Genomic DNA, 112,347 nt, shown 5'->3' with positions numbered 1-112,347 from the left:
GTTCGATCGCATCCAGCGGACGCAGACACGGGCGGTCGAACTGTTCCGCGAAGAGCATGCCGCGCTGACCGATGCCGATGCGCGCCGCGCGTTCGAGGCGCTCTATCCGCTGCGTCCTGACGGCACGCGGCGCAGCATCGACGGGATGTTCACCGGCGGCCCGACCGCGATCGGCATGGTGCATGGCATGGCGGCTTTCGTCCCCGCCGGGATCGATCAGGACGATGGCGCGGTGCGCGACATCGTGGCCGCGACCCTGGCCATCCGCCGCCTCAGCGAAGGCAGCCGTCACGATCTGGAAAGCCTTTACTATTTCACGCCGCGCAACGGCATCGTCATCTTCGCGCCCGACCGGCCCGATCGGCTGGAATTCTATCGCCAGACCGCGCCTGCGGACTTCGCGTTCCAGGATCGCGAATTCGCGACCATTTCGACCATCGCCGCCAATCCTGCCCGCGCGATGCGCTGCACCGGACTGCAATCGCTGATCTCGCTGAAATATCAGGAGGTCTGGACGACGGGCTGCATGACCCCGGTCGATCGCGATGCGCAGCATATCGGCACGTTCGGCACGTCGATGCCGCTAGACGAAATCGCGCCTGCAGGGCGCTTTGCCGATTCCGCAGAGGAAAAGGTGATCCTGATCTCGCGCGAAGGGCGTCTGATCTATCATCCCGGATATACGCGGCAGAACAGCCGCAAGACCGAAGAATATCTCGACATCACGAACAGCGCCCGGCCCGATCTGGCGGCGATCTGGGCGCTGGTGCGTCGCCATGGCCAGAGCGGCTATGTCGGCAAGGCCGACGCGCTGGACGCCTATGTCTCGCTCCACCAGGTGCCTGGCGCGGGCTGGTATGCCCTCACCGTCAAGCCCGAGCAGCTGATCCTGGCCAGGGCACTGCGTCCGATCCCGCGCATCGCGGCCATGGCAGTGATCGCGCTGGCCGGCTGCCTGCTGATCGTGGTGCTGGTACTGCGCCATCTGGTCGCCAAGCCGCTGCGGCGGCTCACGCGCGAGGCGGAACGGATCACGCGCGGCCTGGCCAGCGATGCCATGCTGGAAATGCCGACCGACGATCGCACCGGCAACGAGGTTGCGCGGCTCGTCTCGCGCTTCGAGACGCTGGCCGGTGCGATCCGCACCTCGCATGGCGAACTGGAACAACGCGTCGCCGAACGCACCAGGGCGCTCAACGATGCGAATGAAAAGCTGCGCATCCTTTCCGAGCTAGACCCTCTGACCGGTGTTGCCAACCGCCGCAAGGTGCTGAGCGATCTCGACGCGCGGCTCGAGCGCATGGGCACGGGTGGCGCACTCGCGGTCATCGTGCTCGATATCGACCGGTTCAAGACGATCAACGATCGCCACGGCCATGTCGCAGGCGACGATGCGCTGCGGGCGCTGGCCAGCCGGGTGCAGTCGCTGTTGCGGCCGGGCGACATGATCGGCCGGATGGGCGGCGAGGAGTTCATGGTCATCCTCGACCGCGCGCGGCCGGTCATCGCCGATGCCATTGCCGAACGCATCCGCGCCGCGATCGCGCGCCAGCCGTTCCAGGTGCATGGCAATCTGACGCTCAACATCACCGCCAGCCTGGGCGTGGCATGCTGGAGCGCTGGCGACAGCGCCAAGGCCCTCTATGCGCGCGCCGATGCGGCGCTCTATGAAGCCAAGGCATCGGGACGCAATTGCGCGATCAGCAGCCGCGATCCGCTGCAGGGGCGCAACGCTGCCTGATCCGGCGCGGAGCGCCTGCCCTGTCGGCAGGCCTGGTGCGGGCGGGGGGACTCGAACCCCCATGGGCAAAGCCCGACGGATTTTCTTACCCGCCACGGCTTTCGCCGCCGCGCCGCTTTAAGCGCGTTCGGGGTCTGGACTATCCCTTCACCCTGCCCTGCCAGTCGCAGGGTTTAGGTGCTGCCCGTCTAGTCTCTACACCTTCCCGGCCGCGATGGCCGGGCTTGGCTCGGGATTGCCATTTGACAGGGTTCCCCGAATTTGAGCAGTTCTACGTCGCAGGTTTCCCCGCGCGCACTCACATGATGTTCAAGTCCGTTGCGTCTACCATTTCGCCACGCCCGCACGGCGCAGGGGTCTATAAGCCGGGATGAAGCGGCGCGGCAAGCCTGTAGCTGGCCTGCCGCGTCGGGCCGCTCAATCGGCGTTCAGGCGAGCGCGCATTTCCTTGCCAGGCTTGAAATAGGGAACGCGCTTGGCGGGCACGTCGACGGCTTCGCCCGTACGCGGGTTGCGCCCCTTGCGCGGCTCGCGCGCGCGGGTGGAAAAGGCTCCGAAGCCCCGCAATTCGACCCGTCCCCCTTCGGCCAGTCGCTCGATGATGTTGTCGAAGAAGATATCGAGGATCTTTTCGATCTCGTCTGACCGGAGCCCTGGATTTTCTTCCTCCAGCAGCTGCAGCAGTTCCGATCGTATCATGGTCAATCTCCTGCAATCGATTACACGACGGGATGCCAGAATGCGGCGTCCCTCACACCACATCCCACAATCAATTGACCAGCCCCCCGACAAGCCAATGCGTCTGACCCGTATAACGGAAACGCAGATGCAAGTGCCCAGCGCTGTTGCCAGTCGACAGGCAGATAAATGCTGTCAGAAATCGTGATTGGTTTCAACGCTGTTCTTGGGGGGACTGCTGCTATTCGCGCCAGATTGCACAAAAAAGGGCACCGGCCGACAGCCGATGCCCCTTTTTGAAACGTCACCCGTGCAGCCGCACGGGGATGACCGCAGGATCAGTCTTCGCGCTGCTTGAGAGCGGCGCCGAGAATGTCACCCAGCGACGCGCCCGAGTCGGACGAACCGTACTGAGCCACCGCCTGCTTTTCTTCAGCCAGCTGGTGCGCCTTGACCGAGAAGGTCGGCTTGCGCGAGCGGTCGAAACCGGTGACCATCGCGTCGAGCTTCTGGCCGACCTGGAAGCGGTCGGGACGCTGTTCGTCGCGGTCGCGGCCCAGATCGTTGCGCTTGATGAAGCCGGTCGCGCCGTCTTCGCCGACCTGGACTTCCAGGCCGCCGTCGCGCACTTCGAGCACGGTGACAGTGACGACTTCGTTCTTGCGCAGGTTCGAGCTGTCGGCGCCGCCCACGGCCGGAGCACCCTTTTCGAGCTGCTTCATGCCCAGCGAGATGCGCTCCTTCTCGACATCGACGTCGAGAACGATCGCCTTCACCTGCTCGCCCTTGAGGTGCAGGTTGAGCGCGTCTTCACCCGAGATGCCCCAGGCGATATCCGACATGTGGACCATGCCGTCGACATCGCCATCCAGGCCGATGAACAGACCGAATTCGGTCGCGTTCTTGACTTCGCCCTCGACGACGCTGCCCACCGGGTGCTTTTCTGCAAAGGCGTCCCAGGGGTTCGACTGTGCCTGCTTGAGGCCCAGCGAGATGCGGCGCTTTTCGGCATCGACTTCCAGAACGATGACATCGACTTCCTGGCTGGTCGAAACGATCTTGCCGGGATGGACGTTCTTCTTGGTCCACGACATTTCCGAAACGTGCACCAGACCTTCGATGCCCGGCTCGAGCTCGACGAACGCCCCATATTCGGTGATGTTGGTGACGGCACCCGAAAGCTTCGCACCGACCGGATACTTGACGCTGGCGCCTTCCCACGGATCGCTTTCGAGCTGCTTCATGCCCAGCGAGATGCGCTGCGTATCCTGGTTGATACGGATGATCTGCACCTTGACGGTTTCGCCGATGCTGATCGCTTCGCTCGGGTGGTTGATGCGCTTGTAGCTGATGTCGGTGACGTGCAGCAGGCCGTCGATGCCGCCCAGGTCAACGAACGCACCATAATCGGTGATGTTCTTGACGACGCCGTCGATGATCTGGCCTTCGGCCAGCGACTGGATGAGACCGGTGCGCTGTTCGGCACGGGTTTCTTCCAGAACGGCGCGACGCGACACGACGATGTTGCCGCGACGACGGTCCATCTTGAGAATCTGGAAGGGCTGCGGAATGTCCATCAGCGGGGTGACATCGCGCACGGGGCGGATATCGACCTGGCTGCCGGGCAGGAACGCGACGGCGCCGTCGAGATCGACGGTGAAGCCGCCCTTGACGCGGCCGAAGATCACGCCTTCGACGCGCTTGCCTTCGCCGAATTCATTTTCCAGCTTGTCCCATGCGGCTTCGCGGCGTGCGCGGTCGCGCGACAGCATCGCTTCGCCATCGGCATTCTCGATCCGGTCGACATAGACTTCGACTTCGTCGCCGACCTTCAGGCCATGGTCCTGACCGGGGGCGGCGAACTCGCGCAGCGCCACGCGGCCTTCCGACTTCAGACCGACGTCGATGACGGCCTTGTCGTTTTCGATTGCAGTGACCGTGCCCTTGACGACGCGGCCTTCGAATCCGCCGTCAACGGCAGCGGTGCCGCCCAGCGATTCGTCGAGAAGTGCCGCAAAATCATCGCGGCTGGGAAATGCCGTAGAGGCCATAAATCCAACGTTCCTTAACACAGTTTTGTCCGGCCAGCCGGTTGTCTCCGGCGGTCTTGGCTGAACCTGCCCCCCGGGCCGAATGCACCGGAAAGCGCCCGAAAAGCGCATGTTTGCTTGTGCCAGCAGCAGATATGCAAACAGCGCGAACGCTCGCCCGGACCGCTTGCGGCGCGTGCGATGTTCACGATGATCGAAACATCTAAGGTCGGGCGGCTGGGCCGCCTTCTGTCCTGCCGTTCACCAGCTCTATGGCCCTTTGAACGGCCTGCCCTATAGTCAAATCGCTGGTATCAAGCAAGAGCGCGTCATCGGCTGGCTTGAGCGGCGCGACCGCCCTTCCGGAATCGCGCGCGTCACGTGCGGCGAGGTCTGCCGCGATCTCCTCCAGCGTCACCTGTTCGCCCCGGCTCAGCATCTCGTGATAGCGCCGCGCGGCGCGTGCGGCGACGCTGGCGGTGACGAACAGCTTGGCCGCAGCATCGGGCGCGATCACCGTGCCGATATCGCGCCCGTCGAGCACTGCCCCGCCCGGTTGCGACGCAAACGCCCGCTGCCGCTCGAGCAGCGCCTGGCGAACCGCAGGGTGACGCGAGGCGCGGCTGGCGAGCCCCCCCGCCATCTCGCTGCGCAGATGGTCGTCGCCCAGCAGCGCATCGTCGAACGCGCAACCGGCGAGCGCCTCGTCGGGATTGTCGGGATCGCCGCCCAGCCGCACCGCCATCACGCCGACGGCGCGATAGAGCAGCCCGGTGTCGAGATGCGGCAGACCGAAATGCTTCGCGAGCGCCCTGGCGATCGTGCCCTTGCCGCTCGCCGTGGGACCATCGACCGCGATGATCATGGCCGCTTGCCCGCGTCTGCCGCCGCCTGCTGCTCGGCCAGGGCCTTCAGGAAACCCTGCTCCATAGCGCTGTTGAACCGCTGCAACTCGGACGGGTCGACGAACGCGTCCTTTTCTCCCGCCAGCTGCCGCGCGCGCTTTTCGTGCAGGCCGAAGAACATGTCGTGATTGGCGAGGAACACGTCTGCCTGCATCGCGCGCACCTTGGCAAAGCTGGCGCGGTAATTGTCCGCCATGCCGGGATAGGCGGGCGGCACCAGCGACTGGCCGCCCAGCGAAGCGCTGCAATGCAGAAAGACCTTGCGTGGGGTGCCGGTGGAATCCTTCGCGGTCAGGCCCCATGAGGTGCATCCCGGCGAATGGCCCGGCGTCAGATGCGCGGTCAGCGTGGTCCCGCCCAACCTGACCGCATCGCCGTCTCCGACCGTGCGATCGACCCGCACCGGCGGAAACAGCGCGTCCTTTGTCGGGCCATGGACAACATGCCCGGCCTCCAGATAGGGCTTGTCCGCCGCGCTGCCGATGACCTTGGCGCCGCTCGCGCGCTGCAGGCCTGCCAGCCCTGCGGCATGGTCGAAATGGCCATGCGTGTTGAGGATATACTTTACGTCCTTGGGCTCGAAGCCCAGCGTGCGGATATTGTCCAGGATCTGCGGCACCGATTGCGCGAGCGCGCCATCGATCAGCACATGGCCCTCGGGCGTGGTGATCAGGAACACGCCGATCCCGGCGGTGCCGACATAATGGACATTGCCCAGGATGGTGAACGGCGCCATCCGGTCGTTCCAGCGCATCTCGGTCGCGAACTCGCCGACGGGCTCTGCTTCGGCCGCGGCGATCTGCGCATCGCTCGCAAGGCGCGGGGCGGCCATCGGCGCAGAGGCGCAGCCCGTGAGCAGGAGGGTGAAAAGGACGGTTCGTTTCATGATGGTTTCCCCTCGCGCCGCGCACGCAGCGCGCTGATGATCCCCGATAGCGCGATCAGACCCCAGGCAGTCTCGAGAATCACGGCCGCGAGGTTGAAATGCACCGAAAGCGAGATGAGCAGCAGGATCGCCCCTGCCAGGTTGATCGCATTGAACAGCAGCTTGTCGATCTGCCGGGCCCGGTTGGCATAGATGAAGCCGCCCATGAACAGCACGCTGCCGATAATGCCGATGATATTGGCGACAAGCGGGCTCATGCCCGTCCCTGTGCGCTTTCGAGCAGCGTCAGGAAATCTGGGAAGCTGGTCGCGATGGGCCGCGTGTCGTCGACCTCGACGCCCGAATCGCTCACCAGCCCCGCCACCGCAAAGCTCATCGCGATACGGTGGTCGAGCGATGTCGTGATCGGCCCGCCGCCGCGAAGCGCCCTGCCCCCGCTGCCGGTGATGACAAGGCCGTCCTCGCGCTCTTCCACCGCCGCGCCGATCGCCTCGAGCCCACGCGCCATGGTCGCGAGCCGGTCCGATTCCTTGACGCGCAACTCGTCGAGCCCGGAGGTCACGGTCACGCCCTCGGCCATCGCGGCGGCGATGAAGAACACCGGAAACTCGTCGACCATGCTTGGCACGATCGCGGGATCGACGGTGATGCCCTTGAGCGCGCTCGCCCGCACGCGCAGGTCCGCCACCGGCTCGCCGCCGACGGTGCGTTCATTGAGCCGCTCGATCTGCCCGCCCATCGCCTCGAGCACGGTGATGATGCCGGTGCGCGTCACGTTCATGCCGACATTCTCGATCACCAGATCCGATCCCGGCACGATCAGCGCGGCGACGATGAAGAACGCGGCGGACGAGGGGTCGCCCGGCACGAAAATGTCCTGCGCCTTGAGATCGCATGGGCCGGTGACCGAGATATGCCGAACCCCGTCCGCATCGACCTCGACCGTCAGCGGCGCGCCGAACCCGGCCAGCATCTTCTCGCTATGGTCGCGCGTCGCCACCGGCTCGATCACGGTGGTGGTGCCCGGCGTGTTGAGCGCGGCGAGCAGGATCGCCGATTTGACCTGCGCCGAGGCGACGGGAAGCCGGTAGGTGATCGGCACCGCCGGCTGCAGCCCGCGCACCATCAGCGGCAGCGTACCGCCAGGGCTGGCGTTGAATTCCGCGCCCATTTCGCCGAGCGGATCGGTAACGCGCGCCATCGGGCGGCGGCTGAGCGATGCGTCACCGGTGAACATCGCGGTGATCGGGTGGCTGGCGACCAGCCCCATCAGCAGCCGGGTCGAGGTACCGCTGTTGCCCATGTCGAGCGCCTGTTCCGGCTGCATCAGCCCGCCCACACCGACGCCGTGCACCGTCCACACGCCATCGTCGCCGCGTGCGATCGTCGCGCCCATCGCCCGCATCGCAGCCGCGGTGGCGAGTACGTCCTCGCCTTCGAGCAAACCTGAAATCCTGCTCTCGCCCACGCACAGCGCCGACAGCATCAGCGCGCGGTGCGAGATCGACTTGTCGCCGGGAACGCGGATCGCGCCGGTCAGCGCAGAGCCTGCGGAAAAGCGGCGCGGGCGCGCCGCCTCGTCAGCGTGATGGGCCATGATGTTCAGTGCATTTCCGTTTGGGCATGGTCTGCCGGGGAGTAAAAGCGACGCAGCTTTTGACAGCGGCACAAAGCTATGGCAAGGCGCACGCCAATTTTCCGGCCGGTGGCGTGCGCGCCGCCTTGCGGAAGCGTGCAACCTTCTCCACATCGATCCATCGATTGAGCTGAAACCGAGGCATTTTTCATGATCAAGCCTGAATGGGGCGCCAAGCACAGCTGCCCGAAATGCGGCACCCGTTTTTACGACCTTGGCAAGGACGACCCCGTATCCTGCATCAACTGCGGCAACAGCTGGACGCCCGAGCCGGTGCTGAAGTCCAAGCAGCCGCTGCCCTTCGAGGAAGAGAAGAAGAAGGTCATCGAGAAGGAGGATGTCGATCTGGCCGATGAGGATCTGGACATCGACGAGGACGGCGATTCGCCCGACAACGATGTCGATCTGGGCGGAGACGACGACCTGGGCGTCGCTGCCGCCGATGACGACGATGAGGAAGGCTGAGCCTTTCCGATCCTAATGCGAAATATTGGCAGGGGGCAAAATTGCCCCTTGCCACCTTCGGATCGCTCGACTAAAGGGCGGTCCTCCCCGACGCCGGGGGGTCAAAAACCGGCGAAGATGGGGCCTTAGCTCAGCTGGGAGAGCGCTACACTGGCAGTGTAGAGGTCAGCGGTTCGATCCCGCTAGGCTCCACCATTTTTCCTCGACATCGCAGGATATCTGGCGTCAGACTTCGCGCTGACGGTGCCCTTTCCCGGGTACCTGCGCGATGTCGGAGGACCATCCTTGAGCACCATCCTGATTGCCGGTGGCACCGGTCTTGTCGGGCGCATCACGCTGGCGAAAGCGCTGGACGATGCGCGTGTTACACAGGTGGTGGCCCCCACCCGGAAAGCGCTGCCCTCGCACCCGAAGCTGGTCAACCCGCTCGTCGACTACGAGGCGCTGCCGCCGGAGGCCGATTGGTGGACGTGCGATGCCGTGATCTGCGCGCTGGGCACGACGCGGGCCAAGGCGGGGTCGGCTGAAGCCTTCCACCGGATCGATCACGATTATCCGCTGATGGTGGCGAGGCACTCACGTGCGCAGGGCGCGCAGGCCCTTGCCCTGGTGTCCGCGATCGGCGCGGATGCCGGCTCGCGGCTGATCTACAACCGCACCAAGGGCGAGGTCGAGGCGAGCATCGGCGCACTCGCTTATCGCAGCTATACCATCGTCCGCCCCGGGCTGATCGGCGGGCAGCGCGACGAGTTCCGGCCGATGGAGCGCGTGTCCGATGCGGTTCTCGGCGTGCTCGGGACCGTGCTGCCGCGCCAATGGCGGATCAGCCCGGCCGAGAATATCGCCGCCGCGCTGACCGAAGCGGCGCTGGCCGCCAAGCCCGGAAGGCACGTCGTGAGTGCCGCCGCACTCGCCTGAGCTATTGCTTCGGCGCGCCTGACCTGTCTCGGATCGCCTTGAACTCCGATCCCGGCTTCCATTGCGGCCAGCGGGTGGAGTTGGCGAGTTCTGCGCCGATCACCCCGGTGAGCGCAATGTCCTGCACCGCGCCGTCGAGGTTCCAGTCCGGCCCCCAGGCATCGCAGGCCTGGTGATAGCATTGGCCGGTATAGGCATCGATCCACGCCTGGCCCGCCGCGACGCCGCCTGCCTTCAGGTTGGAAGCCCCCGCAATGCCCATCAGCAGCATCACCGGCACGCCGCGCTTGGCGAAGGAGAAATGGTCGGCGCGGTAGAACAGGCCGCGCTCGGGCAGGCTTTCGGGCGTCACGGTCCGGCCCTGGGTTGCCGCCACGCGCGCCATGTCGTCCTCGAGCGTGTTCTGCCCCTTGCCGACCAGCACCACGTCGTTCGCCGCGCCTGCGGTCTGCAGGATGTCGAGCGCGAGATTGGCGACGGTCTTTTCCATCGGATAGACGGGGTTGGCCGCATAATATTCGGAGCCGAGCAGCCCGCGCTCTTCCGCCGTCCACAGGCCGAACACCACCGAGCGCTCGGGCGCCGGTCCCGCCTTCATCGATCGCGCGATCTCGAACAATCCCGCAATGCCCAGTGCATCGTCATTGGCCCCGGCGCGGTAGATGCGGCCCTGGGCGTCGGGCTTGCCCTGGCCATAGGCATCCCAATGCGCGCCGAACATCACGACCTCGTCCGGACGCTTGCGGCCGGTGATCTTGCCGAGCACATTGTGGCTGGTCACGACCTCGGGCTGCACCGGGATATCGGCATTGAGCGTCACGCCCTTCAGTTCCACCGGGCGGAATTGGGGCGACCGCGCCCCGACTTCCAGCCTGGCAAGGTCCAGCCCCGCCGCCGCGAACAGCCGCGCCGCAATGTCCGCCGACAGCCAGCCCTGCAGCCGCACGCTGGTCAGCTTGTCGGGCGCGCGGACGATGTCGTAATTCTCGCCGCCGGGGCTGATCACGACATTCCAGCCATAGCCGACGCCCGCCGCATTGTGGACGATCAGCGCGGCGACTGCGCCCTGGCGCGCCGCTTCCTCGAACTTGTAGGTCCAGCGGCCGTAATAGGTCATCGTCCGGTCGCCGAACTTGCCCACCGCCGGTTCGCCCGGCTTGGCGACGAAATCAGGATCGTTGATGAGGAACACCGCGACCTTGCCCTTGAGGTTCGCGCCCTTGAAATCGTCCCAGCCGCGCTCGGGCGCCTTCACGCCATAGCCGACGAACACCAGCGGCGCATTGGCGACGCGCGCGGCGTCTTCGGGGCGGATGGTCGAAAGGTAGATGTCCTCGGCAAGCTTCGGCGCGACCTTCCCCTTGGGCGTCGCGAAATCGAGCGTGCGCGGCGTCTGCAGCCTGGTGTGGAGGAGCGGCACCTTCTGCAGCCACTGGCCGTCAGGCCCCGCCGGCTCCAGCCCCAGTGCCTCGAGACGCGCGATCAGATAGCCGAGCGTCCGCTCCTCGCCGCGCGTGCCGGGCGCACGCCCCTCGAACGTGTCCGACGCGAGCGTGCGGACTGTTTCGACCAGCCGATCGGGATCGACGGTCATCTCGGTCTGGGCATGGACGGGAGCGGCAAGCGCGCCGATGGCGGCGGCGGCGAACAGGATAGGTTTCAGCATAACCCCGTCTTAACGCCGCGCCCTTTTAGCGCAAGCGATCAGGTTCAGGCCGCCTTCGCCGTGTCCACCGGTTCGAGCGAATCTTCTTCCCACAGCTGCTTGGCGCGCTGCACGTCGCTCTCGCTCACCTTGCCGATGCGGTGCGCGATGAAGTCGATGCCATCGATCAGCCACAAGGCAAGCTGCGGCTGAGTCAGGCGATAGACCCGGCTCTGCGCGAAGCTCTCGATCTCGACCAGCCCCAACGCGCGCAGCACGGCGAGGTGCTGCGACAGACGCGTCGGGGTGATGTCGAGCGCTGCGGCCATCTCGTTCACCGTCTGGTCGCCGATCCGCAGCTTCTGGATCAGCCGGATGCGATCGGGATGCGAAATCTGGCGCAGCACGGTGGCGAGTTCATGGGCAACGATCTTGCGGCTGGGCATCTTATTGTTCTCCAGTGGTGGCAACGAGCCGAAGGGAAGGACGCGGCTGGCGCGGCGACGGGGCCAGTGCTGCCGCAGGAATGGCACGCCATGACAAGCGGGCGCGCGAACGCTGCTCGCCGCCGCGACAGAGCTGGTGAATGAATTCGCCGTCGGTCACCTCGGTGACATAGGGCGCGACGGAGCCCCGGCCGGGGGTGATGATGCCGCAATCCCACAGCCGCGCGGTGCCCTGCATCAGCCGCTGAGCGGCATGGCCGAGGCCAGCATGGTGCGCTGCGAGCGCGAGCGCCTGCACCAGCAAGGGCGCGTTGAGCGGCAGCGTGCCATCCGCCTCGTCGAGCACCTCACCGGTGATCATGCTGACCCCGCGCCGATGCCAGAGCATCGGCCAGGGGGTCCAGATTCCGGTCAGCTCGGCGAGCATCGCAAACACCAGGCTGCGCAGCTCGGGCAGAACGATGATCGCATCCCAGCGCCCGGCATGGCGGACAAGATGGCACAGCGCATCCTCGATCGGCAGAATCTCGATTTCCTGCTGGTCGCGCGTCGCGACGCGTCCCGAGACAAGCAGCTGGCGCACCAGCGCGTTGCGGCGCTGGGCATCGACGACGATGCCGATCCGCTGGCGCCCTTCGGCAAGCGCAGCCTGCAGCATTGCCTGCAGGGTTTCCGCGCGCGGCATGGGGGCATCGCAATCGGCGTCGACGGCACAGGCCGCAGGATGGGGCGACATCAGCATCACATCGAGCGTGCTCGCCTTGAGCGGCTTGCCGGTGCCCTGATCCTGCAGATAGCTTGCGACCCAATCGACCCGCGGCAGCGCTGCATGGCCCCCGGCCTGAAAGGCGACGGGCGAAACATTCTGCCAGGGCTGGAACTGGGGCGCGGCCTTTGCCGCCCGGTGCGGTGCAGCCCATGCGGCAACCTGGCGAAGCGCACCACTCGGTCGCGCGGAGACATGTTGCACATCGAGTTCGAGCCATGCCGCGAGCCGCGTCAGCGCATCGCGCCAGTCCTGCGGCACCGGCTCGGCCGGCTCCGCCAGCAGCAGTTGCGATCCGCCGACCAGGCTGAGCGCCGGACGCGGGCCGGTGGAAAGCCCCTGACCGGATTGAACTGCGGGGATCCGGTCAGGGGCAACGCCCGCTTGTGCGACCGCAAGCGAGCGAAGGGGAAGGTCAGGCTGTTCGGGCAATATTTCCATCGAAAGGACCTTTGCGAGCGTCTGGGCTTGGGCTGCTGACTAAACGCATTGCGCACATCGCGGAAATTCAATAAAATCGCCCAATCGTTCGATTAATGCGAACTGCCTGGTGGAGCCTTGCCGCATGCACCTCAATTTCAAACATCTGCGCTATTTCCATGCGGTGGCGCATGACGGCAATCTCACCAACGCCGCGCGGCGGCTCAACGTCTCGCAATCCGCGCTGTCCACCCAGATCAAGCTGCTGGAAGAAAACATTGGCCATCAACTGTTTGAGCGTCGCGGACGGCGGCTCGAACTGACCGAGGCCGGGCGCGTGGCGCTGAACTATGCCGACAGCATGTTCGAGACGGCGAACGAGATGATGGCGACCTTTGCCGGCGGCAGCGGCAGCAGCCGACGGCATCTGCGTGTCGGGGCGCTCTCGACGCTGTCGCGCAATTTCCAGATGCGCTTCCTTGCCCCCATGGTCGGGCGCGACGACGTGCACATGGTGATCCGTTCGGGCTCGCTGCGCGATCTGGTCAAGGCGCTCGAGGCGCACGAGCTCGACGTGCTGCTGACCAACCGCCTGCCCTTTCGCGACAGCGGCACCAACTGGGTCGCGCACCTGGTCGACCAGATTCCGGTGAGCCTGATCGGCCCGCAAAAGGTCGATGTCTCCCGTACCCCGCTACGCGAGTTGCTGATGACCATGCGACTGGTGGTTCCCGCTACGGATTCCGGGGTTCGTGCCGATTTCGACCTGCTGGTCGACCGGCTCGGCATCCTGCCCAATATCATCGCCGAGGCCGATGACATGGCGATGCTGCGCCTGTTGCTGCGCGCCGGAACCGGAGTGGGCGTTGTGCCGCCGATCGTGGTGCGCGACGAGCTCAATATCGGCAGCCTGCACGACATCATGGCGATCCCGGGCCTCACCGAATCCTTCTACGCGATGACCCAGTCGCGGCGGTTTCCGCATCCCCTGGTCGATCAGCTGCTCGAGATCGCCAAAATCGCCTAGTTCGGAATTTCAGAACCAAATCTTTATTTCATTGAATTTTCCGTATCGATCGTTCGTCCGTATCCGTTGGCGACACGCGTGCCCCCCCGCTGGGGCCAGACGGAGACGGAAAGACGATGGATATCGCCCTTGCCCTGACAATCGGGATCGCCGCATTCACCGGATTGGGTGGTATCGCCCTGCTCGCAGGCGACCGCCACGCCCGCCTGACAGGACGAGCGCTGGAAGCCGCCCTGCTCGCCTGTCTTGGCCTCGCCATCGCGGCGCTGGTGCAACTGATCACCGCAGGACCGGTCACCTCCGAGCTGCTGGTCTGGCAGCATCTGGGGCTTTCCGTCCGGCTCGACGCAGTCAGCCTGCCAGTGACGATCCTGGTCAGTTTTGTCGGCTGGGTCGTGCTGCGCTTCTCGCGCACCTATCTGGGCGACGAACCGCGCCGCGCGCATTTCAAGGCCTGGCTGAGCTTCACGCTGGCCAGCGTGCTGCTGTTCGCGCTGTCGGGCAACCTGCTGCAGCTGGTCCTGTTCTGGATCGCCACCAGCCTGTGCCTGCACAAGCTGCTGCTCTTCTATCCCGATCGTGCCGCTGCACGCCGCGCCGCGCGCAAGAAATATATCACGGCGCGCATCGCCGATGTCGCGCTGGTCGGATCGGCGGCCTTGCTGTTCTGGGTCTATGGCACCGGCGACATCGCCACCATCCTCGATAGCGCGCGCAGCGGCGAGAGCGGCACCGCGATCCGGTTCGCCGTGTTCGGCCTGGCGCTCGCCGCCGTAATCAAGTCGGCGCAGTTCCCGCTGCACGGCTGGCTGACCGAGGTGATGGAAGCGCCGACTCCGGTCTCGGCGCTGCTGCATGCAGGCGTCATCAACGCAGGGGGCTTCCTGCTCATCCGCTTTGCCGATGTCCTGCTGCTGTCGCCCGCGATCATGGCGGGGCTGGTGATGATCGGCGGCTTCACCGCGGTGTTCGGCGGGCTGGTGATGCTCACCCAGCCTGCGGTCAAGACCTCGCTGGCCTGGTCCACCGTTGCGCAGATGGGCTTCATGATCATGCAGTGCGGCCTCGCCCTGTTCCCGCTGGCGATGCTGCACATCATCGCGCACTCGCTCTACAAGGCGCACAGCTTTCTCGCCTCGGGCGGCGCGGTCGAGCGGATCGCCGCGCTGCGGCGGCCTGGTCCGGTCGCCATTCCGGGCGCCAAGGCGGTTACCGGCGCGTTTCTTGCGGCGCTGGCCATCTATGTCGCGATCGGCTTTGCCTTCCGCTTTCAGGATACGTCGCCCCAGTCGATCGCGCTGGGCGCGATCCTGATCTTCGGCATCGCCTATCTGCTGGCCCAGGGCCTCGCCGGAGCCGCCCCCGTCCCGCTGATGCGGCGAATGGTCGTCTATTCGATCGCGGCCTCGCTCGGCTATTTTGCGCTGCATCATGTGGCCGATGCGCTGCTGCTCGGCCCCCTGCCCTCAACGCCTGCGCCCGGACCGCTCGAATGGGTGCTGATGATCCTGGCGGTGGTCAGCTTCGGCTTGGTCGCCATCGCCCAGTCGATGTTCCCGCTCTGGGCCTATCACCCCGCGGCGGCCGGCCTCAGGGTCCACCTTTCCAACGGCCTGTACGCCAACGCGCTGTTCGACCGCATGCTCGGCGGATGGACGCTCAAGCGGTCGCGCTGACACCAAGATCCGATTTTCCAAGGAGTTTGCCATGACGCAGGACAGCCTGACCAAACCCAAACCGACCGCCGCAGACATTGCGCTGATCGCCGACGCTGCCGCGCGCGCCATTCCGCCGGTCTGGCCGCTTGCCTCGAGCGTGGCCGTGAACCCCTATCTCGGCCAGGCCGGGCTCGACCTCGCCACCACCGCCGCGCTGCTCGCACGGGTAAGCGATGCCCCCGCCACGATGGCACGCAGCTGGTATCGCGAACGGATCGGCAATGGATCGATCACCGATGGCGATCTCGCCGCCGCACTAGCCGCCTGCACCGCATCGCCCTGCCCGGCGAGCGTGGCCGAGCTCAAGCTGGCGGCACAGCGACCGCATGTCCGCAAGGACCCGCTGCCGACGATCGCGGACCTCGCCGCGCGGGTTTCGGGCATCGATTGGCCCGCGATCATCGCCGAACGGCTCGGCCACTGGATCGCCGGATGGAGCGATGAGGGCCAGGCGCTATGGGCTGCACCGCAGGGCAAATCCGCCTTTCGCGCCTGGCAGGATGTCGCCACCCACGATCTGACCCCCGAGATCGCCGGCCTCAAGGGCTTTGCCCGGTTCGTCGCCGATGCGCCCGACAGCGCAGGTGATGCGCTCGCCGCCAGCGCCGCCCGGCTGGGACTGCCCGCTGCGGCCATGCCCACCTATTTTCACGCGCTGCTGATGACGCTGGGCGGCTGGGCGCAGGTTGGCCGCTACCGGCTGTGGCAGGCCGAGCTGGCTGGTCAGCAGGACAGCACGCTCACCGATCTGCTGTGCATCCGCCTGATGTGGGAAGATGCGCTGCTCGCGCAGTATCGCAGCCCGATCCTCGAGGCCTGGCAGGATGTGATGGCCGCGCATTCCGCTCCGGTTGCGCCCGATGCCGATCAGATCATCGACGCCATCCTGCAGGAAGCCGCCGAGCGCGCAGGCCAGCGGGCCATCGGCGAGACGCTCGCCGCTGCTCCCGCGACCAGCACCGCCGTGCCGCCCGCATTGCAGGCCGCCTTCTGCATCGACGTGCGCTCCGAGGTCTTCCGCCGCGCACTCGAAGCGCTCGACCCGTCGATCCAGACGCTGGGCTTTGCCGGCTTTTTCGGCCTCGGCGCGTCGCATCGTCGCTTTGCCTCGGATGTCCGTGAGCACCGGCTACCGGTGCTGCTCAACCCGAAGCTGACCACCAGCTCGGGAGGGGCCGAACTGGAAGACGTCGACCGCGCCGCCCGCTACCGGTCGCGTGCCAAGCGCGCCTGGGGCCGGTTCAAGCTGGCAGCGGTATCGAGCTTCGCCTTTGTCGAGGCAGCAGGTCCGGTTTATCTGGGCAAGCTGATGCGCGACAGTTTTGCGCTGAAAAAGACAAGTCTGCCCAACGATCCGATGCCGCGTCCCGACCCGGCGCTGAGCCTGGCGGACAAGATCGACGCGGCCGCTGCGGTGCTGCGCGCAATGTCCCTGACACAGGATTTCGCACCGCTGGTGCTGCTCGTCGGTCATGGCGCGAATGTTGTCAACAATCCGCACGCCAGCGGGCTGCATTGCGGTGCATGCGGCGGCTATTCGGGCGAGGTCAATGCGCGGCTGCTGGCCAGCCTGCTCAATGAACCGGCGGTGCGCGGCGGCCTGGCGAGCAATGGCATCATCGTTCCGTCGACCACATTGTTCGTTGCAGGCTTGCACGACACCACCACCGACAATGTGCTGATCTATGACGGCGATCACCCCTCGCCTGCCCATGCGAACGCGATCGACCAGGCCAGGGCCTGGCTGGCGAGCGCCGGCCTTGTCGCACGCGGCGAACGGGCGCTGCGCCTGCCCCGCGCCGATGGAGCGGCCGACGTCGCCAAGCGCAGCCGCGACTGGGCGGAGATCCGTCCCGAATGGGCGCTTGCGGGGTGCAAGGCGTTCATCGCCGCACCGCGCAGCCGCACCAGCGGCAAGAGCCTGGAGGGTCGCGCCTTCCTGCATGACTATCAGTGGCAGCAGGACGAAGGCTTTGGCGTGCTGGAACTGATCATGACCGCGCCGGTCGTCGTCGCCAGCTGGATCAGCCTGCAATATTATGGATCATCGGTCGCGCCGCACGTCTTTGGCGGCGGCAACAAGCTGATCCACAATGTCACCGGCGGCATCGGCGTGGTCGAGGGCAATGGCGGCACGCTGCGCGCAGGCCTGCCCTGGCAGTCGGTGCATGACGGCAGCGATCTGGTGCACGAACCGCTGCGGCTTTCGGTCTGCATCGAGGCGCCGGTCGAGGCGATGACCGCGATCCTCGAACGGCATGAAGGCGTGCGCGCGCTGTTTGACAATCGCTGGCTGCACCTGTTTGCGCTCAACGCCGCAGGCGAACTGGCCTGGCGCTATACCGGCAACCTGCAATGGGAGCGGGTCGACGGGCACGGCCAGACGATGATGGAGCGCGATCTGGCAGCCTGATCGAGCGCCGGCCCTGTCACTCCGCCAGCAGCGATGCAGCGGCGGACAGGGCCAGGCCCGACATCAGCAACCGCCGCAGGGTGAGGCTCGTGGGGATGGCGGAAACCCGCACCGCATCGGCCAGCCCGGCTGCCAGTGCCAACGTTCCCGAGCCGACCGATTCTTCCCATCGCGGGCGCAGTGCAGCAGCGATCGATGCGTTGCGCACCACCAGAATGTCCTGGATCCGCGATCCCGGCCTCGCGCCGATTTCCTGCTTGTAACCGCTATCGCCCGCACCCCAGTCCACCTGGCGAACGCCGCGCGCGAGCATGGCGTCGACCGCATGCAGTGTGACGATCTGGCCGGGAGAAGCATCGGCAAAACCCGCGTCATAGCTGCTCGCGATGCCATAGGCGATCGCCCCGCAGACCAGGTCGAGCGAAAAGGCGATCGGGCGATCGGCGACATAGAGCAGGCTGGCGGTCAGCATTTCGGCCAGATCGGGATCGACCACCGCGCGCTGCCAGTGCGCCATCATGTGCGGATTCAGGAACTTGGCGCCGCTGCGGTCGGTGCGCGTGCCCACCCAGCTGTTTTCCTCGATCCGCGCCAGATCCTGGAACACCTGGCGCGACCAGTCGGTCCCGCGAACGATCCGCACGGTGACCGGGCCCTGTTCCTCGAGCCGCGCGGTCAATCGCCGCACCTTCTTGCGCCGCGACTTGCTGGGCCAGGCATCGGGCGATCCCGGCTCGGCAAAATCCTGGATGAAGCTCTGCCCCATGTCGCGGATCAGCACGTGCCACCCCATCGCATCGGCCGCCGCGATCATCAGCTGGGCCAGCCGGTCGTCGTGATAGATGGGGCCGATGCGCAGCAGCGGCCCGATGATCTCCTGCGCAGCGGGATGTTCCAGTACGGCGCGCATGTCGCCCACGCCGGTGCTCGGATCGATGGCGGCGCTGCGAAATGGCCAATAGCTTCCCGCGAGCGAGCGTGCGCGCAGGCCCGGTGGCCCCAGCTGGCGCATCGGCAGAGCGAGGATCGGGCTGCCATCGCCGCGATGGGCGACCAGGGTCGAGATTGCCTCGGGCTCGCCCCGGCAGAACCAGCCTTCGCGCAGGAAGCCATGGCTGGAAGGGCCAATGGCGGCCAGCATGTCGACGACGGGCGAGACGCCAGGAACCACTGCACATTCGATCGCTCCCAGCGCGACTGCCCCGGCGCGCAGGTTACGATGATCGACATGCAGCATATTTCACTCTCCCGAAGGCCTGGCCCCTGATATGGCAGCGAGAGGATAAGCGACGGTTAACCCGTCGGGCAATGATATAGTGTCACCGCCGGCGCCATCGGCCCCGGCGGTGCATTGCAGGATCAGAATTCCGACCAGTCTTCCTCATCGGCCTTCAGCGCCAGATTGCCGCTGACCATCGGCACGCGTGCCGGCCGTTTGGGCGCCGGACGAAAGGCAGACCGCGCCACCGGCATGGCGTTCTGCTGGCCCAGCTGGAACCGGCCAACCTTCTCGGCGAGATCCTGCGCTTCGCTGGCCAGGCTGCGCGCCGAGGCGGCGGTTTGCTCGACCATGGCAGCGTTCTGCTGGGTCATCTTGTCCATGTCGCCCACGGCAGAATTGACCTGGATCATGCTGGCCGACTGGCTTTCCGCCGATGCGGCGATGCGGGTGATCACCTGGCTGACCTCGCCGACGCGCTCGACGATGCGGGTCAGCATCGTGCCGGTCTCGCCGACCAGCTTCACGCCATTGTCGACATGCTCGGTGCTGTTGCTGATCAGCGTCTTGATCTCCTGCGCGGCGTCGGCGCAGCGCTGCGCCAGCGCCCGCACCTCGTGCGCGACGACGGCAAAGCCCTTGCCGGCATCGCCCGCGCGCGCCGCCTCTACCCCCGCGTTCAGGGCCAGCAGGTTGGTCTGGAAGGCAATGCCGTCGATCACGGTGATGATCTTGCCGATCTCGCTCGACGACTTCTCGATCGAGTCCATCGCGCCGACCGCCTTGCCGACGATGACGCCGCCTTCGGTCGCCTCGGCCTGCATCTTGGCCATCTCGGCATTGACCGCGACCGCACTGCGGGTGGTTTCCTGCACCATGTCGGTCGCGGCGCGCATGGCAGCGGCGGTTTCCTCGAGCGACGCGGCCTGTTCCTCGGTGCGCGAGGCGAGATCATCGGCGCCGGTGCGGATTTCGCCGCTGCCCGAAGAAATGACGCTGACGCTCGAGCTGACCGCGAGCAGCGTTTCGCGCAGAGCCGCAGTGGCGGCGTTGAAGTCCTGCTCGACCTGCGCATATTCGGCAGGCAGCCCCGACATCTGCGTGGTCAGATCGCCTTCGGCCATGCGCTTCAATGCGATGCCCATCTGGCCGAGCACGACACCGCGCACCTTTTCCTCGGCGTCGACGAAATAGGTCGACAGCGCGACATCGATATCGAGCAGTGAAACCTTGACCAGCGCCGCGACATCCTTGGCAAGCTTGCGGCGGCCCGGCACGAAGCGCAGCAGCCCCGGCGAGATCATGCCGTAGATCATCTCTTCCAGGATCAGCGCATGGCCACCAACATACCATTTCGGCTCCAGCCCGATGCGTGCGTGCACCTGGCCCACGCCAACGGCGCGCTTCATGTAATCGTCGGTCAAGCCATCGCCGAAGATCTTCATCCAATGGCTGTGCTGTGCATTCTTGGCGTATTGCAGCCGCGAGCTGTCGCTGAAAAAGCCTTTGAGCTCGGGAATGCCCCCGACCTTGCGGTAGAATTTTTCGAGCGCGCGATTGACGTGCCGGCCCAGCGAACGTTTCACCCTGCGGAAGGTGGAACTGTCTGCGCGGTCCAATTCGTAAAACTCAAGCCTCTCCTGCAAGCCCGACTGCATTTCCCTTTCTCCCAAAAAAGGTAAACAACGCTGAGGCTGGCATTTAGAACGTCGAAGTTAATTAGGTGTTGAAGCCGACGAAAAAAGCTCAAGAATGGTGGTAAGCAGGTTTTAACGAACTAATTGTCAGTCCAGATTGACACTTCCGCCTGGCTATTGCTGTTTACAGGGCCGCCGACAGCTTCAGCTTACCTGCAGAACCTTGCAGATAAGACAAAAGGCCGGGAGATCACTCTCCCGGCCTTCCTGTGCGACCCTTAAGGGCTATATTTATTCTGTATTATTCTGCGGCTTCCATCGGATCAGCCTTGTCCGGCTTGCCGTCGCCGTCCGTATCCCAGGCATCGGCCTTGCCGTCATTGTTGCGGTCCCAGGCGTCCATGGTACCGTCGCCGTTCGAATCCAGCGTGGCGGGCGGTGCCTGATCGGCGGTTGCCGGGGCGTCAGCGCCGGGGGCCGGAGTTTCCGAAGCAGGCGCTTCGGTGGTCGGGCTGGCGGGGGTTTCCTGCATGGCGTCCTGCGCCAGGACGGGGGTTGCGGCCAGCGCACCGGCAGCGATCAGGGTTCCGATAATCGAGTTCTTCATAGCTTTTACTCCTCGTTTCGTAATGCTCTCGGCGGGCATTCAGGTGGAGAGATCTTGCTTGCTCCGACCTATCAACGAGGGGAAAGCACTGCTGTTCCGGCGGATATTGCGCCCATTGCGTGTCTCCCAGCAGGTTCCAGCAAGTTGCCGTACAGATTCTTCGCACTATCGCACGATCACTACTTGGGCCGCGTCAAGTTGCTCGGAATCAGCGATGAAAATCGACTTCAACTCGTCGCAATTCGACATGAAAAGGGGCGCCACCCGCAAGGAGTAGCGCCCCGAATAGTGTCACATCGAATGCCGATAGCGATCAGGCTGCGGCAAACAGCTCCGGTTCCAGCGCCATGATGGCATCCGATCCGGCCTCGATCTTGCGGCGCAGCGCGCCGGCATCGGGCATGATCCGCTCGGCGAAATAGCGCGCAGTCTTGAGCTTGGTCTCGTAGAACACGGCATTGCCGCTGCCGGCTTCCAGCGCCGCGATCGAGGCGCGCATCATGCGCAGCCACATCAGGCCCAGCGCGACGATGCCCATGATGTGCATATAGCTGTGCGCGCCCGCGCCGACATGGTTGGGGTTCATCATGCCGTTCTGCATGAACCACATGGTCGCCGCCTTGAGCTCGCCCGCCGCCTTTTCCAGACGCGTGGCAAAATCGACAAGGCGCTCGTCGGCCTTGGCATCGGCGCATTCGCTGTCGATGATGCCGAAGAAGGTCTGCACCGCGCGGCCGCCATTCTGCGCCAGCTTGCGGCCGACCAGGTCCATCGCCTGCACGCCGTTGGTGCCTTCGTAGATCATGGCGATGCGCGCATCGCGCACATACTGCTCCATGCCCCATTCGGCGATATAGCCGTGGCCGCCATAGACCTGCTGCATGTTGGTGGCGATCTCATAGCCCTTGTCGGTGCCATAGCCCTTGATCACCGGGGTGAGCAGGCTGATCAGATCGTCCGCCGCGACGCGCTCTTCCTCGGTCTGCGCCTTGTGGGTCAGGTCGACCTGCAGGCCGCCCCAGAGGATCAGGGCTCGCAGGCCCTCGTTGATCGCCTTGGCCTCCATCAGCATGCGGCGGACATCGGGATGCACGAACAGCGTGTCGGCCTTTTCGTTCGCGTCCTGCGCGCCGGTCAGCGCGCGGCCCTGGCGACGGTCGCCAGCGTACTGCACCGCGTTCTGGTACGAGACCTCGCCCATCGACAGGCCCTGCCCGCCGACGCCGAGACGCGCGGCGTTCATCATGATGAACATCGCGGCAAGACCCTTGTTCTCCTCGCCCACCAGATAGCCGGTTGCGCCGTCATAGTTCATCACGCAGGTCGAATTGCCGTGAATGCCCATCTTGTGCTCGATCGAGCCGCACGACACGGCGTTGCGCTCGCCCAGCGAGCCGTCGTCGTTGACGAGGAACTTCGGCACGATGAACAGCGAGATGCCCTTGACGCTGTCGGGGGCGTCGGGGGTCTTTGCCAGCACCAGATGGATGATGTTCTCGGTCAGGTCATGCTCGCCCGACGAGATGAAGATCTTGGTGCCGGTGATCGCATAGGTGCCACCGGGCTGCGGGACCGCCTTGGTGCGGATGAGGCCGAGATCGGTGCCGCAATGCGGTTCGGTCAGGTTCATCGTGCCGCCCCACTTGCCGCTGATCATGTTGGGGCAGTATTTTTCCTTCTGCTCCTGGCTGCCCTTGGCAAGGATCGCCGAGACCGCGCCGTGCGTCAGGCCGGGATACATGGCAAAGGCCATGTTGCTCGACGACATGAATTCCTCGAACGCGATGCCGACGACATGCGGCATGCCCTGCCCGCCGAACTCTTCCGGCGCGGCCAGCGTGCCCCAGCCCGCCTCGCAATATTGCTGATAGGCTTCCTTGAAGCCGTCGGGCGTGGTGACGGTGCCATCGGGATGGCGGGTGCAGCCCTGCTGGTCACCGATCTGGTTGAGCGGGAACAGCACCTCCTCGACGAACTTGCCGGCTTCCTCGAGCACGGCGGACAGCACGTCGGGCGCGGCATTGTCAAAGCCCGGCAGGTTGGAATATTTCTCGATTCCCAGCACCTCGTTCAGGATGAACTGGGTATCGCGCACCGGTGCGGTATATTTGGGCATCTTGCGGGTCCTCTCAAAACATATGGGTCAGATCAGGCCGGGGAGAGCCTGAGAAAGGGGCGTGGTCCGTGACCGGCAACCGCCCGGATCGAAACGCGGGCATCAGCCCTGGTCGGCACGATCCACTTGCTCGACCATTTTCACGAACTGCGAAAGCTCCTGGATGGCGCTTTCGAGGTCCTTCTTCTGCTTGCGCATCAGGGCTATACGCTCCTTGCAGCGCTGAAGTGTCACGCGGCGCTGTTCGCGCCGTCCGTCGCCAATATCGTAAAGGTCGATCATCTCGCGGATTTCGCCCAGGCTGAAACCCACATTCTTGGCGCGCATGATCCAGGCGAGCCGCGCGCGGTCGCGCTTCGAATAGACGCGGGTCAGGCCACGCCGCTCGGGCGCGATCAGGCCTTCGTCTTCATAGAAACGCAGCGCCCGCGCGGTGACGCCGAATTCGTCCGACAGATCGGAGATGGTATAGCTATCCCGGTTTTGCAGATCGGGAGTGTCGATGCGGCCAAGGGTCGAACGGTCGTGCATGGAAGTGGCGCTACATTACCTTGACGTAAACGTCAAGTAAATTTCAGCCCGCGCAGAGCCGCTTCACCGATCGCCCGGTCGCGCCGCCTGCCGCTGCATTGCCCGGCTCGACCAGCGCGAAAGAGGCTCCGGCCAGACTCGCCCGGTCGCTGCACAAAGCCGCGCAGGCGGCGGGCACGCTGCCGGGCACCACCAGCGCATTGCCGTCGAACTGTGCCGAAAAGCGGCAGCCCGCGATGGCATCGCCCTTGCCGTTTCGCGACAGGCTGAGTTCGGCCGCCTCTCCTGCCAGCTGCGCGCTGCCGGTGCCCTCGCACTGGCTCGACGCGCCGAACGTGACCAGCACCCCGACCTTGTAACCCCTGATCCGATCGCCGCGCGCGCAGAAGCTGTCCGCACCGGTCGCGCCGGGATCTGCAAAAGCACCGGCCAGATCGATGGCCTGGGGATCGACAATCACGCCCGCATCGATTGCGGCGGCGTCCAGCGGGGTCAGCGCGTCATCGTCGCCGCCTGCCTGCGAAACGCTGCACCCGGCCAGTAGCAGGCAGGCGAGCAGCGCCCTGCGCATCAGGCGATCCGCTCCAGCGAACCGTCGCTTGCCACCCGGCGATAGAAGCACGACGGCGCGCCGGTATGGCAGGTCGGTCCCGCAGGCGACGCGATCACCCATACCGCGTCCTGATCGCAGTCGATCCGCAGCTCGATGAGCTTGAGCACATTGCCCGAGCTTTCACCCTTCTTCCACAGGCTCGCGCGCGAGCGCGACCAGAAATGCACCTCGCCGGTCTCGGCCGTCAGCCGCAGCGCCTCTTCGTTCATGTGCGCAACCATCAGCAGCGCTCCGCTCGCCGCGTCGGTGACGCATGCGGTGATCAGCCCTGCGGCATCGAATTTGGGGTCCAGGTCCAGCCCGGTCTCGCGGATATCGGCCATATCGCCCGGTTAATCGCACCCAGCGCCCCGTGCAACACGGTTAACGAAAAATGACCTGCGAATTCTCCTGTGACAAATGCAAGACAAACCCCATATGCGCGCCTATAGGGGTGCCAAACCACCCGGCTGCAACCGAATCGGGCGCGCAACATGATCACCACACATCCTTTTGACGACGACAAGCTGCGCGAAGAGTGCGGCGTTTTTGGCGTGGCCGGCGCGGTCGATGCCGCGGCGATGGTCGCTTTGGGGCTGCACGCGCTGCAGCACCGCGGCCAGGAAGCCGCAGGCATCAGCAGCTTCGACGGGCGCCATTTCCACAACCACAAGGCGCTGGGCCATGTGGCGGGCAATTTCGACAGCGAAGAGACGATGCGCGCGCTGAAAGGCGACTGGGCGATCGGCCATGTCCGTTATGCGACGACCGGCGAGACCGCGCTGCGCAACGTCCAGCCGCTCTATGCAGAGCTCTCCTCGGGCGGCTTTGCCATCGCGCACAATGGCAATATCTCGAACGCGATGAAGCTGCGGCACGATCTGGTGCGCACCGGATCGATCTTCCAGTCGACGAGCGACACCGAGACGATCATCCATCTCGTCGCGACCTCGCGCTACCGGACGCTGCTCGACAAGTTCATCGATGCACTGAAACAGGTCGAGGGCGCCTATTCGCTGATCTGCCTGACCGACAGCGGCATGATCGCCTGCCGCGATCCGCTGGGCATCCGCCCGCTGGTCATGGGCCGTATCGGCGACACCGTCATCTTCGCATCGGAAACCGTGGCGCTCGACATTGTCGGCGCGGAATTCGTCCGTTCGGTGGAGCCGGGCGAGCTGATCGTGGTAAGCGGCGGCGAGATCCGCTCGCACCGCCCCTTTGCCGACAAGGCGCAGCGCCCCTGCATCTTCGAGCATGTCTATTTCTCGCGCCCCGATTCGATCGTCGACGGATCGTCGGTCTATTCGGTGCGCAAGGCGATCGGCGCGCAGCTGGCGATGGAAAACCCGGTCGAGGCGGATCTGGTCGTTCCCGTGCCCGACAGCGGCACCCCGGCGGCGATCGGCTATGCCCAGCAATCGGGCCTGCCGTTCGAGCTCGGCATCATCCGCTCGCATTATGTCGGCCGCACCTTCATCCAGCCGGGCGACGGCGTGCGCCATCTCGGCGTCAAGCTGAAGCATAATGCCAACAAGCCGCTGATCGCGGGCAAGCGCCTGGTGCTGATCGACGATTCGATCGTGCGCGGCACCACCTCGCTCAAGATCGTGCAGATGATGCGCGATGCCGGCGCGGCGGAAGTCCATATGCGCATCGCCAGCCCGCCGACGATGCACAGCTGCTATTATGGTGTCGACACGCCCGAGCGTTCGAAGCTGCTCGCCGCGCAGAAATCGATCGAGGAAATGCGCCAGTTCATCCAGGCGGATTCGCTGTCCTTCCTCTCGATCGACGGCTTGTATCGCGCGCTGGGCGAAGCCAGCCGCAACGATGATCGCCCGCGTTATTGCGATGCGTGCTTCACCGGCGACTATCCCACGACGCTCACCGATCTGGCCGAGCGCGACCAGCCGAACCAGCTGACCCTGCTGGCCGAACGGGTCGCCGGCTGAGGGATTTCACGACCATGACCGACAAGAACCTGCAAGGCCAGCTCGCCCTGGTCACCGGCGCGAGCCGTGGCATCGGTGCTGCGACTGCCAAGGCGCTCGCGGCCCGCGGCGCGCATGTCATCCTGACCGCCCGCACGGCAAAGGACCTGGAAGCCGTCGAGGATGCGATCTTCGAGGCGGGCGGCAGCGCCACCATCGCCCCGCTCGACCTGGCCGATGGCGACAGCATCGCCCGGCTCGCCGCGGCGATCGGCGGACGCTGGGAAGCGCTCGACATTCTGGTCCTGAACGCCGCGATGCTGGGCAGCCTGGGCCCCGTTCCGACGATCGACGGCGGTGAACTCAACCGGCTGATGACGCTCAATGTTCTGAGCGCACAGGCCATGATCGCCTATTTCGACCCGATGCTGCGCAAGAGCGCGCATGCCCGCGTGATCGGCCTCACCAGCTCGGTCGCCGCAAAACCGCGCGCCTTCTGGGGCGCCTATGGCGCGTCCAAGGCCGCGCTCGAGGTGCTGATCGCTGCCTATGGCGAGGAAATGCGCAATATCGGCAAGATCCGCACCGCGATCGTCGACCCCGCGCGCACCCGCACCGCCATGCGCGCCAAGGCCTATCCCGGCGAAGACCCCGCGACGGTGAAACTGCCCGACGTGGTGGGCGAAGCGATCGCGGAACTGGTCTCGGGCGAGTTCGAGACGGGGACGAAGGTGGTGCTGCAGGGGTGATCTTTCAACCGCAAGTAACCTCGCTCAGCATTCTGAAATCATATCATCATCTGAAGCGGAGCAGGTCAGGGCAGATTCTCGTTTGACTTGTTGGAAAATGTTGCTGATATGTTCTTGCCGATTTTCCTTTCGGGAGCGGCATGATGCGTGGTGGCGGACAATTTTTGCAGAGCGGTTTTGCATTGTGGTTGCGAACAGGCCGCTGGTCTGATCCCAATTCACCTAATGCTATCGAGTGCAAGTTCAATCCTTGGCACGACCCTGATGACGGTCGTTTTACGTTCTCAGGCACGGGCCGACATTATGGCTCAAGCAGTGAGGAACGCTCTCCAGTCAACCGTCGGTCAGCACGGCGCAAATCACCACCACTGCGCGTTGATGTTCCGGGACAGCCGCCACAGAGGCGGACGGCGCAGGGCTTTGGCGGAGGTGGCTCGACGGGCTCCTTTCGATCTTCTTCTGTTGGCCCCAAGCGCGAACTGAGGGCGCAGCAGCAATCTTCCTCCAGCGCAGCACCTGCTATTGCAGATAATGTACTGCGTGAGTCGTCAGGCTTGAACGACCAAGCACGTGCGACATTGCCGTTCAAGCGAGTGGCAAAGACGGTCATTCGCCACGGCTATCGGTTCGAAATTGACGATTTGGGTCGAACTTGGAAGGTCGAAGGCACGATTATCGAAGACCAGCACCAACGTCGGTCGAAACAATCCCAGTTGCAAGCGGGAGGCAAGTATCGGCTTCCAACGGATGATGGCGGACACTTTATCGCGAGGCGATTCAAGGGACCGATGGAAGCCTTCAATCACTTCGCGCAGGATGCCGAATTCAACCGGAACACCTATGCCAGGATGGAAAATCAATGGGCAAGCGCGCGTCGAAAGGGTGAGAAGGTGACCGTCAAGATCGTCCCTGTTTACAAGGGTCAATCGCGCCGACCCGCCAGCTTGAACATTTGGTTCACGATCGGATCGAAGCAGCACAGTTTGAATATGCCCAATCAACGAGGAACAAAGTGATGCTTGATCTCGCCCGAAAATCGGAGATTCTCAGCGAGATCGCTGAGACCCTTGCCTCCGAGACCGAGTTCAGCTCAAACGGCCTTCTTTTGGTCGCTGCTGTCGATCGAGGCTTTTTGAGTCTTTCGCTGTTCTCGGATCGTGGACGGGATGTGGAATACCGGCACGTCGACTACGACCGCTATGCCACCTTGCTGAACGACTTATGGGCAATGGAGCCGCTGAGCAAAAGGTGGGAGGAGGTCGAAATCTACCTAAAAGCAGGGCAATTCAAGGTGAAGTTTGTCTACCAGGAGGATTTTGATCCCGATGAACTCGACACGGAACGGCGACATGCCACGGCGACCGACTATTTCGGTGGCAAGCCGATAAAATATCCCGGCCTGGATGGGCGGGATGGCTGGGTAATGTGATCATCTAGCAGCGCACTCATAAGTGCCCAGCTCCGCTGCTTTGACCTTTCACTCTGCAGCCAGAGCATCGCCATGAAGTCGAGGGCTCGCCTGACCAACTGCCAGCTATAGACGACGCTGAAGCAAGACGGGGTTGCTATTCCAGCGCCGTGATGATCGCGCTGAAGTCCAGCCCCTGCGCATCCGCCTCCACGAACGCCGCATAGATCGCCTCAGCCCGTTCGCCCATAGGCACGCGCGCGCCGCTGGCCTTCGCGGCATCGAGCGCCAGGCGCATGTCCTTGAGCATCAGTGAGGCGGCGAAGCCTCCGGCATAGCCATTGTCGGCGGGGCTCGCGGGGCCGACGCCGGGGACGGGGCAATAGCTCGTCATTGACCAGCTCTGGCCCGAGGCCTTGGACGAGATGTCGTAGAAGGTCTGGAGGTCGAGCCCGAGCTTCTTCGCCAGCATGAAAGTCTCGCAGGTCGCGGCCATGGTCGCGCCCAGCAGCATGTTGTTGCAGATCTTCGCCGCCTGGCCTGCGCCATTGTCGCCGGCATGGATCACCGCCTTGCCCATATCGGCGAGGATGGACTCGGCGCGGGCAAAGGCGTCCGCGCTGCCGCCGACCATGAAGGTGAGCGTGCCGCCATTGGCCGCTGCAATGCCGCCCGAGACCGGCGCATCGACCGCCTCGAGCCCGCGCGTCTTGGCCGCGCTCGCGACCTCGCGCGCGGTGTCGACATCGATCGTCGAGCAATCGATCAGCAGCGTGCCGGGCTTTGCCGCGCCGAACACGGTCTCGTTGTACACGCTGGCGACATGCTTGCCAGCGGGCAGCATGGTGACGACGACATCCGCCTCGCTTACCGCCTGCACCGGATCGGACACCGGATGGCATCCCGCCGCCCCCGCACGCGCCAGCGCCTCGCCCGAAAGGTCGAAGGCGATGACCTTGTGCCCCGCTTTGGCGAGGTTCGCCGCCATGCCGCCGCCCATATTGCCCAGGCCGATAAATCCGATTGTGCTCATGTTGTTGCTCCGCTCTCCGTCTGCGCGTCTCAGCGCGCTTCGATCAAATCCCACCGGTTGCCGTACAGATCGGCAAACACCGCGACCTTGCCATAGGCTTCCTGGCGCGGCGCTTCGGCAAAGGCCACGCCCGCCGCGACCATGCGCGCATGATCGGCGTCGAAATCCCCCGTGTGGACGAAATAGGCCACGCGCCCGCCCGCTGCCTTGCCGACCGCCGCCAGTTGTGCCTCCGACGTCGCGCGGGCGAGCAACAACTGCCCGCCCCCATCGCCGGCGACGCGCACCCAGCGCTTGCCGCCGCCCAGATCGCTGTCCTCGATCACCCGCCAGCCCAGCGCCTGGCCGAACCAGGCAATGGCCTCGTCATAATCGCGGACGAGATAGGCGCTATAGGCGAGATGCATGCGACCGGCCTCGGGCTCAACCCATGGTCGGAATGACGAATGCGTTGCCGCCGTCCACCGCGCCGTCGGGCCAGCGAGCGGTGACCGTCTTGATCTTGGTCCAGAACTTGACGCCTTCCATGCCGTGCTGGTTGGTGTCGCCGAACGCGCTGCGCTTCCAGCCGCCGAAGGTGTGATAGGCCACCGGCACCGGAATCGGCACGTTGATGCCGACCATGCCGACGTTGACCCGCCCGGCGAATTCGCGCGCGGCATGGCCGTTGCGGGTGAAGATGGCGACGCCGTTGCCGTACTGGTGCTTGCTGGGCAGCGACACGGCTTCCTCGAAATCCTTCGCGCGGACGATCTGCAGCACCGGGCCGAAAATCTCTTCCTTGTAGCTTTCCATATCGGTGGTGACGCGGTCGAACAGCGTTGGGCCAACGAAAAAGCCGTTCTCATGCCCCTGCAGCGTGAAGCCGCGGCCATCGACGACCAGCTCGCCGCCCTCGTCGATACAGGTCTGGATCCAGCCTTCGACCTTGGCCTTGTGCGCGGCGGTGACGACCGGGCCGTAATCGGCATCGGGATCGGACGAGACGCCGAGGCGCAGCTGCTCGATCGCGGGGATCAGCTTGGCGCGCAGGCGATCGGCGGTCTCGTCGCCCACGGGGACGACCACGGGCAGCGCCATGCAGCGCTCGCCCGCCGAACCGAAGGCCGCGCCCGCAAGATCCTTGACCACCTGGTCGAGATCCGCATCGGGCATGACGATGCCGTGGTTCTTCGCGCCGCCCATCGCCTGGACGCGCTTTCCGGCAGCGACGCCGCGCTGGTAGAGATAATGCGCGACATCGGACGATCCGACGAACGATACGCCCGCAATGGCCGGGTGATCGAGGATGGCGTCGACCATTTCCTTGTCGCCATGCACGACCTGAAGGATGCCATCGGGCAGGCCCGCTTCGCTCATCAGCTCGGCCAGGCGCACCGGCACCGAGGGGTCGCGCTCGCTGGGCTTGAGGATGAACGCGTTGCCCGTCGCGATCGCGGGGCCGAACATCCACATCGGGATCATCGCGGGGAAGTTGAACGGGGTGATGCCTGCGCCGATGCCGATCGGCAGGCGCATCGAATAGACGTCGATGCCCGGACCCGCGCCGTGCGTATATTCGCCCTTCACCGCATGCGGGATGCCGCAGCAGAATTCGATGACCTCGAGCCCGCGCTGGATATCGCCCTTGGCGTCGGCATGCACCTTGCCATGCTCGCTGGAGAGCAAAGCGGCGAGCTCGTCGATATTGGCCTCGACCAGTTCCTTGAACTTGAACATCACGCGCGCGCGGCGCTGCGGGTTGGTCGCGGCCCAGGCGGGTTGGGCTGCGAGTGCGGCATCGACCGCGGCGTCGAGAACGGCGGCGCTGCCGAGATCGACCTTGGCCTGCACCGTCCCGCTATTGGGATCGAAAATGTCGGACTGGCGGGTGCTGGCGGGCGCGGTAACGCCGCTGGCCAGGCGATGGGTGACGGTGCGCATCGATGCTCTCCTATGGGTGCTTGTCGCTTGTGGGCCGCAATAGCCTCTGGCATTCCTGCATGCAATTGCGTAAAAACGTCACACGAAGCTGCATAAATGCCATGATTTGGAGCGGGTGAATGAACTGGGACGATCTGCGCATCTTCCTGATGCTGGCGCGCGCAGGCTCCGTGGCGGAAGCAGCGCGGCGGCTGGAGATCGACCCGACCACGGTGGCGCGGCGGCTGCAACGGCTTTCGGGCGACCTGCAATCAACCCTTTTCGAGGCGAGCGGCAAGGGCATTGCGCTCACCGAACATGGGGCCAAGCTGCTGCATTATGCCGAAGGGGCGGAACAGGCGCTGGTCGACGCACGCACCGAACTGACCGGCGAGCAGACGGTGTTTGCAGGAACCATCCGGGTCAGTGTCGCCGAAGGCTTTGCCGCGTGGATCATTGCCCACAACCTCGCGAGCTTCCACCGCCAGCACCCCGCGATCCGCATCGAGCTCGTCGCGACCAACGGCTTCCTCAACCCCAGCAAACGCGAGGCGGACCTGGCGATCATGCTCTCGCGCCCGACCGCGGGGCCATTGAAGGTGCGCAAGCTGGTCGACTATCAGCTCGGCGTCTATGCCGACCGCGACTATCTCGCCGCCGCCGGGCCGATCCAGAGCGTCGAGGACCTGCGCCGCCACCCGTTGATCGGTTATATCCCCGATTTCATCTACGCCGACGAGCTGCGCTATCTCGACGAGATCGGCCCCGGGCTGGAACCGGTGCTGACCAGCTCGAGCATCAACGTCCAGCACAGCCTGATCGCCTCGGGCGCGGGCGTGGGCATATTGCCGTGCTTTATCGGCGAACAGAATGCGCGGCTGGAACGCGTGCTGGCGGGCAGCGTGGCGATCCACCGCAGCTTCTGGCTGGTCGTCCACCGCGACATGCGCAAGCTCGCGCGGGTCGATGCGTTCATCCGCTGGCTCGACGCGCTGGCGGAACGGATCGCGCCGGTGATGGGGGAGGATGGATAAGCCCTCGCGCCCCACGCCCCTCTCTCCCCTCGCGGGAGAGATACGAAGGCTTGCGAGCGCAGCTCGCTAGCCGCAGTTGAGAGGTGTCAACGCAAGCCCCCCTCCCAACCCTCCCCCCTGAAGGGGAGAGGGCTATCCAGCACCAAGCCTAACCACCTCCGCTCATCCTGAGCAGCGGGCGCAGCCCGCGTCGTCGAAGGACCCGCGCCCACGCTGGCCATATAGCGGGGCCTTCGACAGGCTCAGGCTGAGCGGAGGTAGTTGCTACCAAGATCGTGATGGCACGCAATTGCCCACTCACCAAGCATTGTAGATGCCCATTGGCCTGCTATTCATGCCAAAATGAAAATCTCATCCAAGCGAACCGTTGCAAGTCTCCGTTGGATGGCGGCCTATCTATGGTCGGTGCCATTGGCCTTGATGATCTCGGATGTTCTGGACTGGTCATATGATGGCGGTCCCGGCTGGTGGCTTGTCGCCGGATGGACTGCGCCCGTGGTGTTCGTTGCTTCTTGGTTTCGCCCGGTGGTTTCAGAACCAGCCATTGTAAGTATCTATTTTATCGTTGTGATAGCTTTCACCGCGTATACAGCGTCGCTCGCGAGCGTCACAACCGAGCACGAAATCAATAGCTAGCGCTCGCGCGCAACTGTCATTGCAGCCTTGCCCCTCAAGGCACCACCACCTGCCGGATCGCCGTCCCGCTCGCGAGCTCATCGAACAGCGCGTTGATCTCTGACAGCGGGCTCACCGAACTCAGCAGCTTTTCCACCGGCATGCGTCCGGCGCGCCAGAGGGCGATGTAGCGGGGTATGTCGCGCGAGGGGATGGCGTTGCCCATATAGCTGCCCATCAGCGTCTTGCCGTCGCCGACCAGCGAGACGGCGGGGATCGAAAGCATGTCCGCCGGGTTGGGCAGGCCGACGGTGACGATCCGTCCGCCGCGCCGCGCGAGGCCATAGGCCTTGGCGAGCACCGGGGCCTTGCCGACGGTCTCGATCACCAGATCGGGCTTGCGGCCCAGCGCCGCGACCACCGCGTCCTCTCCATCTTCCGGAGGCACGGCGGCGAGCGCGCCGAGTTCGAGCGCCAGCGCGCGCTTCTCCGGCACCGGGTCGATCGCCACCACCGGGTTCGCGCCGCCCGCGATCGCCGCCATCAGCGCGGCAAGGCCGACGCCGCCCAGGCCATAGACGACCACGCTTTCGCCCGCGCGCAGATTTCCACCGTTGAGCACCGCGCCCGCGCCGGTCAGCACCGCACAGCCGAACAGGGCGGCGATCTCGACCGGAATGTCGCTGTCGATCTTCACCGCCGAGCGCCGGTCGACCACCGCATGCGTCGCGAAGGCCGAGGAGCCGAGATGATGCTGCACCGCGTGACCATTCTCGGACAGGCGCCGCTCACCGCTCAGCAGCGTGCCCGCGCCGTTCGCCGCCGCGCCATTGCCGCACAGATAGCCCTCGCCCGAATGGCAACTGGGGCAATAACCGCACAGGGGCAGGAAGCTCAACACCACCCGGTCGCCAGGGGCGAAATGCTTGGCGGCAATGCTGCCAGGTTCCAGCACCGTCGCCACCGCCTCATGCCCCAAAGCCATCGGCATCGGGCGCGGGCGGTCGCCGTTGATGACGCTGAGGTCGCTATGACACAAGCCGGCGGCCTCGATCTTGACCAGCATCTCGTCCGGCCCCGGCGGGGCGAGGTCGATTTCTGCGAGGCGCAGCGGACGGGTTTGCGCATAGGGGCCCTTGTGGCCGATGCGGTCGAGAATGGTCGCGGTGATCTTCATGATGACCACCTCATGCCGCCTCGCCCGCCCGCCCGCAAGCGCCGCGCTGCGCGCCCGCCCGCCTAGCGGACAGACGCGAGCTGATACATGATCTCCGCATAGCCAAGCGTCGCTTCGGTAATCCCGGCGACCTTGGGATTGGTCGATTCCACCACATAATATTCGTCCGGGGCGTGCGCACCGCTGCCATGGCCGATGCCGAAATGCCCGGCGGGGATGCTCACCGGCGGTGCGGTGAACACAGCCCCCGGCCAGGAACCTGCTAGCCTGGGGTTGAGGTTCGCCTTGACGCCGAGCTTCGCATAGGCGGCCAGCTCCGCCTTGATCAGCCGGCTGTCCTCGGCGACCTCGGTCGGGTCATAGCCGCCCGAAACATTGGCCTCGATATCCGTAAACCCGTTCTTGTCGAGATGCGCGCGCAGCTTCTGCTCCGCCTCGGCGCGGGTCTGGTTGGGCACGAGCCGGAAGTCCATCTTGGCGACCGCGCGGCCGGGCAGCACGGTCTTGCCACCGGGGCCGGTATAGCCCGCGACCAGCCCCTCGATATTCGCGGTGGGCTCCTGCGCCAACCGCACCAGCGCCTGGTCGAAGGGCAGGTTGTCGATCCAGTGGGTGACGCCAAACGCCTGCTTCATCTGCGCCTCGTCCATGCCCTTGGCGGCTTCGGCGATCAGCGCCTTTTCGCGGGTCGTGAGCGGCCTGACATTGTCGCTCCACCCGCCGATCGCGACATTGTTGCCATCGGGCGTCACCAGGGTCTGCAGCGCCTGGACCAGCCGCCAGGTCGGCGAATCGACCATCGCCTTGTAGCTCGAATGGATGTCGCCCTTGGGGCCCCTGCCCCATTTCGCGCCGCTCGCGACCAGCTCGAGCTCGATCACGCCCTTGGAGCCCAGATTGACCTGCACCTCGCCATTCGCGCCCTGCCAGCTTGCCGGGATGAAGATGCCCTCGCACCGCTTCAGTGCGGCGAGCACATCGGGCCGCGTCGCGATCTGCTTGAAGTTCGGCGATCCGATCTCCTCCTCGCCCTCGCACAGCAGCACGAGGTTGACCGGCGGTTTGACGCCCGCCTTTTTCATCGCGTGCAGCGTGGCGAGGAAGGTCGCTTCCGGCCCCTTCTGGTTGACCGCGCCGCGCCCCATGATCGCCTTGCCCCAGCCGGGCTTGTCGACGATCCGCGCTTCGAGCGGCGGCGAGGACCATTCCGCCGGATCGAACTGCTTGACGTCGTACATGAAATAGATGCCGAGCGTGCGCTTCGCCCCATTGTCCATCACCCCGAACACGCCGGGATAGCCGTCGGACGGCACGGTGGTGACGCCTGTAAAGCCCGCGGATTTGGCGAGGTCAGCCATATAGGCCGCACCCTCGGCCATGTTGAGATCCTCCGCCGCGATCGAGGGCAGCCGAATCCAGTCCTGGATGCGTTTGATGTCGGCGTCGCGGTTGCTTTCCGCCGCCTTGCGGATGCGCGCCATCTCGCTCTCTGCCGCTGCCAGCGCCGCGCCGCCCCCGCCGGTCAATGCCATGCCGGAGCCAAGCAGCGCAGCGGAGCGCAACATCGCGCGACGGTCGGGATGGCGGACAGGCGTATCGGACATGGCATGGCCCCTATGACAGGATGATATCGCCCGACACGCTGGACCAGACGCTCGCGCCTGGCAAGCCGTAACATGATGTAAAGGACTTGTGGTCAAAGCCTTGATTCAGCAGCGCCTTTTTGGTGCTGCTCTTTGGGGGCGATTCGGTCATGGCCAGCCAGAACTTTGTGCATCAGCATGGCGAATTGCTGGCTCAGGCCGACGCGATCCTGTCGGCTGTGTCTGCCGGGACGGAAGCCGCGCTGCGCGACCTGCCGACGCTGCGGCTGGGCTTTTCGCGGCTGGTGAACAGCCATTGCAGCGTGGAAATCCGCATGGTCAACACCCGCGCAGCGCAGATGGACAAGGATGCCGAAAAGACGCAGCTCATCCGCCGTTTTCATGATGAGCTGCTGATGTGGCGTGGCGATCTGATGGATTGCAACGCCAATTGGCCGCAGCGCAAGGTGGCCGAGGACCGCGCCGGCTTTATCGCTGCGTTTCGGGGCCTCGCCGAACGGCTGAAGGCGCGCGTACGCTGGGAGGAGCAGGTCTTCTATCCGGCGATCTTCGCCACGCCCGGCAAGCGCTGATCACTCCACCCAGGCGGTGCGGCTGCGGGTGACGTGAAACAGCGGCTGCATCGGCTGCGCGGCGACATCGGCAAGCGGGATCGCCGTCGCACAGCTTGCACATTCTGCGCTCATCCGTCCGACATGCCAGTGCTTGCCACCGCAACCCGGGCAGTGGTTGACATCGCCCGCGTGATAGAGCGGCATGAAGCCGCGTTCGGCAATGCGGCGCGCAAAGCTGTGTCCCGCTGCCAGCATATGGGCGGGGTCGAAAGCGGGGCGGGCATAGTGCATCGTCATGGCTTTGATCCTTTGTCGGTCCCATGCCTTACGCATGGACGGCAGAACGGTTTCCTGTTGCGGCGGACCGTTCGTCGCTTTGATACCCCTCCCCTTCGCCACACGCTGTGACGGACGGCATGATCCAGCTGAACGGTGCACAACGAATCCGGCTTGCGCCCGATAACATTTGATATAATTATGATATCATGATTATCGAATCGGAGGGCGTTTCAGATGCAGCAGAATTCTTCTTTTGACGGCTCGTCGGGCGGCGGTGCCATGGTCGCCAGCACCGAAAGCGCGGCCAGCACGTTCAACGGCTATGTGTTCCTTCTGCTCATGCTGGTTTCCATGCTGCTACCGGTACTGGGTGTCGGAATGGCAAAGAGTGGCAACATGCTGGGACTGGTGCTGGCGGGGGTGAGCGCGTTCGCCTTTCTGTTCATCATTGCGGGCTTCTACATGCTCAACCCCAACGAGGCGGCGGCGATCCAGCTGTTCGGCAGCTACAAGGGCACCGATCGCAACACCGGGCTGCGCTGGCGCTGGCCGTGGCTCAGCCGCAAGAAGATCTCGGTGCGCGTGCACAACGTCACCTCGGAAAAGGTCAAGGTGAACGACCTGCGCGGCAACCCGGTCGAGATCGCGACCAATGTCGTCTGGCGCGTGTCGGACACCGCGAAAGCCCTGTTCGATGTCGAGAACTATCAGGAATTCGTCGACATCCAGATCGAGAGCGCGGTCCGCGTCATCGGCGCGCGCTATCCCTATGACGATTTCAATGCCGATGAGGTGACGCTGCGCGGCGATGCCGAGGAGGTCAGCCACGAACTGGAAAAGCAACTGCAGGAGCGTGTCGGCACGGCGGGCGTGCAGATCGATGAATGCCGCCTGACGCACCTCGCCTATGCGCCCGAGATCGCCCAGTCGATGCTGCGGCGCCAGCAGGCCGAGGCGGTGATCGCGGCACGATCGCGGCTGGTCGAGGGCGCGGTGACGATGGTCGAGCATGCGCTGGCGATGCTCAGCGAAAAGAACGTCGTTCACCTCGACGACGAGCGCAAGGCGGCGATGGTATCGAACCTGATGGTGGTGCTGTGCGGCGAGCGCGACACCCAGCCGGTGGTCAATGCCGGGTCGCTCTATTGACCTGAGACATGCCGAACCCGCCGCCCAAGAAATCCTTCGCGCTGCGCCTCGATCCGTCGCTCCACGCGGCGATCGAGCGCGCAGCCGCACAGGAATTGCGCAGCGTGAATGCCGAGATCGAGATTCTGCTGCGCGAGGCGCTGGCCCGGCGCGGCATCAAGCTCGCTCCGCCTGAGCAGCGCCCCAGGGGGCGGCCACCGAAGGAATAGGCGAATCTGGCCGCACGCTGGCTGTGCGGGAACCATCGTTCGCTATTGTGGCTTGGCCGTGCTAGGCTCGCTGCATCCGATAACCTGGATCGCCGATAACGCGCGCAACCGCGCGCGCTGCTGCCTGATCGTCTGGAAGTCCGACGAGGAAAGCACGCCATGCGCATGACCGAAAAATTCTGCCGCGAGCAGGAAAGCCTGCAGATCGCCAAGGCCGCTGCCGAGCCGCTCAAGAACCGTCAGGGCATCGCGCTCGATGCGGCCAAGGCCTGGAATGCAGCGGCCAAGATCGCGCACAAGCATGAGGCGGGGCAGCAGCCGCTCGACAGGGTCGATGCGATGATCGTCCGCGAATTTGCTGAGGAAGATGCGGCTAGTCTGGCGAGCGAGGACGCAGAGGCGACTGCCGTTCCTGCGCTGCACTGATCATGCGCTGGGCCCGGCGTCGGAAAATCAGCCAGCGCCAGGCACCCACGCGCTCAGCACCGTATCCAGTTCAGGCCGGGGCCGCTCTTCCAGCGCCTGCCCTGCGGTGCCGATGAACACGAAGCCCGCGATCTGCTCGGGCGCTGACCCGAACAGGTCGCGCACGGCATCGCTGTAACTCGGCCAGCCGGTGATCCAGCCGCCGACAAAGCCGTGCGCGTGGATGGCGTGGAGCAGGTTCATCACGAACGCCCCTGCCGAAAGCTGCTGTTCCCAAAGCGGAATCTTGCTCGATTCGCGCGGGCAATAGAGCACCACCAGCAGCTCCGGGGCCTGGCGCGCGAACGTCTCCATCGCCTCGATCTCCAGCCGCCCAGCCTCGGGCTTTTCCGCACGATAGGCGGCTGTCAGGAGCGCGGCGAACGCATCGCGCTGATCCGCGCCCACATGCACCACGCGCCAGGGGTTCAGCTTGCCGTGGTCGGGCGTGCGCAGCGCAGTGGCGACGATCTCGCGCATCTGCGCGGCATCGGGGCCGGGCGCGATCATGTCGCGCGGGCGGCCCGAGCGGCGGCTGGCGAGATAGCGGGGCAGTGAGCTGAGGTCGTTGAATTCGGTCACGCAAGGGCTCCGGCGGCGGGGGCGAACGTCACAGTCTGGTAACAACTGCAACAAGGCGCTTCACAGCCGCGCATTTTTGTCTAGGTTGCGGCCCACGCTATGGACGGCCAGGGGGCGGGCCGCCAACAGAAAAATCGACGGGAGATATGCGATAATGGCCAGCGGTTATGCCGTGAGCGGCGATTCCAAGGGCACTTTCCTGGGCCATCCCAAGGGCCTGTACGTGCTGTTCTTCGCAGAAATGTGGGAACGCTTTTCCTATTACGGCATGCGCGCGCTGCTGATCTTCTACCTCACCAAGCACTGGCTGTTTTCGGATTCGCAATCGGGCGTCATCTATGGCGCCTATACCGCTTTGGTCTACATCACCCCCGTGCTGGGCGGCTATCTGGCCGACCGCTATCTCGGCCAGCGCAAGGCGGTAACCTATGGCGCGATCCTGCTGACCTTCGGCCATCTGCTGATGGGCTTCGAAGGCACAGGCGGACAGGACCCCGCTGCCCTCACCGTCTTCTGGCTGGCACTCGCCTTCATCATCGTGGGCTCCGGCTTCCTCAAGGCCAATATCTCGGTGATCGTCGGTCAGCTCTATCCGCGCACCGACGTGCGCCGCGACAGTGCCTATACCATCTTCTACATGGGCATTAATCTGGGCGCGGCGCTGGGTTCGCTGGCCTGCGGCTATCTCGGCGAAACCTATGGCTGGTCCTATGGCTTTGGCGCGGCAGGCGTCGGCATGGCGCTGGGCCTGGTCGTGTTCATCCTGGGCAAGCCTCTGCTGTGCGGCCGGGGCGAAGCGCCAGATGCGGTGGCGCTGACCAAGCCGGTCCTCGGCATCAAGCTCGAATGGCTGCTTTATCTCATCGGCGTCGCCGCCGTGCTCGGCATCTGGGTGCTGATCCAGTATCAGGAACTGGTCGGCTGGCTGCTGCTCGCATCAGGTGCAATTCTGGTCGGCTATGTGCTGCTGACCGCCGTCACCAAGCTTCCGCGCGAAGACCGCGACCGCATCTTCGCGGCGATGTTCCTGATCCTCGGCTCGGTGCTGTTCTGGGCGCTGTTCGAACAGGCCGGGTCCTCGCTCAACCTCTATACCGACCGCTATGTCGATCGCGGCGGGGTAGCGGCATCGATCTTCCAGTCGATCAATGCGATCTACATCGTGCTGCTCGCCCCGATTTTCGCGGCCCTTTGGACCTGGCTGGGTCGGAAGGGTCTAGAGCCCAGCGCCCCCGCCAAGTTCGGCCTGGCGATGATCCAGCTCGGCGCGGGTTTCCTCGTGCTCGTCGCCGGTGCCGCTGCGGCGGGAGCAGGCGTGCCGACCCCGGTGCTGTTCATCTTCCTCATCTACCTGCTCCACACCATGGGTGAGCTTTGCCTGTCGCCGGTGGGCCTCAGCGCGATGAACCGGCTGGCACCGGCGCATATGGCCTCGCTCATCATGGGCACCTGGTTCTTCGCTTCGGCCTCGGGCAATTTCGCCGCCGGCCTGATCGCGGCTGCGACGGGCTCGGAAAAGGCGAGCGGTGAAGGCGCGGGCCAGCAGACGGTGCTCGACGTCTATTCGCAGATCGGCTGGATCGCGATTGCCGTGGGCGTCGGCGTGCTCGTCATAGCGCCGCTGATCAAGAAGCTGATGCACCTCGACACGCTCAAGGATGCCGAACCGCTGGCGGGCGAGGACGAACTCGCCGAGAACCAGGCGGCAGGCGTGCATCCGGCGACGCGCGGTGCCTGATCACAACGACAAAACCACTTCCGAACTGCGACAGGGAAAACACATGCGATACGGGTATCTCGCGCCTCTGGCGGCCATGGCGGTCGTCGGCTGCGCCAACACGACAGGTTCCGAAGGCCCCTCCTCCGCCAGCGCGAGCGCACCCAAGGCCGAGAAGGTGAGCATCAACGAAAACCCCTATCCCAGCACCTACAAGCCCTATCCGGGCGTGGCCACCGCGATCCGCAACGTCACCATCTTCGATGGCGAAGGCGGGCAGATCGACAATGGCGTCGTGTTCTTCACCGACGGCAAGATCACCGCAGTCGGCGATGCCAACACCCCGATCCCAGCGGACATCGTGGTGATCGACGGGCGCGGCAAGTTCGTGACGCCGGGCATTATCGACATTCACAGCCATCTGGGCGACTATCCCTCGCCGGGCGTTTCGGCGCATTCGGACGGCAACGAGGCGACCAGCCCGGTCACCGCCGATGTCTGGGCCGAACACAGCGTCTGGCCGCAGGACCCCGGTTTCAGCCGCGCACTGGCCAATGGCGGCGTCACCAGTCTGCAGATCCTGCCCGGTTCGGCCAATCTGTTCGGCGGGCGTTCGGTGACGCTCAAGAATGTCCCTGCGCGCACCATGCAGGCGATGAAATTCCCCGATGCGCCCTATGGCCTGAAAATGGCGTGCGGCGAAAATCCCAAGCGCGTCTATGGCAGCCGCAACCAGAAGCCCGCCAGCCGCATGGGCAACCTTGCGGTCAATCGCCAGACCTGGGCGCGCGCGGCCGAGTACAAGGCGCGCTGGGACGAGTATGAGAAAAAGGGCGGCACGCCCCCTGCCCGCGACATCGGCATGGATACGCTGAAAGCGGCGCTGGAAGGCAAGATCCAGATCCACAACCACTGCTATCGCGCGGATGAGATGGCCATCGTCATCGATATGGCCAAGGAGTTCGGCTACAAGGTTTCCACCTTCCACCACGCTGTCGAGAGCTACAAGATCGCCGACCTGCTGCGCGAGAACAATATCTGTTCCGCCGTCTGGGCCGACTGGTGGGGCTTCAAGATGGAATCCTATGACGGCATTCCCGAAAATGCCGCGATCATCCAGAATGCCGGTGCCTGCACCATCATCCATTCGGACGATCAGGACCAGATCCAGCGGCTGAACCAGGAAGCCGCCAAGGCGCTCGGTGACGGCCGCCGGATGGGCTTCAACATTTCGGACGCCACCGCGATCCGCTGGCTGACCTACAACCCCGCCATGGCGATGGGCATTGCCGACAGGACAGGCAGCCTCAAGCCCGGCAAGATGGCCGATGTCGTGCTGTGGAACGCCAATCCGCTGTCGGTCTATGCCCGGCCCGAAAAGGTCTGGGTCGATGGCGCGCTGCTCTATGATGCCAATGATCCCAAGCGCCGTCCGGTGAGCGATTTCGAGCTGGGCCAGCCGGGTGAGGGAGACACGAAATGATCAAGGCTCTCTTTGCAACGAGCGTAGCCGCAGCCGCACTGCTCGCCTCTCCGCTCGCCGCGCAGACCGTCGCCATTACCGGCGGCAAGGTCGTGATCGGGGACGGCAGCGCGCCGATCGAGGGCGGCACCGTGGTGCTGCGCGATGGCAAGGTCGTCGCCGCCGGTTCCGGCGTCGCCGTGCCTGCCGGAGCGCAGGTCGTCGATGCCTCAGGCCGCTGGGTGACGCCCGGCCTGTTCGCGGGCTTCAGCCGTCTGGGCCTGGTCGAGGTCGAGGCGGTCAACGAGACCAATGATTCGAGTGCAAGCCGGGGCGAATTCTCCGCTGCGATCGATGTCACCCCCGCGATCAACCCCAAGGTCAGCGCGGTTGCTGTCAACCGCGCCGCCGGCATCACCCGCGCGGTGGTCGCCCCTATCGCCCCGGCCGCGATCTTCGCCGGTATGGGCGCGGTGATCGATCTGGGCGATGACTACAACGCCGTGACCAAGGGACGCGCCTTCCAGTTCGTCGAACTCGGCGAGACGGGTTCGGCCAAGGCGGGCGGCAGCCGCGCCTCGGCGTTTCTCGAATTCCGCAATGCGCTGATCGAGGCACGCGCGCTTGCCAACGGCCAGCGCGGGGTGCCTGCGCATCCGCACGATGCGCTGCTCAACCGCCAGGATGCCGCCGCGCTCGTGCCGGTGGTCAATGGCGAGATGCGGCTGCTGGTGCATGTCGAGCGCGCCGCCGATATCCTCAACGTGCTGAAACTGCGCGAGGAATTCCCGGCGCTCAAGCTGGTGCTCGCAGGCGTGTCGGAAGGCTGGCTGGTCGCGAACCAGATCGCGGCTGCGGGCGTTCCCGTCATCGCCTCGGCACTCAACGACCTGCCGTCCGAGTTCGAGAAGACCGCCGCCACCCAATCGAATATCGGCCGGATGAAGCGTGCGGGCGTCACCGTTTCGATCGGCATGATCAACGACAATGACGCGCACCGGCTGCATTATTCGCCGCAATATGCGGGCAATCTCGTCGCCCTCCAGCGCGTGCCGGGCGCGAGCGGCCTCACCTGGGACCAGGCGTTCGCCGCGATCTCGTCGGGCCCTGCCCAGGCGCTGGGGATCGACGCGATGCTCGGCAGCCTCAAGCCGGGGCGCGCGGGCGATGTCGTGATCTGGGATGGCGATCCGCTCGAGCTTTCGAGCGCGCCCGTTTCGGTGATGATCGATGGCGTTCAGCAGCCGCTCGACAACCGCCAGGCGCGGCTGCGCGATCGCTATCGCACCCCGCAGGAAGGGGCTTTGCCCAAGGCATACGATCGCTAAGATGCGGTGAACGGAGGATTCGCTGCGGCGATCCTCCTGTCACGCAGGGGACGGGCGGCGATGCAGGACTACGCGATGCTGTTGGCGGGGGCGGTCGGCTTTGTCGGCAGCCATTTCGCGATGTCACATCCCTTGCGCGCCGGGCTGGTCCGGAGGCTGGGGGACAAGGGCTTCCAGATCGCCTATACTTTGGTGTCGTTCGCCACTTTGTTCCTGATGGTTGAAGGCTTCCAGCGCGCGCCAGTCGCCGCGCCGTTCTGGCCAGCGAACGACCTGCTCTGGGCGGTCGCGACGCTGCTGATGCTGATCTCCGCGATCTTGTTTGTGGGATCGCTGATCGGCAATCCGGCGCTGCCTGTGCCCGAGGCGGCGGCCAAGCGCATCGCGGTCAAGGATCCGCACGGCGTGTTCCGTATCACCCGCCACCCGATGATGTGGGGCTTCGCGCTCTGGGGCGTGGCGCATATCCTGATCGCGCCCAGGATCGATACCTTGATCCTGTGCGGCGCGATCATCACGCTCGCGCTGGTCGGCGCGAAGCTGCAGGACGGCAAGAAATTCGTGCTGATGGGCGATGCCTGGCTGCACTGGCAATCGCGCACCAGTTTCGTCCCCTTCGGGCGCGGGTTCGCCTTTCCCGGATGGGCGGCGCTGATCGGCGGGATCGTGCTGTGGCTCGCCGCGCAATGGGCGCATATGCCGCTTGGCGTCGGTGCGGCGGGAATCTTCCGCTGGCTGTGACGCCCCTGCCCCTTTAGCGCGGCGCTGCCACCCCCTATATCGCCGCCATGGCGCTGCCCGAGATCATCACCGACTGGTTTGCCGAGCGCGGCTGGTCGCCCCGGCGGCACCAGCTCGAAATGCTCGATCAGGCCGATGCCGGTCGCCACGCGCTGCTCGTCGCCTCCACCGGCGCAGGCAAGACGCTCGCCGGGTTCCTGCCCACCCTGCGCGACTTTGCCGACGGTGGCGCACATGACGGGCTGCACACGCTCTATATCTCGCCGCTGAAAGCCCTTGCTCACGACGTACAGCGCAACCTGCTGACGCCGGTGCAGGACATGGGGCTCAACGTCCGTATCGAGACGCGCAGCGGCGACACGCCGTCGGACCGAAAGGCCCGCCAGCGCGCCCGCCCGCCGCACATCCTGCTCACCACGCCGGAATCGCTGAGCCTGCTGCTCTCCTATCCGGAAAGCGCGGAGATGTTCGGGAGCCTCAAGACCGTGATCATCGACGAGGTGCACGCCTTTGCCGCGTCGAAGCGCGGCGACCTTCTCAGCCTCTCGCTCTCCCGGCTTCAGGCGCTCGCCCCCGAGATGCGGCGCGTGGCGCTGTCGGCGACAGTCGCCGATGCCGACAGCTACCGCGCCTGGCTTGCCCCGCATGGCGATATCGATGCGGTGGCTTTGGTCGAGGGCGAGCCGGGCGCAGACCCCGACCTGTCGATCCTGATCACCGACGATCGCGTCCCCTGGGCGGGGCATAGCGCCCATTATGCGGTGCCGCAGGTGCTCGAGGAGATCGAGCGCAACCAGACAACTTTGGTCTTCTGCAACACGCGGTTTCTGGCCGAATTCATCTTCCAGAAGCTATGGGAGCTGAACGAGAAGCACCTGCCGATCGGCATCCATCACGGCTCGCTCTCGGTCGAGGCGCGGCGCAAGGTCGAAGGCGCGATGGCGCGCGGCGAGCTGCGCGCGCTGGTCGCCACCGCCAGCCTCGATCTCGGCGTGGATTGGGGCAATGTCGATTGCGTGATCCAGATGGGCGCGCCCAAGGGCTCGTCGCGCCTGCTGCAGCGCATCGGCCGCGCCAACCACCGGCTCGACTGCCCCTCCAAGGCGATCCTGGTCCCCGGCAACCGCTTCGAATATCTGGAAGCGCAGGCGGCGTTCGATGCGGTCAACGAGGGCCAGCGCGACGGTGAGAGCTTCCGCCCCGGCGGGCTCGATGTGCTCGCGCAGCATATATTGGGCCTGGCCTGTGCCGGGCCGTTCCACGAAGACGCCTTGTGCGCCGAGGTGCAGTCCGCGCTGCCCTATAGTGCGCTCACCCGCGAGGCGTTTCTGCGCGTGCTGGGGTTCGTCGAGAATGGCGGCTATTCGCTGCGCGCCTATGACAAGTTCAAGCGGCTGGTGCGCGAGAAGGACGGCACCTGGCGACTGGCGCACCCGAAGTTCGCGCAGGCCTATCGGCTCAACGCGGGCATTATCGTCGACACGCCGATGCTCGACGTCCGCTTCAAGAATGGACGATCGCTGGGCCGGGTGGAGGAGGATTTCGCCGCGCAGCTCGCGCCCGGCGACACATTCGTCTTCGCGGGCATGGGGCTGGAGGTCGAGCGGATCAAGGATCTCGACCTGATCGTCAAGGCATCGGCCAAGGCGACGCAGATCCCAAGTTACAATGGCGCGCGCATGCCGCTGACCACGCATCTGTCGTCGCGGGTGCGCGAATTCCTCACCGACCGCGCGGGCTGGGCGCGCTTTCCCGATGACGTGCGCGAATGGCTGGAAATGCAGGACTGGCGCTCGGCCATGCCCGAGCCCGACCAGCTGCTGGTCGAGACCTTTCCGCACCATGGCCGCGAATACATGGTCTGCTATCCGTTCGAGGGCTGGAACGCGCACCAGTCGCTGGGCATGCTGCTCACCCGGCGGATGGAGGATCGCGGGCTGCAGCCGATGGGCTTCGTCGCCAACGACTATGCGCTCGCCGTCTGGGGCCTCAAGCGCGTTACCGACCCCGCCGACCTGTTTTCCGCCGATATTCTCGCCGACGAGTTCACCGAATGGGTCGAAAGCTCGTACCTGCTCAAGCGCGCCTTTCGCGAGGTCGCGATCATCAGCGGGCTGGTCGAGCGCCAGCATCCCGGCAAGAAGAAGACCGGGCGGCAGGTCACCTTCTCGACCGACCTGATCTACGACGTGCTGCGCAAATATGAGCCCGACCATGTCCTGCTTGAAGCCGCCTGGGCCGATGCACGCGCGCGGATGACCGATATCGGGCGGCTGGGCGATCTGCTCGACCGCGCGGCGGGCACGATGCTGCATGTCGAGCTGGAGCGCGTCAGCCCGCTGGCGGTGCCGGTGCTGGTGATGATCGGCCGCGAGAGCGTCGCGCAGGGATCTACCGACGACGCGCTGCTCACCGAGGCGGAATCGCTCGCCGCCACCGCGATGCGCGCGGACTGATTGCCAGCCGATGCGGCGACGTGTTACATCCTGAGGACAAACGGAAACCGCGGCGATCGCGGTGTGAGAGGATCAGGCAGATGCTGTATCGCGCGCTGTCCGGTGCGTTGACCCTGTACGCGGCGCTTTGCGCCGCACCCGGCGCGATCGCGCAGGATGCACTGCCCGAGAGCGGCTTTGCCAATACCACGGTCGGGGCGCTGACCGATGCCGACCGCCTGACCCAGGAAGCCGAACGGATCGCGCTTGCCCGCGACCGCGCCAGCCGCATGACCGTGCCGGTGAGCATCGACGGGCGCGGGCCGTTCAAGTTCATGATCGACACAGGGTCGGAGCGCACCGTGGTGTCGAGCGACATCGCCTCGGTGCTGTCGCTGGAAATGGCCGAGATCGCGCGGCTGGTCAGCATCGCGGGCAGCAAGATGGTGCAGACCGTGTACCTGCCCGAGGTAACCCTGGGCCGCCGCAATTATGGCGAGCTCGTCGCGCCGATGCTGGAGGCGCACCATATCGGCGCGGACGGCATTCTCGGACTCGATGGCTTGCAGGACCAGCGCATCCTATTCGATTTCCTGGAAAATGCGATCACGATCGAGGACATTACCGAACGCCCCCGGGTCAGCGATTTCGAGATCGTGGTGAGCGCGCGGCGCAAGTCGGGCCAGCTGATCTTCACCGACGCGACGTTGGGCGGCAAGCGGATCAGCGTGGTCATCGATACGGGCGCGCAATCGAATATCGGCAATCTGGCGCTGCTCAAGCGGCTGGGCGCATCGCATAAGCTGAGCGAGCAGCAGGCAACGCTGACCTCGGTGACCGGGCAGACGATCATGGCCGATGCAGGCCTTGCGCAGGATTTCCGCATCGGTCGTGCGCAGTTCGATTATGTGCCGATCGTCTTTGCCGATGCCGACGCGTTTCGCGAGCTGGGGCTCGACAAGACGCCGGCGCTGCTCTTGGGCATGAGCACGCTGCGCCAGTTCAACCGGATGATGATCGATTTCAAGCAGCGCCGGGTGCTGTTCGACATGCCCGAGGCTGCGCGGATCAGGCCCGATCGCGCGCGGATCTGACGGTCAGCACCAGTTCGGCTTGCCGCCGCCATACCAGACGGCCAGCCCTTCGCCGACCAGCGTTTCGCCCAGGCTTGTGCCGCCGCGCGTGACGCGGAACAGCGCGCGGCCATAACGGTCGGTCGCGCGGTCCGCCGGCTCCAATGCGATCGGCCCCGCGTTCAGCAGCTGCTGCATGCGCTGCTTGGCGCGCTGGCCGAGCTGAAATTCGGCATCGCAGCGTGGCGACGAGATTTCGGGCGTGTCGATATCGGCGACGCGGATTTTCTGCCCCTCCAGCCAGAAGGTGTCGCCATCGACGATGCAGGTATAGCGCGCACCGCCGGCACAGGATGCAAAGCGGAAGGAGCCCCCGCGACCCGGGACCGAGGCAGCAGATCCGGTCGCTGCGATCGGTGCGGGCGGACCTTCCTGCGCCTCTAACAGCTGACGATGCTGGCGCGAGACGGCCCAGGGGTCCGACCACGCCGTCGGCGCGGCAGCGGACGGGACCATCGTCGTCTCGGGCCAGAGCCACGCGTTGAGGTTCCATCCCGCCAGAAGCGCCAGAAGGATGGCGAGCGTCGATATGCGGGCTTCGGTCGCGCGGCTGACGACCCGGTTATGGCGGGTTCGCCGAGAGCCGGGCTGAGAGCGAAAGGCATGGGATCGACGCGCCATCGCCCGAATGTGGAGGCGCGCGGTAAATCAAAGCTTACCTGTGCGACGAAGCGCATCATTTTCCGACGAACAGAAAGCCCACCCCCGCCATGATGCAGGCAAAGGCCGCGAAATACCGCCAATTGAGTGCCTCGCCGAGCACCGTGACCATGAAGACACCGAAAACCGTCAGCGCCAGCGCCTCCTGCACCACCTTCAATTGCCCCGGCGTCCAGCCATGCGCGAAGCCGATGCGGTTGGCGGGCACGGCGAAGCAATATTCGACCAGCGCGATGCCCCAGCTGGTCAGGATCACCCAGAACAAAGGCCGCGACGCGGCGGCAGCGGGGCCTCCTTTCAGGTGCCAATACCAGGCCGTGGTCATGAAGATGTTCGAGATGGTGAGCAGCACCAGGGTAGGGGCAATCTGGCTGGGCATGATGGGCTTTCAGGGGATGCGGGAGGGCCGAAACGCGTCCTGGGAGGTAAAGATAAGATAAATCTGTCGTCAACGCCTGCTTAACCTTTGACGGCAGGACGCGCTTAACCAGCGGACTCCCAAATCATGATCAACACCAGATAAATGGGGGTCAGTATGTCACCGGACAGTCTGTTCATTTCGTTCCTGTCGATCTCGCTCGCATCGGTCTTCATGGCTCTGGTCATCGGGACACGCGGCGACGAAATCCGCCGGATCGCCGCCGCGATCGGCGAGGAAGGCGGCGGATTCACCCGGCGCAAGGCGACGCGCATCGCCGCTGTCGAGCGCAAGACCGCGATTGCCGACGAGGCCATGATGGCGCGCGCACGCGGCGAGCGCTTCGTCCCGCCGCGCGACTATCGCGGTCGCTGAGACCGGTCAGCCCACCGGCGGCTCGGCAGGGCCCAGATCGATGATGAAGCCCAGCACGCCGGTGATGGCACCGTCCTTGTCATGACGGCAGGCGCCGCGCACCAGAATGGTGCGCATCTCGCCGGCCTCATTGCGCAGCCGGGCGCGAAAATCGATATTTTCGCCATGGTCGAGCGCGCGCTGCACCGCCCGCCGCACCTTGGCCCGGTCATCGGGGTGATAGGCCAGAATCGCTTCGGACATCGGTGGCTCGCCCTGGCTGCGATCGCGCGCGTAGATGGCGAACACCTCGTCCGACCAAGCCAGCGACGTGTCTGACCATTCATAATGCCAGTTGCCGATCCGGCCGACCGATAATGCATGATCGAGCGCCTGAGCGACGCTGCCTGGAGCCTCGCGACCGGCCTCCAGCTGCCATTGCGCCCGGCGCAACCGCCGCAGCAGCTCGAGCGCGGCCAGCGTTGCCACCAGCGCGCACAGCCAGGGCAGATGCTCGATCAGGGTGACGCTCATCGAAACGCGCTATTGCTCGCTGCAGGCTGCCTTGTGCGCCCTGGCATTCTCGACATAATGCGCGACGCCCATGCGCATGCCCATGATCGCGGGCTCAGGCAGATCGCGCATGTATTGCGCGGGCCGCCCGCCCCAGAGCTGGCCCGAGGGCATGGACTTGCCCGGTGTCAGCATCGCGCCGGCCGCCAGCATCGCATCGCCGCCGATGCGGCAGCCGTCCATCACGATAGCCCCTAGCCCGACAAAGGCCCGATCCTCCAGGATGCAGCCATGCACCATCGCCATATGGCCGATCAGCACGTCCTCGCCGATGATCGTCGGGAAGCCCTCCGGAGCGCCTGGGCGCGGGCTGTCGCAATGGATCACGCTGCCGTCCTGCACATTGGTGCGCGCGCCGATGACGATGCGGTTCACGTCGGCGCGGATCACGCAATTGTACCAGATGCTGGCGTCTGGCCCGATCTCGACATCGCCGATGATGCGGCAGCCGGGGGCGATGAACGCGCTGTCGTGGATGCGCGGGGTCTTGCCGTGCAGGCTGATGATCGAAACATCGTTCATGCGCTCAACCCCTGGCCAGCAGGCGCGCGGCATGCGCGGCGTGATAGGTCAGCACCCCGCTGCACCCGGCACGGCGGAAGGCGAGCAGGCTTTCCAGCACCACCGCATCGCGGTCGCCCGCGCCCGCCGCCACCAGCGCCTCGATCATCGCATATTCGCCCGAGACCATATAGGCATAGACCGGCACGCCGAACGCCTGTTTCACCCGCGAGACGATGTCCAGATAGGGCATGCCGGGCTTGACCATCACGCTGTCTGCACCCTCGGCAATGTCCATCGCGACCTCGCGCAGCGCCTCGTCGCTGTTCGCTGGGTCCATCTGATAGCCCTTCTTGTTGCCCTTCAGCAGCCCGGAGGAGCCGACGGCATCGCGGAACGGGCCGTAAAAGGCGCTCGCATATTTGGCGGCATAGCTCATGATCTGGACATTGTGATGCCCGTCCGATTCCAGCGCATCACGAATCGCGCCGATGCGCCCGTCCATCATGTCCGACGGTGCGATGATATCGGCACCGGCCCGCGCCTGGTTGAGCGACTGGCCGACCAGTATCTCTACCGTCGCATCGTTGAGCACATAGCCTTGCGCATCGATCAGCCCGTCCTGACCATGCGCGGTATAGGGGTCGAGCGCGACATCGGTGAGCACGCCGATCGAATCGCCCAGCGCATCCTTGATCGCGCGGATCGCGCGGCACATCAGATTGTCGGGGTTGAGCGCTTCTGCGCCATCGTCGCTGCGCCGGTCGGCTTGCGTATTGGGGAACAGCGCGAGGCACGGAATGCCCAGATCCACCGCCTCGCGCGCGCGCTCGACAATGCCGTCGACCGACCAGCGCGACACGCCGGGCAGCGAGGCGATCGGCTCTTCCGTTCCCTGCCCCTCGGTCACGAACAGCGGCCAGATCAGGTTGGCAGGCGACAGGCTGTTCTCGCGCACCATATCGCGGCTCCACGCGGTGGCACGCGCGCGGCGCAGGCGGGTGGCGGGATAGGCGGAGGCGACAGGTGTAAAGCTCATGGAACGGTCTTAGCGAGTGGGTGCGCCAAGGGGAAGCGGTGTTGGATGCGGCGCCTGGGACACCACTCTCGCCTTTCTCGCGCTCCCCTCCCTGGTTAGGGAGGGGATAGGGGTGGGTCGTTTGCGCCAACGACAGTTCTGTAATGGCTTTTACCCACCCCCTGCCCCTCCCTTTCAGGGAGGGGAGTCCTGGTGGATTCCTCCAGACTCCCTGGAGCTCACCCCATCGGCAGCGTCATCGTCGCGCGCAAGCCTTCCACCAGACCGCCCGCCCCGCGACGGTTCTCCAGCCGCAACGATCCGCCGTGCTGGTGCAGGATCGCGCGCGCGAGGGTTAGGCCGAGGCCCGTGCCGCCGGTGGCCATGTTGCGCGAGGCTTCCAGCCGGGTAAAGGGTTCGAACATCCGTTCGATCTGGTCGTCGGGAATGCCGGGGCCGTCATCATCGATGGTAATGCTCACCCTGCCCGGCCCCTGGGCGATACTGACCCGCGCGCGCTGACCATAGCGCACCGCGTTGCCGATGATGTTGCGCAAGGCGCGGCGGATCCAGGTGAGCTGCAGCGGCACAACGATGCGCGGCGTGTCGGCGAGCGCGACGTCCTGCCCGAGATCGCGATATTCGTCGGCAATCATCTCGACCAGCGCGCCAAGGTTCACCGGCTCGGGCGCATCGCCCGTCCGCCCGATCCGCGCAAGCGTAAGAATGTCGTCGAGCGTGCGGGTGATGTCGTCGATGCTGGCGACCATCCGCTCGCGCTGGCGGTCGTCGGGCACCGATTCGACGCGCACCCGAAGCGCGGCAAGCGGGGTCTTGAGATCATGCCCGATCGCGCCGAGCATCACGTCCTTCTCGTTCAGCATCGCGGCGATCCGCGCGCTCATAGCGTTGAATGAGCGGGTGAGGTCGGCCAGATCGCTGGGTCCGGTCGGCTCGATCGGCTGCGCCTCCTGCGTCCGCTCGAAATGCGCCACGCCTTCGCGCAACGTTCCCATCGATCGGGCGATCCGGCGTGTCAGCCACACGAGCGGGACCAGCATGACCAGGTACAGGATCACCGTCTGTCCGATAATGGTCGCCAGAATGCGCACCGAGGCTTCGGGCACGGGCACCCGAACACTGAGCCATTGTCCGTCGGGCCGCTGGATGGCGATGACGGCGAGCTGGCTGATCGGGCGTTCATTGCGCCCGCCGATTTCGGCCGCCAGCCGGTCGATCCTGCGGGCGCGCTGCGGGGCCGGCATCAGCGCCGCATCGATCCGCGCAGGCGAAACCCCATAGCTCGGCAGGATGGCGGCCAGGCGCGAGACCAGTCCGGGAGCGGGCCGCATGTCCGCCCGGACCGGATTGTTTGGCGTCAGGTCGGTGCGGCGAAGCCGGAAGCCGGGCGCTCGCTCGATGCGGCTGCCGAAACGCTCGTGCAACGGTCGCCCCTGTTGCAGGCGGTCGGTTGCGGCAATCAGCCGGACCGAGGCCTCTGCCGCGATCCGGTCCAGCGCCTGTTCGCGCTGCGCGCGGACCAGCAGCGCGGCATTGACCAACTGCCCCGCCAACAGCGCGAGCGCGATGGTCAGCAGCAATCGTCCGGCAAGGCTCGACGGCCAGAGCCGCTGGAAAACGCTCATGGCGTGTCCGGACCGGCAAGACGCCGGACGCGCGCGGCGAGCGTGTAGCCGCCACCCCAGACGGTCTTGATCAGGCGCGGCGAGCGATTGTCCGCCTCCACCTTCTTGCGCAACCGGCTGATCTGGTTGTCGATCGCGCGGTCGAACAGATGCGCCTCGCGTCCATGCGCGAGATCGAGCAGCTGGTCACGGTTGAGCACGTGTCCTGCATGCTCGCAGAATACCTGGAGCAGCTTGAATTCGGCGGTGGAGATGGGAACCAGCGCGCCATCGGGATCGGTCAGGCGGCGCTTGACCGTATCGAGCGTCCAGCCATCGAACTCGAAGCCTTGCGGCTCGTCCTCGGCGGGCTGGGGCACGCGGGCGGCGCGGCGCAGCACGGTCTTGATCCGCGCCACCAGCTCGCGCGGGTCGAAGGGCTTGACGACATAATCGTCCGCACCGATTTCCAGCCCGATGATGCGGTCCATTGCTTCGCCCTTGGCGGTGAGCAGGATGACCGGTGTTTCGGATTGCGCCGCGACATGACGGCAGAGGCTCAAGCCGTCCTCGCCGGGCATCATGATGTCGAGCAGCAGAATCGAGAAGCGCTGGTCGCGCATCAGCGTCCGCGCCTTCGCGGCATCGCCCGCCTCGGTCACGGCAAAGCCCTGGCCGGTCAGATATTCGGCCAGCGGCTCGCGCAGGGTCGGCTCGTCATCGATCAGCAGGATATGGACAGGATCGGTCATCGGGCTTCAGCATGTGCCGGGAGCGGCGGAGAAAGGCAACCGGCCCCGGGCGCATCAGGGGAGTCTGCGCCCGGAGCCGGAAGTGGGTCAGGCTGACGATCAGCCCTGCGGCGCGGCGCGGCGCTGCTGCCAGCGCTGCTTCATTGCCTCGCGGGCTGCGGCCCGCTCTTCCTGGGTGATCTTGCCGTCCTTGTTGGCATCCTGACGGTTGAAGCGCTCGAGCGCGCCCGCCTCGAATTCGGCGAGCGTGATCGCGCCATCCTTGTTGGCATCGAGCCGCATCATGCCGCCGCGCATGCCACCATGACCGCGCATGCCCATCCTGGGGCCGCCGCGCTTGCCGCCCATGCGCGCACCGGGCTCGCCCGGACCGCGATCGGCGCGCATCGCCATGCGCTCGGCACGCTTCTCCTGCCGCGCCTCGCGCGCTGCGGTCATCTCGGCGAGGCTGAGCTCGCCGCTGCCGTCGGTGTCCATCTTCTTGAAACGTTCGGCCATCCGGGCATCGCGATCGGCCTTGTCGACCTTGCCGTCCTTGTTGAAATCGATGCGTTCGAACATTTTGGCGGCCTGTGCGCGCGCCTCTTCCTGCGTGACGACACCGTCCTGATTGGCATCGGGTCCGCGCTTCTGGCCAGGGGCGGGCTGCGCCAGCGCCATGCTGCCGGAGAGCATTGCAGCCAGCGCAGCGCCGGCAATGTGGGTCTTCTTCATGGGGGGCATTCCTTCAATTCCATCTCGGGGGCGGAAGCCGCTCCGGACCAGGCTAGCAGGGGGCAGGTCACAGTCCGAAGCGGCTCCCATGACCGCTGTTTTAGCCCGGCATTGTCGCACAGCTATGCCGTGCAGCCCATAAAAGTGTCGTAAAATGTATCGGATCGCTCACCTTGTTCATCCCGGCGCAAGTCTTTTCGCTGCGCCGCAGCATCGGACAGCTTGGCGAATGGCGCGTGTGCTGATAGGCGCTCATTCCATGCTTTCGATGAACAACATCACCGTGCGCCTGGGCGGCCGCACCATATTGGACGGCGCAACGGCGGCGATCCCGCCGGGCAGCCGCGTCGGCCTGATCGGGCGCAACGGCGCGGGCAAGTCGACGCTGATGAAGGTGATGATCGGCGAGCTCGAGCCCGATGATGGCGAGATCGAGATGCCCCGGCTCGCGCGGCTGGGCTATGTCGCGCAGGAAGCGCCGCATGGCGATGCGACCCCGCTCGATACCGTGCTCGCCGCCGATGCCGAGCGTACCGCGTTGCTGGAAGAGGCCGAGACCTGCACCGATCCCGACCGGCTGGGCGATGTCCACGAACGGCTGCTCGCCATAGACGCCTATAGCGCACCGTCACGTGCGGCGATCATCCTCACCGGCCTCGGCTTCGACGAGGAGATGCAGAACCGCCCGCTCGACAGCTTTTCGGGCGGCTGGAAGATGCGCGTCGCGCTGGGCGCGCTGCTGTTCTCGCAGCCCGATGTGCTCCTGCTCGACGAACCATCGAACCATCTCGACCTCGAAGCGACGGTCTGGCTAGAGAACTTCCTCAAGGCCTATCCCGCGACGCTGATCGTCATCAGCCACGAACGCGACCTGCTCAACAATGTCGTCGACCATATCCTGCACCTGCAGGGCGGCAAGGTGACGCTCTATCCCGGCGGCTATGACAGTTTCGAGCGCCAGCGCGCCGAACGCGCGGCGCAGCTCGCCGCCGCCAAGCAGGCGCAGGATGCCCAGCGCGCCAAGCTGCAGGACTATATCGCGCGCAACTCGGCGCGCGCCTCCACCGCCAAGCAGGCCCAGTCGCGAGCGAAAATGCTCGCCAAGATGCAGCCGATCACCGCGCTGATCGAGGACCCGTCGCTCAGCTTCGATTTCCCCAGCCCGTCAGAACTGAAACCGCCGCTGATCACGCTCGATCTCGCCGCGGTGGGCTATTCGGAGGAAAAGCCGATCCTGCAGCGGCTGAACCTGCGCATCGATCCCGATGATCGCGTCGCGCTGCTCGGGCGCAACGGCAACGGCAAGACCACGCTCGCCCGGCTGCTCGCCGCGCAGCTGCCGCCGATGGACGGGGCGATGAACACCGCAGGCAAGATGCAGGTCGGCTATTTCACGCAATATCAGGTCGAGGAGCTGGAGGCGGACAGCACCCCGCTCGAACAGATGACCCGCGCGATGCAGGGCAAGAGCCCGGCGGCGGTGCGCGCGCAACTCGGCCGGTTCGGCTTTTCGGGCAACCGCGCGACATCGCAGGTCGGCACGCTCTCCGGCGGCGAACGCGCGCGGCTCGCGCTGGCGCTGATCACGCGCGACGCGCCGCATCTGCTGATCCTCGACGAGCCGACCAATCATCTCGACGTCGATGCCCGCGAGGCCTTGGTCCAGGCGCTCAACGAATATACGGGCGCGGTGCTGCTGATCAGCCACGACCGCCATATGGTCGAGCTGACCGCCGACCGGCTGGTGCTGGTCGACAATGGCACCGCCAGCGAATTCGCCGGCAGTATGGACGATTATATCGACTTCATCCTGGGCGTGAACCACCCCAAGGGCGAGGCCAGGCCTAGGCAAAAGAAGGACAAGAAAGCCGAGGCAGAGAAGCGCGAACAGGCCCGGCAAATCCGCAACAAGGTGAGCGCGGCAGAGAAACAGATCGCGACGCTGCAGGCCAGGATGAGCGAGATCGACCGGGCGATGTTCGATCCCTCCTCCGCCAGCGCCGAGCTCGCCAAGCTGACCATGAGCGAACTGTCGCGCCGCCGCGCCAAGACCGCCGATGAGCTCGCGCAAGCCGAAGCATCCTGGCTCGAGAGCAACGAAATGCTCGAGACGCTGGAATAGGCTTGCCGGGCGCTTTCGACTGGTTTAACCGAGCGATTAAACCAGTCGGAGAGGAGCCTGAACATGGCCGAAGCCTATATCATCGATGCCGTCCGCACCCCGCGCGGGGTCGGCAAGCCCGGCAAGGGCGCGCTGTCGCACCTGCACCCGCAGGATCTCGCCACCACCGTGCTCAAGGCGATCAAGGAGCGCAATGGGCTAGACACCGCCACGGTCGATGACGTGATCTGGTCGACCTCGACCCAGAAGGGCAAGCAGGGCGGCGACCTTGGTCGCATGGCCGCGCTCGCGGCGGGCTATGACATCAAGGCCAGCGGCATGACGCTCGACCGCTTCTGCGGCGGCGGCATCACCTCGGTGAACCTTGCCACCGCCGCGATCATGTCGGGCATGGAGGATTGCGTGATCGCAGGCGGCACCGAGATGATGAGCTATACCCAGGTCGTCGCTGCTGCCGAGGCCAATGCCGGCATGCCACCGCCGCTGATGGGATCGCATAACCCCGCGCTCGACGAACTGCACCCGCAGTCGCACCAGGGCGTCTGCGGCGATGCCATCGCCTCGATGGAAGGCATTTTGCGCGAGGACCTCGATGCGCTCGCGCTCGTCAGCCAGCAGCGCGCCGCGCGCGCCATTGCCGAAGGCCGGTTCGACAAATCGGTGGTGCCTGTGTACAATCCTGACGGCACCGTCGCGCTCGACAAGGAAGAATTCCCCCGGCCCGACACCACCGCCGAAAGCCTCGCCGCGCTGAAGCCCGCCTTTGCCGGCATGGCCGATTTCGAGATCGGCGGCACCACCTTCCGCAAGCAGATCAACCGCCGCTATCCCGATCTCAAGATCGAGCATGTGCATCACGCGGGCAACAGCTCGGGCGTGGTCGATGGCGCCGCCGCCGTGCTGCTCGCCTCGAAGGATTATGCCGACAAGCACGGCCTCAAGCCCCGCGCGCGCGTCGTCACCTATGTCAACATGGGCGATGACCCGACGCTGATGCTCAACGCGCCCGTCCCCGCGGCCAAGAAGGCGCTCGAGCGCGCTGGCCTCACCAAGGACGATATCGACGTCTGGGAAATCAACGAGGCCTTTGCCGTCGTCGCCGAAAAGTTCATCCGCGACCTCGACCTCGACCGCGAGAAGGTGAACATCAACGGCGGCGCGATGGCGCTGGGCCACCCGATCGGCGCGACCGGATCGATGCTGATCGGCACCGCGCTCGACGAGCTGGAGCGTTCGGGCGGCCGCTATGGCCTGATCACGATGTGCGCGGCGGGCGGCATGGCCCCGGCGATCATCATCGAACGTATCTGACGAAAAGGCTGGCGGTGGGCGCGGCTCAGACGAGCGCGTTCACCGCCGCCATGAACGGGCCGATCGAGACGGGCTTCGACACATAGCCCTCGGCCCCGGCGGCGCGGATACGGTCCTCGTCGCCCTTGCCGGCATAGGCGGTGACCGCCATGATCGGAATCAGCCTGAGGTCGCGATCGGCCTTGATCGCCTCGATCAGCTCCAGCCCGCTGACATGCGGCAGCTGAATGTCCATGATGATCAGCCCCGGCACGAACTGGCGCGCGCGCTCGATGACATCGCGACCATCGGCCAGCCCCTCGACCGCGAAGCCATGTGCGCTGAGCAGATCACAGAAAAGTTTGCGATTAAGGTCGTTGTCCTCGACAACCAGCACTCTTTTTGCCACTGAACCGCTTATCCAATTCTGCCGGGTCGAACTATCCGGGGCGTTGATAACAACTGGGGATGTAGGCGAAAGCCGTGGGCGACACAATCGGTGCAGGCGAGCACGGAAAGGATGATGCAGCCACTCTCGCGCTGATGGCACTGGGATGGCTGCTCGGCGATCAGGACCGCGCTTCGCGGCTGCTGGCGCTGACCGGAATGACGGCGGAAGACCTGCGCCAAGGGGCCAACAGCCCGCGCATCCTGTCCGAAATCATCCGCTATCTGGAAGGCTATGAAGCCGATCTGGTGGCGGCGGCCGACGCGATCGGCACCACGCCGGTGCGGCTGGTCAATGCGCGGATCGAGCTGGAACGCCAGCATTGAACGAGATGGAGTATTGATGAGCGCGACGACTGCCCCTTCCCGCCCCCTGCTGGTCACCGATTGTGACGAGGTGCTGCTCTACATGGTGGCCCCCTTCAAGGCCTGGTTGGACGAGGAACACGATATCGAGTTCGACTTTTCCGGCGGTGATTTCGCCAAAGCCTTGATCGACCGCAAGACGCGCGAGGCGGTGAAGCCCGGCGATATCTGGCCGCTGCTGGGCGCATTTTTCGATACCGAGATGCACCGCCAGACGCCGATCACCGGCGCGGTCGAGGCATTGAAGGCGATCGGCGAGCATGCCGATATCGTCGTGCTGACCAATCTGATGGACGACCGCCAGCAGGCGCGCAGCGAGCAGCTTGCGCGGTTCGGCCTCCACCACCGCGTGGTATGCAACCAGGGGCCGAAGGGCGAGCCGCTCCGCCGGATCGTCGAGGAGCACAATCCCAGCGTCGCGATCTTCGTCGACGACCTGCCGCAGCATCACGAATCCGCCGCCGAGCATGTCCCGCATGTCTGGCGGCTGCACATGGTGGGCGAAGAAGGCCTTGCGCCGCATATCGCCTGTGCCGCCAATGCCGGGCACGCCCATGCGCGCATCGACCGCTGGGAAGAGGCGCTCGCCTGGATCCTCGACCGTTTTGCTGCAGGCGTGCACGCGCCGGGCGTCCAGGCTGCGGCCTGATTCACAGCTCTTACAGGATAGAAGCATGACCGACACGATCGAACAGAAACTCGCCGAACTGGGCCTGGAACTGCCCCAGCCCGCCGCGCCCGTCGCCTCCTATGTCCCCGCGGTGGAAGTGGGCGGCCTGCTCTACATCTCGGGCCAGCTGCCCTTTATCGACGGCAAGGTCGTCACCGGACGGCTCGGCGAGAATGTCTCGCTCGAACAGGGCGAAGCCGCTGCACGCGCCTGCGGCATCATGCTGATCGCGCAGATGAAGGCGGCGCTCGGCTCGCTCGACCGGGTCGAGCGGATCGTCAAGCTGGGCGCGTTCATCTCGAGCACGCCCGAGTTCAATGCCCAGCCCAAGGTCGCCAATGGCGCGTCGGACCTGATGGTCCAGGTATTCGGCCCCGCCGGTCAGCATGCGCGCAGCGCGGTGGGCGTACCCGTGCTGCCGCTGGGCGCTGCGGTGGAGATCGATGCCATTGTCGCCGTTCGGCCTGCTTGACCGCTGGCTGGCCCCGGCGCCAGCACAGCGACGCATCGCCTGGCTGAGCGAGCAGCCTTATGCGCATCGCGGCCTGCATGACGGCATGTGGGACGGGCCAGTGCTGGAAAACGCGCTGCCCGCTTTTACCGCGGCGATCGCGGCGGGCCATGGCATCGAATGCGACGTCCAGCGCAGCGTCGACAACCGCGCGGTGGTGTTTCACGATTTCTCGCTCGGTCGGCTGACGCTGGCACAGGGCCGGGTCGCCAGCAAGACTGCCGCCGAACTGACGCAAATCCGCCTGCTCGGCCAGAATGGCGCGATCGCGGAGCTGGGCGCGGTGCTCGGCGTCGTCCGGGGTCGCGCGCCGATCCTGATCGAGATCAAGACCGAAAGCGGCCATGTCGCGCCGCTGTGCCTCGCGGTACGCCGCGCGCTGGAAGGCTATGGCGGCAAGGCGGCGGTGATGAGCTTCGATCCTGCCGTCAGCGCCTGGTTCCGGCGCCAGGCCAAGCACATCACTCGTGGCCTGGTCATCACCGAGGAGGAGGCTCGCGGCTGGAAGGGCAATCTTCGCCGCCATCGCGACCTTTGGGCCGCCAAGCCCGATTTCCTCGCCTATGACATTCGCGACCTGCCGAGCAGCTTCGCCGCGAGCCAGCGTGCGCGCGGCCTGCCGCTGCTGACCTGGACGGTGCGCACCGACGAGCAGCATGCCTTGGCCGCCGAACACGCTGACGCGCCGATCTACGAGCGCGGCCAGCCCCAGCCCCAAATCCAGCCATGAGCGAGCGCGCGATCACCGCCGAGGTCGGTCGCAGCATCGCCGCGCTGGATGCAGGCCAATGGGACGCGCTCGCAGGGCCCGACAACCCATTCGTGTCCCACGCGTTCCTCAGCCTGCTCGAGCAATCGGGCAGTGTCGGGCGCGGGACCGGCTGGAACCCTGCGCCGATCACGATCAAGGGCGAGGACGGCAGGCTGGTCGCCGCGCTGCCCGCCTATCTGAAAAGCCACAGCCAGGGCGAATATGTGTTCGACCATAGCTGGGCGCATGCCTGGGAAAATGCGGGCGGGCATTATTATCCCAAGCTGCAGATTTCGGTGCCGTTCACGCCCGCAACGGGGCCGCGCCTGCTGCTCGCGGACCCCGAATGGGCGCCTGCCATCCTGAGCGCGGCGGAAAATCTCGCCGACCAGAACGGCCTGTCGTCGGTCCACGCGACCTTTATCGAGCCTGCGCAGCTGCCGCTGTTCGAACAGGCGGGCTGGCTGATGCGGTCGGATACGCAATTCCACTGGCACGACCAGGACTATGGCGATTTCGAGGGCTTTCTCGGCTCGCTCACCTCGCGCAAGCGCAAGGATCTGCGCAAGGAGCGCAGCAAGGCGCAGGACGGGGTGGAGATCGTCCACCTGACCGGCGATGCGATCACCGAGGCGCACTGGGATGCGTTCTGGATCTTTTACCAGGATACCGGCGCGCGCAAATGGGGCCATCCGTACCTCACCCGCGAGGCGTTCAGCCTGATGGGCCGGAATATGGCCGACCGCATCCTCTTGATCCTCGCCCAGGTCGAGGGCCACCCGATCGCGGGTGCGCTCAATTTCATCGGCAGCGACACGCTGTACGGCCGCTATTGGGGCTGCACCGTCGACAAGCCGTTCCTGCATTTCGAGCTCTGCTATTATCAGGCGATCGACGCGGCGCTGGCGCGGGGGCTGAAGCGGGTCGAGGCGGGCGCACAGGGAGGGCACAAGATGGCGCGCGGCTATGCGCCCGAACTCACCTGGTCGGCGCACTATATCCCCGATCCGGGCTTCCGCCGCGCGGTCGCCGATTTCTTGCAACGCGAGCGCGCGGCGGTCGCTGCCGACCGCGAAATGCTCACCGAGATGCTGCCCTTCCGCAAGGGCGAGCGACAGGCTTGACGCAGGCGGAAACCGGGCGCACCATCGGGCGCAACAGTCCGTTCAAATCCTTGTTCTTCCTGCAGAAAGCCTGACCTCATGCGCACGATCCGTCTTGCCGCCCTGTTGCTCGCTTGCGCCAGCCCCGCCCCGCTGCTGGCGCAGAATGCGCCCGATACGCGGCTAACCGGGCAGGACCTGTTCTCGCTCGAGGCTGCGGCCGATCCGCAGATTTCGCCCGATGGCAGCAGGACCGCCTTCGTTCGCCGCGCCAATGACGTGATGAGCGACAAGGCGGTCTCGTCGATCTGGCTGATCGACAATATGAGCGGCGAGATGACCCCGCTCGCCGCCGGACCCGGCAGCCACAGCCAGCCGCGCTGGTCGCCCGACGGCAAGCGCCTCGCCTATGTCTCGACGGCGGAAGGCGGCGCGCCGCAGCTTTATGTCCGCTGGGTCGGCACGGGTCAGTCGGTGCGGATCACCGGCCTGCCCGAGAGCCCCGGCAATATCGCCTGGTCGCCCGATGGCAGCCAGATCGCGTACACGATGTTCGTGCCCGCCGAGGGGCTGAAGCTTGGCAAGGCGCCCGAAAAGCCCGAAGGTGCGACCTGGGCCGCGCCGCTCGAGACCTATGACCTGCTGACCTATCGCGCCGATGGTGCGGGCTATCTCAAGCCCGGTTTCGACAAGATCTTCGTTGTGCCCGCGACCGGCGGCGCACCCCGCCAGCTCAGCTTCGGCGACTATCATGACGGCGGCGGCCTCACCTGGAGCAAGGACGGCCAGACGCTCTATTTCAGCGGCAACCGCTCCCCCAATTGGGAAAACGACCCCCAGGACGCCGAGATCTATGCGCTCGACATCGCCAGCGGCAGCATCAGCGCGCTGACCGACCGCGATGGGCCGGATGCCTCGCCCATTGTCTCGCCCGATGGCAGCAGGATCGCCTATCTCGGTTTCGACGACAAGCTGCTCGGCTATCACAACACCCAGGCCTATGTGATGAACCGCGACGGCAGCGCCAAACGGGCGGTTGCCCCGTCGCTCGACCGGAGCATCGACAGCATCGTCTGGGCCCCCGACGGCCAGGCGCTGATCGCGCAGTATGACGATCATGGTGAGACTTTGGTCGCGCGCATCGGCCTCGACGGATCGGTACGCGAGATCGTGCGCGGCCTTACTGGCTCTTCGCTCGACCGGCCCTATTCGGGCGGATCGTTCAGCGTCGCGAAGAACGGCGCGATCGCCTATTCGGGGGGCAACGCGACCAGGCCTGCCGATGTCATGCTGGCGAACGGGGGCAGGACGCGGATGCTCACCCGGCTCAACCGGTCCCTGATGGCATCGAAGCGGCTGGGCGAGGTGCGCAAGGTGACCGTCGCCTCGTCGTTCGATGGCCGCGAGATCGAAGGCTGGCTGACGCTGCCGCCGGGCTATGCAGCGGGGCAGCGCGTGCCGCTGGTGCTGGAAATCCATGGCGGGCCGTTTGCGGCCTATGGCCCCCATTTCTCGACCGACAACCAGCTGTATGCCGCTGCGGGCTATGCCGTACTCTCGGTCAATCCGCGCGGATCGACCAGCTATGGCGCAGAGTTCGCAAACCTCATCCACCATGCCTATCCGGGCAACGACTATGACGATCTGATCTCGATGGTCGACAAGGCGATAGCCGATGGTGTCGCTGATCCCGACCAGCTGTTCGTCACCGGCGGATCGGGCGGCGGCGTGCTGACCAGCTGGATCGTCGGCAAGACGACGCGGTTCAGGGCAGCGGCCACCCAGAAGCCGGTGATCAACTGGACCAGCCAGGCGCTGACCGCAGACGGCCCGGCCTTTTTTGCGAAATACTGGTTCGGCAAGCTGCCCTGGGAAGATCAGGCGAGCTACTGGGCGCGTTCGCCGCTGTCGCTGGTCGCCAATGTGAAGACGCCGACGCTGGTGGTCGTCGGCAGCGAGGATTATCGCACCCCGGTGAGCGAGTCCGAGCAATATTATACCGCGCTCAAGCTGGTCGGCGTGCCGACGGCGCTGGTCAAGGTGCCGGGCGCCAGCCATGGCGGAATCGCGGCGAGGCCGTCGCAAAGCGCGGCCAAGGCTTCGGCGATCATCGCCTGGTTCGAACGCTACCGCAAGGCAGCGCGCTAGACCCTGTTCGCCTTTGATCGAGTCAAAAGCTGGGTCTAACTTTCTGTTTTACCGTGATTTCCGAGCCGTGAAATGTTCCATTTCACTCGAAATCACTCTAGGCCTTCAGGCGGCGCGCGCTGCGATTTGCTGGAGCCAGGCGCGGGCTTCGCGCTGGGCTTCGGCGATCTGCCGTGCGGTCATTTCTTCCGATATCTCGGCGCGGCACAGCTGGCTTTCCTCATGCCCCTTCACGGCGGCGAGGTTGAACCATTTGTGCGCCTCGATCAGGTCGACATTGACGCCGTGCCCGCCGGTGGAGAACGCCACGCCCAGTTCAAAATAGGCGTTGATGTCGCCGCGCGCGGCCGCCGCGAGCTTACTCTCGATCAAAAAGGTCGCAGACTTCAGACTGTTTGCCATCTCACATGCCCCTCTATTGCATGGCCGGTTTTTCCGACGCGGCAAGATTGGGAAACCATGGTGAAAAAATGGTTAATTCGGCAGATACCATGCCAAAAGTTTTACAATCATCGCGGGGCTACCGGCATATTGTCGATCAAACGCGTGCGTCCGATGCGCGCTGCGACCAGCAGACGGCCGGGCCTGTTCGCCTCGTCCAAGGGCTCCAGCGTCACGGAATCGGCCAGTGTGACATAATCGACCGAGGCGAATCCGGCAGACAGCAGGGCCTGCTCGATGCCCTCGAGCGCGACCTTGACGGGCCCTCCCGCCTCGATCACCGCGATGCCCGCCTGCATTGCGCGCGGCAGCATCGCCGCGGCGGCGCGTTCCTCGCCGCTGAGATAGGCGTTGCGCGAGGACAGCGCGAGGCCAACGGCATCGCGCACCGTCGGCACGCCGATGATGTCGAGTCCGAAATTGAGGTCGCGCGCCATCGCGCGGATGACCGCAAGCTGCTGATAATCCTTCTCGCCGAACAGCGCCATGTCGGGTTGGACCTGGTTGAACAGCTTGGCAACCACGGTTGCGACACCATCGAAATGGCCGGGCCGGGCCGCGCCGCACAGGCCATCGCTGACCCCGGCCACGCTGATATTGGTTGCGAAGCCTGCGGGATAGACCTGCTCGACATCGGGCGCCCACAGGATCGCGACGCCCGCCTCGCTCAGCATGGCGGCATCGCTGTCCTCCTGGCGCGGATAGGCATCGAGATCCTCGTTGGCACCGAACTGCTTGGGATTGACGAAGATCGACACCACGACATGGTCGGCGCGCTGCTTGGCTTCCTTCACCAGCTGCATATGCCCGGCGTGCAGCGCCCCCATGGTGGGCACCAGCGCGACATGCCCGCCCTGCCCCCTGAGCAGCGACACCGCCGACCGCAGCCTGTCAACCCGACGTAAGATTTGCACCTTGGTAAAGCCTCCGATAGGGAACGCGGCAACATCGCCGGGCACATGGCCCAAGCGATTCACACTGCAGCACTGGCACAATCATGGGCCTGCTGGAAGGGGCTGGAAAGACCATGGACATGATGACGCGCAAGGCGTCTCCGCATCATATCGTGTTTGCCAATGAAAAGGGCGGCACCGGCAAATCGACCAGCGCGGTGCACGTCGCCGTCGCCTTGTCGTATCTGGGCTTTCGCGTCAGCGCGATCGACCTCGACCCGCGCCAGCGCACGCTGCACCGCTATCTGGAAAACCGCGTCCAGACCCAGCAGCGCCGCGGCATCGAGCTGCCCACGCCGAAATTCGAGGTGTTCAAGGACGACAATCAAGCGCGGCTCGAGCAGATGGTCGAATCGCTGAGCGGCGATTGCGATTTCCTGGTCTATGACACGCCGGGCCGCGACGACAAGTTCGCGCGCTTTGTCGCCACCCGCGCCGACACTTTGGTCACTCCGCTCAACGACAGCTTCGTCGATTTCGACCTGATCGGCCAGGTCGACCCGGAGAATTTCAAGGTCCGCCGCCTGAGCTTCTATGCCGAGCTGATCTGGGAAGCCCGCAAGGCGCGCGCGAAGACCGACGGGATCGAGATCGACTGGGTGGTCTTGCGCAACCGCACCCAGCAGACCGATGCGCGCAACAAGCGCAGGCTCGATGCCGCGCTTGCCGAATTGTCGAAACGCGTCGGCTTCCGCTATGTCCAGGGCCTATCCGAGCGCGTGGTCTATCGCGAACTCTTCCCCTCGGGCCTCACCCTGCTCGACAAGGGCCATCTGGCGGACCTGGGCACCAGCCATATCATCGCGCGGCAGGAATTGCGCGAGATGGTCTCCGCGCTCAACCTGCCGGGCGTGGGCAGCCGCTCGCCCGAGCGCCAGCCACAACTGATCTGATCAGGGCTTTTTTATAAGCTTCAGCGTCATCGCGGTCATCGCCTCGGCGGCGGTCGCGATGACGGTATCGGCCTCGGGCGCCCAGAACGGGCTGTGCAGCGAGGGCATTTCGATGCCTTCCTTCTTCGCCTTGGTATATTCGGGCAAAGGCACGCCGCCGACCCAGAAGATCATGCTCTTGATATTGTCCGGATCGGCCCGGTAGAAGCGGCTGAAATCTTCGCCGCCCATTGATGGCGCGACCTGCGCGACGCGCTGCTCGCCGAACCGGCCTTTGAGGAACGTGCCGATCTCGGTGGTGAATTCGGGGCTGTTATAGACCGCCGGGGTGAAGGTATCGGCAAGCTTGACCTCGGGCATGCGATCTTCCGGCACGCCCGCAGCGATCGCCTCTCCCTTCGCGATCCGCTTGATCCCGTCGAGGATCTTCGCGCGGGTCTCGTCCGAATAGCTGCGCACGGTGAGCAGCAGCGTCGCCTCGTCCGAGATGATATTGTGCTTGGCGCCTGCCTGGAAGCTGCCGACGGTGACCACGGCGGCATCCTGCGGATCGAGCTCGCGGCTGATCAGCGTCTGCAGCGTGGTGACGATGCGCGCGGCGAGCACGATCGGGTCCCTGGTCGATTGCGGATAGGCGCCGTGCCCGCCCAGACCCTTCACCTTGATATCGACGCTGTCGACATTCGCGAGCGCAAAGCCCGGGGTATAGCCGATGAACCCGGCCGGGGCCTGGGCGGCATCGTGAAAGCCCAGCACATATTGCGGCTTGGGAAAGCGCGTGAACAGCCCATCGTTCAGCATCGCCACCGCGCCCGAGCCGATTTCCTCCGCCGGCTGCAGGATCATCACCAGCGTGCCCGACCATTCGGCCTTGCGCTTGACCAGCTGCCGCGCGGTGGCGACCCAGCCGGTCATGTGCGTGTCGTGGCCGCAGGCGTGCATCACGCCGGTCTCGATCCCCGCCGGGCTCATCGCGCGCACCTTGCTGGCGAACGGAAGGCCGGTCTGTTCGACCACCGGCAGCCCGTCCATATCAGCGCGCAGCATCACCACCGGGCCGGGGCCGTTCTTCATCACCGCCACCACGCCGGTCTTGCCGACGCCCTCGGTCACCTCGAAGCCCAGCCTGCGCGCCTCGGCCGCGAGCTTCTTGGCGGTGCGCACTTCCTGGAAGCTCAGTTCCGGATTGGCGTGCAGGTCGCGGTACAGGTCCATCAGCCCCGGCATGTCGGCAGCGATATCGGCACGGATCGTGTCCTGCGCAGCGAGCGGCGTGGCTGCGGCAAGCGCTAAGGCGGATGCGGCAAAAGCGCGCGCGAGAAACTTGGCGACCGGCATGAGTGTCTCCCCAGACATGTGTTGGAGGTCAGGCTAACGCCTTGATGCGGTTACGCCAATCGGTTTCCGCCCGTCATTCCCGCGAACGCGGGAATCCTGCTTTTGCATAAACACGCAAATGGAAAGCGGGACCCCCGCCTGCGCGGGGGTGACGATGGCGGCAGCCCTTATTTCATCGGTCGCAGGTCGATAATGTCCATCGTCGATTCGTAATAGGGCCGCGGAAAGACGATCCGCCAGCGGTCCTTGTCGATCCGCTCGACCGTGCCCGCCAGATCGCGCTCCTGGTCCCGGCCATAGGGCACAAGCCCGGCATCGTCGCCGAGCATCAGTGACCCCAGGAACACGCCGCTGCGCTTCGTGTCAGCATGGATATAGCCGACCGGGCGCTGCGATCCGGTGAGCTTGACGAACTGCCTCTTGTCGCCAGAGCCATAGATGGCGCAGACGAAATCGGGATAGGCGATGAACGCCAGATACTGCCCGCCCAGCTTGTGCGTCGCGCATCGGTATTTGCCCTCGGGCGGCAGCGGATCGACAAGGCGCTTGTCGGGATCGTAGAGCAGCGGGTTCTTCGCCAGTTCACCGGCATATTCGGACGCGCGCACCTCTTTCAGCGCGGCGACGAAGGTTGCATCGCGCTGCTTCAGTCGCGCGGCGTCGGCGGGGGTGGCGACATCCTGCCAGCGCTCGGCGATCGCCGCGCCGCTTGCCGACAGCAGCGCCATTGCCGCCAGCGCCTTCGAACCAAATTGCATCGAGCCTCTCCCGCTTTGCTATTTGTGCGGCGCAAGGTCGAACGCGGCGGTCTTTCCGTCCAGAATGTTCTGCGCCAGGATGTCGCCCTTCTGCATCGTCGCGCGCACCGCGTCTATGCCCTGCTGCCAGTGCACTTCCATCGTCGCGCGCGAGAATTCGAAATCGCGCATCCCGCTCTCCCATTTCTGCACCTTGTAGATCAGGTGGACGATGTTGACCGCATTGTCGGTCACCAGAGCGCGCACCCGCTGCACATCGGGTTGCGAGCACATGTCCGACGGCAGCATCGCCAGCACGTTGCGCAGCGCGGCATGCTCCTTGCGCAGCTTGAGATAATAGTCGGTCACCTGGCGGGTGCGGCTTGAATAGCGGATGTCCTTCTCGCGGCTCATCACATCGGCGAACTTGGTCGGCACCTCGCCCTTGGCGGGGAAGAGATCGACTTGGAACGCAAGCATGTCGCTGGTCTGGTTCTCGAGCACATAGGCCAGCGGCGTGTTGCTGACCAAACCGCCGTCCCAGTAATATTTGCCGTTGATCTCGATCGGCGGAAAGCCGGGCGGCAGCGCGCCGGAGGCCAGGATATGCCGCGCATCGATGGTCTGCGGACCTTGCGGATCGCGCGTGTCGAAATAGTAGAAATTGCCCGATTCCACGTTCACCGCGCCGACCGAGAAGCGCACCGGGCCGTTGTTGAGCCGGTCCCAGTCGACGAAGCGATCGAGCGTCTTGGCCATCTCGCTGGTATCGTACATGCTGACCGCGGCCGGCGTGCCCGGCCAGGCCATTGGCGCAGGGATCAGGTGCGGGCGGAAAAAACCCGGTACGCCGACCGTGGCGGCCGCAGCGGCGCCGGCAAAATGGTTGATCTCGCGCAGCGCGTCGCTGTCGCCCCAGACGAAATTCGGAGAGCCCGAGGTCACCAGTTCCCAGAATTCGCGCAGCCGCTCGCACGCGACATGCGGCTCGTTGCCCGCGATGATCGCCGAGTTGATCGCGCCGATCGAGATGCCCGCAACCCAGTCGATCCGGACATTCTGGCGGACCAGCTCGCTGAACACGCCCGCCTGATACGAGCCGAGCGCCCCGCCGCCCTGCAGCAGCAAGGCAACCGTCGGCGGCAATGGCACTGCGGCCGATTGCAGGTCCATCTGTTCGAGCGATGCGGGCATTCAAGTTTCTCCAGGGCATGGGGCAGCGCAATTATGCCGCACTGCACAATAGACCAGTTCGCGAAAAAATCGATGGTGCTAAATCGCACCTTCCGGTGTTACTGTTCGAAGCCAAGCCGCAAAAGGGAACAGCGCCGGTCATGAAGCTCGACGATTATCGCACCAGCGACAATATTTCCGACCAGCGCGGCAGCGGTGGCGGAGGCGGCGGTTTCAACCTGCCGATCGGCGGCGGCAAGATGGGGATCGGCACGGTCATCATTCTGGGCATCGCGGCCCTGGTCTTCGGCATCAATCCGATGGACCTGATGCAGGGCGGGGGCATGACCGGCGGCGCGCCGGTCGCGACCCAGCAAGGCGGTCAGAATGCCGCGCAAAGCTGCGCCGTCGATGAAAAGAGCAAGTTCAGCTGCCAGGTGCTTGCCAGCACCGAGGATACCTGGGGCGCGATCTTCCGCGAACAGGGCCAGCAATATCAGCCCGCCACGCTGACCTTCTATGACCGCAATGGCCGCTCGGGTTGCGGCGCGGCGCAGAGCGCGATGGGGCCGTTCTACTGCCCGGCGGACAATGGCATCTATCTCGACACCAGCTTTTTCGACGAACTCGCCACGCGCTTCCAGGCGGCGGGCGATTTCGCCCAGGCCTATGTCATCGCGCACGAGGTTGGCCATCACATCCAGACGATCACCGGCCGCTCGAACGAGGTCCGTCGCGCGCAACAGGCTGCGAGCGAGGCCGAAGGTAACGAGCTGCAGGTGCGCATGGAGCTGGAGGCGGACTGCTATGCCGGGGTCTGGGCCGCGCGCAACCGCGAGCGGATCGAGCCCGGCGATATCGAGGAAGGGCTGACCGCGGCCAATGCGATCGGCGACGACACGCTGCAAAAGGCGGCAGGGCGCAGGCCGGTTCCGGAAAGCTTTACGCACGGCACCTCGGCGCAGCGCATGGCCTGGCTCAAGAAGGGCCTTTCCACCGGCGACCCGGCGCAGTGCGACACGTTCAGCGCGGCCCGCCTCTGACAAGGGGCGCAGCCTTTTGCCCGGATGGTGCGTATGCGCTTGCAACAGGTGCCCTGAACGGGTGCCGAACCACAGGGGAAGACATATGCGCCGTTCGATGACCGCTTTCGCCACTCTGGCCGTGATGGCCTCATCCCTGCCCGCCGCGGCCCAGAACCAGGCCGCCGAACGGCCCAAGACGACCGAAAAGATGGCCGAGGATGTCGTCACCCAGCCCGTGCAGGATGTCGGCATCGACAAGAAGGATATTCCGGAAAACCTGCTGCGCATCCAGGACAAGCCCTATTCGCTGGTCGGCATCAAGACCTGCGCGCAGATTCGCAGCGCCATCGGCGACATGGACGCGGTGCTGGGCGAGGATCTCGACGTGCCGTATGAGGCCAGCCGTGACGAAAAGCGAAAGGCGACTGCCGGACGCGTCGGCGGCACGATCATAAATTCGATCATCCCGTTTCGCGGCGTGATCCGCGAGATTTCGGGCGCGGCGGCGCAGGAGCGGCGGTATAACGCGGCGGTCTATGCGGGCGTCGTGCGCCGCAGCTTTTTGAAGGGCGTCGGTCTGCAGCGCGGCTGCAAATATCCATCCGCGCCGGAACCGAACGCAGTGAAGTGACTTGTTTCAAAATCCTCACCCTTTAGGGGAGGTGGCTCGCCGCAGGCGATACGGAGGGGAAGCGTCCAGGCGGTCGCCCGGAGCCAGGTGCAATCCGGCTGCCCCTCCACCGCTTCGCGGTCCCCCTCCCCGTCCCGGGGAGGATTTTGAAGGGGCACGACATGCGACGTTTTCCGGTGCGGCGACTGAGCGATTGCCACACGGTCGATGATTTCCGCGAGCTCGCGCGCAAGAAGCTGCCCTATCCGGTGTTCCACTATATTGATGGCGCTGCCGATGACGAGGTGACCCGCAACCGCAACACCCAGGCCTATGAGGACTGCGATCTCGTCCCCAATGTGCTCGCGGGCGTCGCCGATATCGACATGTCGACGACGCTGATGGGCCGCAGGATCGACATGCCGCTGTTCCTCTCCCCCACCGCATTGCAACGCCTGTTCCACTGGCGCGGCGAGAAGGCGGTGGGTGCGGCAGCGGAGAAATTCGGCACGTTCTTCGGCATTTCCTCGCTCGCTACCGTCAGCCTCGCGGAGATCGGCGAGAGCATTTCCAGCCCCAAGCTGTTCCAGCTCTATGTCCACAAGGACAAGGGGCTCAACGCCGCGCTGATCCAGGCAGCGAAGGATGCGAAGTTCGACGCGCTGGCGCTGACGGTCGATACCATCGTCTCGGGCAAGCGCGAACGCTGCCTGCACACCGGCTTCACCTCACCGCCGCGCCTGACCCCGTCTTCTGCCATCAGCTTCGCCACGCATCCGGGCTGGACGCTCAACTATTTGGGCCGCGAGCGGTTCTCGCTGCCCAATCTCGAAAGCCATGTCGCCGCCGGCACCGATGCGGCGATCTCGGTGGCGGACTATTTCAACACGATGCTCGATCAGACCATGGATTGGGCGATGGCGGAGCAAATCCGCAGCCAATGGGGCGGACCCTTCTGTCTCAAGGGCGTGATGAGCGTCGAGGATGCGCGCCGCGCAGTCGATATCGGCGCCACCGCGATCATGGTGTCGAACCATGGCGGGCGGCAGCTCGATGGCAGCCGCGCGCCGTTCGACCAGCTTGCCGAAATCGTCGATGCGGTGGGGGACCGGATCGAGGTGATCTGCGATGGCGGCATCACGCGCGGCACGCATGTGCTGAAAGCGCTGAGCGTCGGGGCCAAGGCCTGTTCGGGCGGGCGGCTGTATCTCTATGCGCTCGCCGCCGGCGGCCAGCGCGGGGTGGAGCGGACGCTCGCCAATCTCAGCGCCGAGATCGAGCGCGGCATGAAGCTGATGGGCGTTACCCGGCTCGACCAGCTCGGTCGCGGCAACCTGCGCTGGCGGTGACTATTTGGGGCGGCCGACCTCGCCGGTCGCGCTGATCACGATCCGGTCGCTATTGGCCCCGCGCGCCAGCACCACGGTGACGGGCGTGTTGGGCAGGCCGGTCGAATCGAACCAGAAGCGCGCGCGGCCCTGTTCGGCCTCGTCCTTTTCACCATCGGCTGCCGCCTGCTCGATCCGCGCGATTGTCCCCGGCTTCCAGTCCTGATTGGGCAAGGTGCGCGCATTGAGCGGCACCCATGCGCGGTCCTGGCGCGCATCGAAGCCATAGCCAGAGGGCGCAATCCACACCGCGATCGGGCGCGCGCTCACCACCGCCTCGTCGCGCGCCGCCGCGACGCGTGCGGCAAAGCGGTCGGCGTCCTCGGACAGCGCCGCGCTGTCGCCGGGCAGCGCCAGCACGACGGCTCCCGCGACCAGGCCGATGATGAACAGCACCACCATGAGTTCGATCAGGGTGAAGCCCTGCTCACCCTCACCCTTCCCACGCCGCTCCGCGTCGCGGGCCCCTTCCCTCTCCCGGCGGGAGAGGGAGGGAGGCGCGAAGCGCCGGAAGGGTGAGGGTGACAACGCAATCAACCCCTCGCCGTCATTCCCGCGAAAGCGGGAATCCCGCTTTGCTAGGCCAGATAGCGATAAAAGCGGGACCCCCGCCTGCGCGGGGGTGACGAAGGAAAAAGGCGGCGAATCATCCACGGGTGAGTTTCTGGTTCCGAAGCGCCCTCAAGCCCCATCGGCCTTGATGTCCGAATTCTCCGCCTCGCCGCCCGGTGCGCCATCGGCGCCCAGCGAATAGAGGTCGAACGCACCGGTCGTGCCGGGGCTGACATATTGATACGGGCGCCCCCAGGGGTCCTGCGGCAGCTTCTTGATATAGCCGCCGCTGCGATAGCGGCCCGGCTGGGCGAGCGTCGGCGGCGCGGTGACCAGCGCGTTCAGCCCCTCGGCCGTGCCCGGATAGGCCAGATTGTCGAGCCGGTACATTTCGAGCGCCTGGGACAGCGTGGCAATGTCGCTGCGCGCCTTTTCCGTCATCGCCTTGTCCTGGCTGGGCAGCACGTTGATGACGACGATAGTCGCCAGCAGACCGATGATGAAGATCACCACCATCAGCTCGACCAGCGTGAAGCCGTTGGCGCGTCTGCGGCTCTTGTGGCTCAGACGCTTCAACAGCAGGGATCGGATATTCAACATGGGGTCTTCCTCTAGAGTCCGGTCAGGTTCTGAAGCTGCAATATCGGCAGCAGGATCGACAGGATGATCAGCGCGACCGCCCCGCCCATCACCACGATGATCGCGGGTTCCAGCAGCGCCATCGCCGTGGTCGTGAAATTGCGGAACTCGCGCTCCAGATAATCGGCGGCGCGTTCCAGCATGATGTCGAGCTGTCCCGCGCTCTCGCCGCTGGCGACAAGATACACGAGCAGCGGCGGAAATGTCCCGGCATTCCTGAGCGCGGCAGACAGCGATCCGCCCGAACGGATTGCCTCCACCGCCTCTTCCAGCGCCTCGCGCAATACGCTGTTGCGCACGGTGCGGGTGGTGAGCTTCATCCCCTCGAGCAGCGGCAACCGGCTCTGCACCATGGTTGCGAGCGTCCGTGCGAGCCTAGCCGCGTTCATGTCGCGGATGAGGCGGCCGATGAAAGGTAGTTTCAGCAGCAGCGTATCGACGCGATATTTGAACGCGGGCAGTTTCATCGCGCGCCAGAAGGCGAGGCCCGCCAGGAGCATCGCCGCCAGAATGGCCCACCACCAATCGGCGAGAAACGCGGAAATGCCGATGACGATGCGCGTGATCAGCGGCAGCTGGGTCTGCGCATTGTCGAACTGCTCGACCACGCGCGGCACCACCGAGATCATCAGGCCCGCGACCACGCCCAGCGCGACCAGCGTCAGGATGATCGGATAGGCGAGCGCGGAGACAAGCTTGCCGCGCACCTCGGCCTGCTGTTCGAGCAGCATCGCCAGACGTTCGGTGATGACGGGCAGCGAGCCCGAGCTTTCGCCCGCGCTGATCATCGCGCGATAGAGCGGCGGAAAGCTGCGCGGTTCGCGTGCCATGGCTTCTGCGAGCGACTGGCCCTCCATCACCCCGCCATGCACGTTGGTGAGCACCGCGCGCGCGTTCGCCTTTTCGGTCTGGCGGCTGATCGTGCGCAGCGCCTCTTCGAGCGGGCTGACACTCATCAGCGAGGACATCTGCCGGGTGAACAGCGTCAGCTGCTTGGGACTGAGCCGCGCAGTGGCATCGCGCGACAGCAGTGGCTTGCGCGGCGGCGCAGGGCTGACCGTGACGATATGGAAGGATTTGCGGATAAGCGCGGCGCGCGCCTGTGCGTCGGAGGCGGCGGAAATGCGCCCTTCCCGCTCGCGCCCGGCGGCATCGATCACCCGATAGGCAAAGTCAGCCATCGATCGTTTCAGGCGCGACCGCCGGTGGCTCGGCCTCGCGCCGCGAGATGCGGATCGCCTCTTCCGCCGTGGTCTGGCCGGTGCGCACCAGTTCGCGCGCGGCCGAGCCGAGGTTCGGCGCATTCAGGAACGCGTGCCGCGCGATGATCGCCTCGTCGCCATTGTCGTTGATCAGGCGGCGGATGGTCTCGTCCACCCGCACCGCCTCAAACACGCCGATGCGCCCGGCAAAGCCTGTATGGTTGCAGGCATCGCAGCCAACCGGCCGATAGACCACGGTGCCCTTGTCGAAGCCGAGCAGCGAGGCGAGCGAGCCATCGGCCTGGACCGGCTCGCGGCATTCGGGGCACAGCCGCCGCACCAGCCGCTGCGCCACCACCGCGCGAAGCGTCGAGGCGAGCAGGAACGGCTCGATCTTCATGTCGCGCATGCGGGTGATCGCGCCGATCGCATCGTTGGTATGCACGGTCGAAAGCACCAGATGCCCGGTCAATGAGGCCTGAACCGCGATCTCCGCCGTTTCGTGGTCGCGGATTTCGCCGATCATCACCACATCGGGGTCCTGGCGCAGGATCGCGCGCAGGCCTGCCGCGAAGGTCAGCCCGACCTTGGCGTTGACCTGGGTCTGGCCGACGCCCTCGATCGCATATTCGACCGGATCCTCGACCGTCAGCATGTTGCGCGAACCGTCATTGAGCTGCTTGAGGCACGAATAGAGCGTGGTCGTCTTGCCCGATCCGGTCGGCCCGGTGACCAGGATGATGCCATTGGGCTCGGCCAGCGCCTCGGCCAGGATCTTGTGCGTGCGCGGGCTCATGCCCAGCAGCCCCAGATCCATGTTCGCATTTTCCTTGTCGAGCAGGCGCAGCACCACGCGCTCGCCCGCGCGGCTGGGCAGCGTCGAGACGCGCACGTCGAGCAGCTTGCCGCCGATGGTGAGGCCGATGCGCCCGTCCTGCGGCACGCGGCGCTCGGCAATGTCCAGCCGCGCCATCACCTTGATGCGGCTGACGATCACCGGCGCGACATTGGGCGGCATGCGCAGCTTTTCCTGCAACACGCCATCCATGCGCATGCGGATGACGAGGCCGGTCTCGTACGGCTCGATATGGATGTCCGACACGCCCTGGCGCGCGGCCTCGGCGATCACGCCGTTGATCAGGCGGATCGCGGGCGCATCGTCGGCGCTGTCGAGCAGGTCTTCGGCGCTGGGCAGATCGGCCGCCAGCAGTTCGAGATCTCCGCCATCGATGTTGAGCGAGCTCGCCATCGCTGCAGCATTGCCGTCGACCGCATAATGATCGGACAGATAGCGTTCGAACTGCGCTACCGGCGCCAGCTCGACATCGAACGGCATCGCGAGATAGCGCCGCACCTCAAGCAGCGCGACCGGGTCCGCACCCTCGCGTAGCGCGACTTTCAGCCGCCCATCGATCTCGCCCAGCATCACCACGCCATTGTCGCGCGCAAAGCCATAGGGAATGTCGAGCATCACCCGGGTCAGCGTACGTTCGACAGCGGCTGGCTGCTCGGCATCAACGGCGGTGTCGGCGGCTTCGTCCGGCGCATCGCCCTTGCGGATGATCATGGCTGGCCTCCGGTTGGCGGGAGTTCCTGCTGCTGCTGTTGCTGGGCTGGCTGGCTGGGCGGCAGCGTCGTGCTGTCGATCGGCGCGGTGCCGGGCATGGCGCGCGGCGCGATCACCTGATCGTTCGGCCCGGCGGGCGGCGCAACCGGCACGTTGGCACCCAGATATTCGAGCACGATCTTGTCGAGCGAGGACTCGGCCTTGGGGTCGAACTCGATCTGCGCGGCGCGGACATAATTGTAGCGGCGCGCGGCGATCGCCTGCGCGTCGGCAGCGGTGCGCAAGATGGTCGGGCGGATGAACACCATCAGGTTGGTCTTGGTCCGCTGCTTGCCGCGCGACTTGAACAGCTCGCCCAGGATGGGAATATCGCCGAGCAGCGGAATCTTCTGGAGCGTGCGCCGCTCGTTGTCGTCGAGCAGCCCGCCCAGCGCGATGATCTCGCGGTCCTTGACCGTGACCGTGGTCTTGACCTCGCGCTTGTTGATGATGAGCTCGTTGAAATCGTCGCTGACGGGGCCCACGATCGAGCTGACCTCCTGGCGGATGTCGAGCTTGACCTGGTTGCCCGCATTGATCTGCGGCTTCACCTCGAGCTCGATGCCGACATTCTGGCGCTGGATGGTGCGAAAGGCATTGTCGAAATTGTTCGACAGCGCCTCGCCGGTGCTGATCGGGATTTCCTGGCCGAACAGGATCGATCCCTTCACATTGTCGTTCACCGTCAGCGACGGCGTCGACAAGATGTTCGATTCGCTGTCTTCCTGCACTGCGTTGATGATCGCGCCCAGCACGCGGTTGCTGCCGATATCGGCGGCAAAGCCCGAATAGCCGCCGCGTGCGCCCAATATGCTCTGCGCCGCGTTCTGGCGCAGCAGGTTGCCCACAGCGCTGTTGTTGCTGGTGGTGACGGTGTTGCCGTTGATGACGGTGGTCGTCTCGTCGAGCTCGTCGGCGAGCAGGCCGCCCGCGATATCGAGAATATTGGGCGAGACGTTGCTGAACGGCGTGACGAGGAAAGGAATGTCCTTGCCGCCGATCAGGAACTGCACGCCGAGTTCGCGCGCCACCCTGTCCGAAATCTCGACGATGATCGCCTCGACCAGCACCTGCTCCTGACGGATATCGAGCTGACGCACCAGCTCGGCGAGCGAGCGCTGGACATCGACCGGCGCGGAGATGATCACGGCGTTCGCGCCCTCATAGCGCGTGATGATCGCCTGGCCGCGCCCGTTGGAAAGCGCAACCGCGCCGCCGACCGGGGCCGACGCTGCGGTGGGGGCTGCGCCGTTGGCGGACGGTGCCGCCGCAGGAGTCGCGGACATCGGGGTGACGCCGCCGCCGCCCTGCGCGCCGACCATCATCTGCAGCACGGGGACCAGCTGTTCGGCATCGGCATAATCGAGCCAGATCACGCGGATCTCGCTGCCGTTCGCCGCGCGCGCGTCGAGCTCCTTGGCGATCGCGGTCAGCCGCGCGACCGTCGGCGCATCGCCGCGCAAGGCGACCGAATTGCTCGAATCCACCGCGACCACCGACACCAGGGGCGCACCGCCGCCGCCTTCCGCGCCGCCGCCGGGCGCAGGCGCAAGCTGTTGCAGCGTCATCGCAATCTCGCGCGCGCCGGCATGGCTGAGCGTGATGACCTGCGTGGTCGCATTGTCGCGGTCGATCTGGCCGATCAGCGCGCGGATGCGGCGGATATTGTCGGCATAATCGGCCACGACCAGGCTGTTGCCGCTGCGATTGGCGGTAATCGATCCCTCGCGGCTTACCAGCGGGCGCAGCGTTTCGACCGCGGTGGTCGCGTCGATCGCGCGCAGGCGGAACACCTCGGTGACGAACTCGTTCTGCGCGCCGCGGCTGCCGACCCGGCCCGGCGCGGACGCCGCGCCATCGGTCGGCTGGATGCGATAGGCACCGTTCGCGGTCGGCACCGCGATCAGACCGTTGGCGCGCAGGGTGGAGAGGAACACCTCGAAATACTCGCTGCGGCTCAGCGGGCGATCGGTCACCACCGATACCTTGCCCTGCACCCTGCCATCGATGATGAAAGTGCGACCGGTGACCTGCGCTGCATCCTCGATGAACGCGCGGACATCGGCATCGCGCACGTTCAGGCTGTGCTGCGCCGCTGCGGGCTGGGCGAATACGAGGGCGACGCCCAGCGCGAAAAGGGAGATGTGTTTTTTCATTTTTCCGGGATGATGATCGCGATGGGAAGGGTTTCGGTGCCGCGCTCGACCTGCAGCGAAAGCCGAGCGCCGGGCTTTAGCTGAGCGGTCAGCGCGGCGGCATCGGCGGCGGAACTGACCTTGCGGCCGTTGATCTCGACGACGATGTCGCCGGCGCGAAAGCCCGCCTGGGCAAAGACCGCGCCATCGCCCTTGGGGGTCACAGCGAAGCCTGTGGGGCGGCCATTTTCCATGCGCGGGGCAAAGCCGATGCCGCCGGTGATCGCGTCTGCATTGAGCGGGCCGGGCGCCTGGACGGTCGGCGGCGGCGTGGCACCGGCGGCTGGGGCTGCGGTCATCGGCGCATCGCCCACGGTCTCGGCAGGCACCGACTGGTCGAGGAACAGGCTTTCGCGCGTCCCGCCGCGTTCGAGCACGACATGGTCGAACAGCACCTGCACCAGCTTGACCCCGGGCGAGACCTCCTCGCCCACCGCATAGCTGCGCTGCACCCCGTCCGAGCCCGCGATGATCGCAGAGCCACCGCCCGACGCCTCGTTCATCCTGAGGCCGTAGAGCGTGAGGTCGAGCGAGGTGACGGCGGCACTGGCCTCCCCGCCCCCGGCAGCGGCGCGATCGAAACCGTCGAAGCTGGCGAAAAGCGCGGCACGCGCGGCGGGTGACATGACATTGGCGGTGCGCGCCTGCCAGTCACCCAGCGGTGCGATGGGCGTGACGATGGTCCAGACGAGCCGGGCAACCTGGATGATGAGCGCCAGAACGAGCAGCGCGCGCAGCCAGCCATAAAGACCCTGCGGGAAAAACCTTGCCCAGCCGCTCTGCTGCCCCTGAAACCGTGCGAGACGGAAACGGGATAGCGAAGCACTGAGGCCGGTCTGCGCGCCATTCTGGGCCGCTGATGCCACGAATCACTCCCCGCTTCAGGCCGATCCCCATGGCCTCGCGATGCTGCTAGGCGCAGCCCGTGACGGTTGGATTACCAGTTTGTGACAGATATTTGAAGGTGATGCTGCGCAGCCCGATGGGCGCGAACGAAAAAGGGGAGCCGGTGCGGTGCCCGGCTCCCCCTTTCATGTTCTGATGGGCGGACGCCCGCGTGATCAGAATTCCAGCGAAGCGCTGATCTGGAAGCCGCGGCCGATCTCATAGGCGTTGTTGAGGATCAGCGAGCGGTTGAGCTGCTGGAACTCGACATAGTCGGTGCTCAGCAGGTTGCGCGCCTCGAACTTCAGCTCGCCCGTCCGGTTGAACAGCTTGAAGCCTTCGCGCCAGACGAAGTCCAGCCGCGGGCCGGTATATTCGACAAAGTCAGGCTGGCCGGCCGGACCGCGATTGGTCACGCGGTTGCTGTTCCACGACAGCAGAATGGTCTGCTGCGACAGCCGTTCGCCGGTGCTTTCCATGCCGAACTGGATGTTGGCGATATGGTCCGACTGGCCGGTCAACGCAAAGCCGCCGGTGCGGAAGATGGTCGAAGCCGCCACCATCGCGCCGCTCAGCGGGTCGGCGATCATGTCCTGCGCGGTCACCTTCACGTCCGAATTGGTATAGGTATAGTTGGCTGCGATCAGCATCCGGCGCTCTTCAAAGAACGTGCCGCCCAGATCGATCAGGTCGAAGAACTTCACCAGTTCGATTTCCGCACCATAAAGCGTCGCCTTGGGTGCATTGGCGAAGGTGGTGAAGAAGTTGTCGCCCTGACGGAAGCCCAGGTTTTCGATCGGGTCCTTGATGTCCTTGTAGAAGATCGCGGCGGTCAGGCGCTGGTCACGTTCGAAATACCATTCGAAGCGCGATTCCAGGTTGATCAGGCGGCTGTTCTTCAGGAACGGGTTGCCGAAGAACGTGCGGTCGAATTCGAGGTCGAGATATTGCTGCGGCGCGAGTTCGCGGAATTGCGGGCGGGCAATGGTCTTCGACGCCGCGAAACGCAGCTGCATGTTCTCGGCCAGGTTCCAGGTCAGCGTCGCGGCCGGCAGCCAGTCGTCCTTCTTGATGCTGGTGGGCACCAGATTGGCGCTGCCCAGACCGAACAGGTCGATCGGCTGAACGAACTGGTCGCCGTCCTCATAGCGGACACCCGCCTGCAGGCGCAGGCTGTCGGCCAGCTCTGCCTCGAACTGCAGATAGCCGGCATGGACTTCCAGCCCGGCGTCATAGGCCGCCGCACCGTTCGAACCCGAGGTTTCGAACAGGCGCACGTCGAAGGTGTAGACGTTGAAGTCCGACAGCAGGAAATCGGGACGCTGCTGCGACACGGCAAAGGGCAGCGGGCCCTGGCCGCTCAGGAAGCGGAAGTCGCGGCGGATCGACGTGCGATCGTTCTTGTAATAGGCATAGCCCGCCGTGAAGGTGATCGGCACGCCGATATCGGTCTCATAGGCCAGATCGACATTCGCGCCGTAGACATTGTCATCGAGATCGCTGAACGCGATGCGTGCGCCCTCGCCCGCCGACTGCAGGTCGTTGACGAAATCGTTCGCGGCGGCGCTGAACGTATAGTCGAAGGTCCGCTCGTACGGCGCTTCGCGCTGCGAATTGGCATAGCTGCCGCGGAAGTTCAGGCGGAAGTCGTCGAACTTCATCTCGCCGACAAACTGGGTGTTGATCAGCTGGCGTTCGAACCAGGTGGTACGGCTGCGATTGATCAGGCGCGTATCGGTGATGCGCGCGTCGATGCCTTCGCGGATCGAGGCGTCCTTCACCGTGTCGCGGATGAACACGTTGGTCCATTTGAACTTGTGCTCGCCCACGTCTGCCGTGACACCGAACAGCCCGTTGACCACGATGCGGTTTTCGGTCGTCAGATAGTTGAAGTTGATGTCCGGCAGCAGCGCGTCGACACCATTTTGCGGCACGATGCCCTGCGAAATCTGCTGCACGCCGCCGCGCGTACGCCAGGTGTTGTTGATGCCGGCTGCACCGACAATGCCGATATTGACATCGCCGACGAGGAAGTTCGTCGCGCCGCTGAGCTGGCCCGAGAAATTGACCGGAATGTTGTTGTTGCGCTGAATGAGCGAGGTGTTGGCATTGGCCAGGCTGGCGGTCAGGTCACGCACCTGCGCGGCGGTGAAATTGGCGCCGGCGGTGATGGGATTGCCCGAGGCAAAGGCGTTACGCAGGTTGCGCGGCAGCGTGCGCGCGCCATTGTCGAAACCGGTGAAGTCGGTCGACGAACCGAAATAGGTATAGCCGACCTCGCCGGTGGTGATCGTGTCGCCGCCGGTGCTGAACTCGATCTTGAAGAACGGGTCGCGCGGTACCGACTTGGTGGTGAGGTTGATCGCGCCGCCACCGAACTCGCCGGGATAATCGACCGAATAGCTCTTCTGGATAGTGGTCGAGGCGATGACGCTGGTCGGGAAGATGTCGAGCGGCACCGTGCGGCGCAGCGGATCGGGCGAGGTCAGCGGCGATCCGTTCATCAGCGCGAGCGAATAGCGCTCGCCCAGGCCGCGGACGAACACGAAGCGGCCACCGACGACGCTGAGACCGGTCACGCGCTGCAGCGACCCGGCAATATCGCCATCGGCGGTGCGCGCGATATCGGCTTCGCTCAGCACCGACACCACTTCGGGCGTCGATTTGATCACATTGGGGATGAAGACACCGCGCACCACGATTTCGCTGTTGCCGCCGGCACCCGGACCCGAAATCTCGATATCGTCTTCGGCCGGCACGTCTTCGGCCGGGGCATCGGCAGCGGGGGCGGCGGGAGCATCGGCCTGGGGCGCGGGCGCCTCCTGGGCAAAGGCCGCCGGCGAAACCAGCGCCGAGCTGACCATCAGCAATGCAGCGAATGAAAGCGGCGTGAACTTCGCCATATGTCCCTCCAGAAATTCAAAAAAGGGGCGGCGGCGTGGTGTCGCCGCCGCCCCGTAACCGGTCAGCGGATCGCTATCAGGTGGTCGGAATGCTCGGCACGGCGGTGCATGCCGGGGTCGAGCTGTAGAGGCCGCAGGTCCAGCCCTGGAAGCGCGTGTCAGCCGCATCGCGCACCGCACCGATATAGGTGACGGCGGTGTAGAAGCTGTTGATCGCGGTCACGTTGAACACCGGACGCGCGGTTTCGTTCGCGCCGTTGATGAAGATGCCCGACAGCGTCGAGGTGCCGTTGGTGATGTTGTTGGTGCCACCCGTGAACAGCGCCTGGATCGCCGCGACGGTGACGTTGCCATCGTCGGTAAAGGCGTTGGGGCAGCTCAGGAACACCGATTCGAAGCGCGGCGGACCAGCTTCGTCGCCTGCGCCCGCGGTGCCGGTTGGCTGCACGGTCACGGCCGAGTCGACATCGAGGCACCAGCCGGGACCGGTGATGACGCTGTTGAACGCGGCAAAGTCCATGCCGCCACGCAGCAGGATCGCGGCTTCGTCAGCCGTGGTCTGGGTCGATACGAAGGTCGCGTTCGACATCGACCAGGCGGTGCGCGGCTCGGCCTGCTCGTTGCCGTTCGAATCGCCTTCGATCACGTGGTTGGCGCTGGCGGTCTGGATGCCGAGCAGGAACTGGTTGAAGCCCTTGTAGCCGAGGTCCATGTCGAACGTGTCGTCGTCATTGCCCAGCCCGACCAGGTTGCGGCCATTGACGCGTCCGCCGAACCATTCGATGCCGTCGTCCGAGCTGTTATAGACCTGCACGTTCTGGAAGAAGGTGCCCGAGCCGACGCCTGCCAGCGTGATGCCGTTGAGCTCGTTGCCCGGCTGGACCTCGAAGCCCGAATAGCGGACCTGGAAGAAGGCGATGCGGCCGCTATTGTCGGTCGGCACCGCGCCGCCATAGTTGGCGTTGGTACCTTCCACCACACCCGAGCAATCGGTGCGGGTGCCGCCGGGGTTGGTCGGCGAACCGGTGGCGCAGTCGGACAGCGGCGCACGGCCGAGGATCACGACACCGCCCCACAGGCCCTTGGAATTGGCCGTTGCGGTTCCGGTGATGTTGTCACGCGCGGTGAAGATGATCGGACGATCGGCGGTGCCTTCGGCGAACAGCTGCGAGCCGCGATTGACCAGCAGGAAGTCGGCGCCCGACGAACCGAAGAAGGTCACGCCCGGCTCGATGGTCAGAATGGCGGGGGTGCCGGTGCTGGCGGTGGGGCCAACATCGATGCCGACCTGGACGCGGCCCGATAGCGAATAGATGGTGCCGGCGCGACGCGGGATCACCAGGTTGGTGGTGATGGTGCCCGAAAGCTGGCAGTTGCGGACGACCGCGCCGCCGCCGGTGGTGATGGTGCCGACATTGGCGGTGCCATTGGGGCAGTCGGCAGCCGGGCCGGTAGGGGTCGGCGTCGGGGTCGGCGTCGGAGTCGGAGCCGGGGCAGGTGCCGGAGCGGGGGCGGGAACGACGATGGTGCCTTCGCCGGGCGAGGCGACATCATCAGCACCGCAGGCCGAAACCGCGAGCGCGGCCACCGAAACCATCAGGACCGAACGAACACGTGCATTAAGCATCTTGGAATCTCCGCAAATCAGGACAGCGATCGCTGTCAGCCTTTTGAGGAACGAGCGGAGATGAGCTGATTCCACCCCCTGGAACACCGTTCGGGGCGGCAGATAGGCAGCCATGATGACCCGGCGGGGCCATTTCCATGACAGAGCAGCGACAGGAATATGACTCTTTGGAGTCTTATGTGAAAATTGTGCGACAAACGCCGCGCCCGAGTGACCAAACTCTTGGTTTTCGGCACGTTAGGCCAATGGCCTGAGCGGCGGACAGGGCATTGCAAACAATTGCCGAGCGCACGGGCGGCGTGCAGATGAAGCGATTATGCGTGCCTTGCGTGGCCAATGTGTCACATTGGCTCATCCACAAGACAAGACCCGACCGGATTGTCTCCGGCCGGGTCGGTTCTGTCAGCCCCTGATGGGCGGAGCGCGATCAGCGGCTGGCATAGCCCTGGTCGAGACGACGCAGCGCGTGCCGTGCAGCGACGCGGCTGTCCATCACCCGCCCATCGGACAGGATCACGTCGAACGAGCGCTCGGCATCGATCGCGGCCTGATAATGGCTGCGCGCCTGGGCGAGATCGCCCATCTTGGCATAGGCCAGACCCATGTTGATCAGCCGGGCGGGATCGCGCCGGGCGGAAGGAGAAACCTGTTGCTCGGCCGCCTGCATCTGTTCGAGCGCGACCGGATAATTGCCCTTGAGCAGCGCGGCATAGCCGAGCGAGCCGCTCTCATAGCCGATTTCGTTCGCCGCCGCCCGGTTCTGCACAGGCTGGGCAATTGCCGGAGCAGCCATACCGAGGGCGGCCAGCGCCGCGAATGTGATAACTTTGGTGTTCATGTCAGCATATCCTTTCCGTGTGTGACGAGTGAAATGCTACGCTTATGTGACACCCATGGCAATATGAATGTCACATAAATTACTCCTTAATGTCATATTTCTGTAATTTTCACGGACTGGACGATTGTCACACGCCCGCAATGTCCCTTGACCAAAAGGCGCCCGCGCTGTCCGATGGACGCAAACACAACACGAGAGGGGCGTGCCCATGACCATGACGATCGATCGCCGACTGCTGCTCAAGGCCGGAACCTTCGGGCTTGCGGCGCTTTCGCTGCCCGGCGCAGCGCTCGCCTTTGCATCGGCCCGCGGCTTCACCCATGGCGTGGCGAGCGGCGAGCCCTCCGCCGATTCGGTGCTGCTGTGGACGCGCTATGTCGCAGACAATGACGCGCGCCTCACCGCCGAGCTCTCCGCGACGCCTGATTTTGCGAAGGTTGTCGGCGGCGGATCGGTCACCGCCAGCGGCGCGCGCGACCATATCGCCAAGATCACCGTGCGCGGCCTCAAGCCCGGCAGCTGGTATTATTACCGCTTCGTGGCCGCAGACGGATCCAAGTCGCCCGTGGGCCGCACGCGCACCTTGCCGAAGGGCGAAACGCAGGCGTTCAATCTTGGCGTCTTTTCCTGCTCCAACCTGCCCTTCGGCTGGTTCAACGCCTATGGCCATGCGGCTGCGCGCAAGGATATCGACCTCGCGCTGCACCTGGGCGATTATATCTACGAATATGGCCCGGACGTGTACCCGACGCGCACGCAGGCGCTGGCCGGTCGTCTGGTCCAGCCCGATCACGAGATGATCACGCTCGCCGACTATCGCCTGCGCTATGCCAGCTACAGGCTCGATCCCGATCTGCAGGCGCTGCACCAGAGCGTGCCGATGATCGCAATGTGGGACGATCACGAGATTGCCAACGACGCCTGGAAGGGTGGCGCGCAGAACCATCAGGACGGGGTCGAGGGCGACTATGCCACCCGCCGCCGCATTGCCGAGCAGGTCTATCGCGAATGGATGCCGGTGGCCGACCTCAGCCCCGGCGATACGCTGTGGACCAGCTATCAGATCGGCAATCTCGCGACGATCATCCGCACCGAAAGCCGCCTGTCGGGCCGCGACAAGCCCGCCGAGCTGGCCGAGGCCTTTGCCGGTGGCGGCGATCTGGCCAAGGCGCTGGCGAAATTCCGCGACGAGACCTGGATGGACCCGAGCCGCCACATGCTGGGCGACGACCAGGCGCGCTGGCTGGGCGAGCAGTTCAAGGCATCGAAGGCATCGGGCACGCGCTGGCAGGTATGGGCGCAGCAATGCGTGATGGGGTCGATGAAGCTGCCGATGGAAACCGCCGATTGGGTGCCAAAGGATGCGCCCGAGATCGTGCGCACCCGCTCGGCCGCCGGCCTCGCCGCGAGCAAGGCGGGGCTGCCGTTCAACATGGACGCCTGGGACGGCTATCCGGTCCAGCGCGAGGCGCTGCTCAAGTCGGCCCAGGCCGCGGATGCCGATCTGGTCGTGCTCTCGGGCGACAGCCACAACGCCTGGGGCTTCGATCTGGCCGCCGATGGCAAGCCGGCGGGCGTCGAATTTGCAGGGCATTCGGTCAGCTCGCCGGGCTTCGAGACCTATGCGCCGACGGTATCGCCCAAGGATGTTGCGGGCGCGCTGGTGCGGGGCAATTCGCAGCTCAAATGGGCCGATACCAGCAGCCGCGGCTACATGACCGTGAACCTGACCCAGGATCGCGCCACCTCGAACTGGCACGCGATGCGCACCATCCGCGAACATACGCTTGACCTTGCCGGAACCGAAAGCCGCAGCGTGCTGCCGGGCCGCAAGGTCCTGGCCGAGCCCGGCTGGTCGCGCTGGAGCCCTGCGGACGCCACGCTGTCGGTCTGATCGTCCAAGCCGTTTGTCGACGACAAACGACCGCCTGCCGAAAAGCTTTGCAGCCCCTGGGGGGTCCGATTACGTTTGAAACCATCATCGCCTCCCGCACGCTGCGGGTCGATGGCAAGCGCCCGTATGTCCGGGCCTTCAGACACCATCCGGGGAGCTAAAATGGTCAAGAATTTCCTGCTTGCGTCCGCTGCGCTGGTCGCACTCGCGGCGGCACCCGCCCAGGCGCATGAGCACGATGCCCAGCCGGGCGATATCGATACGCTGATCGAGGCCGAAGCCGCGGGCGATACCGCCAGCGGCGGCACCACCGATGCGGAAGGCATCACCACCACCGCGCGCGATTTCTGGGGCACCTGGGGCGTCGACACGACGCTGATGAACCCCGCGGTCAAGCCGGGCGACGATTTCTACGCCTATGTCAACGGCAAGTGGCTCGACACGTTCGAGATCCCGGCCGACCGCGCGCGCTATGGTGCCTTCACCCTGCTCGCCGAAAAGTCCGAGCAGCGCGTGCGCAAGATCATCGACGAGCTCGCGGCGACCAAGCCCGCGATCGACACCGGAGCCGGCAAGGTCGCCGCGTTCTACAACGCCTATCTCGATACCGCCGCGATCGATGCTGCCGGCCTTGCCCCTGCCCAGCCCTATCTCGACAAGATCAAGGCGGTGAAGACGCGCGAGGATCTGGCCAAGCTGTTCGGCACGCCCGGCTTCCGCAGCCCGGTGGCCGGTTTCGTCGACATCGATTCCAAGCAGACCGACAAGTATATCTTCCAGGTCACCCAGGCGGGCCTCGGCATGCCCGACCGCGACTATTATCTCGTCGACAGCGAGGCGAACCTCAAGGTCCGCGCCGCCTATATGCAGTATCTGACCTTCCTGCTCGGCAAGGCAGGCTATGCCGACCCGGCCAAGGCGGCGCAGATGGTCTATGACCTCGAAAAGGCGATCGCGACCGAGCATTGGGACCGCGCCATCGGCCGCAACCGCAACATCACCTATAACAAGCTGAGCAAGGCCGAAATGCTCGCGCTGGGCAACGGCTTCCCGGTCGAGACCTTCATCAAGACCGTGGGTGTCGATGGACAGCAGGAATATGTCGTGCGCCAGCTCAGCCCGACCGCCGAAGAAATCGCGACGGAGAAGCTGACCCCCGAACAGGTGGCGAAGCTGGGCAGCGGCATTCCCGGCCTGTTCAAGCTCGCCAACACCGCGCCGATCGAGGCCTGGCAGGCCTGGCTGGCAGCCGGCTTCCTTTCGAACGCTGCCAGCGTGCTGCCTTCGGACATCGATGCCGCCAATTTCGCGTTCTACGGCACCGTGCTCGGCGGCCAGAAGCAGCAGCGCGAGCGCTGGCAGCGCGGCGTCGCCGCGGTCGAGGGATCGATGGGCGAGATCGTCGGCAAGATCTATGCGGACCGCTATTTCCCGGCGGAAAACAAGGCCGCGATGGACGAGCTGGTCGGCAACCTCCGCAAGGCGATGGCCGCCAATCTCAACGACATCAAGTGGATGGGCGAGGCGACCAAGGTCGAGGCGCGGCAGAAGCTCGCCAAGTTCACCCCCAAGATCGGCTATACCGAAAAGTTCGAAACCTATGACACGCTGACGATCATGCCGGGCAAGGCGCTGGACAATGCGATCGCGGCGGGCACCTGGGCCTATCGAGACAATCTGTCCAAGCTCGGCAAGCCGATCGACAAGACCGAATGGTTCATGCTGCCGCAGACGGTGAACGCCTATTATTCGCCACCGCGCAACGAGATCGTCTTCCCCGCCGCGATCCTGCAGCCGCCCTTTTTCAACCTTTCGGCGGACCCGGCGGTGAACTACGGCGCGATTGGCGGTGTCATCGGCCATGAAATGGGCCATGGCTTTGACGATCAGGGTTCCAAGTCGGACGGCGACGGCGTGCTGCGCGATTGGTGGACGCCCGAAGATCAGGCCAATTTCAAGAAGCTGACCAGCGCGCTCGTCGCCCAGTACAGCGCGCTTTGCCCGCTCGACGATGGCAAGACCTGCGTCAACGGCGCGCTGACGCTCGGCGAGAATATCGGCGATGTCGGCGGGCTCTCGATGGCCTATCGCGCATACAAGATCCACCTCAACGGCAAGGAAGACAAAGTGATCGACGGGCTGACCGGCGACCAGCGATTCTTCATGGCCTGGGCGCAAGTATGGCGGAACAAGTCGCGCGACGAATATCTGCGCCAGCAGCTCAACACCGATCCGCACTCGCCGCCCAACTATCGCGCCAACGGCACCGTTCGCAATTTCGACGAATGGTACAAGGCGTTCAACGTCAAGCCAGGTGACGCGCTCTACCTGCCGCCGGAACAGCGCATCCGCATCTGGTAAGCGCGTTGGTCTGACACAAGAAAGGCCCGCTGTCATTGCCGTGACAGCGGGCCTTTTTCGTTGGAATTTATGGCAATCAGTGCGTGCGCAACTTGCCGAAATGCGTATCGAGCAGCGCCTGCATCTTGTCCGAGGCGTCGCGGATCGCGCTCTCGACCTGCCCCGCATTGCCCTTGACCGTCACCGGTTTGCCGCCCTCTGGCCGCGCCTCCAGCGTGCAGACGATATCGTCGCTGCCGCCCTTGGGGCCGTTCACGTCGGCGAGATGGACCTCGACGCGCGACAGGCGACCCGAAAAGCGGTTCAGCCGCGACTGGATGATTTCTTCGGCCTGGGCCGCCAGCGCTTCATCGCCGGTAATGCGATTGTCGGTGTTGAACTGGATATGCATGGATCAGCGGACCTTTCTGGAACGTTCGAGAACCGGGCGATGGCCTTCGGCGTCGAGAGCGCCCATCGGCGGGTCGTGATCGCTTGGGCCGTCGATGCGGCCCTGATGTGCGGTATCGGTCTGGCGATCCAGATATTCCGGATCGTCGCGCTGCGCATCCTGCTCTTTCAGCTTGAGCGCCTTCTCCGCCAGGCGCACCTGATCGGGCGCGGGCGAGGTATTTTCGTTCGTATCGGTCATGCAGGATTTACGCGGGAGATGGGCGCACGTTCCTGCTTTTCACGCCCAATTCTCATGCTCGCTGCAGGAGCGAGAGGGAGTGTCAAAAATATCTCCTCCCCTTTGATGGGGGAGGCTGCGGAGACTTGGCTGCTTGCAGCCTATGTCGCAGCGGTTGGGGGTGATGGTGCGTTTAAATGATTGGGTTCGATGGCTCATTGGCTGCCTGATCCGGCGCGATCACCCCCACCCCACCCTCCCCCATCAAGGAGGAGGGCTTTGGGAAGCGATCGCCAACGAAGCTCAGCGCATCGCGGTCTCGACCGGCCTTGCTTTGACCTGCGGGTTGCTTACCCGCCAGACGATGCCCGAGACGTCATCGGTGACCAGCAGCGCGCCCTTGCTGTCGATTGTGACATCGGTCGGGCGGCCCTTGGCATCGCCGCTCTTGGTCAGGAAGCCCGAGAGTATGTTGACCGGCAACCCGCTGATGACCTTGCCCTTGGCATCGCGCGTGACTGCGGGACGACCGTTCTCTCCGAACGGAACGAACACCACCTTGTAGCCCGAGGCGGGCTTGCGGTTCCACGATCCGTGCAACGCAACGAACGCGCCATTGGCAAAGCCGGTACCCAGGGCCGCCTTGCTCGCAAAGGTCAGGCCCAGCGGCGCGACATGCGTGCCGAGCGCGTAATCGGGACGCCGGGTATATTCGCGCAGCTCGGGACGGCGCGGCTCGACGCGGAAATCCTCGTAACCACCCCAGTAATTCCACGGCCAGCCAAAATGCATGCCGGCTTCCACCTTGGTGAGGTAGTCAGGGACGAGGTCCGATCCCAGCATGTCGCGTTCGTTGACCACCGTCCAAAGCGCGTCCGAATTGGGCTCCCACGCCATGCCGACCGGGTTGCGCAGACCGACCGCAAAGTCGCGCTTCTTGCCGGTCGCGAGGTCGAGTTCGATGATCCGCGCGCGGCCCTTCTCGACCTCGAGCCCCTTTTCGGCGACGTTCGACGCTGAGCCGATCGCCACATAGAGCTTGGTGCCATCTTCATTGGCGATTAGGTTGCGCGTCCAGTGGTTGTTGGGCTTCTGCGCGGGCAGGCTCAGCACCTTGCGCCCCTTGGCGGTGATCTTCGTCTGCCCTTCGGAATAGGGAAAGGCCATGACGGCGTCGGTGTTCGCGACATAGAGCGTGTCGCCGATCAGCACCATGCCATAAGGCGAGTTCAGTCCTTCGAGAAACGGCGTCTTGGTCTCGGCCTTGCCGTCGCCATCGCTGTCGCGCAGCAGCGAGATGCGGTTGGCCGATTTGACGCCCGCGCCCGCCTTGTTCATCAGCAGGCGCATCACCATGCCTTCGATGCCGGGATTTTCGCGCGGCGGGCTGTTGGTTTCGGCGACCAGCACATCGCCATTGGGCAACACCAGCATCGATCGCGGATGATCGAGCCCATCGGCAAAACGCGCCACCTGCAGCCCTTCGGCCGCCTTGGGGGCTTCGTTCGGGCCCCAGGGCTTCACATCGGCAACGTTGATCGTCGGGAAGATTTCCTTGCGCGGCGCGGTGATTTCCGGCGACGGGCCGCTGACCTCGGCGATATCGAGCTGCGCCTTGTCACCGCTCAGGAAATACCAGCCGGCACCCCCGACAACCGCTGTCGTGAGGCCCAGAAAAATGAGGATGTTGCGCGTCTTGGTTTTCATGGCCCCAAATTAGGGCGCAGCCCCAGCGGGCGCAAGCGGCATCACCCGGTATAATCGGGCAGTGAGTGGAACGCGCTCTTCAGGGCATCGCTCCACTGGTCGGCGATCAGGTTGTAATAGGGATCGCTCGCCTGAATGCGCCGGTTGCGCCCGGCAAAGCTGTTGGCGGCATAGATCTGCAGATCGAGCGGCAGCGCCACCGACAGGTTTGCCTTGATCGTCGAATCGAACGACACCATCAGCAGCTTGATCGCGTCATGAAACGACATGTCGCGATCATAAGCGCGCACCAGAATGGGGCGCCCGTATTTGGTCTCGCCGATCTGGAAGAAGGGCGTGTCGTCGCCCGCCTCGATGAAATTGCCCTCGGGGTAGATCATGAACAGCTTGGGCTCCATGCCGTTGATCTGGCCGCCCACGATGATCGAGGCACTGAACGTGGAAGACGCGCTTTCTCCCGCAATCGCGCGCGTCCGCGCAATCTCGTCGCGCAACGTCTCGCCGATGATCCGCGCGACCTGGAACATGGTCGGCGCTTCCATGATCGAAGGCTTGCGCTCGGCTGGAGCCTTGGTCCGTTCCTCGAGCACGCTGATCACACCCTGAGTGGTCGCAAGATTGCCCGCCGTCATCAGTGTTATGTAGCGATCGCCCGGCTTTTCCCAGGTGAACATCTTCTTGAACGTGCTGATATTGTCGACGCCCGAGTTCGTCCGGGTGTCCGACATGAACACCAGCCCCTTGTCCAGGCGCATCCCGACGCAATATGTCATAGGAGCGTCCTCCCCCTTCATTCGCATGACGCGCATAAGGCGTTAAGCGCAACAATCGGTCAAGCGGCAATGGGCTTTGTGGAAAAGTCGGGTTGCGCTGCCCGCTGCGCCATCAACACCGTCATTCCCGCGAACGCGGGAATCCCGCTTCTGTTGCCTTGCCGATGAAAATAGCAGGACCTCCGCCTTCGCGGGGGTGATGGGCCAAGCACAGTAGTGGTTCTACTGCTGGACCTGCTGCACCTGCAGCGTCACCGTCATCGCCTCGTTGCCGCGCCCGAAGGTAATGCCCGCGATCGGCGCGGCCTCGCGATAATCGAGCCCGGTCGCGACGCGGACATAACGCTCGTCCGGCGAATAGCCGTTGGAGACATCGAACCCGACCCAGCCGAGGCCTTGCGCATGGACCTCTGCCCAGCCGTGCCCGGCATCCTGATCGACCCGGTCGTTCATCAGCAGATAGCCGCTGACATAGCGCGCCGGATAGCCCAGCATGCGCGCGAGCGTGATGAACAGATGCGCATGGTCCTGGCACACGCCGTGCCCGGCGTTCAGCGCCTCTTCCGCAGTCGTGGTAACGCCGGTCTGCCCGACCTGATAGGCCACCGCACCGCGCACCAGTGCCGACAGCGCGTGCAGCCGCGGCGCATCGCCGCTGCTGGTGCCGGGGTCCTCGAACTGGCGCAGCAGCTTGCGGATCGCGGGGCCCGGCCTGGTGAACGGGGTCTCCCGCTTGAAATACCAGAGCGGCGCCGAGCCGATATGCTGGCCGACCATCCCGGCATGATCGCTGGTCTCGACCTCGCCCTCGCACTGGATGATGATCTCATGCTGGTCGGGATCGAAGCTGAACAGCTCGACATGGTTGTTGTGGTGATCGTAGAATTCGACCTGCTTGGTGCCGCCATCGACATTGGTCGTCCAGCGGATCACCTTCTGCCCGTGCGAATCCTTGGGGATCATGCGCAGCCGCTGCAGCGCATAGGGCATGGGCGTGTCGTAATGATAGCTTGTCCTGTGGACGATGTGCAGCCGCATGAGTGACCCGTAACCCCTGTAAAATTCCGCCCCGCCTCAATGATAGAAGCGGAATTCCTGCTCGATCTGCGCCGAGATGCTGTTGTTGCGCTTGATGAAATCCTGGATGAACTGGTGCAGCCCATTATCGACGATCATGTCGATATTGGTGTTGGCCAGTTCCTGGCTGAGCCCTGCGGCCTGGTGAAGGCTGTCGCCTGCCCCGCCATATTCGCGCGCGATCGCTTCGAGCGCGCTCGCCATCCGGCTGGCACAGAAGGACAGCGAGCGCGGCATCACCTGGTCGAGGATCATGAACTGCGCGATGTTGCGCGGGTTCGTCTCGCCAGGGTTCAGCCAGCGGAACGCCCGATAGGCCGAGACCGAGCGCAGGATCGTCTCCCACTGCACATTGTCGAGGCTCGATCCGACATAGGACAGCGAGGGCAGCAGCACGTAATATTTGACGTCGAGGATGCGCGCGGTGCTGTCCGCCCGCTCGACGAACGTGCCCAATTGCGCGAAGAAATAGATGTCGTTGCGCATCATCGTGCCGCTCTGCGCGCCGCGCACCTGCGCACTCTGCTGGCGGATGAGGCTCAGCACATCAGGCAGTTCATTGTCCGAAATCTGGGTCCGCAGCGCTTCCTTCAGCGTCATCCAGCATTCGTTCGTCGCCTCCCACACCTCGCGGGTCAGCGCGGTGCGCACCAGCCGTGCATTGTTGCGCGCGGCCTCGATCACCGAGAGCACGCTCGACGGATTGGTCTTGTCGCGCAACAGGAAGTTGATGACGCTAGAGCCATCGACCTTGTCATAGCGCTGCGCATAGGCCTGGCGGACGCCTGCGGTGGTCAGTACCGAGGCCCATTCGTCCTCGGCGGCTTCCGATCGCGTCAATGCGATGCGGAAACCGGCATCGACCAGCCGCGCGATATTCTCGCTGCGCTCGAGATAGCGCTGCATCCAGAACAGGCCGCCTGCGGTCTTGCCCAGCATCAGCGCGCCTCCTTGATCTTGGCACCGGCGGTCATTCGTCGAGCACCCAGCTGTCCTTGGTGCCGCCGCCCTGGCTGGAATTGACCACGAGCGATCCTTTCTTGAGCGCGACGCGGGTCAGGCCGCCGGGCGTGATGTCGATGCCATTGGGCGAAACGAGCACGAAGGGCCTCAAGTCGACATGGCGCGGGGCGAGCCCCTGGCGCGTCATGATCGGCACGGTGGACAGCGACAGCGTGGGCTGCGCGATATAATTGCCGGGCCGTGCCTTCAACTTGGCCCGGAAGGCCGCGATCTCCTTGCGGCTCGCCGCCGGGCCGACCAGCATGCCGTAACCGCCCGATCCGTGGACCTCCTTGACCACCAGCTCGTCGAGATGCTCCATCACATAAGCGAGCGAATCGGCTTCGGAACAGCGCCAGGTCGGCACGTTCTCGAGGATCGCCTTTTCGCCGGTATAGAATTCGACGATTTCGGGCATGTAGCTGTAGATCGCCTTGTCGTCCGAAATCCCGGTGCCGGGCGCATTGGCGATGGTGATGCCGCCTGCACGGTACACGTCCATGATGCCCGGAACGCCGAGCGCGGAATCGGGGCGGAAGGTGAGCGGATCGAGAAAATCGTCATCGACGCGGCGATAGAGCACATCGATCGCGCGATAACCCTGCGTCGTGCGCATCGCCACCCGGCCATCGACCACGCGCAGGTCATGCCCCTCGACCAGTTCCGCCCCCATCTGGTCGGCGAGGAAGCTGTGCTCGAAATAGGCGCTGTTGTGGATGCCGGGCGTGAGCACCGCGATCTCGGGCGGGCCGTTGCATGCGCGTGGCGCGCTGGCGGCGAGCGAGCGGCGCAGCTTGCGCGGATAGTCCGACACCTCGCGCACCCGCACCTTGCGGAACAGCTCCGGGAACATGTGCAGCATCGTCTCGCGATTTTCGAGCATGTACGATACGCCCGACGGGGTGCGTGCATTGTCCTCGAGCACATAGAACTGGTCGGGCCCGGTGCGGACGATATCGACGCCAATGATATGCGTGTAGATGCCGCCGGGCGGGTCCATGCCGATCATCTGCGGCAGAAACGCCTCGTTCTTCGCGATCAGCTCGACCGGGATACGGCCCGCGCGCAGGATTTCCTGGCGGTGATAGATATCGTGCAGGAACGCGTTGATCGCGCGCACGCGCTGCTCGATGCCGCGGCTGAGGCGCGCCCATTCGCGGCCCGAGATGATGCGCGGCACGATGTCGAACGGGATCAGCCGTTCGCTCGCCTCTTCCTCGCCATAAACCGCGAAGGTGATGCCGGTGCGGCGGAAGAAATTCTCCGCATCGCGCGCCTTGGTGCGGAGGCGGGATGCATCCTGGGCGCCATACCATTCGCAAAATTCGCTATAGGGAGCGCGCACCGAACCATCGGGCAGCAGCATCTCGTCAAAGTGCGGTTTATCCCCTGTCATTGACATAAAATGTGACAGCTATTGTGCAGTGCCGCAAGACAGGAAATGCGCCGCCATCGCGGTCATCCTTTCAGTCGATTTCGTGGCTTGCGATCCTTGTCTTGGCCCCGCTTCTGGTGTGTATTCGCTCAAGGACGCTGGAAAGGGACACGGCATTGAGAAACTGGACGGGGCTGGCACTGGCCGGCGTTTTGCTGATCGCGGGTTGCGGATCGCCCGGAACGAGGAGCGAGGAAGAAGCCGTCGCGATCCCCGAGGCGCGGCCCGATGCGGTGAACGATCGCTTCGCCCGGCTGGCGCTGACCTGCGTGCACAAGGAATATCCCAACAAGATTTCGCACGTGATGAACGACGACGGCGACGCGAAGCCGCCGCGCGAGCTGACGCCCGCCTTTTACGGCTGTTTCGACTGGCATTCGTCGGTGCACGGCCACTGGCTGCTGGTGCGCATCCTCAAGACCGATTCCAAGTCGCCGATGAAGCCCGCGATCCTCGCCGCGCTGGATCGCAGCTTCACCACGGAGAATATCGCGGCCGAGCTCAAATATATCGAGGGCGAGGGCCGCAAGGGCTTCGAGCGGCCCTATGGCACTGCCTGGTTCCTGCAGCTGGTCGCCGAGCTCGACGAGAGCGAGGACCCGAAGCTCAAGGCCTGGCGCGAGACGCTGCGCCCGCTCGAGCAGAAGATCGTCGGCGAGACCGAGGCTTGGCTGCCCAAGCTCGCCTATCCGATCCGGCTGGGCACGCATAACCAGAGCGCCTTTGCCTTCGGCCTGATGCTCGATTATGCGCGGCGGGTGAAGAACGGTGCGTTCGAGAAGCAACTCGTCGCAAAGTCGCTCGAGTTCCACCGCAGCGACGTCAATTGCCCGCTCGCCTATGAACCTTCAGGCGAGGACTTCCTCTCCCCCTGTCTGATGGAGGCCGACCTGATGCGCCGCGTGATGCCGCAGGCCGAATATGCCGCGTGGCTGGCCAAGTTTCTGCCGCAGATCCCGACGGACGGCTCGACCGGCTGGCTCACGCCCGGCGAGGTGCGTGATCCCACCGACGGCAAGCTGGTCCATCTCGACGGCGTCAACCTCTCGCGCGCCTGGGCGATGGAGGGAATCGCCAGCGCGCTACCGAAGGACGACCCGCGCGTGCCTGCGCTGCTCGCGACCGCCAAGCTCCACGCAGACAGCGGGCTGAAGGCGGTCAGCGACAAGAATTACGAAGGCAGCCACTGGCTCGGCAGCTTCGCGACGTATCTGACGACGAAGCGGGGGATTAGCGGGAGCTAGGTGCACACGCCACGCACCCAACCCCGCTCAGCCTGAGCCTGTCGAAGGCCCCGCGCCGAAGCTTGCGATATGACCATGCTGCTTTCCGGCGAAAGCCGGAATCCAGGGCGATCTCAATGCCATCTGGATTCTGGACTCCGGCTTTCGCCGGAGAACGGCTGCGCTAAGGGAGAGGGATGCGCGGGGCCTTCGACAAGCTCAGGCTGAGCGGGGTTTGGGGGCATATGGCATTGACACACCAAGCCCTGCGGGCACCCGTCCCGTAAGTGGGAGAGGAGAAGCTTGGGCTCAGCCGTTACCCCTCCCTGGCCAGGGAGGGGAACGCGAATTCTTCAGCTGTTGTCGCCCCTTACCCAACCGTCAGCACGAGCTGCCCGTCGCCGTCCGTCACGTGCAACGTCGAGCCGTCGGGCACCTCGCCGCGCAGCAGCTTGTCGGCGAGCGCGTCCTGCAGATAGCGCTGGATCGCCCGCTTGAGCGGCCGCGCGCCATAGACCGGATCGTAACCCACCCGGCCGAGCCATTTGCGCGCGCTGTCGGTCAGGTCGATCGTGATCTTGCGATCCTTGAGCAGCTTCGCCACCCGCGCGACCTGGATGTCGACGATCGGCGCCATATGCTCCTCGCCCAGACGATGGAACAGGATGATCTCGTCGAGCCGGTTGAGGAATTCGGGGCGGAAATGCCCGCGCACGACTTCCATGACCTGCGGCTCGACATCCTTGACCTTCTGGTCCTCGGTCATGCCCGCGAGATACTGGCTGCCCAAGTTCGAGGTGAGGATGATCAGCGTGTTCGAGAAATCGACCGTGCGGCCCTGGCCATCGGTCAGACGGCCATCGTCGAGCACCTGCAGCAGCACGTTGAACACATCGGGATGCGCCTTTTCGACCTCGTCGAACAGCACGACCTGATAGGGCCGCCGCCGCACCGCCTCGGTCAGCACGCCGCCTTCCTCATAGCCGACATAGCCCGGAGGCGCGCCGATCAGCCGTGCGACCGCGTGCTTCTCCATGAACTCGCTCATGTCGATGCGCACCATCGCATTGTCGTCGTCGAACAGGAAGCCCGCCAGCGCGCGCGTCAGTTCGGTCTTGCCGACACCCGTGGGCCCGAGGAACAGGAAGCTGCCGAGTGGGCGGTTGGGGTCCTGCAGGCCTGCGCGCGAACGCCGGACCGCCTTGGACACCGCCTCGACCGCCGCCTGCTGGCCGATGACGCGCTTGCCGATATGCTCTTCCATGGCGAGCAGCTTCTCGCGCTCGCCCGCGAGCATCCGGTCGACCGGAATGCCGGTCCATTTGCTCACCACGGCAGCGATATCGTCCTCGGTCACTTCCTCGCGCAGCATCGCACCCGCCGTCTGGCTCTGTGCCTCGGCCAGCTTGCGCTCGAGTTCGGGAATGCGGCCATAGGACAGCTCGCCTGCCCGCGCGAGATCGCCATTGCGCTGCGCCTGTTCGAGCTCGATGCGCAGAGCGTCGAGCTCTTCCTTGAGCTTCGCCTCGGCATGGATCTTGTCCTTCTCGCCCTGCCAGCGCGTGGTCAGCTCGGCCGATTGCTGTTCCAGCTCGGCCAGGTCCTTCTGCAGCGTGGCGAGGCGGTCCTTCGAAGCCGCATCGCTTTCCTTGCCGAGCGCAGACGCCTCGATCTTGAGCTGGATGATCCGCCGGTCGAGCGCCTCGATCTCCTCGGGCTTGCTCTCCACTTCCATGCGGATGCGGCTCGCGGCCTCGTCCATCAGGTCGATCGCCTTGTCGGGCAGGAAGCGGTCCGAGATATAGCGGTTGGAGAGCGTCGCCGCCGCCACCAGCGCATTGTCGGTGATGCGCACGCCATGGTGCAGTTCGTATTTTTCCTTGAGGCCGCGCAGGATCGAGATCGTGTCCTCGACATTGGGCTCGCCGACGAACACCGGCTGGAATCGCCGCTGGAGCGCGGGGTCCTTTTCGACATGCTTCTGATATTCGTCGAGCGTCGTCGCGCCGATGCAGTGCAGTTCGCCGCGCGCCAATGCGGGCTTGAGCAAGTTCGAGGCGTCCATCGCGCCCTCGCCCTTGCCGGCACCGACCAGCGTGTGCATCTCGTCGATGAACAGGATGATCTCGCCCTCGGCGCCCTTGACCTCGTCGAGCACGGCCTTGAGCCGTTCCTCGAACTCGCCGCGATATTTTGCGCCCGCGATCAGCGCGCCCATGTCGAGCGCCATCAGGCGGCGGTCCTTGAGGCTGTCGGGCACGTCGCCATTGGCGATGCGCAGCGCGAGGCCTTCGGCGATCGCGGTCTTGCCGACGCCGGGTTCGCCGATCAGCACAGGATTGTTCTTGGTGCGGCGCGCGAGAATCTGCACCGTGCGGCGGATTTCCTCGTCGCGGCCGATCACCGGATCGAGCTTGCCCTCGCGCGCCACCGCCGTCAGGTCGCGGGCATATTTCTTCATCGCCTCATAGCTTTCCTCGGCGCTCGCCGAGGTCGCGGTGCGGCCACCGCGCAGATCGTTGATCGCGGTGTTGAGCCCCTCGGGCGTCACGCCTGCCTTGGCCAGCGCATCGCCCGCCTTGGTGCCCTTGGCGAGCGCAATGGCGAGCAGCAGCCGTTCGACGGTGACAAAGCTGTCGCCCGCCTTGCTGGCAACCTGTTCGGCGCTGTCGAGCAGGCGCACCGCGTCATTGTCCAGACCCGGCGTCTGTTGCGCGCCACCACCCGAGACGGCAGGCACCTTGGCGAGCAGGGCGTCGACCTCCTGCACTGCAGCGGGAGCGTTGCCGCCCGCACGCGCGATCAGGCCCGCGGCCATGCCTTCGGAGTCTTCGAGCAGCGCCTTGAGGATATGTTCCGGGCTGATCCGCTGATGGCTCATCCGAATGGCAACAGTCTGCGCCGATTGCAGAAAGCCTTTGGCGCGGTCGGTAAATTTCTCGAGGTTCATGGGAGTTTCTCCACCCTATCTAGCCCTTGCCGCCAAGACATAGTGTTGCATCTTTGCAACGCAAGGGGAGCGGTTGCAGAATTTGCGAGAGGGTCGCGTTCAGCCCCGGCCCACGCGCGCCAGCAGCTGCAGCGCGCGCGACAGATGCGGGCGGTCGAGCATGCCGCCCTTGTAGCCGATCGTCCCAGCGCCGGGATGGGCCGCGAACAGGTCGACGATCGCCTGCGCTTCAGCCAGCTCCTCCTCGCTGGGGGTGAAGGCGGAATTGATGACATCGACCTGCGCCGGATGGATCGCGAGCATGCCCGCAAAGCCGTCGCGGCGCACCTTTTCGGCGCGTGCCTTCAGACCATCCAGATCGCGGAAATCGCCCTGGATCGTCTCGATCGCGGCAACCCCTGCAGCGGCTGCACCGAGCAGGCAAAGGCTGCGCGCGAGCTCATAGGTAAAGCCATAGCTTCCATCGGCATTGCGATTGCTGGCCGCGCCGATCGAATCGGCCAGATCCTCCGCGCCCCAGCTCATCGCGACGAGCCGCGCGGCTCCCTTGTAGTCGCCGGTGGTGAACATCGCCTCGGCCGTTTCGGTGACCAGCGCGATCACCGGGGTTGATCCCTGTTCGATCCCGTTCGCCACCTCGAGCGCAGAGAGATAATGGTCGAGAAGCTCGACATCGTGCCGACCACGCGCCTTGGGCAGCATGATGCCACCGGGCCGCGCGGGCATGATCGCGGCAAGATCCTGCAGCGTCCAGGGTCCGTCGAGTGGGTTGACCCGCACCCATAGCCGCTCGAGCCCATCGCTTCGGCTGGCCAGCTGGTCACGCACCAGGCTGCGCGCCATCGGCTTGTTCTCGGTCGAGACGGCATCTTCCAGATCGAACAGCGCGATATCGGCGGCACTCTCTGCCGCCTTGGCCATCTTCTTCTCGCTGTCGCCAGGGGCAAACAGCCACGACCGCATCGGAAGGTGGAGCATTTCGGTCATCGCCTCGGGTCCGTTGTAACTTGCGCTTTTTTTGACACCTTTACCGCGGCGCTGACCAAGCGCAATCGCCCAGCGAACCCGGACAAGGCTCGCGAGGCGCGGGCAAAGGTTAAAGACCCGATTTCACGCGATAATTGCGCGCATAGCAGTGAATTCTTCGTCGATCGCTCGGCAGGTTTCGTAGCCCGACGCGCAATATTCGATCCGAAATGGAAGCAAAAAATACCCCTGTTACGGGTCCACCCCCTAAAAACCGGGGTGGTAAGCAATTGAAGATGCTGCAAGAACTCTCGTCACAGAGCCAACGCCGCCCATCGGTCAGAAGGATCGATCGGATGAGGCGATAACAAGGCCAACGGGCGCGCGCGCAACAACAGGGATATGCACGTGAAATCGTTAGCGAGAGAGACCAGCCCCCGCCCCGCCACCACGTGGCACCGTCCCATCCGCCCGGAAGGCGTGCAGAACGATGCTCCTCGCACGGCGCAGAACGATGGTGATCGCCGCACCCGGCTGGTGATGCGCGAACAGCAATCGGCACGCCTGCGGAGCAGCTGCTTCCCCGAGCTCAAGCTGCGCAACCCGCTCTGGGACATGCTGGTCGCGCTGCTGGCCGCCAAGCGCAACGGCAATCAGCTCTCGATGAGCGACCTGTGCCTGATGAGCGATGCTCCGGAAAGCACCGCGCTGCGGCTGATTCACCAGCTGCGCGAAAAGGGCTATGCCGACATGGTGCCCGACCGTTCGGATCGTCGGCGCACCCGCGTGACGCTGACCAGCCTGGGTGAAGCTCAATTCGATCAGTATCTTGACCGGTTCGAGCTGGCCTGACCGGCGCTTCTTGCGTTTTACCTCGATTTAAGGGTTTCTGTTTAGGGCTGAGGTGCAAAGGACGCACCCACCATGTCATTCGGCAAAAAAGGACTGACAGGACCTACCTTCGACGCAGCGCCGCAGGGTGATGCGAACCTGCCGCAACGCGAGCCGCGTGTGCATCGGTTGATGAAGGTCACGCTGTTCCACGAAAGGTTCGGCAGCGCCGATGGGGTGATCCGCGACATTTCGAGCGGTGGCCTGGGCGGTCGGTGCGCCGCGCCTCTGGAGCCCGGCGATGTGGTCGAGATCGACCGGCCGGGCCTGGGGCGTTTCGAGGCGGAGGTGCGCTGGGTACGCAACGGCCAGTTCGGCGCGCAGCTGACATCCGACCTCAGGATCGACACCAAGGAGGTGCAGAGCCTGTCCTTCAACAATTCCAATTGGGACACGAAGGTCAACAAGCCGCTGGAGAATCACGTGTTCACACGGTTCAAGCCGATGCAGAACACCTATCGCCCCACCATCTCGCTGGCCCGCCGCGACAAATAGGCGCAGTGGCCTCGGCGGCGATTGCCCTGCCCCGGCCTCTCGGCCTGCAGGCAGGGCAATATAAGGTCAATCGAACTTCAGGCTCTTGACGGTCTTCACTCCGGCAAGCTGGCACAGCTTCCACAGCACCGGCTCCTCGACCGCGCCGTCGAGCGACAGCAGCAGCACCGCCTCGCCACCCGCGCGCGCTTCGCGGCGACCGAGGTGGAAGGTCGCGATGTTGACATTGGCCTCACCCAGCGTCGATCCCAGACGACCGATGAAACCCGGCTCGTCGCGGTTGACGATGTAGAGCATATGCCCGGCGAGATCGGCTTCGATCTTGATGCCGTAGATCTCGACCAGACGCGGCGTCGCGTTGCCGAACAGCGTACCCGCGACCGAGCGCTCGCCATCCGCCGTCGCAACCGAAACGCGCACCAGCGTGTGATAATCGCCCTCGCGGTCATGCCGCACCTCGCGCACGTCGAGCCCACGATCCTTGGCGAGGAACGGCGCATTGACCATGTTCACCGCGTCGCTGAACGCGCTCATGAAGCCCGCCAGCACCGCAGCGGTGATCGGCTTCATGTCGAGCTCGGCCGCCGCGCCCTCGACCTCGATCGCGATGCTCTTGACGCGGTCGCTCTCGAGCTGGCCGACGAGGCGGCCGAGATTGGTCGCCAGCGCCATATAGGGGCGCAGCTTCGGCGCCTGTTCCGCCGAGAGGCTGGGCATGTTGAGCGCGTTGGTCACGCCACCCTTGACCAGATAGTCGGCCATCTGTTCGGCGACCTGGATCGCGACATTGACCTGCGCCTCGCTGGTCGAAGCGCCCAGATGCGGCGTTGCGACGAAGTTCGGCGTGTTGAACAGCGGATGCTCGTGCGCCGGCTCGGTCGCGAACACGTCGAGCGCCGCGCCTGCGACATGCCCCGAATCGAGCGCGTCCTTGAGCGCCGCCTCGTCGATCAGCCCGCCGCGCGCGCAGTTGATGATGCGCACGCCCTTCTTGGTCTTGGCCAGCGCTTCCTTGCTCAGGATGTTGCGCGTCTGGTCGGTCAGCGGGGTGTGGAGCGTGATGAAATCGGCGCGCGCGAGCAGGTCATCGAGCGTCACCTTCTCGATGCCCAGTTCCACCGCGCGTTCGGGCGTCAGAAAGGGATCGAACGCGATGACCTTCATCTTCAGGCCCAGCGCCCGGTCGGCCACGATCGAGCCGATATTGCCCGCGCCGATCAGGCCCAGCGTCTTGGCGGTCAGCTCGACGCCCATGAAGCGGTTCTTTTCCCACTTGCCGGCCTGGGTCGAGGCATCGGCCTCGGGCAGCTGGCGGGCAAGCGCGAACATCAGCGCGATGGCATGTTCGGCAGTGGTGATCGAGTTGCCGAACGGCGTGTTCATCACGACCACGCCCTTGGCCGAGGCAGCGGGGATGTCGACATTGTCGACGCCGATTCCGGCGCGGCCGACGACTTTGAGGTTGGTCGCGGCATCCAGGATCGCCTTGGTCACCTTGGTCGAGGAGCGGATGGCGAGACCATCATACTGGCCGATGATTGCGGCCAGCTCTTCGGGGGTCTGGCCGGTGATCACATCGACCTCGCAACCGCGCTCGCGGAAGATCTGCGCGGCCTTGGGGTCCATCTTGTCGGAAATAAGCACTTTGGGCATTTTATGTCTCCCTCTCCCCTTCAAGGGAGAGGGCCGGGGAGAGGGGAACGGCCTCTGGTCCCGGCCCTATTGTTGAGTGAAATGAAGCGGGTAAGCCCCTCTCCCTTCGCCGCTGCGCGGCTCTTCCCTCTCCCCTAAAGGAGAGAGGGCGGGTGGGTGTTACTTGGAAGTGAGTTCCGAATAGGCCCAGTCGAGCCAGGGGCCGAGCGCCTCGATATCGGCGGTCTCGACCGTCGCACCGCACCAGATGCGCAGGCCCGGAGGGGCATCGCGATAGCCCGCGATGTCGAAGGCCGCGCCTTCCTTTTCGAGCAGTCCGGCAAAGGCCTTGATAAAGGCCTCGTCCGCGCCCTCGACCGTCAGGCAGACGCTGGTGGTCGATCGTGTGGCGGGATCGGGCGCGAGATGGCCGAGCCACGGACGCGCCTCAACGATGGCGTCGAGCGCCGCTGCATTGGCGTTGGAACGCGCGATCATCGCATCGGCACCGCCCAGCGACTTGCCCCATTCGAGCGCGAAGATCGCATCTTCCACCGCCAGCATCGACGGGGTGTTGATCGTCTCGCCCTTGAACACGCCTTCGGCGAGCTTGCCCTTGCTCATCAGGCGGAACACCTTGGGCAGCGGCCAGGCAGGGGTGTAGGTCTCGAGCCGCTCGACCGCACGCGGGCCGAGGATCAGCACGCCATGCGCGCCTTCGCCGCCCAGCACCTTCTGCCAGGAGAAGGTGGCGACATCGATCTTGTCCCAGGGCAGGTCATAGGCGAACACCGCGCTGGTGGCGTCGGCAAAGCTCAGGCCTTCGCGGTCGGCCGCGATCCAGTCGCCATTGGGGACGCGCGCGCCCGAGGTGGTGCCGTTCCAGGTGAACAGCACGTCGTGCGACCAGTCGACCGCGTTCAGATCGGGGATCTGGCCGTAATCGGCGCGCAGGATGACGGGATCGAGCTTGAGCTGCTTGGCGGCATCGGTCACCCAGCCTTCGCCGAAGCTTTCCCAGGCAAGCGCGGTGACGGGGCGAGCGCCCAGCATCGTCCACATCGCCATTTCGAAGGCGCCGGTGTCCGATCCGGGCACGATGCCGATCCGGTGGGTGTCGGGGAGCTTCAGAAGCTCGCGCATCAGGTCGATGCAATATTGCAGCCGCGCCTTGCCGATCTTCGACCGGTGCGAACGTCCCAGCGATTCGGTGGAAAGTTGTGCTGCCGACCAGCCCGGCGGCTTTGCGCAGGGGCCCGAGGAAAAATACGGGCGGGCAGGCAGGGTGGCAGGTTTCTTGGCGAGCACAGCGCCCGCACCAACGGTATCAGTCATGTCAGTCTCTCCTTGCAGAGAGCACGCGCGGCGTTGGGACCGCGTGGCCCGTCGACGGCCCTAGGGGCGAATTGCACATAAAGCAATCACCAAATGCCGAACGGGTCCAGATTCGCGCCGCCCTGCGCAACAAATGCACAGGGCGGCGACGAATCACTTCTTGAAAATGACCTTGCCGCGCTGCGAGACGAGCAGCTTTTCCATGGTCACCGGGTGGAAATAGGCCTCGACATTCTGGCCCTCGGGGGTCACGCCATAGACCTCGTAGCAGCCGCCATCGACCTTCGACTTCTTGACCGTCCAGCCGTCCTTCTTGAGCTTGGCTTCCAGATCGGTGCGGCTCTTCCAGCCCGTCTGCGGGCCCGCGTCGCACTTCATCTTGCCGGTGGCAAAGGCATCCGGAGCAGCGGAAAACTGCATCGCGGTGGCGGCGGCGACGGCCAGCATGGCCTGTGCGAATTTCATCAGACGTCCCTCTTCTCTCAAGCGTTCAAGCGGTTAAAGCCCCAATGCTCCTGCCTGTGTGCCACGGCGCGCTGAACGCCGCTTGAACATAAGCATGACCCGTGCGGTTTCCAGAATCAGCAGCGGAACAAAATGCACGACCATCCCCATATATTCGCCGTCAACGTACACCCAGTGCAGCGCGATCAGCAAGGCAGCAGGATAGACCAGCCGCTGCAGCCGCTTCCAGTTCGCGCGCATCGCCCGTTGCGAGGCGTTGTTGCTGGTCACCCCCATGGCGACGAAGATGGCGAGCGCCGCATAGCCGGTCCAGATGCTGAAGATCAGTGCCTCTTCCGCGATCATGCCCCAGTCGCCCATGTCATAGAGATAGAAGGCCAGGTGCAGCACGCCATAAAGGCACGCCGCCACGCCCAGTGCGCGGCGCCGTGCGAGCAGCCAGTCGAGCCAGCGCCTGCGCCCGAAGATCGCGCGCAGCGGCGAGATCATCATCGCGATGATCATGAATCGGACCGAGAACTCGCCGCTCGGGTGGATCAGATCGAATGCGGTCACCGGATCGCGCAGGAAGCCGATGGACATGCCAATCGCGGGAATCGCCAGCAACACCCAGAAAAACCCATGCACGTTGATCAATCGCAACATCGTGTCCGCACCCATCCTCAAAGCGCACCGCTTCGTCCCGGCCAGCGCTAGTCCTGCCGCAAGGTCCGCGCAATGCCGCGCTTTCGTTCCCTATCGCAGCGTTAACCATTTTCGGAACAACAGGGTTAAATTTCATTGAGTAGGATCAACGCCATGGAACGAGGCGTTCATCAAGGTCCCTCCCTGGCCGCTGGTGGCCCGCTGCCCCTGGGCGGCGGCGACAGTGCGCAGATGAACGCTGGCGAAGGCGCGGGCCTGCACAGGAGTGCACGGTCCGCGCCGCGTCGCCTCGATCCCCGTTTCACCGCCATGATCGAATCGCCCGAGCTGCAGCGCATGGCGCTGGTCGCGGCGCTTTCGGTCCTGATCGCAGGCTGCTCGATGCTGCCCGAAGGACGCGGCCTGTCGCGGGCGCCCGTTTCCGCTCCCGCACGAAGCCAGCAGGCGATGCGCCCAGCACTCCCCGCTCCGCCGCTGGCCGACACGCGCCAGTGCATCAGCCAGCTCAGCCAGGCCAAGGTCCGCTTCACACCGGTGCCCGACCAGACCTTCGGCGCGGGCTGCTCGCAGCTCGGCAGCGTTCGCCTTTCGGCGATCAGCCTGATGGAAGCCGGGCGCGGGCGCAGCGAGCTGGCGATCAGCAATATCGGCCCGGTGCGCTGCGAACTGGCGCAGCGCTTTGCCGGATGGGCGCAATATGGCATTGCCCGCGCCGCCGAGCAGATGCTGGGCAGCCCGCTCGTCAAGATCGAGACCATGGGCAGCTATTCCTGCCGCAATATTGCCGGCTCGCTCAAGCTCTCGCAGCATGCGCATGCCAATGCCATCGACATTGCCGGGTTCGTGCTGGCCGATGGCCGCCGCATCTCGGTCAAGGACGGGTGGAACGGCAGCAACCAGGAGCGCGCGTTCCTGCGCACCATCCATGCCAGCGCCTGCAAGCGCTTCGGAACGGTGCTCGGACCCGAATACAATGCCGCGCACCGCGATCACCTGCATGTCGACATGAGCGGCCAAGGCTATTGCCGATAAGGCGATCGCCCCTTAATTGCGGGCGATGACCAAGAAAGACCTGACCGAGCCGCGCTTTCGCCGCGCCGCCGAAGACGCCAAGACCGCCGAACGCGCGGTTCACGACACCCCCCAGACCCAGGACCCGGCCTACCGTCTGGCCTTTGGCGACACCGAATTCCTGTTGCGCCAGGAATTGCGCCCGGTGCGCTTCCAGCTGGAACTGCTCAAGCCCGAGATGCTGCTCGAAGAGGCCGGAATCGGCTCCACGCTGGTGATCTATGGCTCCGCGCGCATCCCCGCGCCCGACAAGACCGAAGGCATGGTCGAGGCCGCGCGCAGCCCCGAGGAAAAGAAGGTTGCCGAACGGCTGGTCGCCAAGGCGAAATATTATGACGAGGCGCGCAAGCTTGCGCAGCTGGCCAGCGAATGCGGCGTGGTCGAAGACGGCAAGCGCCAGTTCGTCGTCTGCTCGGGCGGCGGCCCCTCGATCATGGAAGCCGCGAACCGCGGCGCGGCCGACGTCGGCATGGATTCGGTCGGGCTGAACATCGTGCTGCCGCACGAACAGGCGCCCAACCGCTATGTCACCCCGCACCTGTCGTTCCAGTTCCATTATTTCGCGCTGCGCAAGATGCACTTCCTGCTCCGTGCCCGCGCGGTCGCCGTCTTCCCCGGCGGCTTCGGCACGTTCGACGAATTCTTCGAACTGCTGACGCTGATCCAGACCGGCAAGATGGCGCCGATCCCCATCATGCTGTTCGGCAAGGACTTCTGGAACCGCGTCGTCAATTTCGAGGCGCTGGCGGAGGAAGGCGTGATCTCGCCGGGCAATCTCGACCTGTTCAGCTTTGTCGAGACGGCAGACGAGGCCTGGACGAAGATCCGGACCTTCTACGACCTGCCCTGCAGCTGAGCGGTTACTGACCCAGTTCGACGCTGCGCTTGGCCGCCGCTGCCATGGCCTCGGCCACCAGCCGGTCGAGCGCGGCGTCGGCATCGAACACGTTGAGCGCAGCGCGCGTCGTGCCGCCGGGGCTGGCGACGCGCTCGGCGAGCTGGGTGGGGCTCTCGTCGGAACGGTGCGCCAGCTCGGCCGAGCCGCGTACCATCGCCATCGCGAAGCGCGCGGCCTGATCGGCGGGCATGCCGAGACCTTCCGCGGCCTTGCCCAGCGCGTCGATGAAGCGGAACAGATAGGCCGGGCCCGAACCACTCAATGCGGTGACAAGGTGCATCTGCGCCTCCTCGGCCAGCCATTCGGCGGAGCCCAGCATGCCAAACAAGGATTCAAGCCGGGCGCGGTCGTCATCGCCCAGCCCGTCGGCGTAGAGCGCGGTGACCGACTGGCCGATGCTCACCGCCATGTTTGGCATGATCCGCGCCACCGCGCGGGCGTGCGGAAGCGCAGCACGCAGCCCTGCGCAATCCACCCCCGCAAGCATCGAGACGACCAGCGCCTGCGACAGGTCGACCCCCGCCAGCTGTGGTGCGACATCGCCCAGCATCTGCGGCTTGATTCCCAGCAGCAGCCAGTCGGGCGCGGAAAGGCCGGGATCGATTTCGGTCAGGTGACGTACGCCCTGGGGCAGGTCGCGCGGTGACGGATCGACCACGGTGACATTGGCAGGATCGAGTCCTTGCGCAAACCAGCCGCGCAGCATGGCACCAGCCATATTGCCCGAGCCTATGACCAGAAGGGATTTTGGGAAAAGGTCAGGCATCCCACCTCCGTTTGTCCCGAGCCCTTCGACTGGCTGGCAAGCCATCCGCTCAGGGTAAACTTAAATCGAGGGACGTTACTCTGAACCGTTGTGCATGCGTCCCTCGACTTCGCTCGGGACAAACGGATCAGGGTCAGGCGTCAGCTCTCTCGTGCTCAAGCCTCGCCCTGGGTATCGATCAGCGCCGCCGCCAGCGCTTCCTGCGGGCTCTTATCGCCCCAGAGGATGAACTGGAACACCGGATAGAAGCGGTCGCACTCGTCGATTGCTGCCTCCACCGCTAGCTGCGCCTGATCGAGCCCCAGCATCGCATCGCTCCCCAGCATCATGCCGTTGCGATAGAGCACGACGCCGCTGTTCGACCAGATGTCGAAATGGCCGAGCCACAGCTGCTCGTTGATCAGCGCCAGCGCCTCGCAGATCACCGCGAACTTGTCGTCGGGAACGCGGATGTCGGGCATGGCGAGCAGTTGCAGCACATTGTCCTCGTGCCGCCAGATCGCGCGCAGCTGATAGCTGGTCCAGCTGCCCTTGACCTCGGTCAGCAGCTCGTCCTCGCCCACCATCTCGCACGGCCAGCCGCGCGCTTCGAACAGCGCGGCCAGCATGTCGACCGGCGCGGCTTCCTCCCGATCCAGGTCAAGCTGCTGTTCGTTCATGAAATTCCTTTCGCGCCCCATGGCACATGTTCCAAGATGACCCGATGCCCGGTTGCACGCAATGGGCGGACGATCGACCACCGTCCGCCTTGTCTCGAAGTCTGTTCAAAAACTGTGGATAAGCAGGGGTAATGTCGCCTTACTCGGCCCCGCCTGCAGCCTTGGCCGAAAGGGCCGCTTCCAGCGCCGCAACGCGCGCCTTGAGGCTCTCCGACTCCTCGCGCGCCTTGGCGGCCATTTCCTTGACCGCCTCGAATTCCTCGCGGCTGACGAAATCGAGGCCCGCAATCCACTCGCGGGTGCGTTCGCGCGCGCTCTCGCCCGCCTCGCGGCTCATGCCCGCGACGGTGCCGGCCAGGCCGTTGATGAACTTGGCGAAATCGCCGCCGAATTCGGACTTGTTCTGCATGTCTCACTCCTTGGGGAAAGACGCGTCCCGCGTCCCAATATCAGTTTATCATGGGCTTCCCACGGTAATAGCATGTGGGGACCGTGCCCGCCAATCGCAACCGCGCGTTACTGGCTCGGCGGGGCGAGCTGGATGCGCTGCGCATCGCGCGGCACCACCAGCTGTTCGGCATTCGGGTTGAGTTCGTCGATCTGCTTGTTGAGCACCGAGGCAAAGCATAGCCAGGCGAGATAGGGCACCATCAGCCATGCGGCGAGCGGACGGATGCGCCCGAACACGATCGTCGTGGCAAAGGCGGCGACGAACACCGCAACCAGCAGGTAGAAGGCGCCCGACACCTGGTGCATGCGGAAGAAATAGATCGGCCAGGCGAGGTTGAGCGCGAGCTGGACGAAGAACAGCAGCACCGCAAGACCGCGCAGGGGCGCGCCGCGCGCGGTAACCACCACGGTCAGCGCAAGGCCCATCATGACGTACAGGATCGACCAGGCGATGCCGAACGCCGCACCCGGCGGCTGCGCCTCGGGCTTTACCAGCGCCTGGAACCAGCGATTCTCCTCACCCGATCCGGAAAAATTGCTGACTCCGAAGCCGAGCAGAACGACCAGTGGCACGAACAGCAGCGCCCAGCGCACAAAGGCGAGGCGGAGCTGCATGGGAGAGGCAATTTCATTCATCGAGGCGGATTCTCCTGCCCGCAAAAAGGGCTTGACCCTTCGCATATCGGATTCGTTTGGCGCACGCCAGCGCGGTTTACCAAGGTTTTCCGTGCCGTTGCGGGTCAGCAGCTGCGCCCCTTCTGCGCCGCGACGAGGAATTCGATATTGCCGCTCGGGCCCGTAATCGGGCTTTGTGTCAGCCCGGTGACAGGCCAGTCGATGCTCTCCAGCCAGCGCATCACCCGGTCGCACACCGCCGCGTGCAGCGCTGGATCGCGCACCACCCCGCCTTTGCCGATTTGGTCCTTGCCAACCTCGAACTGCGGCTTGATCAGCGCCGCGAGCCATGCGCCTGGCTTCGCGAACGACATCGGCACCGGCAGCACCTTGTCGAGCGCGATGAAACTCGCATCGCACACCACGATGTCGATCGGCCGGGTGATATGCGCCTCGGTCAGGATGCGCGCGCTGGTCTGTTCGTGCACCGTGACCCGGTCGTCCTGGCGCAGCTTCCAGGCGAGCTGGTTGGTGCCGCTGTCCACCGCGAACACATGCGCCGCGCCGCGCGTCAGCAGCACATCGGTAAAGCCGCCGGTCGACGATCCGACATCGATCGCGGTCATGCCGGTGACATCGATGCCAAAATGGTCAAGCGCGTGCGCGAGCTTGATGCCGCCGCGCGACACCCAGGGATGATCACGCCCGCGCACCTCGATCGCGGCATCGCTCATCACCGTCTCGCCCGCCTTGGCGACCTTGCGCTCGCCTGCGAACACCAGCCCCGCCAGGATCAGCGCCTGCGCGCGCGAGCGGCTCTCGGCGAGCCCCCGATCGACCAGCAACTGGTCGATCCGCGTCTTGCGCGGCTTGTCGGACGATGGGCGGGGGGTCTGCTCTGCCATGGGGCCGGTTCTTAACCGCGCACACGGCGCTTTGCGAGCGCGAGATGATTACCCGGAAAAAATTGAATTACAAGACTTGCGATGGCTCCGGCGATGATTCACATAAGGGGTGCAAGGAATACAGATCGTCAGAACCCCAGTAAAACCGGGTTTTTGCGAATGGCCCTTCACTTGGTTTCAACATAGCGAAAGGAGGTGATCCGATGTCTCATGGTTCAGCAAGAGGGTCGGTCAAGTCCATTCGGAGTGTTCGCGGCTGATAGCCATCTGCCCTTTGGTCAGGGCAGGCGCTTTCATCAAGCGCGACATACATTCCGAAGGCGGCACTTCCGGCCGCTGACCATGTGATGGGCCGCGCGGGGAGCTGTGACTCCCGGCGGCCCCTCTCATTTCATGGTTACCCAGAGCGTTGAAGCGCGATGCTCCGCTACGGGTTTTGTTTTTTTCCCCAAATCGATGGCCCAGAGCGGCACACCCGATTGCTCTCTCCCCTTCAGGGGAGAGATGCGAAGGCTTATCGGCTGTGCCGATTAGCCGTAGCTGAGAGGGGCCTGCGTAGAGCACTCCCCCCTCCCAACCCTCCCTCCT

105 protein-coding genes and 1 tRNA gene (1 of these 106 only partly in view) are annotated in these 112,347 nt (G+C 65.0%); 42 read left to right on the top strand and 64 right to left on the bottom strand.

From position 1 onward, the window contains the following. Positions 1-1,741: the 3' portion of a sensor domain-containing diguanylate cyclase gene (locus AX725_RS17740; RefSeq protein ID WP_060979327.1), read on the top strand. Its footprint begins 200 nt before the window's first position; 1,741 of the gene's 1,941 nt are visible here — the last part of the coding sequence; its start codon lies beyond the left edge, outside the window; the stop codon is at positions 1,739-1,741. Positions 1,742-2,158: 417 nt separating this feature from the next. Here the strand turns inward: AX725_RS17740 and AX725_RS17735 are convergent, their stop codons facing one another. The 6 genes from AX725_RS17735 to aroA all read right to left on the bottom strand — a co-directional run bounded on the left by AX725_RS17735 (position 2,159) and on the right by aroA (position 7,837). Continuing rightward, complete coding sequence (locus AX725_RS17735; protein ID WP_060979331.1) at positions 2,159-2,440, bottom strand: integration host factor subunit beta; 282 nt, start codon at positions 2,438-2,440, stop codon at positions 2,159-2,161. 317 nt (positions 2,441-2,757) lie between these two features. Then, entirely contained in the window at positions 2,758-4,470 is a 1,713-nt protein-coding gene (rpsA, locus tag AX725_RS17730; protein ID WP_060979326.1) for a 30S ribosomal protein S1, read from the bottom strand. 202 nt (positions 4,471-4,672) lie between these two features. After that, positions 4,673-5,314 (bottom strand): (d)CMP kinase, encoded by a 642-nt coding sequence (locus tag AX725_RS17725; RefSeq protein WP_060979325.1) that lies wholly within the window; start codon positions 5,312-5,314, stop codon positions 4,673-4,675. Continuing rightward, entirely contained in the window at positions 5,311-6,240 is a 930-nt protein-coding gene (gene bla / locus AX725_RS17720) for a subclass B3 metallo-beta-lactamase (RefSeq protein ID WP_066045839.1), read from the bottom strand. The genes AX725_RS17725 and bla overlap by 4 nt, the downstream gene beginning before the upstream one ends. Continuing rightward, positions 6,237-6,497: a CBU_0592 family membrane protein gene (locus AX725_RS17715; protein ID WP_060979323.1), complete on the bottom strand. Its 261-nt coding sequence runs from the start codon at positions 6,495-6,497 to the stop codon at positions 6,237-6,239. Before AX725_RS17715 ends, bla begins: the two co-directional genes overlap by 4 nt. Then, positions 6,494-7,837 (bottom strand): 3-phosphoshikimate 1-carboxyvinyltransferase, encoded by a 1,344-nt coding sequence (aroA, locus tag AX725_RS17710; RefSeq protein ID WP_060979322.1) that lies wholly within the window; start codon positions 7,835-7,837, stop codon positions 6,494-6,496. The genes AX725_RS17715 and aroA overlap by 4 nt, the downstream gene beginning before the upstream one ends. Positions 7,838-8,026: 189 nt before the next feature. On the opposite strand from aroA, the gene AX725_RS17705 reads away from it, so the two are divergent. From AX725_RS17705 to AX725_RS17695, 3 genes are all read left to right on the top strand, one after another. Next, positions 8,027-8,341 (top strand): TIGR02300 family protein, encoded by a 315-nt coding sequence (locus tag AX725_RS17705; protein ID WP_023839428.1) that lies wholly within the window; start codon positions 8,027-8,029, stop codon positions 8,339-8,341. 119 nt (positions 8,342-8,460) lie between these two features. Beyond that, positions 8,461-8,536 (top strand) — tRNA-Ala (locus tag AX725_RS17700). Positions 8,537-8,626: 90 nt separating this feature from the next. Next, positions 8,627-9,259 (top strand): Rossmann-fold NAD(P)-binding domain-containing protein, encoded by a 633-nt coding sequence (locus AX725_RS17695; RefSeq protein ID WP_060979321.1) that lies wholly within the window; start codon positions 8,627-8,629, stop codon positions 9,257-9,259. Between the two features lies 1 nt (position 9,260). Here the strand turns inward: AX725_RS17695 and AX725_RS17690 are convergent, their stop codons facing one another. The 3 genes from AX725_RS17690 to AX725_RS17680 are packed head-to-tail and all read right to left on the bottom strand — an operon-like array spanning position 9,261 to position 12,557. Further along, entirely contained in the window at positions 9,261-10,925 is a 1,665-nt protein-coding gene (locus AX725_RS17690; protein ID WP_060979320.1) for a M20/M25/M40 family metallo-hydrolase, read from the bottom strand. A 44-nt stretch (positions 10,926-10,969) separates the two neighbouring features. After that, entirely contained in the window at positions 10,970-11,350 is a 381-nt protein-coding gene (locus AX725_RS17685; RefSeq protein ID WP_060979319.1) for an ArsR/SmtB family transcription factor, read from the bottom strand. A 1-nt stretch (position 11,351) separates the two neighbouring features. Then, complete coding sequence (locus AX725_RS17680) at positions 11,352-12,557, bottom strand: hypothetical protein (protein WP_066114370.1); 1,206 nt, start codon at positions 12,555-12,557, stop codon at positions 11,352-11,354. Positions 12,558-12,681: 124 nt separating this feature from the next. Here AX725_RS17680 and AX725_RS17675 point away from each other — a divergent pair, with 124 nt between their 5' ends. The 3 genes from AX725_RS17675 (at position 12,682) to AX725_RS17665 (ending at position 17,694) form a co-directional block, all read left to right on the top strand. After that, a complete protein-coding gene (locus AX725_RS17675) occupies positions 12,682-13,563 on the top strand; it encodes a LysR family transcriptional regulator (RefSeq protein ID WP_060979317.1) in 882 nt (293 codons plus the stop codon). A 116-nt stretch (positions 13,564-13,679) separates the two neighbouring features. Further along, complete coding sequence (locus tag AX725_RS17670; RefSeq protein WP_060979316.1) at positions 13,680-15,239, top strand: proton-conducting transporter transmembrane domain-containing protein; 1,560 nt, start codon at positions 13,680-13,682, stop codon at positions 15,237-15,239. A 31-nt stretch (positions 15,240-15,270) separates the two neighbouring features. Continuing rightward, the gene (locus tag AX725_RS17665) at positions 15,271-17,694 is read left to right on the top strand and encodes a YbcC family protein (protein WP_060979315.1); all 2,424 of its coding nucleotides are present in this window, start codon (positions 15,271-15,273) and stop codon (positions 17,692-17,694) included. Positions 17,695-17,710: 16 nt separating this feature from the next. Here the strand turns inward: AX725_RS17665 and AX725_RS17660 are convergent, their stop codons facing one another. From AX725_RS17660 to hisI, 7 genes are all read right to left on the bottom strand, one after another. After that, positions 17,711-18,931 (bottom strand): GNAT family N-acetyltransferase, encoded by a 1,221-nt coding sequence (locus AX725_RS17660; protein ID WP_060979314.1) that lies wholly within the window; start codon positions 18,929-18,931, stop codon positions 17,711-17,713. Between the two features lie 122 nt (positions 18,932-19,053). Further along, on the bottom strand, positions 19,054-20,571 hold the full coding sequence (locus tag AX725_RS17655; RefSeq protein WP_081097077.1) for a methyl-accepting chemotaxis protein: 1,518 nt from the start codon (positions 20,569-20,571) through the stop codon (positions 19,054-19,056). A 280-nt stretch (positions 20,572-20,851) separates the two neighbouring features. Next, positions 20,852-21,157, bottom strand: coding sequence for a hypothetical protein (locus AX725_RS17650; protein ID WP_060979313.1), 306 nt, complete (start codon positions 21,155-21,157; stop codon positions 20,852-20,854). Between the two features lie 313 nt (positions 21,158-21,470). Continuing rightward, complete coding sequence (locus AX725_RS17645) at positions 21,471-23,273, bottom strand: acyl-CoA dehydrogenase C-terminal domain-containing protein (RefSeq protein WP_060979312.1); 1,803 nt, start codon at positions 23,271-23,273, stop codon at positions 21,471-21,473. A gap of 102 nt (positions 23,274-23,375) precedes the next feature. Continuing rightward, entirely contained in the window at positions 23,376-23,804 is a 429-nt protein-coding gene (locus AX725_RS17640) for a MerR family transcriptional regulator (protein WP_023838307.1), read from the bottom strand. Positions 23,805-23,847: 43 nt separating this feature from the next. After that, positions 23,848-24,375: a hypothetical protein gene (locus AX725_RS17635; RefSeq protein WP_060979311.1), complete on the bottom strand. Its 528-nt coding sequence runs from the start codon at positions 24,373-24,375 to the stop codon at positions 23,848-23,850. Further along, the gene (hisI, locus tag AX725_RS17630; protein WP_060979310.1) at positions 24,375-24,740 is read right to left on the bottom strand and encodes a phosphoribosyl-AMP cyclohydrolase; all 366 of its coding nucleotides are present in this window, start codon (positions 24,738-24,740) and stop codon (positions 24,375-24,377) included. Before hisI ends, AX725_RS17635 begins: the two co-directional genes overlap by 1 nt. A gap of 150 nt (positions 24,741-24,890) precedes the next feature. Between hisI and purF the strand changes: the two genes are divergently transcribed. From purF to AX725_RS17610, 4 genes are all read left to right on the top strand, one after another. Next, positions 24,891-26,351, top strand: a complete 1,461-nt coding sequence (purF, locus tag AX725_RS17625; RefSeq protein WP_060979309.1) for an amidophosphoribosyltransferase — start codon at positions 24,891-24,893, stop codon at positions 26,349-26,351. Positions 26,352-26,365: 14 nt separating this feature from the next. Continuing rightward, positions 26,366-27,079, top strand: coding sequence for an SDR family NAD(P)-dependent oxidoreductase (locus tag AX725_RS17620; RefSeq protein ID WP_060979308.1), 714 nt, complete (start codon positions 26,366-26,368; stop codon positions 27,077-27,079). Between the two features lie 140 nt (positions 27,080-27,219). Then, a complete protein-coding gene (locus AX725_RS21585; RefSeq protein WP_230962353.1) occupies positions 27,220-28,095 on the top strand; it encodes a DNA/RNA non-specific endonuclease in 876 nt (291 codons plus the stop codon). Beyond that, positions 28,095-28,508, top strand: a complete 414-nt coding sequence (locus AX725_RS17610) for a hypothetical protein (protein ID WP_060979752.1) — start codon at positions 28,095-28,097, stop codon at positions 28,506-28,508. Before AX725_RS21585 ends, AX725_RS17610 begins: the two co-directional genes overlap by 1 nt. Before the next feature lie 136 nt (positions 28,509-28,644). Here AX725_RS17610 and mmsB read toward each other — a convergent pair whose 3' ends face one another. From mmsB to AX725_RS17595, 3 genes are read right to left on the bottom strand one after another with little or no spacing between them, the layout of a single operon-like run. Beyond that, positions 28,645-29,520 (bottom strand): 3-hydroxyisobutyrate dehydrogenase, encoded by an 876-nt coding sequence (gene mmsB / locus AX725_RS17605; RefSeq protein ID WP_060979751.1) that lies wholly within the window; start codon positions 29,518-29,520, stop codon positions 28,645-28,647. Between the two features lie 29 nt (positions 29,521-29,549). After that, positions 29,550-29,927 carry a VOC family protein gene (locus tag AX725_RS17600; protein ID WP_060979750.1) on the bottom strand — a complete coding sequence of 126 codons (378 nt, stop codon included), beginning with the start codon at positions 29,925-29,927 and terminating at the stop codon, positions 29,550-29,552. A 16-nt stretch (positions 29,928-29,943) separates the two neighbouring features. Further along, positions 29,944-31,443, bottom strand: a complete 1,500-nt coding sequence (locus AX725_RS17595; protein ID WP_060979749.1) for a CoA-acylating methylmalonate-semialdehyde dehydrogenase — start codon at positions 31,441-31,443, stop codon at positions 29,944-29,946. A gap of 119 nt (positions 31,444-31,562) precedes the next feature. On the opposite strand from AX725_RS17595, the gene AX725_RS17590 reads away from it, so the two are divergent. Next, positions 31,563-32,456 carry a LysR family transcriptional regulator gene (locus tag AX725_RS17590; RefSeq protein WP_060979748.1) on the top strand — a complete coding sequence of 298 codons (894 nt, stop codon included), beginning with the start codon at positions 31,563-31,565 and terminating at the stop codon, positions 32,454-32,456. Positions 32,457-33,126: 670 nt separating this feature from the next. On the opposite strand, the gene AX725_RS17580 is transcribed toward AX725_RS17590, so the two are convergent. Continuing rightward, on the bottom strand, positions 33,127-34,248 hold the full coding sequence (locus tag AX725_RS17580) for a zinc-binding dehydrogenase (protein WP_060979567.1): 1,122 nt from the start codon (positions 34,246-34,248) through the stop codon (positions 33,127-33,129). A gap of 62 nt (positions 34,249-34,310) precedes the next feature. Then, a complete protein-coding gene (locus AX725_RS17575) occupies positions 34,311-35,852 on the bottom strand; it encodes a M20/M25/M40 family metallo-hydrolase (RefSeq protein WP_231729270.1) in 1,542 nt (513 codons plus the stop codon). Positions 35,853-36,001: 149 nt separating this feature from the next. Between AX725_RS17575 and AX725_RS17570 the strand changes: the two genes are divergently transcribed. Next, complete coding sequence (locus AX725_RS17570) at positions 36,002-36,424, top strand: hypothetical protein (RefSeq protein WP_067512717.1); 423 nt, start codon at positions 36,002-36,004, stop codon at positions 36,422-36,424. On the opposite strand, the gene AX725_RS17565 is transcribed toward AX725_RS17570, so the two are convergent. After that, positions 36,425-36,703 (bottom strand): hypothetical protein, encoded by a 279-nt coding sequence (locus AX725_RS17565; protein WP_066043802.1) that lies wholly within the window; start codon positions 36,701-36,703, stop codon positions 36,425-36,427. Between the two features lie 216 nt (positions 36,704-36,919). Between AX725_RS17565 and AX725_RS17560 the strand changes: the two genes are divergently transcribed. The 3 genes from AX725_RS17560 (at position 36,920) to AX725_RS17550 (ending at position 38,469) form a co-directional block, all read left to right on the top strand. Beyond that, the gene (locus tag AX725_RS17560; RefSeq protein WP_060977551.1) at positions 36,920-37,834 is read left to right on the top strand and encodes an SPFH domain-containing protein; all 915 of its coding nucleotides are present in this window, start codon (positions 36,920-36,922) and stop codon (positions 37,832-37,834) included. 8 nt (positions 37,835-37,842) lie between these two features. After that, entirely contained in the window at positions 37,843-38,043 is a 201-nt protein-coding gene (locus tag AX725_RS17555; protein WP_060977552.1) for a type II toxin-antitoxin system antitoxin, read from the top strand. Positions 38,044-38,202: 159 nt separating this feature from the next. Next, positions 38,203-38,469 carry a hypothetical protein gene (locus tag AX725_RS17550; RefSeq protein ID WP_060977553.1) on the top strand — a complete coding sequence of 89 codons (267 nt, stop codon included), beginning with the start codon at positions 38,203-38,205 and terminating at the stop codon, positions 38,467-38,469. A 27-nt stretch (positions 38,470-38,496) separates the two neighbouring features. Here AX725_RS17550 and AX725_RS17545 read toward each other — a convergent pair whose 3' ends face one another. Continuing rightward, positions 38,497-39,090, bottom strand: a complete 594-nt coding sequence (locus AX725_RS17545; RefSeq protein ID WP_060977554.1) for a nitroreductase family protein — start codon at positions 39,088-39,090, stop codon at positions 38,497-38,499. A gap of 154 nt (positions 39,091-39,244) precedes the next feature. Here AX725_RS17545 and AX725_RS17540 point away from each other — a divergent pair, with 154 nt between their 5' ends. The 6 genes from AX725_RS17540 to AX725_RS17515 all read left to right on the top strand — a co-directional run bounded on the left by AX725_RS17540 (position 39,245) and on the right by AX725_RS17515 (position 47,867). Next, a complete protein-coding gene (locus AX725_RS17540) occupies positions 39,245-40,828 on the top strand; it encodes a peptide MFS transporter (protein WP_060977555.1) in 1,584 nt (527 codons plus the stop codon). Between the two features lie 43 nt (positions 40,829-40,871). Next, on the top strand, positions 40,872-42,290 hold the full coding sequence (locus AX725_RS17535) for an amidohydrolase (protein WP_060977556.1): 1,419 nt from the start codon (positions 40,872-40,874) through the stop codon (positions 42,288-42,290). Further along, a complete protein-coding gene (locus AX725_RS17530) occupies positions 42,287-43,597 on the top strand; it encodes an amidohydrolase family protein (protein WP_060977557.1) in 1,311 nt (436 codons plus the stop codon). Before AX725_RS17535 ends, AX725_RS17530 begins: the two co-directional genes overlap by 4 nt. Positions 43,598-43,657: 60 nt before the next feature. Then, positions 43,658-44,338 carry an NnrU family protein gene (locus tag AX725_RS17525; protein WP_060977558.1) on the top strand — a complete coding sequence of 227 codons (681 nt, stop codon included), beginning with the start codon at positions 43,658-43,660 and terminating at the stop codon, positions 44,336-44,338. Between the two features lie 47 nt (positions 44,339-44,385). Beyond that, the gene (locus AX725_RS17520; RefSeq protein WP_060977559.1) at positions 44,386-46,794 is read left to right on the top strand and encodes a ligase-associated DNA damage response DEXH box helicase; all 2,409 of its coding nucleotides are present in this window, start codon (positions 44,386-44,388) and stop codon (positions 46,792-46,794) included. 80 nt (positions 46,795-46,874) lie between these two features. Further along, the gene (locus AX725_RS17515) at positions 46,875-47,867 is read left to right on the top strand and encodes a retroviral-like aspartic protease family protein (protein WP_060977560.1); all 993 of its coding nucleotides are present in this window, start codon (positions 46,875-46,877) and stop codon (positions 47,865-47,867) included. Between the two features lie 3 nt (positions 47,868-47,870). Here the strand turns inward: AX725_RS17515 and AX725_RS17510 are convergent, their stop codons facing one another. Continuing rightward, positions 47,871-48,527 carry a thermonuclease family protein gene (locus tag AX725_RS17510; RefSeq protein ID WP_208597839.1) on the bottom strand — a complete coding sequence of 219 codons (657 nt, stop codon included), beginning with the start codon at positions 48,525-48,527 and terminating at the stop codon, positions 47,871-47,873. Between the two features lie 55 nt (positions 48,528-48,582). After that, positions 48,583-48,945, bottom strand: coding sequence for a DMT family protein (locus AX725_RS17505; protein ID WP_060977561.1), 363 nt, complete (start codon positions 48,943-48,945; stop codon positions 48,583-48,585). 156 nt (positions 48,946-49,101) lie between these two features. On the opposite strand from AX725_RS17505, the gene AX725_RS17500 reads away from it, so the two are divergent. Continuing rightward, a complete protein-coding gene (locus AX725_RS17500) occupies positions 49,102-49,359 on the top strand; it encodes a hypothetical protein (RefSeq protein WP_066117062.1) in 258 nt (85 codons plus the stop codon). 6 nt (positions 49,360-49,365) lie between these two features. On the opposite strand, the gene AX725_RS17495 is transcribed toward AX725_RS17500, so the two are convergent. The 6 genes from AX725_RS17495 to AX725_RS17470 form a co-directional block, all read right to left on the bottom strand. After that, positions 49,366-49,872: a PAS domain-containing protein gene (locus AX725_RS17495; RefSeq protein WP_060977563.1), complete on the bottom strand. Its 507-nt coding sequence runs from the start codon at positions 49,870-49,872 to the stop codon at positions 49,366-49,368. A gap of 9 nt (positions 49,873-49,881) precedes the next feature. Beyond that, positions 49,882-50,433 carry a gamma carbonic anhydrase family protein gene (locus tag AX725_RS17490; RefSeq protein ID WP_060977564.1) on the bottom strand — a complete coding sequence of 184 codons (552 nt, stop codon included), beginning with the start codon at positions 50,431-50,433 and terminating at the stop codon, positions 49,882-49,884. A gap of 4 nt (positions 50,434-50,437) precedes the next feature. After that, a complete protein-coding gene (gene hemB / locus AX725_RS17485) occupies positions 50,438-51,451 on the bottom strand; it encodes a porphobilinogen synthase (RefSeq protein WP_060977565.1) in 1,014 nt (337 codons plus the stop codon). 218 nt (positions 51,452-51,669) lie between these two features. Next, a complete protein-coding gene (locus tag AX725_RS17480; RefSeq protein ID WP_060978712.1) occupies positions 51,670-53,076 on the bottom strand; it encodes a sensor histidine kinase in 1,407 nt (468 codons plus the stop codon). Continuing rightward, complete coding sequence (locus AX725_RS17475) at positions 53,073-53,807, bottom strand: response regulator (protein WP_060978713.1); 735 nt, start codon at positions 53,805-53,807, stop codon at positions 53,073-53,075. The genes AX725_RS17480 and AX725_RS17475 overlap by 4 nt, the downstream gene beginning before the upstream one ends. Positions 53,808-53,906: 99 nt before the next feature. Then, complete coding sequence (locus AX725_RS17470) at positions 53,907-54,521, bottom strand: EF-hand domain-containing protein (protein WP_060978714.1); 615 nt, start codon at positions 54,519-54,521, stop codon at positions 53,907-53,909. A 259-nt stretch (positions 54,522-54,780) separates the two neighbouring features. On the opposite strand from AX725_RS17470, the gene AX725_RS17465 reads away from it, so the two are divergent. Both AX725_RS17465 and AX725_RS17460 read left to right on the top strand, forming a co-directional pair. Continuing rightward, positions 54,781-56,643, top strand: coding sequence for an ABC-F family ATP-binding cassette domain-containing protein (locus tag AX725_RS17465; protein WP_060978755.1), 1,863 nt, complete (start codon positions 54,781-54,783; stop codon positions 56,641-56,643). A 63-nt stretch (positions 56,644-56,706) separates the two neighbouring features. Then, positions 56,707-57,954: an acetyl-CoA C-acetyltransferase gene (locus tag AX725_RS17460; protein WP_060978715.1), complete on the top strand. Its 1,248-nt coding sequence runs from the start codon at positions 56,707-56,709 to the stop codon at positions 57,952-57,954. Positions 57,955-57,979: 25 nt separating this feature from the next. Here the strand turns inward: AX725_RS17460 and AX725_RS17455 are convergent, their stop codons facing one another. Then, on the bottom strand, positions 57,980-58,342 hold the full coding sequence (locus AX725_RS17455) for a response regulator (RefSeq protein WP_060978716.1): 363 nt from the start codon (positions 58,340-58,342) through the stop codon (positions 57,980-57,982). Between the two features lie 74 nt (positions 58,343-58,416). Here AX725_RS17455 and AX725_RS17450 point away from each other — a divergent pair, with 74 nt between their 5' ends. The 6 genes from AX725_RS17450 to AX725_RS17425 all read left to right on the top strand — a co-directional run bounded on the left by AX725_RS17450 (position 58,417) and on the right by AX725_RS17425 (position 63,929). Next, the gene (locus AX725_RS17450; RefSeq protein ID WP_060978717.1) at positions 58,417-58,707 is read left to right on the top strand and encodes a DUF3572 family protein; all 291 of its coding nucleotides are present in this window, start codon (positions 58,417-58,419) and stop codon (positions 58,705-58,707) included. A gap of 16 nt (positions 58,708-58,723) precedes the next feature. Next, entirely contained in the window at positions 58,724-59,395 is a 672-nt protein-coding gene (locus tag AX725_RS17445; RefSeq protein WP_060978718.1) for a hypothetical protein, read from the top strand. A gap of 25 nt (positions 59,396-59,420) precedes the next feature. Next, positions 59,421-59,888, top strand: coding sequence for a RidA family protein (locus tag AX725_RS17440; protein ID WP_060978719.1), 468 nt, complete (start codon positions 59,421-59,423; stop codon positions 59,886-59,888). After that, positions 59,860-60,657 carry a glycerophosphodiester phosphodiesterase family protein gene (locus AX725_RS17435; protein WP_060978720.1) on the top strand — a complete coding sequence of 266 codons (798 nt, stop codon included), beginning with the start codon at positions 59,860-59,862 and terminating at the stop codon, positions 60,655-60,657. Before AX725_RS17440 ends, AX725_RS17435 begins: the two co-directional genes overlap by 29 nt. Continuing rightward, a complete protein-coding gene (locus AX725_RS17430) occupies positions 60,654-61,802 on the top strand; it encodes a GNAT family N-acetyltransferase (protein WP_060978721.1) in 1,149 nt (382 codons plus the stop codon). Before AX725_RS17435 ends, AX725_RS17430 begins: the two co-directional genes overlap by 4 nt. A 78-nt stretch (positions 61,803-61,880) precedes the next feature. Further along, positions 61,881-63,929 (top strand): S9 family peptidase, encoded by a 2,049-nt coding sequence (locus tag AX725_RS17425; RefSeq protein ID WP_060978722.1) that lies wholly within the window; start codon positions 61,881-61,883, stop codon positions 63,927-63,929. A 105-nt stretch (positions 63,930-64,034) separates the two neighbouring features. Here the strand turns inward: AX725_RS17425 and AX725_RS17420 are convergent, their stop codons facing one another. Together AX725_RS17420 and panC are read right to left on the bottom strand one after the other, a co-directional pair. Continuing rightward, positions 64,035-64,331, bottom strand: coding sequence for an SEL1-like repeat protein (locus AX725_RS17420; RefSeq protein ID WP_023839049.1), 297 nt, complete (start codon positions 64,329-64,331; stop codon positions 64,035-64,037). A gap of 107 nt (positions 64,332-64,438) precedes the next feature. Then, positions 64,439-65,284, bottom strand: coding sequence for a pantoate--beta-alanine ligase (gene panC, locus AX725_RS17415; RefSeq protein WP_066115143.1), 846 nt, complete (start codon positions 65,282-65,284; stop codon positions 64,439-64,441). 113 nt (positions 65,285-65,397) lie between these two features. Between panC and AX725_RS17410 the strand changes: the two genes are divergently transcribed. Then, positions 65,398-66,216 (top strand): division plane positioning ATPase MipZ, encoded by an 819-nt coding sequence (locus tag AX725_RS17410; RefSeq protein ID WP_196490492.1) that lies wholly within the window; start codon positions 65,398-65,400, stop codon positions 66,214-66,216. Here AX725_RS17410 and AX725_RS17405 read toward each other — a convergent pair whose 3' ends face one another. The 3 genes from AX725_RS17405 to AX725_RS17395 form a co-directional block, all read right to left on the bottom strand. Further along, positions 66,217-67,554, bottom strand: a complete 1,338-nt coding sequence (locus AX725_RS17405) for an amidohydrolase (protein ID WP_060978723.1) — start codon at positions 67,552-67,554, stop codon at positions 66,217-66,219. A gap of 167 nt (positions 67,555-67,721) precedes the next feature. Next, positions 67,722-68,312 (bottom strand): DUF4893 domain-containing protein, encoded by a 591-nt coding sequence (locus AX725_RS17400; protein WP_060978724.1) that lies wholly within the window; start codon positions 68,310-68,312, stop codon positions 67,722-67,724. 18 nt (positions 68,313-68,330) lie between these two features. Then, positions 68,331-69,485, bottom strand: a complete 1,155-nt coding sequence (locus AX725_RS17395; protein WP_060978725.1) for a patatin-like phospholipase family protein — start codon at positions 69,483-69,485, stop codon at positions 68,331-68,333. A 140-nt stretch (positions 69,486-69,625) separates the two neighbouring features. Between AX725_RS17395 and ypfJ the strand changes: the two genes are divergently transcribed. The 3 genes from ypfJ to AX725_RS17380 all read left to right on the top strand — a co-directional run bounded on the left by ypfJ (position 69,626) and on the right by AX725_RS17380 (position 72,448). Then, on the top strand, positions 69,626-70,507 hold the full coding sequence (gene ypfJ, locus AX725_RS17390; protein ID WP_060978758.1) for a KPN_02809 family neutral zinc metallopeptidase: 882 nt from the start codon (positions 69,626-69,628) through the stop codon (positions 70,505-70,507). 85 nt (positions 70,508-70,592) lie between these two features. After that, complete coding sequence (locus tag AX725_RS17385) at positions 70,593-71,120, top strand: hypothetical protein (RefSeq protein WP_060978726.1); 528 nt, start codon at positions 70,593-70,595, stop codon at positions 71,118-71,120. Between the two features lie 161 nt (positions 71,121-71,281). After that, positions 71,282-72,448 (top strand): alpha-hydroxy acid oxidase, encoded by a 1,167-nt coding sequence (locus AX725_RS17380; RefSeq protein ID WP_060978727.1) that lies wholly within the window; start codon positions 71,282-71,284, stop codon positions 72,446-72,448. On the opposite strand, the gene gspH is transcribed toward AX725_RS17380, so the two are convergent. The 9 genes from gspH to AX725_RS17335 all read right to left on the bottom strand — a co-directional run bounded on the left by gspH (position 72,449) and on the right by AX725_RS17335 (position 84,934). Continuing rightward, positions 72,449-73,141, bottom strand: a complete 693-nt coding sequence (gene gspH, locus AX725_RS17375) for a type II secretion system minor pseudopilin GspH (RefSeq protein ID WP_286133050.1) — start codon at positions 73,139-73,141, stop codon at positions 72,449-72,451. It abuts the gene before it with no gap. Between the two features lie 27 nt (positions 73,142-73,168). Beyond that, the gene (gene gspG / locus AX725_RS17370) at positions 73,169-73,639 is read right to left on the bottom strand and encodes a type II secretion system major pseudopilin GspG (RefSeq protein ID WP_060978729.1); all 471 of its coding nucleotides are present in this window, start codon (positions 73,637-73,639) and stop codon (positions 73,169-73,171) included. An 11-nt stretch (positions 73,640-73,650) separates the two neighbouring features. Beyond that, positions 73,651-74,859 (bottom strand): type II secretion system inner membrane protein GspF, encoded by a 1,209-nt coding sequence (gene gspF / locus AX725_RS17365; RefSeq protein WP_060978730.1) that lies wholly within the window; start codon positions 74,857-74,859, stop codon positions 73,651-73,653. Continuing rightward, on the bottom strand, positions 74,852-76,351 hold the full coding sequence (gene gspE / locus AX725_RS17360; RefSeq protein ID WP_060978759.1) for a type II secretion system ATPase GspE: 1,500 nt from the start codon (positions 76,349-76,351) through the stop codon (positions 74,852-74,854). The genes gspF and gspE overlap by 8 nt, the downstream gene beginning before the upstream one ends. 92 nt (positions 76,352-76,443) lie before the next feature. Next, positions 76,444-78,642 (bottom strand): type II secretion system secretin GspD, encoded by a 2,199-nt coding sequence (gene gspD, locus AX725_RS17355; protein WP_060978731.1) that lies wholly within the window; start codon positions 78,640-78,642, stop codon positions 76,444-76,446. Beyond that, entirely contained in the window at positions 78,639-79,547 is a 909-nt protein-coding gene (locus tag AX725_RS17350; RefSeq protein WP_081097042.1) for a type II secretion system protein N, read from the bottom strand. Before AX725_RS17350 ends, gspD begins: the two co-directional genes overlap by 4 nt. Before the next feature lie 195 nt (positions 79,548-79,742). Further along, a complete protein-coding gene (locus AX725_RS17345; protein WP_060978732.1) occupies positions 79,743-82,469 on the bottom strand; it encodes a TonB-dependent receptor domain-containing protein in 2,727 nt (908 codons plus the stop codon). Between the two features lie 76 nt (positions 82,470-82,545). Then, a complete protein-coding gene (locus AX725_RS17340; protein ID WP_060978760.1) occupies positions 82,546-84,096 on the bottom strand; it encodes a beta-helix domain-containing protein in 1,551 nt (516 codons plus the stop codon). A 427-nt stretch (positions 84,097-84,523) separates the two neighbouring features. Then, positions 84,524-84,934: a tetratricopeptide repeat protein gene (locus AX725_RS17335; protein ID WP_060978733.1), complete on the bottom strand. Its 411-nt coding sequence runs from the start codon at positions 84,932-84,934 to the stop codon at positions 84,524-84,526. Between the two features lie 208 nt (positions 84,935-85,142). Here AX725_RS17335 and AX725_RS17330 point away from each other — a divergent pair, with 208 nt between their 5' ends. Next, positions 85,143-86,828 (top strand): alkaline phosphatase D family protein, encoded by a 1,686-nt coding sequence (locus AX725_RS17330; protein WP_060978734.1) that lies wholly within the window; start codon positions 85,143-85,145, stop codon positions 86,826-86,828. A gap of 162 nt (positions 86,829-86,990) precedes the next feature. Continuing rightward, positions 86,991-89,189, top strand: a complete 2,199-nt coding sequence (locus AX725_RS17325) for a M13 family metallopeptidase (RefSeq protein WP_060978735.1) — start codon at positions 86,991-86,993, stop codon at positions 89,187-89,189. Positions 89,190-89,265: 76 nt separating this feature from the next. On the opposite strand, the gene AX725_RS17320 is transcribed toward AX725_RS17325, so the two are convergent. The 7 genes from AX725_RS17320 to AX725_RS17290 all read right to left on the bottom strand — a co-directional run bounded on the left by AX725_RS17320 (position 89,266) and on the right by AX725_RS17290 (position 95,754). After that, positions 89,266-89,580: an HPF/RaiA family ribosome-associated protein gene (locus AX725_RS17320; RefSeq protein WP_060978736.1), complete on the bottom strand. Its 315-nt coding sequence runs from the start codon at positions 89,578-89,580 to the stop codon at positions 89,266-89,268. Positions 89,581-89,583: 3 nt separating this feature from the next. After that, entirely contained in the window at positions 89,584-89,820 is a 237-nt protein-coding gene (locus tag AX725_RS17315; RefSeq protein WP_060978737.1) for a hypothetical protein, read from the bottom strand. A 282-nt stretch (positions 89,821-90,102) separates the two neighbouring features. Beyond that, positions 90,103-91,506: a PQQ-dependent sugar dehydrogenase gene (locus tag AX725_RS17310; RefSeq protein WP_060978738.1), complete on the bottom strand. Its 1,404-nt coding sequence runs from the start codon at positions 91,504-91,506 to the stop codon at positions 90,103-90,105. 41 nt (positions 91,507-91,547) lie between these two features. Further along, complete coding sequence (locus AX725_RS17305) at positions 91,548-92,279, bottom strand: proteasome-type protease (protein ID WP_060978739.1); 732 nt, start codon at positions 92,277-92,279, stop codon at positions 91,548-91,550. A 222-nt stretch (positions 92,280-92,501) separates the two neighbouring features. Further along, positions 92,502-93,317, bottom strand: a complete 816-nt coding sequence (locus AX725_RS17300) for a transglutaminase family protein (RefSeq protein ID WP_060978740.1) — start codon at positions 93,315-93,317, stop codon at positions 92,502-92,504. A gap of 36 nt (positions 93,318-93,353) precedes the next feature. Next, complete coding sequence (locus AX725_RS17295) at positions 93,354-94,295, bottom strand: alpha-E domain-containing protein (RefSeq protein WP_060978741.1); 942 nt, start codon at positions 94,293-94,295, stop codon at positions 93,354-93,356. Positions 94,296-94,326: 31 nt separating this feature from the next. Further along, positions 94,327-95,754, bottom strand: a complete 1,428-nt coding sequence (locus tag AX725_RS17290; protein WP_060978742.1) for a circularly permuted type 2 ATP-grasp protein — start codon at positions 95,752-95,754, stop codon at positions 94,327-94,329. 155 nt (positions 95,755-95,909) lie between these two features. Between AX725_RS17290 and AX725_RS17285 the strand changes: the two genes are divergently transcribed. Continuing rightward, complete coding sequence (locus AX725_RS17285; protein WP_197418028.1) at positions 95,910-97,037, top strand: DUF2891 domain-containing protein; 1,128 nt, start codon at positions 95,910-95,912, stop codon at positions 97,035-97,037. 349 nt (positions 97,038-97,386) lie between these two features. Here the strand turns inward: AX725_RS17285 and clpB are convergent, their stop codons facing one another. Both clpB and AX725_RS17275 read right to left on the bottom strand, forming a co-directional pair. Beyond that, positions 97,387-99,966 (bottom strand): ATP-dependent chaperone ClpB, encoded by a 2,580-nt coding sequence (clpB, locus tag AX725_RS17280; RefSeq protein ID WP_060978744.1) that lies wholly within the window; start codon positions 99,964-99,966, stop codon positions 97,387-97,389. Positions 99,967-100,065: 99 nt separating this feature from the next. Then, positions 100,066-100,953, bottom strand: a complete 888-nt coding sequence (locus AX725_RS17275; RefSeq protein WP_066114382.1) for an HpcH/HpaI aldolase/citrate lyase family protein — start codon at positions 100,951-100,953, stop codon at positions 100,066-100,068. A gap of 387 nt (positions 100,954-101,340) precedes the next feature. On the opposite strand from AX725_RS17275, the gene AX725_RS17270 reads away from it, so the two are divergent. Together AX725_RS17270 and AX725_RS17265 are read left to right on the top strand one after the other, a co-directional pair. Then, positions 101,341-101,784 (top strand): winged helix DNA-binding protein, encoded by a 444-nt coding sequence (locus AX725_RS17270; RefSeq protein WP_157759171.1) that lies wholly within the window; start codon positions 101,341-101,343, stop codon positions 101,782-101,784. Positions 101,785-101,856: 72 nt separating this feature from the next. Continuing rightward, positions 101,857-102,318 carry a PilZ domain-containing protein gene (locus tag AX725_RS17265; protein WP_060978747.1) on the top strand — a complete coding sequence of 154 codons (462 nt, stop codon included), beginning with the start codon at positions 101,857-101,859 and terminating at the stop codon, positions 102,316-102,318. Between the two features lie 66 nt (positions 102,319-102,384). Here AX725_RS17265 and serA read toward each other — a convergent pair whose 3' ends face one another. The 4 genes from serA to AX725_RS17245 all read right to left on the bottom strand — a co-directional run bounded on the left by serA (position 102,385) and on the right by AX725_RS17245 (position 106,395). Next, positions 102,385-103,971, bottom strand: coding sequence for a phosphoglycerate dehydrogenase (serA, locus tag AX725_RS17260; RefSeq protein ID WP_060978748.1), 1,587 nt, complete (start codon positions 103,969-103,971; stop codon positions 102,385-102,387). 159 nt (positions 103,972-104,130) lie between these two features. Further along, entirely contained in the window at positions 104,131-105,285 is a 1,155-nt protein-coding gene (locus AX725_RS17255) for a phosphoserine transaminase (protein WP_060978749.1), read from the bottom strand. Positions 105,286-105,438: 153 nt separating this feature from the next. After that, positions 105,439-105,750, bottom strand: coding sequence for a PepSY domain-containing protein (locus AX725_RS17250; RefSeq protein ID WP_208597959.1), 312 nt, complete (start codon positions 105,748-105,750; stop codon positions 105,439-105,441). Between the two features lie 33 nt (positions 105,751-105,783). Next, positions 105,784-106,395, bottom strand: a complete 612-nt coding sequence (locus AX725_RS17245; protein ID WP_067512940.1) for a protein-methionine-sulfoxide reductase heme-binding subunit MsrQ — start codon at positions 106,393-106,395, stop codon at positions 105,784-105,786. Positions 106,396-106,548: 153 nt separating this feature from the next. On the opposite strand from AX725_RS17245, the gene AX725_RS17240 reads away from it, so the two are divergent. Both AX725_RS17240 and AX725_RS17235 read left to right on the top strand, forming a co-directional pair. Further along, positions 106,549-107,427 (top strand): extensin-like domain-containing protein, encoded by an 879-nt coding sequence (locus AX725_RS17240; protein ID WP_208597960.1) that lies wholly within the window; start codon positions 106,549-106,551, stop codon positions 107,425-107,427. A gap of 25 nt (positions 107,428-107,452) precedes the next feature. Further along, the gene (locus AX725_RS17235; protein WP_060978750.1) at positions 107,453-108,322 is read left to right on the top strand and encodes an LOG family protein; all 870 of its coding nucleotides are present in this window, start codon (positions 107,453-107,455) and stop codon (positions 108,320-108,322) included. 4 nt (positions 108,323-108,326) lie between these two features. Here AX725_RS17235 and proC read toward each other — a convergent pair whose 3' ends face one another. From proC to AX725_RS17210, 5 genes are all read right to left on the bottom strand, one after another. Continuing rightward, complete coding sequence (proC, locus tag AX725_RS17230; protein ID WP_060978751.1) at positions 108,327-109,130, bottom strand: pyrroline-5-carboxylate reductase; 804 nt, start codon at positions 109,128-109,130, stop codon at positions 108,327-108,329. Between the two features lie 155 nt (positions 109,131-109,285). Beyond that, complete coding sequence (locus AX725_RS17225; protein WP_208597962.1) at positions 109,286-109,810, bottom strand: type III secretion system chaperone family protein; 525 nt, start codon at positions 109,808-109,810, stop codon at positions 109,286-109,288. A 118-nt stretch (positions 109,811-109,928) separates the two neighbouring features. After that, positions 109,929-110,198: an accessory factor UbiK family protein gene (locus tag AX725_RS17220; RefSeq protein ID WP_060978752.1), complete on the bottom strand. Its 270-nt coding sequence runs from the start codon at positions 110,196-110,198 to the stop codon at positions 109,929-109,931. A 107-nt stretch (positions 110,199-110,305) separates the two neighbouring features. Further along, complete coding sequence (locus AX725_RS17215) at positions 110,306-110,875, bottom strand: TspO/MBR family protein (protein ID WP_060978753.1); 570 nt, start codon at positions 110,873-110,875, stop codon at positions 110,306-110,308. A 104-nt stretch (positions 110,876-110,979) separates the two neighbouring features. Further along, positions 110,980-111,759 (bottom strand): TlyA family RNA methyltransferase, encoded by a 780-nt coding sequence (locus tag AX725_RS17210; RefSeq protein ID WP_060978754.1) that lies wholly within the window; start codon positions 111,757-111,759, stop codon positions 110,980-110,982. Positions 111,760-112,347 lie beyond the last annotated feature (588 nt).

The organism is Blastomonas sp. CCH9-A1 (assembly GCF_001557175.1).
Taxonomy (GTDB): domain Bacteria; phylum Pseudomonadota; class Alphaproteobacteria; order Sphingomonadales; family Sphingomonadaceae; genus Blastomonas; species Blastomonas delafieldii_A.
The sequence above is the reverse complement of the archived record's forward strand: the minus strand, read 5'-3'. Positions and strand labels throughout refer to the sequence as shown.

What these genes read in the sequence shown, in the direction of transcription:
- AX725_RS17735 (WP_060979331.1), bottom strand. Translation starts at nt 2,440, where the DNA reads ATGATACGATCGGAACTGCTGCAGCTGCTGGAGGAAGAAAATCCAGGG.
- rpsA (WP_060979326.1), bottom strand. Translation starts at nt 4,470, where the DNA reads ATGGCCTCTACGGCATTTCCCAGCCGCGATGATTTTGCGGCACTTCTC.
- AX725_RS17725 (WP_060979325.1), bottom strand. Translation starts at nt 5,314, where the DNA reads ATGATCATCGCGGTCGATGGTCCCACGGCGAGCGGCAAGGGCACGATC.
- bla (WP_066045839.1), bottom strand. Translation starts at nt 6,240, where the DNA reads ATGAAACGAACCGTCCTTTTCACCCTCCTGCTCACGGGCTGCGCCTCT.
- AX725_RS17715 (WP_060979323.1), bottom strand. Translation starts at nt 6,497, where the DNA reads ATGAGCCCGCTTGTCGCCAATATCATCGGCATTATCGGCAGCGTGCTG.
- aroA (WP_060979322.1), bottom strand. Translation starts at nt 7,837, where the DNA reads ATGGCCCATCACGCTGACGAGGCGGCGCGCCCGCGCCGCTTTTCCGCA.
- AX725_RS17705 (WP_023839428.1), top strand. Translation starts at nt 8,027, where the DNA reads ATGATCAAGCCTGAATGGGGCGCCAAGCACAGCTGCCCGAAATGCGGC.
- AX725_RS17690 (WP_060979320.1), bottom strand. Translation starts at nt 10,925, where the DNA reads ATGCTGAAACCTATCCTGTTCGCCGCCGCCGCCATCGGCGCGCTTGCC.
- AX725_RS17685 (WP_060979319.1), bottom strand. Translation starts at nt 11,350, where the DNA reads ATGCCCAGCCGCAAGATCGTTGCCCATGAACTCGCCACCGTGCTGCGC.
- AX725_RS17680 (WP_066114370.1), bottom strand. Translation starts at nt 12,557, where the DNA reads ATGGAAATATTGCCCGAACAGCCTGACCTTCCCCTTCGCTCGCTTGCG.
- AX725_RS17675 (WP_060979317.1), top strand. Translation starts at nt 12,682, where the DNA reads ATGCACCTCAATTTCAAACATCTGCGCTATTTCCATGCGGTGGCGCAT.
- AX725_RS17670 (WP_060979316.1), top strand. Translation starts at nt 13,680, where the DNA reads ATGGATATCGCCCTTGCCCTGACAATCGGGATCGCCGCATTCACCGGA.
- AX725_RS17665 (WP_060979315.1), top strand. Translation starts at nt 15,271, where the DNA reads ATGACGCAGGACAGCCTGACCAAACCCAAACCGACCGCCGCAGACATT.
- AX725_RS17660 (WP_060979314.1), bottom strand. Translation starts at nt 18,931, where the DNA reads ATGCTGCATGTCGATCATCGTAACCTGCGCGCCGGGGCAGTCGCGCTG.
- AX725_RS17655 (WP_081097077.1), bottom strand. Translation starts at nt 20,571, where the DNA reads ATGCAGTCGGGCTTGCAGGAGAGGCTTGAGTTTTACGAATTGGACCGC.
- AX725_RS17650 (WP_060979313.1), bottom strand. Translation starts at nt 21,157, where the DNA reads ATGAAGAACTCGATTATCGGAACCCTGATCGCTGCCGGTGCGCTGGCC.
- AX725_RS17645 (WP_060979312.1), bottom strand. Translation starts at nt 23,273, where the DNA reads ATGCCCAAATATACCGCACCGGTGCGCGATACCCAGTTCATCCTGAAC.
- AX725_RS17640 (WP_023838307.1), bottom strand. Translation starts at nt 23,804, where the DNA reads ATGCACGACCGTTCGACCCTTGGCCGCATCGACACTCCCGATCTGCAA.
- AX725_RS17635 (WP_060979311.1), bottom strand. Translation starts at nt 24,375, where the DNA reads ATGCGCAGGGCGCTGCTCGCCTGCCTGCTACTGGCCGGGTGCAGCGTT.
- hisI (WP_060979310.1), bottom strand. Translation starts at nt 24,740, where the DNA reads ATGGCCGATATCCGCGAGACCGGGCTGGACCTGGACCCCAAATTCGAT.
- purF (WP_060979309.1), top strand. Translation starts at nt 24,891, where the DNA reads ATGATCACCACACATCCTTTTGACGACGACAAGCTGCGCGAAGAGTGC.
- AX725_RS17620 (WP_060979308.1), top strand. Translation starts at nt 26,366, where the DNA reads ATGACCGACAAGAACCTGCAAGGCCAGCTCGCCCTGGTCACCGGCGCG.
- AX725_RS21585 (WP_230962353.1), top strand. Translation starts at nt 27,220, where the DNA reads ATGATGCGTGGTGGCGGACAATTTTTGCAGAGCGGTTTTGCATTGTGG.
- AX725_RS17610 (WP_060979752.1), top strand. Translation starts at nt 28,095, where the DNA reads ATGCTTGATCTCGCCCGAAAATCGGAGATTCTCAGCGAGATCGCTGAG.
- mmsB (WP_060979751.1), bottom strand. Translation starts at nt 29,520, where the DNA reads ATGAGCACAATCGGATTTATCGGCCTGGGCAATATGGGCGGCGGCATG.
- AX725_RS17600 (WP_060979750.1), bottom strand. Translation starts at nt 29,927, where the DNA reads ATGCATCTCGCCTATAGCGCCTATCTCGTCCGCGATTATGACGAGGCC.
- AX725_RS17595 (WP_060979749.1), bottom strand. Translation starts at nt 31,443, where the DNA reads ATGCGCACCGTCACCCATCGCCTGGCCAGCGGCGTTACCGCGCCCGCC.
- AX725_RS17590 (WP_060979748.1), top strand. Translation starts at nt 31,563, where the DNA reads ATGAACTGGGACGATCTGCGCATCTTCCTGATGCTGGCGCGCGCAGGC.
- AX725_RS17580 (WP_060979567.1), bottom strand. Translation starts at nt 34,248, where the DNA reads ATGAAGATCACCGCGACCATTCTCGACCGCATCGGCCACAAGGGCCCC.
- AX725_RS17575 (WP_231729270.1), bottom strand. Translation starts at nt 35,852, where the DNA reads ATGTCCGATACGCCTGTCCGCCATCCCGACCGTCGCGCGATGTTGCGC.
- AX725_RS17570 (WP_067512717.1), top strand. Translation starts at nt 36,002, where the DNA reads ATGGCCAGCCAGAACTTTGTGCATCAGCATGGCGAATTGCTGGCTCAG.
- AX725_RS17565 (WP_066043802.1), bottom strand. Translation starts at nt 36,703, where the DNA reads ATGACGATGCACTATGCCCGCCCCGCTTTCGACCCCGCCCATATGCTG.
- AX725_RS17560 (WP_060977551.1), top strand. Translation starts at nt 36,920, where the DNA reads ATGCAGCAGAATTCTTCTTTTGACGGCTCGTCGGGCGGCGGTGCCATG.
- AX725_RS17555 (WP_060977552.1), top strand. Translation starts at nt 37,843, where the DNA reads ATGCCGAACCCGCCGCCCAAGAAATCCTTCGCGCTGCGCCTCGATCCG.
- AX725_RS17550 (WP_060977553.1), top strand. Translation starts at nt 38,203, where the DNA reads ATGCGCATGACCGAAAAATTCTGCCGCGAGCAGGAAAGCCTGCAGATC.
- AX725_RS17540 (WP_060977555.1), top strand. Translation starts at nt 39,245, where the DNA reads ATGGCCAGCGGTTATGCCGTGAGCGGCGATTCCAAGGGCACTTTCCTG.
- AX725_RS17535 (WP_060977556.1), top strand. Translation starts at nt 40,872, where the DNA reads ATGCGATACGGGTATCTCGCGCCTCTGGCGGCCATGGCGGTCGTCGGC.
- AX725_RS17530 (WP_060977557.1), top strand. Translation starts at nt 42,287, where the DNA reads ATGATCAAGGCTCTCTTTGCAACGAGCGTAGCCGCAGCCGCACTGCTC.
- AX725_RS17525 (WP_060977558.1), top strand. Translation starts at nt 43,658, where the DNA reads ATGCAGGACTACGCGATGCTGTTGGCGGGGGCGGTCGGCTTTGTCGGC.
- AX725_RS17520 (WP_060977559.1), top strand. Translation starts at nt 44,386, where the DNA reads ATGGCGCTGCCCGAGATCATCACCGACTGGTTTGCCGAGCGCGGCTGG.
- AX725_RS17515 (WP_060977560.1), top strand. Translation starts at nt 46,875, where the DNA reads ATGCTGTATCGCGCGCTGTCCGGTGCGTTGACCCTGTACGCGGCGCTT.
- AX725_RS17510 (WP_208597839.1), bottom strand. Translation starts at nt 48,527, where the DNA reads ATGGCGCGTCGATCCCATGCCTTTCGCTCTCAGCCCGGCTCTCGGCGA.
- AX725_RS17505 (WP_060977561.1), bottom strand. Translation starts at nt 48,945, where the DNA reads ATGCCCAGCCAGATTGCCCCTACCCTGGTGCTGCTCACCATCTCGAAC.
- AX725_RS17500 (WP_066117062.1), top strand. Translation starts at nt 49,102, where the DNA reads ATGTCACCGGACAGTCTGTTCATTTCGTTCCTGTCGATCTCGCTCGCA.
- AX725_RS17495 (WP_060977563.1), bottom strand. Translation starts at nt 49,872, where the DNA reads ATGAGCGTCACCCTGATCGAGCATCTGCCCTGGCTGTGCGCGCTGGTG.
- AX725_RS17490 (WP_060977564.1), bottom strand. Translation starts at nt 50,433, where the DNA reads ATGAACGATGTTTCGATCATCAGCCTGCACGGCAAGACCCCGCGCATC.
- hemB (WP_060977565.1), bottom strand. Translation starts at nt 51,451, where the DNA reads ATGAGCTTTACACCTGTCGCCTCCGCCTATCCCGCCACCCGCCTGCGC.
- AX725_RS17480 (WP_060978712.1), bottom strand. Translation starts at nt 53,076, where the DNA reads ATGAGCGTTTTCCAGCGGCTCTGGCCGTCGAGCCTTGCCGGACGATTG.
- AX725_RS17475 (WP_060978713.1), bottom strand. Translation starts at nt 53,807, where the DNA reads ATGACCGATCCTGTCCATATCCTGCTGATCGATGACGAGCCGACCCTG.
- AX725_RS17470 (WP_060978714.1), bottom strand. Translation starts at nt 54,521, where the DNA reads ATGAAGAAGACCCACATTGCCGGCGCTGCGCTGGCTGCAATGCTCTCC.
- AX725_RS17465 (WP_060978755.1), top strand. Translation starts at nt 54,781, where the DNA reads ATGCTTTCGATGAACAACATCACCGTGCGCCTGGGCGGCCGCACCATA.
- AX725_RS17460 (WP_060978715.1), top strand. Translation starts at nt 56,707, where the DNA reads ATGGCCGAAGCCTATATCATCGATGCCGTCCGCACCCCGCGCGGGGTC.
- AX725_RS17445 (WP_060978718.1), top strand. Translation starts at nt 58,724, where the DNA reads ATGAGCGCGACGACTGCCCCTTCCCGCCCCCTGCTGGTCACCGATTGT.
- AX725_RS17440 (WP_060978719.1), top strand. Translation starts at nt 59,421, where the DNA reads ATGACCGACACGATCGAACAGAAACTCGCCGAACTGGGCCTGGAACTG.
- AX725_RS17435 (WP_060978720.1), top strand. Translation starts at nt 59,860, where the DNA reads ATGCCATTGTCGCCGTTCGGCCTGCTTGACCGCTGGCTGGCCCCGGCG.
- AX725_RS17430 (WP_060978721.1), top strand. Translation starts at nt 60,654, where the DNA reads ATGAGCGAGCGCGCGATCACCGCCGAGGTCGGTCGCAGCATCGCCGCG.
- AX725_RS17425 (WP_060978722.1), top strand. Translation starts at nt 61,881, where the DNA reads ATGCGCACGATCCGTCTTGCCGCCCTGTTGCTCGCTTGCGCCAGCCCC.
- AX725_RS17420 (WP_023839049.1), bottom strand. Translation starts at nt 64,331, where the DNA reads ATGGCAAACAGTCTGAAGTCTGCGACCTTTTTGATCGAGAGTAAGCTC.
- AX725_RS17410 (WP_196490492.1), top strand. Translation starts at nt 65,398, where the DNA reads ATGGACATGATGACGCGCAAGGCGTCTCCGCATCATATCGTGTTTGCC.
- AX725_RS17405 (WP_060978723.1), bottom strand. Translation starts at nt 67,554, where the DNA reads ATGCCGGTCGCCAAGTTTCTCGCGCGCGCTTTTGCCGCATCCGCCTTA.
- AX725_RS17400 (WP_060978724.1), bottom strand. Translation starts at nt 68,312, where the DNA reads ATGCAATTTGGTTCGAAGGCGCTGGCGGCAATGGCGCTGCTGTCGGCA.
- AX725_RS17395 (WP_060978725.1), bottom strand. Translation starts at nt 69,485, where the DNA reads ATGCCCGCATCGCTCGAACAGATGGACCTGCAATCGGCCGCAGTGCCA.
- ypfJ (WP_060978758.1), top strand. Translation starts at nt 69,626, where the DNA reads ATGAAGCTCGACGATTATCGCACCAGCGACAATATTTCCGACCAGCGC.
- AX725_RS17385 (WP_060978726.1), top strand. Translation starts at nt 70,593, where the DNA reads ATGCGCCGTTCGATGACCGCTTTCGCCACTCTGGCCGTGATGGCCTCA.
- AX725_RS17380 (WP_060978727.1), top strand. Translation starts at nt 71,282, where the DNA reads ATGCGACGTTTTCCGGTGCGGCGACTGAGCGATTGCCACACGGTCGAT.
- gspG (WP_060978729.1), bottom strand. Translation starts at nt 73,639, where the DNA reads ATGTTGAATATCCGATCCCTGCTGTTGAAGCGTCTGAGCCACAAGAGC.
- gspF (WP_060978730.1), bottom strand. Translation starts at nt 74,859, where the DNA reads ATGGCTGACTTTGCCTATCGGGTGATCGATGCCGCCGGGCGCGAGCGG.
- gspE (WP_060978759.1), bottom strand. Translation starts at nt 76,351, where the DNA reads ATGCTCGACATTCCCTATGGCTTTGCGCGCGACAATGGCGTGGTGATG.
- gspD (WP_060978731.1), bottom strand. Translation starts at nt 78,642, where the DNA reads ATGAAAAAACACATCTCCCTTTTCGCGCTGGGCGTCGCCCTCGTATTC.
- AX725_RS17345 (WP_060978732.1), bottom strand. Translation starts at nt 82,469, where the DNA reads ATGGCGAAGTTCACGCCGCTTTCATTCGCTGCATTGCTGATGGTCAGC.
- AX725_RS17340 (WP_060978760.1), bottom strand. Translation starts at nt 84,096, where the DNA reads ATGCTTAATGCACGTGTTCGTTCGGTCCTGATGGTTTCGGTGGCCGCG.
- AX725_RS17335 (WP_060978733.1), bottom strand. Translation starts at nt 84,934, where the DNA reads ATGAACACCAAAGTTATCACATTCGCGGCGCTGGCCGCCCTCGGTATG.
- AX725_RS17330 (WP_060978734.1), top strand. Translation starts at nt 85,143, where the DNA reads ATGACCATGACGATCGATCGCCGACTGCTGCTCAAGGCCGGAACCTTC.
- AX725_RS17325 (WP_060978735.1), top strand. Translation starts at nt 86,991, where the DNA reads ATGGTCAAGAATTTCCTGCTTGCGTCCGCTGCGCTGGTCGCACTCGCG.
- AX725_RS17320 (WP_060978736.1), bottom strand. Translation starts at nt 89,580, where the DNA reads ATGCATATCCAGTTCAACACCGACAATCGCATTACCGGCGATGAAGCG.
- AX725_RS17315 (WP_060978737.1), bottom strand. Translation starts at nt 89,820, where the DNA reads ATGACCGATACGAACGAAAATACCTCGCCCGCGCCCGATCAGGTGCGC.
- AX725_RS17310 (WP_060978738.1), bottom strand. Translation starts at nt 91,506, where the DNA reads ATGAAAACCAAGACGCGCAACATCCTCATTTTTCTGGGCCTCACGACA.
- AX725_RS17305 (WP_060978739.1), bottom strand. Translation starts at nt 92,279, where the DNA reads ATGACATATTGCGTCGGGATGCGCCTGGACAAGGGGCTGGTGTTCATG.
- AX725_RS17300 (WP_060978740.1), bottom strand. Translation starts at nt 93,317, where the DNA reads ATGCGGCTGCACATCGTCCACAGGACAAGCTATCATTACGACACGCCC.
- AX725_RS17295 (WP_060978741.1), bottom strand. Translation starts at nt 94,295, where the DNA reads ATGCTGGGCAAGACCGCAGGCGGCCTGTTCTGGATGCAGCGCTATCTC.
- AX725_RS17290 (WP_060978742.1), bottom strand. Translation starts at nt 95,754, where the DNA reads ATGACAGGGGATAAACCGCACTTTGACGAGATGCTGCTGCCCGATGGT.
- clpB (WP_060978744.1), bottom strand. Translation starts at nt 99,966, where the DNA reads ATGAACCTCGAGAAATTTACCGACCGCGCCAAAGGCTTTCTGCAATCG.
- AX725_RS17275 (WP_066114382.1), bottom strand. Translation starts at nt 100,953, where the DNA reads ATGACCGAAATGCTCCACCTTCCGATGCGGTCGTGGCTGTTTGCCCCT.
- AX725_RS17265 (WP_060978747.1), top strand. Translation starts at nt 101,857, where the DNA reads ATGTCATTCGGCAAAAAAGGACTGACAGGACCTACCTTCGACGCAGCG.
- serA (WP_060978748.1), bottom strand. Translation starts at nt 103,971, where the DNA reads ATGCCCAAAGTGCTTATTTCCGACAAGATGGACCCCAAGGCCGCGCAG.
- AX725_RS17255 (WP_060978749.1), bottom strand. Translation starts at nt 105,285, where the DNA reads ATGACTGATACCGTTGGTGCGGGCGCTGTGCTCGCCAAGAAACCTGCC.
- AX725_RS17250 (WP_208597959.1), bottom strand. Translation starts at nt 105,750, where the DNA reads ATGAAATTCGCACAGGCCATGCTGGCCGTCGCCGCCGCCACCGCGATG.
- AX725_RS17245 (WP_067512940.1), bottom strand. Translation starts at nt 106,395, where the DNA reads ATGTTGCGATTGATCAACGTGCATGGGTTTTTCTGGGTGTTGCTGGCG.
- AX725_RS17240 (WP_208597960.1), top strand. Translation starts at nt 106,549, where the DNA reads ATGGAACGAGGCGTTCATCAAGGTCCCTCCCTGGCCGCTGGTGGCCCG.
- AX725_RS17235 (WP_060978750.1), top strand. Translation starts at nt 107,453, where the DNA reads ATGACCAAGAAAGACCTGACCGAGCCGCGCTTTCGCCGCGCCGCCGAA.
- proC (WP_060978751.1), bottom strand. Translation starts at nt 109,130, where the DNA reads ATGCCTGACCTTTTCCCAAAATCCCTTCTGGTCATAGGCTCGGGCAAT.
- AX725_RS17225 (WP_208597962.1), bottom strand. Translation starts at nt 109,810, where the DNA reads ATGGGGCGCGAAAGGAATTTCATGAACGAACAGCAGCTTGACCTGGAT.
- AX725_RS17220 (WP_060978752.1), bottom strand. Translation starts at nt 110,198, where the DNA reads ATGCAGAACAAGTCCGAATTCGGCGGCGATTTCGCCAAGTTCATCAAC.
- AX725_RS17215 (WP_060978753.1), bottom strand. Translation starts at nt 110,875, where the DNA reads ATGAATGAAATTGCCTCTCCCATGCAGCTCCGCCTCGCCTTTGTGCGC.
- AX725_RS17210 (WP_060978754.1), bottom strand. Translation starts at nt 111,759, where the DNA reads ATGGCAGAGCAGACCCCCCGCCCATCGTCCGACAAGCCGCGCAAGACG.